Annotated in this window: 106 protein-coding genes (1 of these 106 cut by a window edge); 34 read left to right on the forward strand and 72 right to left on the reverse strand. The window is 70.1% G+C overall.

Annotation, left to right across the window (positions count from 1 at the left end; all coding sequences use genetic code 11):
* The 6 genes from dnaA (at window position 1) to JNX00_RS00030 (ending at window position 7985) form a co-directional block, all read left to right on the forward strand.
* A complete protein-coding gene (dnaA, locus tag JNX00_RS00005; RefSeq protein WP_070399695.1) occupies window positions 1-1413 on the forward strand; it encodes a chromosomal replication initiator protein DnaA in 1413 nt (470 codons plus the stop codon).
* Between the two features lie 114 nt (window positions 1414-1527).
* Window positions 1528-2634 (forward strand): DNA polymerase III subunit beta, encoded by a 1107-nt coding sequence (gene dnaN, locus JNX00_RS00010; protein ID WP_070399694.1) that lies wholly within the window; start codon window positions 1528-1530, stop codon window positions 2632-2634.
* Between the two features lie 79 nt (window positions 2635-2713).
* On the forward strand, window positions 2714-5299 hold the full coding sequence (gyrB, locus tag JNX00_RS00015; protein ID WP_070399693.1) for a DNA topoisomerase (ATP-hydrolyzing) subunit B: 2586 nt from the start codon (window positions 2714-2716) through the stop codon (window positions 5297-5299).
* Window positions 5300-5330: 31 nt separating this feature from the next.
* Window positions 5331-5918, forward strand: coding sequence for a TetR/AcrR family transcriptional regulator (locus JNX00_RS00020; RefSeq protein WP_204743730.1), 588 nt, complete (start codon window positions 5331-5333; stop codon window positions 5916-5918).
* Between the two features lie 122 nt (window positions 5919-6040).
* Window positions 6041-7360, forward strand: coding sequence for a sulfite dehydrogenase (gene soxC / locus JNX00_RS00025; RefSeq protein ID WP_239478213.1), 1320 nt, complete (start codon window positions 6041-6043; stop codon window positions 7358-7360).
* A complete protein-coding gene (locus JNX00_RS00030) occupies window positions 7347-7985 on the forward strand; it encodes a cytochrome c (protein WP_239478214.1) in 639 nt (212 codons plus the stop codon). Before soxC ends, JNX00_RS00030 begins: the two co-directional genes overlap by 14 nt.
* 13 nt (window positions 7986-7998) lie before the next feature.
* Here the strand turns inward: JNX00_RS00030 and JNX00_RS00035 are convergent, their stop codons facing one another.
* The 17 genes from JNX00_RS00035 to JNX00_RS00115 all read right to left on the reverse strand — a co-directional run bounded on the left by JNX00_RS00035 (window position 7999) and on the right by JNX00_RS00115 (window position 26016).
* Window positions 7999-8226 carry an OST-HTH/LOTUS domain-containing protein gene (locus JNX00_RS00035; RefSeq protein WP_239478215.1) on the reverse strand — a complete coding sequence of 76 codons (228 nt, stop codon included), beginning with the start codon at window positions 8224-8226 and terminating at the stop codon, window positions 7999-8001.
* Window positions 8227-8306: 80 nt separating this feature from the next.
* Window positions 8307-9890 carry a D-aminoacylase gene (locus tag JNX00_RS00040; protein ID WP_204743731.1) on the reverse strand — a complete coding sequence of 528 codons (1584 nt, stop codon included), beginning with the start codon at window positions 9888-9890 and terminating at the stop codon, window positions 8307-8309.
* 46 nt (window positions 9891-9936) lie between these two features.
* Window positions 9937-10935: a LacI family DNA-binding transcriptional regulator gene (locus JNX00_RS00045; protein WP_204743732.1), complete on the reverse strand. Its 999-nt coding sequence runs from the start codon at window positions 10933-10935 to the stop codon at window positions 9937-9939.
* A 12-nt stretch (window positions 10936-10947) separates the two neighbouring features.
* Window positions 10948-11649, reverse strand: coding sequence for an ABC transporter ATP-binding protein (locus tag JNX00_RS00050; RefSeq protein WP_204743733.1), 702 nt, complete (start codon window positions 11647-11649; stop codon window positions 10948-10950).
* Window positions 11646-12395 carry an ABC transporter ATP-binding protein gene (locus JNX00_RS00055; protein ID WP_204743734.1) on the reverse strand — a complete coding sequence of 250 codons (750 nt, stop codon included), beginning with the start codon at window positions 12393-12395 and terminating at the stop codon, window positions 11646-11648. Before JNX00_RS00055 ends, JNX00_RS00050 begins: the two co-directional genes overlap by 4 nt.
* Entirely contained in the window at window positions 12392-13357 is a 966-nt protein-coding gene (locus JNX00_RS00060) for a branched-chain amino acid ABC transporter permease (RefSeq protein WP_204743735.1), read from the reverse strand. Before JNX00_RS00060 ends, JNX00_RS00055 begins: the two co-directional genes overlap by 4 nt.
* 4 nt (window positions 13358-13361) lie before the next feature.
* Entirely contained in the window at window positions 13362-14222 is an 861-nt protein-coding gene (locus JNX00_RS00065) for a branched-chain amino acid ABC transporter permease (protein ID WP_204743736.1), read from the reverse strand.
* Window positions 14223-14248: 26 nt separating this feature from the next.
* Window positions 14249-15463, reverse strand: coding sequence for an ABC transporter substrate-binding protein (locus JNX00_RS00070; protein WP_204743737.1), 1215 nt, complete (start codon window positions 15461-15463; stop codon window positions 14249-14251).
* A gap of 22 nt (window positions 15464-15485) precedes the next feature.
* Window positions 15486-16799: an aminotransferase class III-fold pyridoxal phosphate-dependent enzyme gene (locus JNX00_RS00075; RefSeq protein WP_239478216.1), complete on the reverse strand. Its 1314-nt coding sequence runs from the start codon at window positions 16797-16799 to the stop codon at window positions 15486-15488.
* Between the two features lie 219 nt (window positions 16800-17018).
* Entirely contained in the window at window positions 17019-17957 is a 939-nt protein-coding gene (locus JNX00_RS00080; protein ID WP_239478217.1) for a DMT family transporter, read from the reverse strand.
* Window position 17958: 1 nt separating this feature from the next.
* Window positions 17959-18648 (reverse strand): EthD family reductase, encoded by a 690-nt coding sequence (locus tag JNX00_RS00085; protein WP_204743739.1) that lies wholly within the window; start codon window positions 18646-18648, stop codon window positions 17959-17961.
* A 26-nt stretch (window positions 18649-18674) separates the two neighbouring features.
* The gene (locus JNX00_RS00090; protein WP_070399689.1) at window positions 18675-19385 is read right to left on the reverse strand and encodes an ABC transporter ATP-binding protein; all 711 of its coding nucleotides are present in this window, start codon (window positions 19383-19385) and stop codon (window positions 18675-18677) included.
* 11 nt (window positions 19386-19396) lie between these two features.
* Window positions 19397-21178, reverse strand: coding sequence for a branched-chain amino acid ABC transporter ATP-binding protein/permease (locus tag JNX00_RS00095; RefSeq protein WP_204743740.1), 1782 nt, complete (start codon window positions 21176-21178; stop codon window positions 19397-19399).
* 59 nt (window positions 21179-21237) lie between these two features.
* Entirely contained in the window at window positions 21238-22161 is a 924-nt protein-coding gene (locus JNX00_RS00100; protein WP_204743741.1) for a branched-chain amino acid ABC transporter permease, read from the reverse strand.
* 55 nt (window positions 22162-22216) lie between these two features.
* Complete coding sequence (locus JNX00_RS00105) at window positions 22217-23410, reverse strand: ABC transporter substrate-binding protein (RefSeq protein WP_070399686.1); 1194 nt, start codon at window positions 23408-23410, stop codon at window positions 22217-22219.
* A gap of 56 nt (window positions 23411-23466) precedes the next feature.
* Complete coding sequence (locus JNX00_RS00110; RefSeq protein ID WP_070399685.1) at window positions 23467-24246, reverse strand: glucose 1-dehydrogenase; 780 nt, start codon at window positions 24244-24246, stop codon at window positions 23467-23469.
* A gap of 9 nt (window positions 24247-24255) precedes the next feature.
* Complete coding sequence (locus JNX00_RS00115) at window positions 24256-26016, reverse strand: FAD-dependent oxidoreductase (RefSeq protein WP_070399684.1); 1761 nt, start codon at window positions 26014-26016, stop codon at window positions 24256-24258.
* 120 nt (window positions 26017-26136) lie between these two features.
* On the opposite strand from JNX00_RS00115, the gene JNX00_RS00120 reads away from it, so the two are divergent.
* Entirely contained in the window at window positions 26137-26955 is an 819-nt protein-coding gene (locus JNX00_RS00120) for an IclR family transcriptional regulator (RefSeq protein ID WP_070399683.1), read from the forward strand.
* On the opposite strand, the gene hydA is transcribed toward JNX00_RS00120, so the two are convergent.
* The 6 genes from hydA to JNX00_RS00150 all read right to left on the reverse strand — a co-directional run bounded on the left by hydA (window position 26927) and on the right by JNX00_RS00150 (window position 33413).
* The gene (hydA, locus tag JNX00_RS00125; RefSeq protein WP_204743742.1) at window positions 26927-28375 is read right to left on the reverse strand and encodes a dihydropyrimidinase; all 1449 of its coding nucleotides are present in this window, start codon (window positions 28373-28375) and stop codon (window positions 26927-26929) included. The two genes, JNX00_RS00120 and hydA, sit on opposite strands and share 29 nt — an antisense overlap.
* Window positions 28376-28436: 61 nt before the next feature.
* Entirely contained in the window at window positions 28437-29183 is a 747-nt protein-coding gene (locus JNX00_RS00130) for an aspartate/glutamate racemase family protein (protein WP_070399681.1), read from the reverse strand.
* Window positions 29180-30580, reverse strand: coding sequence for an amidohydrolase family protein (locus JNX00_RS00135; protein ID WP_239478218.1), 1401 nt, complete (start codon window positions 30578-30580; stop codon window positions 29180-29182). The genes JNX00_RS00130 and JNX00_RS00135 overlap by 4 nt, the downstream gene beginning before the upstream one ends.
* A 9-nt stretch (window positions 30581-30589) precedes the next feature.
* Window positions 30590-31870 (reverse strand): TRAP transporter large permease, encoded by a 1281-nt coding sequence (locus tag JNX00_RS00140; protein ID WP_204743743.1) that lies wholly within the window; start codon window positions 31868-31870, stop codon window positions 30590-30592.
* Window positions 31867-32421, reverse strand: coding sequence for a TRAP transporter small permease (locus JNX00_RS00145; RefSeq protein WP_204743744.1), 555 nt, complete (start codon window positions 32419-32421; stop codon window positions 31867-31869). Before JNX00_RS00145 ends, JNX00_RS00140 begins: the two co-directional genes overlap by 4 nt.
* The gene (locus JNX00_RS00150; protein WP_204743745.1) at window positions 32418-33413 is read right to left on the reverse strand and encodes a TRAP transporter substrate-binding protein; all 996 of its coding nucleotides are present in this window, start codon (window positions 33411-33413) and stop codon (window positions 32418-32420) included. The genes JNX00_RS00145 and JNX00_RS00150 overlap by 4 nt, the downstream gene beginning before the upstream one ends.
* Before the next feature lie 218 nt (window positions 33414-33631).
* On the opposite strand from JNX00_RS00150, the gene JNX00_RS00155 reads away from it, so the two are divergent.
* Window positions 33632-34363, forward strand: a complete 732-nt coding sequence (locus JNX00_RS00155; protein WP_204743746.1) for a GntR family transcriptional regulator — start codon at window positions 33632-33634, stop codon at window positions 34361-34363.
* 20 nt (window positions 34364-34383) lie between these two features.
* On the opposite strand, the gene JNX00_RS00160 is transcribed toward JNX00_RS00155, so the two are convergent.
* The 13 genes from JNX00_RS00160 to JNX00_RS00220 all read right to left on the reverse strand — a co-directional run bounded on the left by JNX00_RS00160 (window position 34384) and on the right by JNX00_RS00220 (window position 47517).
* Complete coding sequence (locus JNX00_RS00160) at window positions 34384-36063, reverse strand: FAD-dependent oxidoreductase (protein ID WP_204743747.1); 1680 nt, start codon at window positions 36061-36063, stop codon at window positions 34384-34386.
* A complete protein-coding gene (locus JNX00_RS00165; protein WP_239478219.1) occupies window positions 36053-37492 on the reverse strand; it encodes an amidase in 1440 nt (479 codons plus the stop codon). The genes JNX00_RS00160 and JNX00_RS00165 overlap by 11 nt, the downstream gene beginning before the upstream one ends.
* 61 nt (window positions 37493-37553) lie before the next feature.
* Window positions 37554-39017: a mandelate racemase gene (locus JNX00_RS00170; RefSeq protein ID WP_204743748.1), complete on the reverse strand. Its 1464-nt coding sequence runs from the start codon at window positions 39015-39017 to the stop codon at window positions 37554-37556.
* Window positions 39018-39845, reverse strand: a complete 828-nt coding sequence (locus JNX00_RS00175) for a sugar phosphate isomerase/epimerase family protein (protein ID WP_204743749.1) — start codon at window positions 39843-39845, stop codon at window positions 39018-39020.
* 29 nt (window positions 39846-39874) lie between these two features.
* A complete protein-coding gene (locus JNX00_RS00180) occupies window positions 39875-40690 on the reverse strand; it encodes an ABC transporter ATP-binding protein (RefSeq protein ID WP_239478220.1) in 816 nt (271 codons plus the stop codon).
* 5 nt (window positions 40691-40695) lie between these two features.
* Window positions 40696-41712, reverse strand: coding sequence for an ABC transporter substrate-binding protein (locus tag JNX00_RS00185; RefSeq protein ID WP_070399672.1), 1017 nt, complete (start codon window positions 41710-41712; stop codon window positions 40696-40698).
* A 61-nt stretch (window positions 41713-41773) separates the two neighbouring features.
* The gene (locus JNX00_RS00190; protein ID WP_070399671.1) at window positions 41774-42550 is read right to left on the reverse strand and encodes an ABC transporter permease; all 777 of its coding nucleotides are present in this window, start codon (window positions 42548-42550) and stop codon (window positions 41774-41776) included.
* A gap of 23 nt (window positions 42551-42573) precedes the next feature.
* On the reverse strand, window positions 42574-43638 hold the full coding sequence (locus JNX00_RS00195; RefSeq protein WP_204743750.1) for a dihydrodipicolinate synthase family protein: 1065 nt from the start codon (window positions 43636-43638) through the stop codon (window positions 42574-42576).
* 67 nt (window positions 43639-43705) lie between these two features.
* On the reverse strand, window positions 43706-44542 hold the full coding sequence (locus JNX00_RS00200; RefSeq protein WP_204743751.1) for a GNAT family N-acetyltransferase: 837 nt from the start codon (window positions 44540-44542) through the stop codon (window positions 43706-43708).
* A complete protein-coding gene (locus JNX00_RS00205) occupies window positions 44529-45608 on the reverse strand; it encodes an NAD-dependent epimerase/dehydratase family protein (RefSeq protein ID WP_139147068.1) in 1080 nt (359 codons plus the stop codon). Before JNX00_RS00205 ends, JNX00_RS00200 begins: the two co-directional genes overlap by 14 nt.
* Before the next feature lie 129 nt (window positions 45609-45737).
* Window positions 45738-46388 carry a TetR/AcrR family transcriptional regulator gene (locus JNX00_RS00210; RefSeq protein ID WP_070399669.1) on the reverse strand — a complete coding sequence of 217 codons (651 nt, stop codon included), beginning with the start codon at window positions 46386-46388 and terminating at the stop codon, window positions 45738-45740.
* Window positions 46389-46480: 92 nt separating this feature from the next.
* Window positions 46481-46879: a DoxX family protein gene (locus JNX00_RS00215; protein ID WP_070399668.1), complete on the reverse strand. Its 399-nt coding sequence runs from the start codon at window positions 46877-46879 to the stop codon at window positions 46481-46483.
* 131 nt (window positions 46880-47010) lie between these two features.
* Window positions 47011-47517 (reverse strand): hemerythrin domain-containing protein, encoded by a 507-nt coding sequence (locus JNX00_RS00220; RefSeq protein WP_239478221.1) that lies wholly within the window; start codon window positions 47515-47517, stop codon window positions 47011-47013.
* A 139-nt stretch (window positions 47518-47656) separates the two neighbouring features.
* Between JNX00_RS00220 and JNX00_RS00225 the strand changes: the two genes are divergently transcribed.
* Complete coding sequence (locus JNX00_RS00225; RefSeq protein WP_070399852.1) at window positions 47657-48013, forward strand: hypothetical protein; 357 nt, start codon at window positions 47657-47659, stop codon at window positions 48011-48013.
* Between the two features lie 6 nt (window positions 48014-48019).
* Here JNX00_RS00225 and JNX00_RS00230 read toward each other — a convergent pair whose 3' ends face one another.
* Window positions 48020-48322 (reverse strand): DUF3892 domain-containing protein, encoded by a 303-nt coding sequence (locus JNX00_RS00230; protein WP_204743752.1) that lies wholly within the window; start codon window positions 48320-48322, stop codon window positions 48020-48022.
* Between the two features lie 113 nt (window positions 48323-48435).
* On the opposite strand from JNX00_RS00230, the gene JNX00_RS00235 reads away from it, so the two are divergent.
* From JNX00_RS00235 to JNX00_RS00255, 5 genes are read left to right on the forward strand one after another with little or no spacing between them, the layout of a single operon-like run.
* Complete coding sequence (locus tag JNX00_RS00235) at window positions 48436-49023, forward strand: restriction endonuclease subunit S (protein WP_204743753.1); 588 nt, start codon at window positions 48436-48438, stop codon at window positions 49021-49023.
* 24 nt (window positions 49024-49047) lie between these two features.
* On the forward strand, window positions 49048-50562 hold the full coding sequence (locus tag JNX00_RS00240; RefSeq protein ID WP_204743754.1) for a type I restriction-modification system subunit M: 1515 nt from the start codon (window positions 49048-49050) through the stop codon (window positions 50560-50562).
* Window positions 50555-51793, forward strand: coding sequence for a restriction endonuclease subunit S (locus JNX00_RS00245; RefSeq protein WP_204743755.1), 1239 nt, complete (start codon window positions 50555-50557; stop codon window positions 51791-51793). The genes JNX00_RS00240 and JNX00_RS00245 overlap by 8 nt, the downstream gene beginning before the upstream one ends.
* On the forward strand, window positions 51790-54912 hold the full coding sequence (locus tag JNX00_RS00250; protein ID WP_204743756.1) for an HsdR family type I site-specific deoxyribonuclease: 3123 nt from the start codon (window positions 51790-51792) through the stop codon (window positions 54910-54912). Before JNX00_RS00245 ends, JNX00_RS00250 begins: the two co-directional genes overlap by 4 nt.
* A 25-nt stretch (window positions 54913-54937) precedes the next feature.
* Window positions 54938-55441 carry an N-acetyltransferase gene (locus JNX00_RS00255; protein ID WP_204743757.1) on the forward strand — a complete coding sequence of 168 codons (504 nt, stop codon included), beginning with the start codon at window positions 54938-54940 and terminating at the stop codon, window positions 55439-55441.
* Window positions 55442-55455: 14 nt separating this feature from the next.
* Here the strand turns inward: JNX00_RS00255 and JNX00_RS00260 are convergent, their stop codons facing one another.
* The 7 genes from JNX00_RS00260 to JNX00_RS00290 form a co-directional block, all read right to left on the reverse strand.
* On the reverse strand, window positions 55456-56376 hold the full coding sequence (locus tag JNX00_RS00260; RefSeq protein ID WP_204743758.1) for a MurR/RpiR family transcriptional regulator: 921 nt from the start codon (window positions 56374-56376) through the stop codon (window positions 55456-55458).
* Window positions 56377-56399: 23 nt separating this feature from the next.
* A complete protein-coding gene (locus JNX00_RS00265; RefSeq protein ID WP_204743759.1) occupies window positions 56400-57434 on the reverse strand; it encodes a C45 family peptidase in 1035 nt (344 codons plus the stop codon).
* An 8-nt stretch (window positions 57435-57442) separates the two neighbouring features.
* Window positions 57443-58171 carry a glutamine ABC transporter ATP-binding protein GlnQ gene (glnQ, locus tag JNX00_RS00270; protein WP_204743760.1) on the reverse strand — a complete coding sequence of 243 codons (729 nt, stop codon included), beginning with the start codon at window positions 58169-58171 and terminating at the stop codon, window positions 57443-57445.
* Window positions 58168-58824 carry a glutamine ABC transporter permease GlnP gene (gene glnP, locus JNX00_RS00275; RefSeq protein ID WP_070399661.1) on the reverse strand — a complete coding sequence of 219 codons (657 nt, stop codon included), beginning with the start codon at window positions 58822-58824 and terminating at the stop codon, window positions 58168-58170. Before glnP ends, glnQ begins: the two co-directional genes overlap by 4 nt.
* Before the next feature lie 37 nt (window positions 58825-58861).
* On the reverse strand, window positions 58862-59614 hold the full coding sequence (gene glnH, locus JNX00_RS00280; protein WP_070399660.1) for a glutamine ABC transporter substrate-binding protein GlnH: 753 nt from the start codon (window positions 59612-59614) through the stop codon (window positions 58862-58864).
* 183 nt (window positions 59615-59797) lie between these two features.
* Window positions 59798-60379 (reverse strand): flavin reductase family protein, encoded by a 582-nt coding sequence (locus JNX00_RS00285; protein WP_204743761.1) that lies wholly within the window; start codon window positions 60377-60379, stop codon window positions 59798-59800.
* On the reverse strand, window positions 60376-60819 hold the full coding sequence (locus tag JNX00_RS00290; protein ID WP_070399851.1) for a VOC family protein: 444 nt from the start codon (window positions 60817-60819) through the stop codon (window positions 60376-60378). The genes JNX00_RS00285 and JNX00_RS00290 overlap by 4 nt, the downstream gene beginning before the upstream one ends.
* Before the next feature lie 133 nt (window positions 60820-60952).
* On the opposite strand from JNX00_RS00290, the gene JNX00_RS00295 reads away from it, so the two are divergent.
* Window positions 60953-61834, forward strand: coding sequence for a LysR family transcriptional regulator (locus JNX00_RS00295; protein ID WP_070399658.1), 882 nt, complete (start codon window positions 60953-60955; stop codon window positions 61832-61834).
* A gap of 45 nt (window positions 61835-61879) precedes the next feature.
* Here the strand turns inward: JNX00_RS00295 and JNX00_RS00300 are convergent, their stop codons facing one another.
* The 6 genes from JNX00_RS00300 to JNX00_RS00325 form a co-directional block, all read right to left on the reverse strand.
* The gene (locus tag JNX00_RS00300; protein ID WP_204743762.1) at window positions 61880-63574 is read right to left on the reverse strand and encodes an AMP-binding protein; all 1695 of its coding nucleotides are present in this window, start codon (window positions 63572-63574) and stop codon (window positions 61880-61882) included.
* 189 nt (window positions 63575-63763) lie between these two features.
* Window positions 63764-64375, reverse strand: coding sequence for a DNA-3-methyladenine glycosylase I (locus JNX00_RS00305; RefSeq protein WP_204743763.1), 612 nt, complete (start codon window positions 64373-64375; stop codon window positions 63764-63766).
* Window positions 64376-64384: 9 nt separating this feature from the next.
* Window positions 64385-64672 (reverse strand): hypothetical protein, encoded by a 288-nt coding sequence (locus JNX00_RS00310; RefSeq protein WP_204743764.1) that lies wholly within the window; start codon window positions 64670-64672, stop codon window positions 64385-64387.
* A 19-nt stretch (window positions 64673-64691) separates the two neighbouring features.
* On the reverse strand, window positions 64692-65285 hold the full coding sequence (locus tag JNX00_RS00315) for a TetR/AcrR family transcriptional regulator (RefSeq protein ID WP_204743765.1): 594 nt from the start codon (window positions 65283-65285) through the stop codon (window positions 64692-64694).
* Between the two features lie 96 nt (window positions 65286-65381).
* A complete protein-coding gene (locus JNX00_RS00320; RefSeq protein WP_204743766.1) occupies window positions 65382-66683 on the reverse strand; it encodes a TRAP transporter large permease in 1302 nt (433 codons plus the stop codon).
* Window positions 66684-66699: 16 nt separating this feature from the next.
* A complete protein-coding gene (locus JNX00_RS00325; protein ID WP_204743767.1) occupies window positions 66700-67236 on the reverse strand; it encodes a TRAP transporter small permease subunit in 537 nt (178 codons plus the stop codon).
* Window positions 67237-67351: 115 nt separating this feature from the next.
* Here JNX00_RS00325 and JNX00_RS00330 point away from each other — a divergent pair, with 115 nt between their 5' ends.
* Complete coding sequence (locus JNX00_RS00330; RefSeq protein ID WP_070399653.1) at window positions 67352-68305, forward strand: LysR family transcriptional regulator; 954 nt, start codon at window positions 67352-67354, stop codon at window positions 68303-68305.
* A 29-nt stretch (window positions 68306-68334) separates the two neighbouring features.
* On the opposite strand, the gene JNX00_RS00335 is transcribed toward JNX00_RS00330, so the two are convergent.
* On the reverse strand, window positions 68335-69393 hold the full coding sequence (locus JNX00_RS00335) for a TRAP transporter substrate-binding protein (RefSeq protein ID WP_204743768.1): 1059 nt from the start codon (window positions 69391-69393) through the stop codon (window positions 68335-68337).
* A gap of 50 nt (window positions 69394-69443) precedes the next feature.
* The gene (locus JNX00_RS00340; RefSeq protein WP_070399651.1) at window positions 69444-70667 is read right to left on the reverse strand and encodes an aromatic ring-hydroxylating dioxygenase subunit alpha; all 1224 of its coding nucleotides are present in this window, start codon (window positions 70665-70667) and stop codon (window positions 69444-69446) included.
* 203 nt (window positions 70668-70870) lie between these two features.
* On the opposite strand from JNX00_RS00340, the gene JNX00_RS00345 reads away from it, so the two are divergent.
* The gene (locus JNX00_RS00345) at window positions 70871-73606 is read left to right on the forward strand and encodes a cation-transporting P-type ATPase (RefSeq protein WP_275564518.1); all 2736 of its coding nucleotides are present in this window, start codon (window positions 70871-70873) and stop codon (window positions 73604-73606) included.
* Here JNX00_RS00345 and pncB read toward each other — a convergent pair.
* The 5 genes from pncB to JNX00_RS00370 form a co-directional block, all read right to left on the reverse strand.
* Complete coding sequence (gene pncB, locus JNX00_RS00350) at window positions 73581-74804, reverse strand: nicotinate phosphoribosyltransferase (RefSeq protein WP_070399649.1); 1224 nt, start codon at window positions 74802-74804, stop codon at window positions 73581-73583. The genes JNX00_RS00345 and pncB overlap by 26 nt on opposite strands.
* A 54-nt stretch (window positions 74805-74858) precedes the next feature.
* A complete protein-coding gene (locus JNX00_RS00355; protein WP_204743770.1) occupies window positions 74859-75281 on the reverse strand; it encodes a VOC family protein in 423 nt (140 codons plus the stop codon).
* Between the two features lie 61 nt (window positions 75282-75342).
* A complete protein-coding gene (locus tag JNX00_RS00360; protein WP_204743771.1) occupies window positions 75343-76320 on the reverse strand; it encodes a tripartite tricarboxylate transporter substrate binding protein in 978 nt (325 codons plus the stop codon).
* Window positions 76317-77237 (reverse strand): alpha/beta fold hydrolase, encoded by a 921-nt coding sequence (locus tag JNX00_RS00365; RefSeq protein ID WP_204743772.1) that lies wholly within the window; start codon window positions 77235-77237, stop codon window positions 76317-76319. Before JNX00_RS00365 ends, JNX00_RS00360 begins: the two co-directional genes overlap by 4 nt.
* Entirely contained in the window at window positions 77237-78079 is an 843-nt protein-coding gene (locus JNX00_RS00370) for a TauD/TfdA family dioxygenase (protein ID WP_070399645.1), read from the reverse strand. The genes JNX00_RS00365 and JNX00_RS00370 overlap by 1 nt, the downstream gene beginning before the upstream one ends.
* A 112-nt stretch (window positions 78080-78191) precedes the next feature.
* On the opposite strand from JNX00_RS00370, the gene JNX00_RS00375 reads away from it, so the two are divergent.
* Complete coding sequence (locus tag JNX00_RS00375; RefSeq protein ID WP_116959102.1) at window positions 78192-78989, forward strand: IclR family transcriptional regulator C-terminal domain-containing protein; 798 nt, start codon at window positions 78192-78194, stop codon at window positions 78987-78989.
* A gap of 53 nt (window positions 78990-79042) precedes the next feature.
* Window positions 79043-80155 (forward strand): HPP family protein, encoded by a 1113-nt coding sequence (locus tag JNX00_RS00380; RefSeq protein WP_175442859.1) that lies wholly within the window; start codon window positions 79043-79045, stop codon window positions 80153-80155.
* On the opposite strand, the gene JNX00_RS00385 is transcribed toward JNX00_RS00380, so the two are convergent.
* Window positions 80152-80901, reverse strand: coding sequence for a transporter substrate-binding domain-containing protein (locus JNX00_RS00385; protein ID WP_070399850.1), 750 nt, complete (start codon window positions 80899-80901; stop codon window positions 80152-80154). The genes JNX00_RS00380 and JNX00_RS00385 overlap by 4 nt on opposite strands.
* A gap of 5 nt (window positions 80902-80906) precedes the next feature.
* Window positions 80907-81902: a tripartite tricarboxylate transporter substrate binding protein gene (locus JNX00_RS00390; protein WP_204743773.1), complete on the reverse strand. Its 996-nt coding sequence runs from the start codon at window positions 81900-81902 to the stop codon at window positions 80907-80909.
* Between the two features lie 229 nt (window positions 81903-82131).
* On the opposite strand from JNX00_RS00390, the gene JNX00_RS00395 reads away from it, so the two are divergent.
* From JNX00_RS00395 to JNX00_RS00415, 5 genes are read left to right on the forward strand one after another with little or no spacing between them, the layout of a single operon-like run.
* Entirely contained in the window at window positions 82132-82953 is an 822-nt protein-coding gene (locus tag JNX00_RS00395; RefSeq protein WP_204743774.1) for an alpha/beta fold hydrolase, read from the forward strand.
* Window positions 82950-83819, forward strand: a complete 870-nt coding sequence (locus JNX00_RS00400; protein WP_204743775.1) for a xanthine dehydrogenase family protein subunit M — start codon at window positions 82950-82952, stop codon at window positions 83817-83819. Before JNX00_RS00395 ends, JNX00_RS00400 begins: the two co-directional genes overlap by 4 nt.
* Window positions 83816-86116, forward strand: coding sequence for a xanthine dehydrogenase family protein molybdopterin-binding subunit (locus tag JNX00_RS00405; RefSeq protein ID WP_204743776.1), 2301 nt, complete (start codon window positions 83816-83818; stop codon window positions 86114-86116). Before JNX00_RS00400 ends, JNX00_RS00405 begins: the two co-directional genes overlap by 4 nt.
* A 14-nt stretch (window positions 86117-86130) precedes the next feature.
* Window positions 86131-86625: a (2Fe-2S)-binding protein gene (locus JNX00_RS00410; RefSeq protein ID WP_070399639.1), complete on the forward strand. Its 495-nt coding sequence runs from the start codon at window positions 86131-86133 to the stop codon at window positions 86623-86625.
* 19 nt (window positions 86626-86644) lie between these two features.
* Entirely contained in the window at window positions 86645-87307 is a 663-nt protein-coding gene (locus tag JNX00_RS00415) for a carbon monoxide dehydrogenase subunit G (protein WP_070399638.1), read from the forward strand.
* 128 nt (window positions 87308-87435) lie between these two features.
* Here JNX00_RS00415 and JNX00_RS00420 read toward each other — a convergent pair whose 3' ends face one another.
* The 4 genes from JNX00_RS00420 to JNX00_RS00435 all read right to left on the reverse strand — a co-directional run bounded on the left by JNX00_RS00420 (window position 87436) and on the right by JNX00_RS00435 (window position 92263).
* The gene (locus tag JNX00_RS00420; protein ID WP_204743777.1) at window positions 87436-89049 is read right to left on the reverse strand and encodes a GMC family oxidoreductase N-terminal domain-containing protein; all 1614 of its coding nucleotides are present in this window, start codon (window positions 89047-89049) and stop codon (window positions 87436-87438) included.
* Between the two features lie 8 nt (window positions 89050-89057).
* Entirely contained in the window at window positions 89058-90557 is a 1500-nt protein-coding gene (locus tag JNX00_RS00425) for an aldehyde dehydrogenase (RefSeq protein ID WP_204743778.1), read from the reverse strand.
* 104 nt (window positions 90558-90661) lie between these two features.
* Window positions 90662-91045, reverse strand: a complete 384-nt coding sequence (locus tag JNX00_RS00430; protein WP_070399635.1) for a RidA family protein — start codon at window positions 91043-91045, stop codon at window positions 90662-90664.
* Window positions 91046-92263 carry an ABC transporter substrate-binding protein gene (locus JNX00_RS00435; RefSeq protein WP_204743779.1) on the reverse strand — a complete coding sequence of 406 codons (1218 nt, stop codon included), beginning with the start codon at window positions 92261-92263 and terminating at the stop codon, window positions 91046-91048. It lies immediately after the preceding gene.
* A gap of 229 nt (window positions 92264-92492) precedes the next feature.
* Here JNX00_RS00435 and JNX00_RS00440 point away from each other — a divergent pair, with 229 nt between their 5' ends.
* The 4 genes from JNX00_RS00440 (at window position 92493) to JNX00_RS00455 (ending at window position 97131) form a co-directional block, all read left to right on the forward strand.
* Window positions 92493-92900 carry a PaaI family thioesterase gene (locus tag JNX00_RS00440; protein ID WP_070399634.1) on the forward strand — a complete coding sequence of 136 codons (408 nt, stop codon included), beginning with the start codon at window positions 92493-92495 and terminating at the stop codon, window positions 92898-92900.
* 160 nt (window positions 92901-93060) lie between these two features.
* Window positions 93061-93993, forward strand: coding sequence for a LysR substrate-binding domain-containing protein (locus tag JNX00_RS00445; protein ID WP_070399633.1), 933 nt, complete (start codon window positions 93061-93063; stop codon window positions 93991-93993).
* A 15-nt stretch (window positions 93994-94008) separates the two neighbouring features.
* Window positions 94009-95568 (forward strand): class I adenylate-forming enzyme family protein, encoded by a 1560-nt coding sequence (locus tag JNX00_RS00450; RefSeq protein ID WP_204743780.1) that lies wholly within the window; start codon window positions 94009-94011, stop codon window positions 95566-95568.
* Between the two features lie 117 nt (window positions 95569-95685).
* Complete coding sequence (locus tag JNX00_RS00455) at window positions 95686-97131, forward strand: NAD-dependent succinate-semialdehyde dehydrogenase (protein WP_204743781.1); 1446 nt, start codon at window positions 95686-95688, stop codon at window positions 97129-97131.
* A 24-nt stretch (window positions 97132-97155) separates the two neighbouring features.
* Here JNX00_RS00455 and JNX00_RS00460 read toward each other — a convergent pair whose 3' ends face one another.
* From JNX00_RS00460 to JNX00_RS00500, 9 genes are all read right to left on the reverse strand, one after another.
* Complete coding sequence (locus JNX00_RS00460) at window positions 97156-97986, reverse strand: TOBE domain-containing protein (RefSeq protein WP_204743782.1); 831 nt, start codon at window positions 97984-97986, stop codon at window positions 97156-97158.
* A gap of 40 nt (window positions 97987-98026) precedes the next feature.
* Window positions 98027-98716 carry an ATP-binding cassette domain-containing protein gene (locus JNX00_RS00465; protein WP_239478222.1) on the reverse strand — a complete coding sequence of 230 codons (690 nt, stop codon included), beginning with the start codon at window positions 98714-98716 and terminating at the stop codon, window positions 98027-98029.
* A 10-nt stretch (window positions 98717-98726) separates the two neighbouring features.
* Entirely contained in the window at window positions 98727-99398 is a 672-nt protein-coding gene (modB, locus tag JNX00_RS00470) for a molybdate ABC transporter permease subunit (RefSeq protein ID WP_204743784.1), read from the reverse strand.
* A 21-nt stretch (window positions 99399-99419) separates the two neighbouring features.
* Complete coding sequence (modA, locus tag JNX00_RS00475; protein ID WP_070399627.1) at window positions 99420-100175, reverse strand: molybdate ABC transporter substrate-binding protein; 756 nt, start codon at window positions 100173-100175, stop codon at window positions 99420-99422.
* A 134-nt stretch (window positions 100176-100309) separates the two neighbouring features.
* Complete coding sequence (locus tag JNX00_RS00480) at window positions 100310-101128, reverse strand: alpha/beta fold hydrolase (protein ID WP_070399626.1); 819 nt, start codon at window positions 101126-101128, stop codon at window positions 100310-100312.
* Window positions 101129-101214: 86 nt separating this feature from the next.
* A complete protein-coding gene (locus tag JNX00_RS00485; protein WP_204743785.1) occupies window positions 101215-102168 on the reverse strand; it encodes a branched-chain amino acid ABC transporter permease in 954 nt (317 codons plus the stop codon).
* 1 nt (window position 102169) lies between these two features.
* Entirely contained in the window at window positions 102170-103054 is an 885-nt protein-coding gene (locus JNX00_RS00490; RefSeq protein WP_070399847.1) for a branched-chain amino acid ABC transporter permease, read from the reverse strand.
* A 5-nt stretch (window positions 103055-103059) separates the two neighbouring features.
* Window positions 103060-103779, reverse strand: coding sequence for an ABC transporter ATP-binding protein (locus tag JNX00_RS00495; protein ID WP_204743786.1), 720 nt, complete (start codon window positions 103777-103779; stop codon window positions 103060-103062).
* Window positions 103779-104549 (reverse strand): ABC transporter ATP-binding protein, encoded by a 771-nt coding sequence (locus JNX00_RS00500; RefSeq protein WP_070399623.1) that lies wholly within the window; start codon window positions 104547-104549, stop codon window positions 103779-103781. The genes JNX00_RS00495 and JNX00_RS00500 overlap by 1 nt, the downstream gene beginning before the upstream one ends.
* 255 nt (window positions 104550-104804) lie before the next feature.
* On the opposite strand from JNX00_RS00500, the gene JNX00_RS00505 reads away from it, so the two are divergent.
* From JNX00_RS00505 to JNX00_RS00530, 6 genes are all read left to right on the forward strand, one after another.
* Window positions 104805-105917, forward strand: coding sequence for an aromatic ring-hydroxylating dioxygenase subunit alpha (locus JNX00_RS00505; protein ID WP_204743787.1), 1113 nt, complete (start codon window positions 104805-104807; stop codon window positions 105915-105917).
* Window positions 105914-106921, forward strand: a complete 1008-nt coding sequence (locus JNX00_RS00510) for a PDR/VanB family oxidoreductase (RefSeq protein WP_204743788.1) — start codon at window positions 105914-105916, stop codon at window positions 106919-106921. The genes JNX00_RS00505 and JNX00_RS00510 overlap by 4 nt, the downstream gene beginning before the upstream one ends.
* Window positions 106922-107085: 164 nt before the next feature.
* Window positions 107086-109407: a hydrogen gas-evolving membrane-bound hydrogenase subunit E gene (gene mbhE / locus JNX00_RS00515; protein ID WP_204743789.1), complete on the forward strand. Its 2322-nt coding sequence runs from the start codon at window positions 107086-107088 to the stop codon at window positions 109405-109407.
* Complete coding sequence (locus JNX00_RS00520) at window positions 109404-109817, forward strand: MnhB domain-containing protein (protein WP_204743790.1); 414 nt, start codon at window positions 109404-109406, stop codon at window positions 109815-109817. The genes mbhE and JNX00_RS00520 overlap by 4 nt, the downstream gene beginning before the upstream one ends.
* A complete protein-coding gene (locus tag JNX00_RS00525) occupies window positions 109817-110212 on the forward strand; it encodes an NADH-quinone oxidoreductase subunit K (RefSeq protein ID WP_204743791.1) in 396 nt (131 codons plus the stop codon). Before JNX00_RS00520 ends, JNX00_RS00525 begins: the two co-directional genes overlap by 1 nt.
* A protein-coding gene (locus tag JNX00_RS00530; protein ID WP_204743792.1) for a proton-conducting transporter membrane subunit crosses the window boundary here: on the forward strand, window positions 110209-111463 show its 5' portion. 314 nt of this gene lie beyond the right edge of the window; only the first 1255 of its 1569 coding nucleotides appear in the window; its start codon is at window positions 110209-110211; its stop codon lies beyond the right edge, outside the window. The genes JNX00_RS00525 and JNX00_RS00530 overlap by 4 nt, the downstream gene beginning before the upstream one ends.

Here is a 111463-nt window from a genome sequence, read left to right on the forward strand (position 1 = left end):
ATGTCCGAGGGCCCCCCCCCTTCTGCCGCGCTGCGCGACGACCGTTCGCTGTGGTCGGCGTGCATCGAACGCCTGGCCCAGGAAATCCCCGAGCAGCAGTTCAACACCTGGATCCGCCCCCTGAGCGCCACCGTCGCGCCGGACGATTCCAAGGTCGTCCTGGCCGTGGGCAACCGCTTCAAGCTCGACTGGATCCGCGCCCAGTACGCCCCCCGCATCAGCGCCTTGCTGGAAAGTGTTCGAGGTGCGCCCGTCACACTTGAGTTAGCGCTCGCTCCTCGCGAAGCCCCCGCGCGGACGATGCCCGCCAACCGCCCTGTGTTCGACGCACCAGCCGATTCCGTGCTCGCCGAGATGGCCGACGTGGCCCCCCTGGAGCCCGCCAGCGCGCCCAAGACGCGGCTCAACCCCTCGCTCACCTTCGGCTCGCTGGTGGAGGGTTCGGCCAACCGCATGGCACGCGCCGCGGCCATGCACGTGGCCGGCAGCCTCGGCCAGCTGTACAACCCCCTGTTCATCTACGGCGGGGTCGGCCTGGGCAAGACCCACCTGGTGCACGCCATCGGCAATCACCTGCTGGCCGAGCGGCCCCAGGCCAAAGTTCTCTACATCCACGCCGAGCAGTTCGTCTCGGATGTGGTTAAGGCCTATCAGCGCAAGACCTTCGATGAGTTCAAGGCCCGCTACCACTCGCTGGACCTGCTGCTGATCGACGACGTGCAGTTCTTCGCCAACAAGGACCGCACCCAGGAAGAGTTCTTCAATGCCTTCGAGGCGCTGCTGGCCCGCAAGAGCCACATCGTGCTCACCAGCGACACCTACCCCAAGGGCCTGGCCGACATCACCGAGCGCCTGATCTCGCGCTTCGATTCCGGCCTGACGGTGGCCATCGAGCCGCCCGAGCTGGAAATGCGCGTGGCCATCCTGATCAACAAAGCCGCCGCCGAGGCCGCCGTGATGCCCGAGGAAGTGGCCTTCTTCGTCGCCAAGAACGTACGCTCCAACGTGCGCGAGCTCGAAGGCGCGCTGCGCAAGATCCTGGCCTATTCGCGCTTCAACCAGAAGGACATTTCCATCCAGCTGGCGCGCGACGCCCTGAAAGACCTGCTGTCCATCCAGAACCGGCAGATCAGCGTGGAAAACATCCAGAAGACGGTGGCCGACTTCTACAAGATCAAGGTCGCCGACATGTATTCCAAGAAGCGCCCGGCCAGCATTGCCCGGCCGCGCCAGATCGCCATGTTCCTGGCCAAGGAGCTCACCCAGAAGAGCCTGCCCGAGATCGGGGAACTGTTTGGCGGGCGAGACCACACCACCGTGCTGCACGCCGTGCGCAAGATCGCCGGCGAGCGCCAGCAGAACACCGAACTCAATCAGCAGCTGCATGTGCTGGAGCAGACCCTGAAAGGCTGAGCCCGCGCCAGGTGCAACCGCTGGTAAACAGCGTTCAAAAAGGGCGAGAATAGGGGGGTTTTGGCCCGCCGATCCCGCTCCGGGAGACACCTTCAAATAACGAAAGAGCCGCAGATGATCGTTTTCAAATCCTCGCAGGACAAGGTTCTGGCCGCGCTGCAGTCGGTCTCGGGCATCGTGGAGCGGCGCCACACCCTGCCCATCCTGGCCAACGTGCTGCTGCGAAAGACGGGCTCGCAGCTGCAGCTCACCACCAGCGACCTGGAAATCCAGATCCGCACCACGGCCGAGCTCGACGGCGACAGCGGCAGCTTCGCCACCACCCTGGGCGCGCGCAAGCTCATCGACATCCTGCGCACCATGCCGGGCGACCAGACCGTGAGCCTGGAGCAGACCGGCGGCAAGCTCATCCTCAAGGGCGGCAAGAGCCGCTTCACCCTGCAAAGCCTGCCGGCCGAAGACTTTCCGCTGGTGCAGGAATCGGCCAGCTTCGGCCCCGCGTTCAGCGTGCCGCAGAAGACGCTCAAGGGCCTGCTGGGCCAGGTGTCCTTTGCCATGGCGGTGCACGACATCCGCTACTACCTCAACGGCATCCTGTTCGTGGCCGAGGGCCAGCAGCTCAGCCTGGTGGCCACCGACGGCCACCGCCTGGCCTTCGCCTCCGCCACGCTGGACGTGGAAGTGCCCAAGCAGGAGGTCATCCTGCCGCGCAAGACCGTGCTGGAGCTGCAGCGCCTGCTGTCCGACAAGGACGGTGCCATCGAGATGCAGTTCGCGGCCAACCAGGCCAAGTTCAGCTTCGACGGCATGGAGTTCGTCACCAAGCTGGTCGAGGGCAAGTTCCCCGACTACAACCGCGTCATCCCCAAGAACCACAAGAACATCGTCACCCTGGGCCGCGCGCCGCTGCTGGCCAGCCTGCAGCGCACCGCCATCATGACGAGCGAGAAGTTCAAGGGCGTGCGCCTCAACGTCGAGCCCGGCACGCTGCGCGTGGCCTCGAGCAACGCCGAGCAGGAAGAGGCGGTCGACGAACTCGACATCGACTACGGTGGCGACACCATCGAGATCGGCTTCAACGTCACCTACCTGATCGACGCGCTGCAGAACATGGGCCAGGAGATGGTCCGTGTGGAGCTGGCCGACGGCAACAGCTCGGCCCTCGTCACCAACCCCGACGACAACGCCTTCAAATACGTTGTCATGCCCATGCGCATCTGAGCGCAGCGCTCCCGACCCGATATCGAGCCCGACCCGCTGAACAGCGGGTTTGGCGTTTCTAGCGATCGAGAAAGTTCCTATGTCCGACGAGTCCACGAGCCCCGAAAGCTCCAATTTCCAGCCCAAGATCGATCCGAACCAGGCCGGGGCGAGCGAGGGTTACGGCGAGGGCTCGATCCAGATCCTCGAAGGCCTGGAGGCGGTGCGCAAGCGCCCGGGCATGTACATCGGCGACACCTCCGACGGCACCGGCCTGCACCACCTGGTGTTCGAGGTGGTCGACAACTCCATCGACGAAGCGCTCGCCGGCCACTGCGACGACATCGTCGTCACCATCCACACCGACAACTCCATCAGCGTGGTCGACAACGGCCGCGGCATCCCCACCGGGGTGAAGATGGACGACAAGCACGAGCCCAAGCGCAGCGCGGCCGAGATCGCGCTGACCGAACTGCACGCCGGCGGCAAGTTCAACCAGAACAGCTACAAGGTCTCGGGCGGCCTGCACGGCGTGGGCGTGAGCTGCGTGAACGCGCTCAGCAAGTGGCTGCGCCTGACGGTGCGCCGCGAAGGCAAGGTGCACCAGCTGGAGTTCGCGCGCGGCTTCGTGCAGAACCGCATCCTGGAAGACCAGAGCGGCATCGAGATCTCGCCCATGAAGGTCACCGGCGCCACCGAGAAGCGCGGCACCGAGGTGCACTTCCTGCCCGACACCGAGATCTTCAAAGAGAACAACGACTTCCACTACGAGATCCTGAGCAAGCGCCTGCGCGAGCTCAGCTTCCTCAACAACGGCGTGCGCATCCGCCTGCACGACGAGCGCAGCGGCAAGCAGGACGACTTCTCCGGTGCGGGCGGCGTGAAGGGCTTCGTCGAGTTCATCAACAAGGGCAAGACCGTCCTGCACCCGAACATCTTCCACGCCACGGGCGACCGCCAGAGCGACCAGGGCACCAACATCGGTGTCGAGGTGGCCATGCAGTGGAACAGCGGCTACAACGAGCAGGTGCTCTGCTTCACCAACAACATCCCGCAGCGCGACGGCGGCACCCACCTGACCGGCCTGCGCGCGGCCATGACGCGCGTCATCAACAAGTACATCGAAGAAAACGAGCTGGCCAAGAAGGCCAAGGTCGAGGTCAGCGGTGACGACATGCGCGAGGGCCTGTGCTGCGTGCTCAGCGTGAAGGTGCCCGAGCCCAAGTTCAGCAGCCAGACCAAGGACAAGCTGGTCTCCAGCGAGGTGCGCGGCCCGGTGGAAGACGTGGTGGCCCGCCTGCTGACCGACTACCTGCAGGAGCGGCCGAACGACGCCAAGATCATCTGCGGCAAGATCATCGAGGCCGCGCGAGCGCGCGAAGCCGCGCGCAAGGCGCGCGAGATGACGCGCCGCAAGGGCGTGCTCGACGGCATGGGCCTGCCCGGCAAGCTCGCCGACTGCCAGGAGAAAGACCCGGCGCTGTGCGAGATCTACATCGTGGAGGGCGACTCCGCCGGCGGCTCGGCCAAGCAAGGCCGCGACCGCAAGTTCCAGGCGATCCTGCCGCTGCGCGGCAAGATCCTCAACGTGGAGAAGGCGCGCTACGAGAAGCTGCTGAGCTCCAACGAGATCCTCACGCTGATCACCGCGCTGGGCACGGGCATCGGCAAGGCCGGCAGTGCCGGCGACGGCAAGAGCGGCGCCGACGATTTTGATGTGGCCAAGCTGCGCTACCACCGCATCATCATCATGACCGACGCCGACGTCGACGGCGCCCACATCCGCACCCTGCTGCTCACCTTCTTCTACCGCCAGATGCCCGAGCTGGTGGAGCGCGGCCACATCTACATCGCGCAGCCGCCGCTGTACAAGGTAAAGAGCGGCAAGGAAGAGCTGTACCTGAAGGACGCCGCCGCGCTCGACGGCTTCCTGCTGCGCATCGCGCTGAAAGACGCCAAGGTGATGACCGGCGGCGCGTCCAACGCCACCCTCGAAGGCGCCACCCTGGAAGAGCTCGCGCGCAAGCACCAGGTGGCCGAACACGTGATCGCACGCCTGTCGGCTTTCATGGACGCCGAGGCGCTGCGCGCCGTGGCCGACGGCGTGGCCCTCGGCCTGGACGACATGGAAGCCGCGTCCGCCAGCGCGCAGGACCTGCAGACCAAGCTGCGCGAGCTCAGCACCACCGGCGTGCCCGCCACCGTGACGGCCGAGTTCGACCAGCGCACCGACAAGCCCGTGCTGCGCATCAGCCGCCGCCACCACGGCAACATCAAGAGCAGCGTCATCACGCAAGACTTCGTGCACGGCGCCGACTACGCCGCCCTGGCCGAGGCCGCCAACACCTTCCGCGGCCTGCTGGGCGACGGCGCCAAGGTCATGCGCGGCGAGGGCGACAAGCAGAAGGAAGAGCGCGTGAGCGACTTCCGCACCGCCATGCAATGGCTCATCAGCGAAGCCGAACGCACCACCGCGCGCCAGCGCTACAAGGGCCTGGGCGAGATGAACCCCGAGCAGCTCTGGGAAACCACCATGGACCCCGAAGTGCGCCGCCTGCTGCGCGTGCAGATCGACGACGCGATCGAGGCGGACCGCGTGTTCACCATGCTGATGGGCGACGAGGTGGAGCCGCGGCGCGACTTCATCGAGACCAACGCGCTGAGGGCCGGCAACATCGACGTCTGACCGGCCTTGCGATCGCCGGCACCGCCCTGCCATGGATGTGACCGACTACCCCGAGTTGCCGCAGCGGGCGCGCATCGTGAAGATCGCGGCCCAGCTGTTCGCGCAGCGCGGGTACCACGCGGTCGGCATGAGCGACATCCAGGACGCGGTGAAGCTCGGCCGCGGGGCGCTGTACCACCACATCCGCAGCAAGGAAGACCTGCTGTACGACGTCACCCGTGAGTACATCACCGAGCTGGCCGACAGCGCGCTGCGCCTCAAGGCCGAGGAAAGCGACCCGGTCGCGCGGCTGACCCGACTCGGCTCGGTCCTGGTGCACAAGGTGGCCTCGCACCAGGCCGAGCTGACGGTCTGCTTCCGGGACGTTCAGTCGCTCTCAACCGAACGCTGCAACGAGGTCATGGGCTGGCACGGCCGCTACGAACAGGTGTGGCGCGACACCATGATCGAAGGCGCGGAACAAGGCGTGTTCCGGCCCTTCGATGCCGTCGTGCTCAAGGGCGTGCTGGGCATGTACTACTACTGCTACCTCTGGATGAAGCCGCAACGGCCCGAGGGCGCACAGGCCATCGCCGAGCGCTTCAACGACCTGACGCTGCGCATGCTGCGCGCCACCTGACGCGGCGGGCCGCGGCCTGCACGGGTAAACCCCAGTGATCTTCCTTGGCGATTGCCGCGATAGTGGCTTGTACCGATCGGTCGGTTGGTAGACATCCCACAACACCCCACTGGAGACAAGCCGTGAGCAAGGAAGACCCAGGCCAGCGCTTGGTGCGGCAGGCCCAATCGGAGCTGGCGACCACGCGGTCCATCACCCACCCGCGGCAACCCGCACGGCGACAGCTGTTCGCGCAGACGGCGGCGGCCGCCGCCGGCCTGGCGGGCCTGGCCGCGGCCGGCCCGGCCCGGGCCGCGCTGCCGGTGCCGGACTCCAACCTGCGCCCGGGCACGCCGATCCCCGAGAACGAATACGGCATGCCGTCCAAGTTCGAGGCGCACGTCAAACGCCGGCGTACCGACGTGCTGGTGAACAAGCAGAACTTTTCCGACTGGAGCTTCACGCCGGTCCACCAGCAGCACGGCATCGTCACGCCCAACGGGCTGATCTACGAGCGCCACCACAACGGGGTACCGGAAATCGATCCGGAGCAGCACCGGTTCGCCATCCACGGCATGGTCCGCCAGCCGCTGGTGTTCACCATGAGCGACCTCATGCGCTACCCCTCGGTGTCGCGCTTCTACTTCATGGAATGCTCGGGCAACGGCCTGACCGACTGGCTCAAACCGGCCTCCAAGACCGTGCAGCAAACGCACGGCCTGCTCTCGTGCACGCAATGGACGGGCGTGCCGCTGTCCGTGCTGCTGGACGAGGCCGGCGTCGACCCCAAGGCCACCTGGGGCCTGGCCGAAGGCGCCGATGGCTCGGCCCACGCCCGCAGCCTGCCCATCAAAAAGCTGATGGACGACGCCCTGCTGGTGTACGCCACGGGCGGTGAAATGCTGCGCGCCGAGAACGGCTACCCGCTGCGGCTGTTCATCCCCGGCTGGGAGGGCAACGTCAGCATCAAGTGGCTGCGCCGCCTGAAGATGGGCGACAAGCCCTGGCACCTGCGCAGCGAAACCGCGCGCTACACCGACCCCATGCCCAACGGCAAATGGCGCCAGTTCAGCTTCGCCATGGAGGCCAAGTCGGTGATCACCTCGCCCTCGGGTTCGATGAAGGTGCAGCGCGGCCCGGTGGAAATCATCGGCTTCGCCTGGTCGGGCCTGGGCAAGATCCGGGCGGTGGACGTCACCGTGGACGGCGGGCGGACCTGGCGACAGGCCGAGCTGGAAGAACCGGTGCTCGACAAATGCCTGACGCGCTTTCGCCTGCGCTGGAACTGGGACGGATCGCCCGCCAAGATCGCCAGCCGCGCGGTGGATTCGACGGGCTATGTGCAACCCACCGTGGAAGACATCCAGAAGGTGCGCGCCATCACCGGCTTCGTGCAGCACCACAACGGCATCTTCCCGTGGACCATCAACACCGCCGGGGAGGTGAGCAATGCGATCGCTTAACACCCTCGTTCCCCTGGGCTGCGCCATGGCCTGCGCCTGGCTGCTGGCGGGCAGCGCGCAGGCCGCACAGCCCACACAGCCCAAGGGCCCCGGTGCACACGCCACCGCGGCGCCGACGGTCAAGGCCGCGTTCGGCCAACCCATTACCGAGGCCGAACTGGCCAGCTGGAACATCGACATCCGCACCACCGACGGCGCGGGCCTGCCGGACGGCAGCGGCACCATCGCCCAGGGACAGGCGGTGTACGACGGCAAGTGCGCGTCCTGCCACGGCGCCAAGGCCGAGGGCGGCATCATGTTCGGCACCATGGTCGGCGGCATCGGCTCCTTTACCACCGAACGCCGCCTCCTGACCCCGGGCAGCATGTACCCGTTCGCACCCGTGCTCTTCGACTACGTGCGCCGGGCCATGCCGCTCACCCAGCCGCAGTCCCTGAGCAACGACGAGGTCTACGCCGTCACCGGCTACATCCTGCACCTCAACGGCCTGCTGCCGGCCGACGCGGTGGTGAACGCCGCCACGCTCAAGGCGCTCAAGATGCCCAACCGCGACGGCTTCATCGTCGACGACCGGCCCGACACCAAGGCCGTGCGCTGCATGAAGGACTGCAAGGTTTTGAGATGAGCTATCGAGGGCCTCATCGGAGGCGCAGCTCATGGTCGCTCTCACCCTTGCGCACCTCGATCACCGAGTCCAGGGATTTCAACAATTCGGCAAAGCTCGCGAATTGATGGTCCCTGGGGTCGAATGTCGGGTCCAGGCGTTTGATCATGGGCAGCACACTGGCCTTCTTCACCCACGGCTCGCCCCTTGATTCAGCGAGCAGGTGCACGGCGCGACGCAGAAGCTCGATCGCGGGGCTCACCGTCTCTTCAGCGGCAGAGGGCGACGCCTCCTCCGGCCCCTTCGAGCATGAAGGTGCCCAGAGGCGCCAGCGCCGGGCGCTCAGCGCCGCAACACTTGCCCCGCGCGAACCGCCGTCCGCGAGCCGTCCTTCACCGCGAACTGGCCGTTGACCATCACGTGCAAGAGGCCTTGCGGGCTCTTGGCCATGTTTTGCACGGAGGACCGGTCCGAGATCCGATGGGCGTCGAACACCACCACGTCGGCGTGGTAGCCCTTCTGCAGGCTGCCACGCGCCTTCAGGCCCATGCGTTGCGCGGGCAACGAAGTGAGCCGGCGGATGCCCTCGCCCAGATCCATCATGTCGAGGTCGCGTGCGTAGTGGCCCAGGAAGCGCGCGGTCCAGCCGAAGGCCGTGGGTGCGAACTGCACGTCCTTCAGCGGCCCGCTCGTGTTCAGGGTAATGGCGTCCGAAATCACCGCGCAGCCGGGCTGCGACATCAGCAGGCGGATGTCCTGGTCCTCGGAAATGCGGCCGGCCCAGGTGCAGTCCGCCACGGCCTCACCTTCCTCCAGCAGAATGTCGAGGATGGCGTCGTGCGGATCCACGCCACGGCGGCGCCCGATCTCGGCGAAATCGAGCCCAATCAGTTCGCGGTTGCCTGCGGAGCGGGTCAGCACCAGTTCAGACCAGCGCTTCTGCGCCACCAGCTTCCATTGGGGAAAGGTGTTGTTCTTGAGGGCCGCTCGCTGATCAGGGTCGGCCAGGCGCTGCAGCATGGCGGGCACCCCACCCTCATAGGCCCATTTGGGAAGGATGGTGTAGAGGAAGGTCGGTCCCCACTCGTGCGGGATGACGTCGAAACCCACGTCCGCGCCACTCTGGCGCGTCCACTCGATCATCTCCAGCATGTGCTCGGCCGCGTGGGCCGGGGCGCCGGTCTTGGGCGCCAGGTGGGAGAGCTGCAAACGCGCCTGCGACAGCCGCGCCGTGGCCAGCGCCTCGCCAAGGCCCATCTCGTAGTTCCAGTCGCGGTTTCGGATGTGGCTGGCGTAGACGGCATCGAACTCCTTGGCCACCTTGGCCATTTCCACCAGTTCGCGCAGGTCCGAGTTGAAGCCGGGGTTGTATTCAAGTCCCGAGCTCACGCCGATGGCGCCTTCCTCAAGCGAGCGCCGCATGATGTTGCCCATGTACTGCAGCTCGTCGTCGGTGGCCCCCCTGGGCTCGTTGCCCACCACGTTCAGACGGACGGTGTTGTGCCCCACGTAGGCGCCCACGTTAAGGCCAGGGCGCTGCGCCTGCAACACGTCAAGGTACTCGCCGAAGGAAGACCAGGTGAAGGCCTGACCCGGCAGGCGCCCGATCATGAAGCGCTCCACCAGTTCACGCTTAAGGCACGGTGCGCAGGAAAAGCCGCAGTTGCCAATGATTTCCGTCGTCACGCCCTGCATCAGCAGGCTATAGCCGTCCGGGTCGGACAGCAGGGTGGCGTCGGAGTGCGTGTGGATGTCGATGAAGCCCGGTGCGACCGTGAGGCCGCTGCACTCCACGAGCTGGCTGGCGTCTTCGCCCAGCGCCCCGATCGCCTCGATGCGCCCATCGCGCACGCCGACGTCACGCACTTCGCCGTGCCCGCCGGAACCGTCGAACACGGTGCCGTTCTTGAAGATCACATCGAACATGGTCAGGTCCTCGCGGGGCGGAACGCCCCAATGGCTGCGCGCTGGCTCAAACCGAGCCGCGCATGATGAGTTGGCCCTTGAGCAATTGCGTGGAGGGCTGGGCGATCTCGCCATTGAGCAGCAGCTCGATCGCCTGTTGGATCATTCCTTCCACAGGCTGGCGGATGGTGGTGAGCTGGTAGGCCGCCTTGGCGGCGATGGGGTGGTCGTCAAAGCCCAAGACGCGCACGTCCTGTGGGATGCGCTTGCCCAGGCGAAAACGCAGCGCGTCCATGGCACCCGACGCGATTTCGTCGTCTGCGCAGAAGATGCCGTCGATCTCCGGATGCTGCGCCATGAGCTGTTGCACCGCCTCGAATCCCCACTCATAGGTGAATTCGCCCTCCAGGGTCGCCACCGGCGTTCGGTCCCACTCGTGCAGTTGCTGCACGAAGCCACGCAGCCGATCGGTGCTGGTGGACGCGTCCTGCCCACCGCCCATGAACGCGACGTGGCGGGCACCCGCCTTGAGCAGGCAGTCCGCCGCTGTGCGGCCGCCATCGGCGTTGTCGCAGGACACCGAATGCACGCCACCGGTGCGGGTGGTTCGGTTGAACAGCACCACGGGTATGCCCCGCGCAGCAAACTGCTGCGCCGCCGTTGACGACAGGGCGGCCGTGGTGATGATGGCTCCGCGCACGCGGTAGCGCAGCACGTCCGGCACCACATCGTCCACCGACTGGGGAGGCGCCGCGTTGAACAGCAGCACCTGAAGCTGCAGCGCCTGCAGCGCGTGCGTGATGCGCTCCAGCACCACCGGGTACCAGGGGTTGGTGATATTGGCCATGACGATGGCCACGATGTCGGACTGGCCGCTGCTGAGTCCCTGCGCCAGCGGATGGGGCGCGTAGCCCAGCTCGGCTACCGCCTTCTCGATGCGCTCGCGCACATCGGCCGCGACATAGCCCCGCCCCGATGTCCAGCGCGACACGGCCGCTTGCGACACCTGGGCAAGTTTGGCGACGTCTTTTTGCGTGACGGGAAGATTGGAGCGCGAGGCGGTCATGCGGGCGATTATTCAGTGAACGGCCAGGTGCTTTTCAAGCCGGGGAGGGTCCGCCAGGGCCTGCGCGCTGCTCATGGTGTCGACCGTCGCCCCGTCCTCCAGAAGCACGACGCGGTCGGCCACGTCCAGTGCCATGCGCAGATTCTGCTCGACCAGCACCACCGTGAGCCGCTCCTTCTTGAGCTTGTGCAGAATCTCCGCCACCGCGGTCACCATCACGGGCGCCAGCCCCTGGGACGGCTCGTCGAGCAGGAGCACCCGAGGCCCCATGGCCAGGCCGCGCGCCATCACCATGAGCTGCTGCTGCCCGCCCGAGAGCTCGCCCCCCCTGCGGCCACGGAACTCCTTAATGATGGGCAGCAGATCGAGGATGCGCTCCAGCGTGAAGGGCGAACCTTGCCGGTACCCGAGCAGGATGTTCTCTTCCACCGTGAGCAGGGAGAAGGCGTCGCGCGTTTCGGGCACCAGCGTGATGCCCAGGCGGGCGATCTCATGCGTTTCGCGGCCATTGATGTCCTGCCCATCAAAGCGCACAGCGCCCGAGGCCACGCGGTTGAGGGCCATGATGGAGCGCAGCGTGGTGGTCTTGCCCGCGCCGTTGCGCCCGAGCAGCGCTACGGTTTCGCCTTCTTCCACATGGAAGCTCACGCCATGCAAGGCCTGGCTCTTGCCGTAGAAGGTCTCGATGGCGTCGACGTGCAGCAGTGTCTTCATAGTCCAAAGTACGCGGCCTTGACGGCGGCGTCGTTCGCGATGTGCGAGGGGGAACCCGAGGCGATGACCCGGCCCCGGGCCATCACGGTCACGTCGTCGGAGATGTCCATCACCACGTTCATCTTGTGTTCGATCATGACGATGGTGTAGCGCGACTTGAGCGAGTTCACGACGTCCTTGACGCGCTCGCTTTCGCGCTGCGACAGGCCGGCGGTGGGCTCGTCGAGCAGCAGCACGCGGGGTTGCGTGGCCAGCGTCACCGCCAGCTCCAGCATGCGCTGATCGCCATAGGACACGTCGGCAGCCTTGCGCTCGGCAAAGCGCTCCAGGCCCAGGCTGGCCAGCAGGCGGCGGGCTTCGTCGGCGGACACGGGGTCGGCGCGCACCTCGCGCCAGACGCCGAAGCGACCCTGGCGCCGGGCGCGGTAGGCGGCCAGCAGCACGTTCTCGAAGAAGCTCAGCTCGCGTATGACGCTGGTGATCTGATAAGAACGGCCCACACCGCGGCGCGCGATCTCGTGCGGCTTGAGCGTCGTCACGGTTTCGCCCAACAGGCGGATCTCGCCGCCGTCGGGCTTGTAGTCCTTGGTGAGCAGATTGAACAACGTGGTCTTGCCCGCGCCGTTGGGCCCCAGGATGGTGTGCAGGCGCCCGGCCGTGAACCGGATCGACACCTCGTCAACCGCCGTCATACTGCCGAAGCGCTTGATGACGTTTACTGCCTCCAGTGCAATCTGCGCGCTCATGCCCGCCCACCCTTCCGTTGCGCCCACGCGGCGCGCAGCTGCTCGAACGCGCCCACCAGGCCCTTAGGCATGGTGAAGACCACCAGCACGATGAAGAGGCCGAACAGCAGGGCCCAGCGCGCCCACACCAGACTGAAGAGGCCCTGCAGCCAGACGAACACCGCCGCGCCGATCAACGGGCCGACCATGGAGGACAGGCCGCCGATCACGATCATGAACACCACGTTGCCTGACATGGCCAGGCTGATGGTGTCCACCGGAACGAAACGGTAGAGCAGTGCGTACAGCGCGCCGGCCAGGCCGGCGAAGGCGCCCGAGATGGCAAAGGCCGTGATCTGCGCCTGGTACACGGAGTAGCCAATCGAGGCGGTGCGGCGCGGGTTTTCCTTGGCCGACTCCAGCACCAGGCCAAGCGCGCTGCGCTTGACGCGGTTGAGCACGTAGAAGCTGGCGATGAACACCGCCGCGCACAGCGCGTAGAACACGTGGCGGTCGTCCAGGCTGATCGAACCCAGCCCCGGCAGGCCCAGCGGGGTGCGCGAGATGCCGCCCATGCCGTCTTCGCCACCGGTCACGCCCGACCAGGTGAGCACCACGTAGAACGCCATCTGGTTGAAGGCAAAGGTGAGCATCATGAAGTAGAAGCCCGTGCGGCGGATGACGATCGCGCCCATCAGCGCGGCCGACACCGCGCCGGCCACGGTGGCGATCACCAGCGTGGTGAGCGTGGAGGTGCCGTACTGCGCGAGGAAGTAGCCGCCCATGTAGGCGCCGATGCCGAAGAAGGTGGCGTGGCCGAACGAGTACAGCCCGGCTACACCGATGATGAGGTTGGCGGCCATGGCGAAGATGGCCATGACCACGATCTCGTTGGCGATGTTCACCGGCATGGTGAAGGGCGCGATGGCCAGGACAACCGCCAGGACCGCGGGCACACGCCAGCCTGAGTGTTTGATGTGCATGGCTTCAGCGCTCCCCGAACAGGCCTTGGGGCCGCACCAGCAGCACCAGAGTCATCACGACGTACAACAGCAGGGTGCTCATGGTGGGCGCCACCAGCGTGCTGAGGCTCTGCACGATGCCCAGCAGCAGGCCCGCCACCACCGAACCGTAGAGCGAGCCCAGGCCGCCCAGCACCAGCACCACGAAGGCGATCGACATCATGTCGTTGCCCGAACTGCTGTTGGCGCCCAGCAGCGGCAGCGCGATGCCTCCGGCCAGACCGGCCATGCCGGCGCCGAGTGCAAAGCCCAGCACCAGCAGGCCCTTGACGTTGATGCCCAGGCAACGCGCCATCTCGCTCTTCTCGATGCCGGCGCGGACCTGCGAGCCGATCCTGGTGCGCTCGATGAGAAACCACAACACGGCGATGCTGATCGCGCTGGCCACGGTCACGAACACCAGGTATCGGGGCAGCCGCATGAAGCCCAGGTCGAACGAGCCGCTCAGCGCGTCGGGCGGCGTCAGGCTGACGCCCGAGGTGCCCCAGATCACCACCAGGGTCTGCTCCAGCGCCAGCGCGACGCCGAACAGGAACAGCACCTGCAACAGGTAGTCGGCCTTGGCAAGCTTCTCCAGGCCGAAGCGTTGCAGCAGCGCGCCGATCAGCGCGGGCACGGCAAACGCGCAGGCCAGGGCCACGCCGAAGGGCAGGCCCAGGCCACTGAGCCCGAAGCAGACGTAGGCGCCTACCGCGAACAGAGCGCCGTGCGCGAAGTTCGGGACGTTGAGAAGCCCCTTGATGATGGACAGGCCGAAGGCCATCACCGCATACAGCATTCCGATCGCACAGCCATTGATGAGCTGCGCAGCCACAAGTGAACTCAAGAGGCTTCTCCTGTTACAGCCAGGGCTCAGGCCCGCTTGCAGTCGTTGAGTTCGGCCGGCTGCGGCTTGTTGCCCTCGTAGACGATCTCGGCGATGTCGTCGGGGCCTTTCATTTCGCCGGGGCCTTTGCAACGCGCGATGTAGTACGGACGCGTGGTCTGGTGCGTGCGGGCCTCGATCAGCGTGCTGCCATGCACGCTGTCGTAGCGCCAGCCTTCCATGGCCTTGGCCACCGCCGTGGGATCGACGCTGTTGGCCTTCTCCATTGCCAAGAACAGCGTGCGGAAGCCGTCGTAGCCGATGGCCATGGGATAGGTCGGCAGGCTTTTGAACTTCTGGGTAGCGCGCGCGACGAAGGCCTTGTTCACGGGGTTGTCGATGCCCGCGTGGTAGTTGAGGCCCAGCACCAGGCCGCTGCGCATGTCGGGCGTGAGCTCTTTGAGGTCGTCGATCTCGGCCGCCCAGGGCGCACCCACCACCAGGTCCTTGGCGCCGAAGCTGTGGAGCTGGCGCACGGCGGCCAGGAAGTCGGCACCAGCGGTGAGCAGCAGCACCACGTCGGGCTTGGCCGCAAAGGCCTTGTTGAAGTACTGCGTGAACTGGCGCTCGCCGGCGGGGTGCTTGTCGCCCGCGACGACCTCGAAGCCCAGGCTACCCGCCAGAGCCTGCGTGTATTTCAGCAGCGAGTGGCCAAAGGCGTAGTCGGCGGTGAGGGTGTAGACGCGCTTGGCCTTGGGGTACTGCTTGCGGATGTACTCCAGGGTGGCGCTGCAGGCGGTGTAGGGGTGCGCCGACCACTGGAAGGTGTAGTCGTTGCAGCGTGCGCCCGTGAACTCGTCGGATCCGCCGCCAGCGAATTGCACCACCTTGGAGCGCGCGGCCAGGTCGGCCTCCGCCAGGCCCACGGCGCTGGAAGCGTTGCCCAGGAAGTAGCGCACCCCCTCGTTTTCCACGAGTTCCGTGAGGCGGCGAACGCCTACGGCTGGCTTGCCTTCGTCATCACGCTGGAACAGGTTGATCTTGCGGCCCAGCACGGTGCCGCCGCGCTCCTCCACCACGAGTTGAGCGCCGCGCAGGATCGAGGGGCCCAGGGTGGCGTAGTTGCCGCTGAATTGAGAGATGACCGCAATGTTCAAGGGGCCCTGGGCGGACTGCGCCCAGGAGACGCCACCAATCATCGAACCGCCGGTGGCGGCCAAGGCTTTGAGGACGTCGCGACGGCTGAAGGGGGTGTTCGACATGGAAAGCTCCTTTGGATGGCACTCAGGTGGGGGAAAAGCGGGCGGCGAATCGGCGCAGGCCGGCGTCCAGCCGGCTCAGCAGGACGTCAGCGTCCTCGGCGCTGATGGTGAGCGGGGGACTGACGATCGCGGCGTGGTTGGCGGGGGCAATGCCGGCCGGATAGACGATCAGGCCTTCGGCTTGGCAGTCATCGGTGAACGCGGTGTTGGCGTTCATCGAGGACGCGGGCGCGCCACCGCGCACGGGGTCGAACAGGTCAAAGCCGAGCAGCAACCCGCGGCCGCGCACGTTGCCCATGAGTTGCGGATAGCGAACCTGCAACCTCAGCAGGCCCGAGCGCAGTTGCTCCGACCGGGCGGCCACGTTGTCGAGTACCGCATGCGATTGGAGGTAGCGCACCACGGCCAGGGCGGTGGCGGCGCTCAGCGGATTGCCGCTGAAGGTGTGCCCGAAAGGCGCACTGCGTGAGCCCGAGCGCATGGCCTCGACCAGGGTGTCGCGGTACAACACCGCCCCCATGGGCGTGTAACCACTGGTAAGGCCTTTGGCGACGGTGATCACGTCGGGCGTGACGTCGTCGTGGTCGCAAGCGAACCAGCGCCCCGTGCGCCCCATGCCGGTGATCACCTCGTCGGCAATCAGCAGCACGCCTTGGGCATCGCAGACCTCGCGCAGCATGCGCATGTAACCCGGCGGCGGCGTGAGCGCGCCGCCGGCCGCGCCCACGATGGGCTCGACGATCAACGCCGCCACGCGGTCCGCCCCGACGGAGCCGATGGCTTCGGTCCATTGGCGACGATGGTCTTCCACCACGGCGGCCTCCGCGCCGTCACCGGGACGGGGCAGGCTCGGGCCCAAGGCCAGAGGGTGCAGCAGGTTGGCGTAGTCGCTGCGGCGGGCCGTGTGGCCGGACATGGACAGTGCCCCCATCGTCATGCCGTGGTAGCTGATCTCGCGCCCCAGGAGCAGGGTCTTGGCCGGCTGCCCGCGCTCGCGCCAGTATTGGATGGACGAGCGAATGGCCAGCTCCGAGGCCTCGGACCCGCTGTTGACAAAGAAGGCGTGGGCGATGCCGGACGGGGCCAGTTCCACCAGGGCTTGCGCCAGTTCATTGGCCGGCTCGTTGCCGAATTGGGTGCGGTACGAAAAGCACAGGCGCTCGGCCTGCGCCTGGATCGCCCGGACGACTTCGGGCACGCCGTGGCCCAGGCTGACGGTCATTGCGCCGCCCGAGCCGTCCAGGTAGTCGCGACCGTCTGCGTCATAGATGTAGGCGCCGCGCGCGCCGACGGCGACGGGCAGCGGGATGGAGCGAAAGCTGAGAAGTGCGGTCATGGTGGGTAAAAAAAGGTGCGCCATTGTGAATGCGCATGCACATTGATGGCGCAAGGGGTTACCCTAATGAGCGATAAAGTTTGAAATATTTCGAATGCTTCGACCAAACCCAAGGTGTAGGCTGCCGCAATCATGCATTCGTATGCACATGCTGTGCCAACTCAGGCGGAATGCCTGAGATACAAAGCGTCGGCCAAGCCGACGCGGCGCCGACGTCGCTCAGCCCCGCCGCGCGAACCCCAGCCGCGACCCCAGGATCACGCTCGCCAGCCCCAGCGCGTGCCACCCCGTCAGCGCCTCGCCCATGAAGGCCACCGCGAAGGCCACGCCGAAGATCGGCACCCAGTAGAAGCCCATCGCCGTGCGCGCGATGCCCAGGCGCGCGATGGACAGGTTCCACACCAGGGCCGCCACGCCCGTGGCCAGCATGCCCGAGTACAGCACCAGCGACCAGGTCGTCAGCGAGGCCTGGGCCAGGTCCGACAGGCGCGCCTCGGGCGACAGGGCCGCGTGCAGCACCAGCAGCGTGGCGCCAATGACGTGCACCACCCAGCTGATCTGCAGCGCCGTGAAGGCCCGGGACAGGCGCTGCACCGCGATGCCGCCCGAGGCGAAGCACACCACCGAGGCGATGATGAGCGCGTCGCCCCAGGAGCCGCCGCCCAGCTGCGCGCCCGGCCGGTTCAGCACCACCAGGGCCACGCCGGCAAAGCCGATGGCCACGCCGGCCAGGCGGCGCGCGCCCAGGCGTTCGCGAAAGACCAGGGCCGCCAGCAGGGCCGACACCAGCGGCCCCAGCGACATGATCAGGGCGCCGTTGGTGGCGGTGCTGCGCGCCAGCCCGGCCGAGAACAGGATCTGGTTGCCATAGACCATGACCAGCGCGCAGCCCGTGAGCGCGAGCAAGGCGCGCGCGCTCAGCACGGGCAGGCGCTCGCGCCGCAGGAACAGCAGGGCCGTGAGCGCGAGCGCCGCGACGACCATGCGCACGGCCGCCACGGTCAGCACGTCGAGCGAGCCCGTGAGCGCCTTCACCACCGAGAGGTTGACGCCCCAGATGGCCATCGCGCCCAGCAGCAGGGCGTAGGCGCGCCGGCCTTCGCCGCCGCCGTTCAGGCCCGCGTGGGAGGACGCTCCGCTCGCCGCGCCGCCGGCCACGTCAGCCCACCACCATGTGGCGCTCGACCAGGAAGGTGGTGATCTCGGCGATGAACTCGCGCGCGTGCGACATCAGGGTCTGGCCTTTGGGCGAGGCAAAGGCCTGGTCCAGCGAATCGGTGTCGTCGAACCACAGCTCGACGATGCCGTCGATGGGCCAGGCCTCGCGCGACACCGGGTGGCCCTTGGGCGCCTCGCGGCCCACGATGAGGTTCTGCCGGTAGCCGCGCACGCCGGCCACGCGCTTCACCAGGTGGGCGTGCTCCTGCCGCCATTCGCGCTGGAATTCCTCGGCCGAGACGTCCTCGCGCCGGCGCAGCAGCGACATGCGCTTGAGCAGCGGGCGCCCCGCGTCCGGCGGTATCACCTCCATCTGGTCGATGGTGACGATGCGCAGGTCGCCGATGAAGCGCTGCTCGTCGGCGATGAGCGCCTGGCCGGCGTCGGTCCGCAGGGCCTCGCGCATGGCGGCTTCGCTGTCGAACCAGAGCATGGAAAAGCCGTCGAGCCGCTCCGGCCCGCGCGGGTAGCTGAAGCCGCGCTGCTGGCTGTCGACGACGGGGTTTTGTTCGTAGCGGCGCAGGCCGGGCAGCTGGGCCGCCAGGGCGCCGTGGTGCCCGCGCCAGTGGCTGCGGAAGTCCTCGTCGCTCCAGCCCGCCTGCTTCTGGATCAAACCCGATCGCACGATCATGGAACAGTCCTCCGGGTGGGGCGCGCTCAGTGCGCGCCGAGGTAGGCGGCTTTCACCTTGGGATCGTTCAACAGCTGCGCGCCCGAACCTTGCAGGGTGATGCGGCCGGTCTCGAGCACGTAGGCGCGGTCGGCCACGCCCAGCGCCTGCTTGGCCATCTGCTCGACCAGCAGGATGGTCAGGCCCGATTCGCGCAGCTGGCGGATGGCGTTGAAGATGTCCTTGATGATGAGCGGCGCCAGGCCCAGCGAGGGCTCGTCGAGCAGCAGCAGGCGCGGCTCGCTCATGAGCGCGCGCGAGATGGCGAGCATCTGCTGCTCGCCGCCCGAGAGCGTGCCCGCGAGCTGGTCCTGGCGTTCGCGCAGGCGCGGGAAGCGCCCGAACTCGCGCTCGATGGAGCGCATCACGCCGGCCTTGTCCTGGCGGCGCGCGTAGGCGCCGAGCATCAGGTTCTCGCGCACGGTCTGGTCGGGGAAAACGCCGCGCCCCTCGGGCGACAGGGCCACGCCCAGGCCCACGCGCCGGTGCGGCGCCAGGCGCGTGCAGTCGGTGTCGGCGATGCGGATGCTGCCGCCGGCGGCCGGCTCCAGGCCGGCGATGCAGCGCAGCAGGCTGCTCTTGCCCGCGCCGTTGGCGCCGATGATGGCGATCACTTCGCCGGCCTTCACTTCCAGGCTGACGCCTTTGACGGCCTGGATGGCGCCGTAGGCCACCTCGAGCTGATCGATCTTGAGCATGTGGTGTTCCCTCAGGCCGCCGACGGGGCGGCCTCGTCCTCGACGCCGAGGTAGGCCTCGATCACGCGCGGGTTGTTCTGGATCTCGGCCGGCTTGCCTTCGGCGATCTTGATGCCGTAGTCGAGCACGATGACGTGGTCGGAGATGGACATGACCAGGTCCATGTGGTGCTCCACCATCAGGATGGAGATGCCGCAGCGCGCGATCTTGAGCAGCAGCTGGCCCAGCTCGGCGGTCTCCTGCGGGTTGAGGCCGGCCGCGGGCTCGTCGAGCAGCAGCAGCTGCGGTTCGGTGGCCAGGGCGCGCGCCAGCTCCACGCGGCGCTGCAGGCCATAGGGCAGGCTGCCGGCGGGCGAATGGGCCAGGGGCAGCAGGTCCACCAGCGCCAGCAGCTGCAGCGCGCGCTCGGTGGTGCGCGCCTCTTCGCGCCGCGCCGATGGCAAGGCCAGCAGCGAGGCGAAGAAGCCGTTGCGCATGCGCGTGTGGTGGCCGAGCTTGACGTTGTCCAGCACCGAGAGCTCGGCGAACAGCCGCAGGTTCTGGAAGGTGCGGCCCATGCCCAGCTGGCAGATGGCGTGCGCGGGCCGGCCGCCGAGGTTCTGGCCCAGGAAGCAGATCGTGCCCGCGCTGGGGTCGAGCACACCCGTGACCATGTTGATCATGGTGGACTTGCCGGCGCCGTTGGGGCCGATCAGCGCGTGCACGTGGCCGCGCTGCAGGCGAAAGCTCACGTCCTGCGCGGGCTTGACGCCACCGAAGGACTTGGAGACGTTCTCGACCACCAGCAGGTCGCCCGTGGCGTCCTCCGAGGCCGGGCGGTAGGCGCGTGGCTGGCTGTCCAGCGGCGGCTCAGGCGTTTTGCGCCAGCGCGCGAACACGGCGTTCAACAGCCCCATCACGCCGCCCGGCATGGCGTACAGCGCGAACAGCAGCAGGAAACCGTAGAGGAAGTGCTGCGCGGCGGGCCAGCGCGCCAGGGCCGCGTCGATGGCGGTGAGGATCACCGTGCCCACCAGCGGCCCGTACTGGGAGCCCGCACCGCCGAACAGCACCAGCAGCAGGATGAAGATCGACAGGTGGAAGGTGATGAAGTCGGAGTTGATGTACTGGTTCTGCTGCGCCACCAGCGCGCCCGCGATGCCGCAGGTGACGGCGGCGACCACGAAGGCGATGACCTTGGCGCGGTAGACCCGCACGCCCACCGAGGACGAGGCGATCTCGTCGGCCTGCAGCGAGAGCAGGGCGCGGCCGAAGCGCCCGCCCACCAGGTTGCGCAGCAACAGGTGGGTGATGGCGCACAGCGCGACCGTGAGCCAGACCCACTGCTGCGTGCTCAGCGGGTTGTCGCCCCAGGTGAGCGGGCGGATGCCATAGACGCCCTGCGCGCCGCCGAACACCTCGGTCCACTCGCTCACGAGTTTTTCCACCACGATGCCGAAGGCCAGGGTCACCATCGCCAGGTAGGGGCCCTTCACGCGCAGCGAAGGCAGGGCGATGAGCACGCCGAACACGCCCGAGACCACGGCCGCCAGCGCCAGCGCGATCCAGGGGCTGATCTCGGTGCGCGTGGTCAGCAGGGCCACGGCGTAGGCGCCGGCCGCGAACAGGCCGGCCTGGCCCAGCGACTTCTGGCCGGCGTAGCCCACCAGCACGTTCATGCCGGCCGCGCACAGGTAGTACACACCCATCATGAACAGGATGCGCAGGTAGTAGTCGTTGTTCAGCGCGAAGCTGAGGCCGACCACCAGGGCCACGGCCAGCAGCACGCCGGCGATGTGCGGGACGCGGGTCATGGGACGACTCGGTGCGCTGTGCGCTGCGATGCGAGCCCCTTCGGGCGGCCGTGCGGGGCTCATACCTTCTCCACCGTGCGTGCGCCGAACAGGCCGGTCGGGCGGAAGGCCAGCACCAGGATGACGAGCGCGAAGATCGCCACCTCGCGCCACTGCGCCTGCCAGAGGTTCACCATCGACTCGATGACGCCCAGCGCAAAGCCGCCGATGACGCAGCCGCGCGGGTTGCTCAGGCCGCCGATCATGGCGCCCGAGAAGCCCTTGAGGCCCACGGTCAGGCCCATGAAGAGCGAGGCCTGGGCAATGGGCGCCAGCAGGAAGCCCGAGAGCCCCGCGAGCGCGGAGCTGACGACGAAGGCGATCACCATGATCGCCTTGGTGTTGATGCCCATGAGGCTGGCGACGGCGCCGTTGGCGGCCACCGCGCGCATGGCCTTGCCGAGCAGGGTGCGGTTCATGACGAAGTCGAAGCCGATCATCACCACCACGGCCAGGCCCAGCATGAGCAGCTCTTGCGGCCGCACGCCCACGCCCATGAAGCGGATGATGTGGTCGCCCACGGGGCTGGGCACCACCACGGGCTTGGGGCCCCAGATGGCCAGGCCGATGCTCTGCAGGATGACGCCGAAGCCCAGGGTGCTCATGACCCAGGCCATGCCGGGGCGCCCGGCGAAGGGCCGCACGCCGATGGCGTAGAGCAGCCAGCCCAGCAGGCCCATGACGCCCAGGGCGCCGAGCAGGGCCATCAGTTGCGCCGCGGCGCCGGGCTCGGCGTCGCCGAAGCTGGTGGCCGTCAGCGGTTTGCCAATGGCGAGGAACAGCACGCTCATGCCGACGAAGGCGCCGGCCGACACGAACTCACCGTGCGAGAAGTTGAGGGTCTTGGTGGTCGTGAAGGTAACGCTGAACCCCAGCGCGACCAGGGCGTAGGCACCGCCCACGCACAGCCCGCTGAGAACCGCCTGCAAGAGCGCTTCTGTCATGTCTGTCTCCGGGAGAAGGGCGATCGGACCATCGCGGGCCCGATCGCCCGGCCGCTCACTGCTTGAAGTCCGCCGCGGTCAGGGATTTCAGGATGGGGTCGCTGTAGGGCAGCAGCTTGCCGTCCTTCCAGCGGATCCAGACGAAGTCCTCGGCGGTCAGCGCTTCGCGGTCGGTCTTGCTGAAGGGCTTGTTGTAGGTCTTGAGCACGCCCTGCACCGGGGCCTTGAGGTCTTCCAGCGCGGCGCGCACGGCGGCGCCGTCGGTGCTGTTGGCCTGCTTGGCGGCGGCGGCGTAGAGCAGCACCGAGTCGTAGCCGTGCAGCGCGAAGGAGAAGGCGCTCGGGGCCTTCAGTTTCGAGCCGATGCGGTCGTACAGCTTCTGCTGCGCGGGCGTCTTCTCCTCGCTCACGGTGCGCATGAAGATGGGCTTCTCGGCCAGGGTCTTGCCGGCGGCGTCGTAGAAGGTGATGTTGTCCGCCGCCCACGAGGTCAGCGTGAGCGGGAAGTAGTTCACCTTCTCCATGCTGCGCACCAGCTGGGCGATGGGCGTGCCCTGGGCCCAGACGACCACGGTGTCCACACCGGCGGCCTTCATCTTGTTGAGCTGCGAGGTCATGTCGGTGTCGCCGACGCCGAAGTGCTCGGTGGCGACGATCTTGATGCCCTGCTTCTCGGCCAGCTCCTGCATGTCCTTCAGGCCGCCCTGGCCGTAGCCGGTGGTCTCGGCCATCAGGCCCACGCTTTTCGCGGCGCTGTTCTTCTTCACGTAGGCCATGAGCGCGGCCACCTGCTCGCGGTCGACCATGGAGACGCGGAACATGTAGTTGTCGCCCGAGCCCATGGGCGCGGTGATGGCGGTGCCCGAGCCCACGTTGCCGATCACCGGCACCTTCTTCTGGTTGGCGATGTGCTTCCAGGCCATGGCGTTGCCCGAGTTGGTGGGGCCGAACACGGCGACCACCTTCTCGTTGTCGATCAGGTCGGTCATGTTCTGGATGGACTTGGGCGGCGCCGAGGCGTCGTCGCGCACCACCAGCGCCAGCTTCTTGCCCAGCACACCGCCAGCGGCGTTGATGTCGGCGATGGCCGCCTCCATGCCGATGACGGCGGCCTGGCCGCTCTGCGCCGAGGGCGAGGCCGAGAGGTCGCCGTTGTAGCCGAGCTTGATGTCCTGGGCCTGGGCGCCGCCCGCGAAGGCCGCGAGGGCGATGGCCGACAGCGCGGCGCCCCAGTAACGCTTGATGTTCATCTTTCTTGTCTCCTGTGGTCGATTGAGGTGGCGGGAAGGGTGGCTGGGCGCGGGTGTCACACCGCGAGGAAACCGCCGTCCACCGGCAGCGTGATGCCGGTGACGTAGCGGGACATGTCGGAAGCCAGGAAGACGATCGGACCGACGAGGTCCTCCGTCTGGCCCACGCGGCCCATGGGGATGCGCGTCATGAAGCCCTGCAGGCGCGACGGGTCCTCGCGCGTGGCGGCGGTCATGGGCGTTTCGATGACGCCCGGCGCCAGCGCGTTGACGCGCACGCCGAAGGGCGCGAGCTCCTGCGCCAGCGACTGCGTCAGCAGCTTGATGGCGCCCTTGGAAGGCGCGTAGCCGAGCGAGGCGCCCTGGCCCGCGTAGGCGGCGATGGAGGCCATGTTGACGATGCAGCCGCGCGTGGCCTTGAGGGCGTCGAGAAAGGCGTGCGTGACGTTGAAGGTGCCGTGCACGTTCACGTCCAGGGTCTTTTTGAAGTTCTCGGCCGCGCGCGGGCTGGCGGTGGTCTCGCGGATGATGATGCCGGCGTTGTTCACCAGCAGGTCGACGGCGCCCACCTCGTGAGCGACCCGGGCCGCGAGCTCGCGGCAGGCCTCGGCCGAGGTCACGTCCAGCGCGAAGGACCAGGCCTCGCCGCCGGCCTCGCGCACCAGGCGCGCGGTTTCTTCCACGGCCACGGCGTTCATGTCGGTGGCGACGATGCGCGCGCCGGCCTGCGCCAGGCCCAGGCAGAAGGCCCGGCCGTTGCCCTGGCCGGCGCCGGTGACGAAGGCCAGGCGGCCCTGCAGCAGGCGCGGCGCGAGCGTGTCGGGGTAGGTGGGCATGGCGTCTCCTCAGGCGGTGGGGGCCAGCTGTTCGCGCGCGCTGGCCGCGGGCGCGGTGGCGGGCGGCGCCAGCGGCGCGGCCTTGGCCAGCTCCTGGCCCGCGATGTAGCCGAAGGTGATGGCCGGGCCCAGGGTGATGCCCGCGCCGGGGTAGTTGCCGCCCATCACGCTGGCGGCGTCGTTGCCAACCGCGTACAGGCCGGCGATGGGCTGGCCCGCCGCGTCCAGCACGCGCGTCTTCTCGTCGGTGACCAGGCCGGCGAAGGTGCCGATGTCGCCAATGACCAGCCGGATGGCGTAGTACGGGCCGTGTTCCAGCGGGGCCACGCAGGGGTTGGGCGTGACGGTGGCGTCGCCCTGGTAGCGGTTGTAGGCCTTGCTGCCCTTGCCGAAGGCCGGGTCCTCGCCCTTCGCCGCGTGGCGGTTGAACTCGGCCACGGTTTGCTCCAGCGTGGCCGGCGCGATGCCCAGCTGGGTGGCCAGCTCGGCCAGGCTGGCGCCGGACTTCAGGTAGCCGTTGCGCAGGTGGCGGCCGATGGGCAGGGGCGCGGGCGCCACGCAGCCCAGGCCGTAGCTGCGCAGGGCCTTGTGGTCGCACAGCAGCCAGGCAAAGACCTCGGGCCGGCCTTCGCAGGTCTTGACCATGGCCTGCACGAAGTCGTGGTACGAGTTGCCTTCGTTGGTGAAGCGCCGGCCCTCGGGGTTGACCGCGATCACGCCGGGCTTGGCGCGGTCGATGAAGTGCGGCATCACGCCCGCGCTGCCGTCCGGGCGGGTGGTGACGGAGGCCGGCACCCACGCGGCCGCGTGGGGAATGGTGCCGTCCACGCGCCCGCCCACGGCCTCGGCCAGGCGCAGGCCGTCGCCCGTGTTGGTGGAGGGCGAGGGCGAGAAGTGCTCGCGGCCCGTGGGCGCGTGCGGGAACAGCTGCTGGCGGCGCTCCACGTCGTAGGGGAAGCCGCCCGCGGCCAGCACCACGCCGCGGCGCGCCACCACGCGCACCGGCCGGCCCTCGCGCTCGACCAGCGCGCCGGTGACCGCGCCGCCCTCGACCAGCAGCTGTTTCACCGGCGAGGACAACCACACGGGGATGTCGCGGTCCATGGCGGCCTTGGCCAGGCGGCCCGCGAGCGCGTTGCCGTTGGTCAGCGTCATGCCGCGGCCGTGGATGAGCACGTCGAAGAAATGGCGCGTCAGCCGCTTGGTCACGTACCAGAAGGACGTGGGCGACTTGAAGACGCGCATGAAGTGGCGGATCTCGGGGCCCGAGCCCAGCATCATCCCGAACACCGTGAGCTCGGGCAGCGGCGGCGCCAGCAGCTTGATGCGCGGGCCGAGCTCGCGGCCGTCGTAGGGCCGGGTCACCATGGAGCGCCCGCCCGGCAGGCCGCCGGGGGCTTCGGCGTGGTAGTCGGGAAAGACCGGCGGCAGGTCGAAGCGCAGCGGGGTCTGGCTGGTGAAGAACTCGATGGCCTTGGGGCCGTTCTCCAGGAAAGCGTCGACGCGGCGCTCGTCGTAGTGCGTGGTGGCCTCGTGCTTCAGGTAGGCCTTGGCCGCACCGGGCGGCTCCTCGATGCCCTGCTCCTTGGCCAGGTGGGTGCCGGGGATCCACAGCCAGCCGCCCGAGCGCGCCGTGGTACCGCCGAACTGTGGCTGCTTGTCCACCACCAGCACCTGCAGCCCCTGCGCGGCGGCGGTGACGGCCGTGGCCATGCCCGATGCGCCGGTACCGATCACCAGTACGTCGACGGCTTGTGTCTCCTGTGACATGCCTTGCTCCTTGTCAGTGGGGGCGATTCTAGAAGCCCTATCTGACTATGGTCAATGCGTTTGATAATATCTTTTCGTCTGATTGGGTCGTAGCCGTTTGAAATGATCAGGGAAAACCCTATGGATACACTTGCCCGCGCCCCCACCGCCCACGTCCCCATGGAAGAAAAGAGCCGTCGAGGTATCCAGTCGATCGAGATCGGCAGCGCCCTGCTGCTGGAGCTCGCGCGCAAGGTGCGCCCGGTGGCCCTGAAGGACCTGGCCAAGGCGGCCGGCATGACGGCGGGCAAGGCTCACCCGTACATGGTCAGCTTCCTCAAGGTGGGCTTCGTGTCGCAGAACGACGCCGGGCAGTACGAGCTGGGGCCGCTGGCCCTGCAGTTGGGCCTGATCAAGCTGCAGCGCATGGACCCGGTCAAGGAGGCGTCCGCCGTGCTGGAGCAGCTCGCGCACGCCACGGGGCAGAGCGTGGCCCTGGTGGTCTGGGGCAACCTGGGGCCGACCATCGTGCGCATGGAAGAACCCATCCAGCCGCTGCACGTGAACCTGCGCACCGGCACCGTGATGTCGCTGACCAACACGGCCACCGGCCGGCTGTTCGCGGCCTACCTGCCGCCCAAGGTGGTGGAGCGGCTGCTGGCGGAGGACCTGGCGCGCTCGAACTACGGCACCGCGCCCAAGCCGGTGCACACCATCCAGGACCTGGAGCCCACGCTGGCCGAGATCCGCCAGCACGGCCTCTCGCGCACGCTCGGTCAGCCGATCCCGGGCATCGACGCGCTGTGCGCGCCGGTGTTCGACGCCGAGGGCCACATCGTGCTCGGCGTGCTGGTGATGGGCCCGTCGGCCACCTTCGACACCGCGTGGAACGGGCGCATCGCCAAGCCCTTGCTGGCCTGCGCCGCCGAGATCACGCGGCGTGTGGGGGGAGCGAAGTAGGCCGGGCCGGCAACAGGCTCGGCCGGCCGCGCCGCAGGTAGCGGCCCTGGCCCCGGCGCGGGTGGAAGGCCTGCCCGTCCCACACCACCTCGCCGCTGGCGATGGTCACGCCCGGCCAGGCGCGCAGGGCCATGCCTTCGTAGGGCGTGTAGTCCACGTCGTGGTGCAGGGCGGCGTTGCGCACCGTGCGCTCGCCCTCGTCCCAGATCACCAGGTCGGCGTCGCTGCCGATGGCGATGGTGCCCTTGCGCGGGTGCAGGCCGTAGGCCTTGGCCGGGTTGGTGGACGTGAGCTCGACGAAGCGCTGCAGCGTGATGCGCCCGCCCAGCACGCCTTCCGAGTACAGCAGCGGCAGGCGCGTCTCGATGCCGGGGATGCCGTTGGGGATGTGCTGGAAGGCCACCTCTTCGCCGTTCGGCTTCTTGCCCTCGGTGCCGTCGTAGCGGAACGGCGCGTGGTCGGACGAGAACACGGTGAACAGGCCGTCGCTCAGGCCGTCCCAGATCACCTGCTGGTTCTGTTTGTCGCGCGGCGGTGGGCTGCAAACGCAGCGCGCGCCCTTGTAGCTGTCGTCGATGCCGAGGTCCTCGGCGGTGAGGAAGAGGTACTGCGGGCAGGTCTCGGCGAACACCTTGAGCCCCTGCGCGCGCGCCCAGCGGATCTGCTCCACCGCCTCGCGGCCCGAGACGTGCACGATGAGGATGGGCACGTCGATCAGCTCGGCCAGCGAGATCGCGCGGTGCGTGGCCTCGCGCTCCACCAGCATGGGCCGCGCGTGCGCATGAAAGCGCGGCGCGGTGCGGCCCGCCGCCTCCAGCCGGCGCGTGAGCCAGGCGATGCAGTCGGCGTTTTCGGCGTGGATCATGGCCATGGCGTCGTGGCGCCGCGCGACCTCGAGCACGTCCAGGATCTGGCCGTCGTCGAGCTTGAGGTCGTCGTAGGTCATGTAGATCTTGAACGAGGTGTAGCCCTCGCGGATCAGCTCGGGCAGCTCGCGGCCCAGCACCTCGGGCGTGGGGTCGCTCACGATCAGGTGGAAGGCGTGGTCGATGTGCGCGCGGCCCTCGGCGCGCGCGTGGTAGTCGTCCACCGCGGCGCGCAGCGACTGGCCCTTGACCTGCGCCGCGAAGGGAATGACGGTGGTGGTGCCGCCACAGGCCGCGGCGCGCGTGCCGCTGTCGAAGTCGTCGGCCATGCGCACCGGCGGCGCCATGGGCTGGTCGAGGTGGCAGTGCGCGTCCACGCCGCCCGGCGTGACCACGCGGCCCGCCGCGTCGATCTCGCGCGCGCCGGCGGCGAGCCCGTGGCCCAGTTGCTGAATCACGCCATCGCGTATGCCGATGTCGCTGACGAAGCTGTCCGAGGCCGTCGCCACGCGGGCGTTGCGGACCACGAGGTCGAAACTCGGGCGATCGCTCATGGCAGGGTCCTCCGTGCTGCGCGCTGCGGGGCTGAGCGCCTGGGGAACGGTCCGGCGGCGCTCATGGCTGGCGCCCGATCAGACTGGCCAGGCCGTCCTTCAGGCCCTGGTGGGCCTTGGCCGGCGGCGGCGACATCGCGCCGCTGCGCCGCGGCGTGTAGCCGGCGCGGCCCAGGGCCTCGGCCATGCGGATGGCGCTGCCCACGCCATCGATCAGGGGCACGGGCACGTCGGCGGCGATCTCGCGCGCCAGACCGGCCAGCGGCGCGCCGGCCAGGATGATGCTGTCGGCGCCGTCCTGCTCCACGCAGCTCAGGCACATCTCGCGCAGCACGTCGCGCGCTTCCTGCTGCACCGTGCCCACGCTGGCAAAGCCCTGCTTGAGCCCGCGGTAGCCGGTCATGCGCGAGGACAGGCCCAGCTGCTCCACGGTCTGCACGTACCAGGCGCCGATGCGCTGCGAGATGCCCACGATGGCGAAGCGCCCGCCGAGCAGGAAGGCCGCCGCCACCGCCGATTCGGTGAGCCCGACCACGGGAATGTCCAGCAGCTCCTTGGCCGCCGCCACGCCGGGGTCGCCGAAGGCGGCGATGACGGCCACGTCGTGATCCGCCTGCTGCTGCGCCAGCAGCTGCAGCGTGGCGTAGGCGCCCACGGCGGCCTCGCCCGGCGTTTCGATGTAGGCCACGCCGAAGGGCGCGGTGGCCATGGTGATGCGCGTGTCGGGCAGGGCCGCGCGGCGCGCCTCGTTGTGGATCAGCTCGGTGACGCTGAGGGAAATGTTGGGGTTGATGACGAGGATGTTCAAGCGTTTCTCCGGGGCTCGACTTGCGCGCGGGCCCGCTCCCACAAGGCGGCCGCCGCCTGTTGGGCGTCGGCCAGGATGCTGTCTTGGTCGACGCGCAGGGCGCGACCGCCTTCCACCACGATCTCGCCGTGCACCAGCACCATGGCCACGTCGCGGCCCTGGCCGGTGTGCACGAGGTTGCCCAGCGGGTTGATGTTGGGCACCAGGTGCGGGCGGCGCATGTCCACGCAGACCATGTCGGCCAGCTTGCCGGCCTCCAGGCTGCCCAGGTGCTCGCCCAGGCCCATGGCGTGCGCGCCGTTGTAGGTGGCCATGCGCAGCATGTCCGCCGGCTGCCAGCCGTCGTCGATGCCGCCGGTCTGTATGCGCCCGAGGTTGAGCGCCCAGCGCATGACCTCGATCATGTCGGCGTGCATGTTGTCGGTGGCCAGCGCCAGGCGGATGCCGGCGTCCTGCATGGCCCGCGTGGGCGCGATGCGCCCGCCGGTGGCGTTGCCCTTGGGCACGTGCGCGAGGTTCATGCGCGCCGCGCCGGCGCGGCGCATGTCCGACTCGCTCATGTACATGCCGTGCGCGGCGATCAGCGAGGGGCCGAGCAGGCCGGTGCGCTCCAGCAGCTCGCAGGGCGTGCAGCCATCGCGCTCCTGCACGCGCTGGTTCTCCATGCGGCTTTGCGACAGGTGCGTGGTGACCACGCCGCCGTGGCGCTCGCGGTGGTCGGCGACCCGCCGCAGCAGGCCCTGCGAGCAAGTGTCCGGCGCGTGCGGCGTGAGGTGCACGCCGGTGCGGCCCTCGGTCCCGCCGTGCCAGCGCGCGTGCAGGGCCAGGGCCTCGCCCAGGGTGCGCTCGCCGATGGCCTCGTCGTGCCGCCACTCGCCCAGGTGCACGCGGGAGAAGTCCACGTCGTGGATGCGCCCGCAGGCGTAGGCGCGCAGGCCCACGTCGGCCATCGCGGGCAGGGTCAGGTCGGCGTGCACGTAGCTGTCGTTGATGACGGTGGAGCCGAACATCAGGGCCTCCAGCGCGCCCAGGCGCGCCAGGGCCACGGCCTCGTCCGGCGTGACCTCATGGCCATGCGGCACCCCGGGCGTGTAGGCCGGCGCGAAGCCCATGTCCTCGGCCACGCCCCGCACCATGGTGAGGATGGTGTGGGTGTGCACGTTGACGAAGCCCGGCAGCACCAGGTGCCCGCGCAGGTCGATGGTCCGGCGCGCGTCCACGCGCGGCGCGTCGCCGGCCCGGGCCACGAAGGCGATGCGCGGGCCGGCGATGCCGATGACCGCGTTCTCGATGACCTCCAGCTGCGGGCGCGTGTGCACCACCGTGGCGCCGGTGATCAGCAGGTCCAGCCGGTCCATTGGGCCCGGCGCCGCCGGGCTGGATGCGTCCAGTGACATGGCCACCCCTTAGAAGCCCAGCGCGCGCGGCAGCGCCGTGACGATGGACGGAAAGGCCACGCACAGCAGCAGCATGCCGAACTGGAAGATCACGAAGGGCATGGACTCGCGGATGATCGCGCCCATGGGCACGCGGGTGATGCCGCTCATGACGAAGAACAGCACGCCCACCGGCGGCGTCATCATCCCGATCACCAGGTTGAACATGAACAGGAAGCCGAACCACAGCGGGTCCAGGCCGAAGGCGTCGGCGATCGGCACGAACAGCGGCACCAGCATGATGTAGGCCGCGTTCGACTCCATGAACATGCCCACCACCACCAGCAGCAGCATGGTCAGCAGCACGAACACCATGGGATCGGCGGTCATGCTTTTCACCCAGTCCGCCAACTGCTGCGGCACCATGTCCACGGTGAGCAGGAAGGTCACGGTGGCGGCGAGCGCGATCAGCGCGCCCACCATCGAGGCCGTGACGGCCGCACGGAACAGGCAACCCGGCAGGTCCGACAGTCTCAGCTTGCGCGTGACCAGCAGGCCCACCACGCCCGAGTAGATCACCGCGATGGCGGCGCCCTCGGTGGCCGTGAACACGCCGCCGATGATGCCGCCCACCACGATGATGGGCATGAACAGGATGATGTGCGCCTTGCGGAACTGCACCCAGGCGTTGCGCGCGTTGAAGGCCTCGCCCGTGGGCGGGTACTTGCGCCGCCAGGAGATGAAGCTGGCGATGCCGATGAAGCCCAGCGCCAGCAGCACGCCCGGCACGATGCCGGCCATGAACAGCCCGCCCACCGACACCGAGGAGCCGGCCATCAGGGCGTAGACGATCATGGCGTTGGACGGCGGAATCACCGGCCCGAGGTTGGCCGCCGAGGCGATCACCGCGCAGTTGAAGCTGTCCGGGTAGTGCTTGCGCAGCGCGGGCACCAGGGCGCTGCCCAAGGCGCTGGCCGAGGCCACGGCCGCGCCGCTGACCGAGGCGAGGATGGTGCCGGCGATGATGGTCACGTGGGCCAGGCCCCCGTGCACGCGCCCGACCAGGCTGTTGGCGAAGGCCACCAGCCGCTCCATCATGCCGGCCTTGACCATCAGCTCGCCGGCCAGCATGAACAGCGGGATGGCCATCAGCGGAAAGTTGTCCACCGCGTGCAGCATGCGCTGCGCCAGCATCACCAGCTCGAAGTCGGCGGCGTACAGGGCGGCCAGGGACGCGAAGCCCAGCGCGAACGCCAGGGGCATGCCCGCGAAAGCGAGCACGCAGAAGACGATGATCACGAGCCAGGTCATGACAACCTTCCTTCCCAGATGCGCGAACCCAGCCAGGCGTGCAGCACGAGGTGGATGAACGAATGGGCCGCGCAGATCAGCACGGCGACGTAGTAGATGCCGGCGGTGATGGGCAGGGTCGGCATGAGCTCCTGCCACTTGTCCAGCGTGGCCACCCAGGCGGCCCAGAAGATCGCCGCCATCAGCACCGCGCTGGCCACGCACACCACGCGGAACAGCCGTTCCTTGTTGCGCGGCGACAGGGCCATGAGCAGCAGGTCGATGCCGACGTGCACCGCGTACTTGATGCCGTGCGGGATCGCCAGAAAGATGACCCAGACGAAGAACAGGCGCGAGACCTCGTCGGCCGAGTCGATGGACGAGCTCAGCACGTAGCGCCAGAACACCTGCAGGGACACCATCAGCGTCATGGCGGCCATGGCCAGCACGATCGCCACCATGGACACGCGGTCGAGGGCCTCGACCCAGCGCCGGATGGCGGGCCAGATCGGGGGCAGTCCGTTGTCGCCGGGCGGCGGGGCCGCCTCGGCGGCGCTCGCGCCCTGCGTCACTTGTTCGCCTCGGTGACGACGGCTTCGATCAGCTTGGGATCGATGCGCTTCTTGAGCGACTCCACCACGCCTGCGGTGCTGCGGCGGAAGTCGGCGCGGCCCTGCGGGGTGATCGGCGTGAAGGTCATGCCGGCCTTCACCAGCTGCTGGCGCCAGCGCTCATCCTCGCGGGCGGCTTCCGCGCGCTGCCAGGTCATGGCCTCTTTCATGGAGGCCATGACCGCCTCCTGCTGCGGCTTGCTCAGGCGCTCGAACAGGCGCTTGTTGGCGGCCGCGTTGATGAAGTCGTAGAAGTGGCCGGTGTCGGACAGGTGCTTCTGCACCTCGTTGAAGCGGCGGCTGGCGATGATGTTGTAGGGGTTCTCGTGGCCGTCGAGCACGCCCTGCTGCATGGCCGAGTAGACCTCCTTCACGTCCATGGCGACCGGGTTGGCGCCCAGCGCGCGGAAGGTGTCCAGGTGCACTTCGTTGGGCTGCAGGCGGATCTTCAGGCCTTTGAAGTCGGCCGAGGAGGTGATGGGTCGCACGTTGTTCGTCACGTGGCGAAAGCCCAGCTCGCCATAGCCCAGGCTGATGAAGCCCTTCTGCGCCATGCGCTCGTCGAACAGCTTGCCGACCGGGCCGTCCATGACGCGGAAGGCGGCCTCGCGCGAGCTGAACAGGAAGGGCAGGCTGACGGCCTCGTACTCCGGCACGATGCGGGTGAAGTAGGCGATGGAGGTGACGATGGCGAACACCGTGCCGGAGCGCACCTGGTCGACGTTCTCGGCCGCGCCGCCGAGCTGCATGTTGGGGAACAGGTCGACCTGGAGCTCGCCCTTGGTGCGCGCCTCCACCTCCTTCTTGAAGATCTCCATCACCTTGGTGGCCGTGTGGTCCGCGGGGAAGTTGCCCGCCACGCGCAGCCGCTGCTGGGCCATGGAGGGGGCGTGAAGGCCCACGAGGGTCAGGGCGGCGACGGCCGAGAGAACAAGGGATCGGCGAAACTTCATGGCAATTCCTTCGCTGGGGTCAGCGGATGGGTTACAGGGGATGACGACCTGGAAAATGCAAGAACCGTGCAAGTGCATTATCTTTTCGACTATTCCCCTGTCAACAGGGTATTTACGCACTCAATTGGTGCTCATACGACTGAATTTGCCTTAACCTCGCACCAAGATAATTCACTTTTGGCCGATTCGGCCAGGTTTGCATTCAAATGGGGAAGGCCTTGGACAAGCCGCTGACTGGGTCCCTGCAAGACACCGCCCCCGCGCCGGGCGCGGAAGAGCCGCCCGGCGCGGAGGAACGGCGCCGGCGTGGCGTGCACGCCGACGTCTGCGGGCACATCCGCAACCTGATCGTGCACGGCGAGCTCGCCTCGGGCGAGCGCATCAACGAGGTGGGGCTCAGCGAGGCCCTGGGCGTGTCGCGCACGCCCATCCGAGAGGCCTTGAAGGTGCTGGCGGCCGAGGGCCTGGTCGAGTTGCTGCCCAACCGGGGCTCGCGCGTGACCACGCCCTCGACGGACGAGATCGTCAACCTGTTCGCGGTGATCGCGGCCCTGGAGCGCCTGGCGGTGGAGACGGTGACGCTGCAGGCCTCGGCGCCGGCCCTGGCCCGGCTGCGCGCGCTGCACGACGAGATGCTGCGGCACCACGCCGAGGGCGACCGCGACCGCTACTTCGAGCTCAACCACCGCATCCATGAAACCATCATCGAGATGGCGGACAACCCGCAGCTCAGCCGCACGCACGCCGACCTGATGACACGCGCCCGGCGCCCGCGCTTCATCGCCATCACCACCGACGGGCGCTGGGACGAGTCGGTGAAGGAGCACGAGCTGGTGATGTCGGCCATGGAGCTGCGCGACGCGCGCTTCGCTGGCGAGATCCTGTTCCGCCACGTGCTCAAGACGGGCACCGCCTACACCCAGTCGCTGGCCGCCGCGCGCGCGGCCTGAGCCCGCGGCGGCGCACCCGTTCAGGCCGGCGCCGCCGCCGCGTGCCTCACCGCGCGCCAGGCGAACACCAGCGCCGGCCCCAGGGTGACGCCCGGCCCGGGGTAGCGCCCGCGCATGATGGACCCCATGTCGGCGCCGCAGGCGTACAGGCCATCGATCGCCTGGCCATCGGGCCGCAGCACCCGGGCGTCGGCGTCGGTGCTCAGGCCCACGCTCATGCCGGCGTCGCCCGGCCACACGCTCACCGCGTAGAACGGCGCGGTGGCGATCGGGCCCAGGCAGGGGTTGGGGCCGTGGTCCGGGTCGCCGTTGAAGCGGTTGAGCCCGCTCGTGCCCTTGCCGAACTCCTCGTCGACTCCCGTGGCCGCGAAGCGGTTGTGGCGCGCCACCGTGGCCTGCAGACCCTCGGCGTCCACGCCGAGCTGCGCCGCCAGCGCGGCCAGGGTCGGCGCGCGGCGCAGGTAGCCGTCGCGCACGAATGGGCCCAGCCGCCAGGCACCGGGGCGCACCAGGCCCAGGCCGTAGCGGCGCAGAAAGCGGGCGTCGCAGATCAGGTGCGCGGGCACGGCCGACGCGTCCTGCATGGCCAGCACGAAGTCGTGGTACGAGTCGCCCTCGTTGACGAAGCGCCGGCCGCGCGCGTCGACGGCGATCAGGCCCGGCTTGGCGCGGTCCAGCGCGAAGTGCGGGAAGCGCTGCGGCGCGCCGTCCGCGCCCTGCCGCACCGACACCGGCGCCCAGAAGGCCGGCGCGCGGTGCCCGGTCTCATCGACCGCGGCGCCCACGGCCTGTGCCAGCCGCAGGCCGTCGCCGGTGTTGCCCTCGGCCATCAGCGAATGCGTGTGCGCGGGCTGGGGCAGGAGGCGCTGGCGCCAGTCGGGCGCGTGCCCGAAGCCGCCGCAGGCCAGCACCACGCCGCGGCGCGCGCGCACGCGGCGCTCGCGGCCGCCGTGCGTCAGCGTGGCGCCGGTCACGGCGCCGCCTTCCTGGTGCAGCGCGCGCACGTCCACGCCGGTGAGCGGGTCCACGCCGCGCTGGCGCAGGCTGTGCAGCAGGCGCGCGATGAGCGCATTGCCCATCACCAGCCGCGTGCCGCGCGGGTGGCTCAGGCGGTCGCGCGCGTGCCGGGCCAGCAGGGCCAGCACATGGCGCAGCGCGCGCCAGGAGGCGAACGGGCGCAGCAGCGGCGCGACGTCGTCCTTGCTGACCGACAGGCCCCCCAGCACCATCATGTGGCGCAGGGGCGGGCGCAGCCGCGCGAAGTCGGCGCCCAGCAGGCGCCCGTCGAAGGGGCGCGCCACCAGGGCCCGCCCGCCGATGGCCGCGCCGGCATGCCGGTCGTGGTAGTCGGGGTGGCGCGCGGCGGGCGCGAACACCACGTCGGAATGCCGCTCCAGGTAGTCCAGCACGCGCGGGCCGGTGGCGAGGAAGGCCTCGCGCAGGTCGGCCCCGCTGTCGGTGTCGATCTCGGCCGCCAGGTAGCGGCGCGCGCCCTCCAGCGGGTCGGCCAGGCCGGCGCGCTGGCTCTGGCTGCTGCCCGGCACCCACACCGTGCCGGCCGAACTGGCCGCCGTGCCACCCAGCTGACCGGTCTTCTCGCACACCAGCACGCTCAGGCCTTCGATGGCCGCCACCAGCGCGGCCGTCAGCCCCGCCACGCCGCCGCCGATGACCAGCAGGTCGACCTCGTCAGTGTCCATGCGCCAGCCCGCTCACCGGCGGGCGCCGGTGGAACCAGGGGCGGGCCGCTTCGAGCTGCGCGCACAGGCGCAGCAGCAGGCCCTCTTCGCCGTAGCGCGCCGCGAACTGGCAGCCGATCGGCAGCCCCTGCGGCGTCCAGTGCAGCGGCACCGAGGCGGCCGGCTGGCCGGTGACGTTGAAGGGGTAGGTGAAGGGCAGGTAGGCGGCCAGCCGGTCCATCCAGGCGCGCACGTCGCTGGAGCGGATGTCGAACCAGCCCAGCGGGCGCGGCGTCTGCGCCAGCGTGGGTGTGAGCCAGATGTCGTGGCGCTCGAAGAAACCGGCGATGCGCCGCGCCTGGCGGTGCAGCGCGTGCAGGTTGAGGATGTAGTCGCTCGCGCTCACGCCGCGCCCGGCCTCGGCCAGCGCGTAGGTCAGCGGCTCCACCAGCTCGCGGTCGGGCAATGCGCCGCCGGTGGCGCGCGCGATGTTGGCCATGGTGTTGGTGGCGAACACCATTTCGAAGCCGCGCTCCAGCGCGGGGGCGTCGAAGTCGGGCGAGGCCTCTTCCACGTGGTGGCCCAGCTGCTCGCACAGGCGCGCGGCGTCTTCCACCGCCGCCACGCAGGCCGGGTCCACGGGCACGCCGGTGGGCGCGGTCCGGGCGAAGGCGATGCGCAGGCGCCCGGGCGCGCGGCCCACTTCGTCGAGGTAGGGCCGCTCGGGCGGCGGCGCCTGGTAGGGGTCGCCCGGCATCGGCCCGGCCAGGGCGTCGAGCAGGGCCGCGCTGTCGCGCACGCTGCGGCTCACCACGTGCTGGTGGGCCAGGCCGCTCAGGCCCTCGCCGCCTTCGGGCCCGGCGCTGATGCGCGCGCGCGTGGGCTTGAGGCCGAACAGACCGCAGCACGAGGCCGGGATGCGGATGGAGCCGCCGCCGTCGGTGGCGTGGGCCGCCGGCACCATGCCCGAGGCCACGGCCGCCGCCGCGCCGCCGCTGGAGCCGCCGGGCGTGAGCGCGGTGTCCCAGGGGTTGCGGGTGACGCCGTAGAGCAGCGACTCGGTGGCCGGCGACAGGCCGAACTCCGGCGAGTTGGTCTTGCCCACGATCACCAGCCCCGCGCGGCGCATGCGGGCCACGATCTCGCTGTCGGCCGCCGGCATCTGGCGCGCGAACAGGCGCGAGGACGCGGTGGTGGCGGCCCCGGCCACCGAGGCCACCAGCTCCTTCACCAGGAAGGGCACGCCCTGGAAGGGACCGGGCGGCAGGCCGCGCGCGACCTCGGCGCGCGCCGCGTCGTGCAGCGGCGTGACCACGGCGTTGAGCCGCGGGTTGTGGCGCTGAATGCGCGCGAGCGCGGCGTCCAGCAGTTCCTGCGGCGCCACCTCGCCCCGGCGCACCAGCGCGGCCAGGCCCAGGCCGTCGTGTTCTTCGTAGCGGTCGATGCTCACGGGGCACACCTCCATGCGGCGCAGGGCGGGGCCGAGCCCCGGGGGAACGGTGCGGCGGGGCTCATGCGTGCTCCGGCGCGGCGGGGGGCCAGTCGGCGCGCGCCATGGGCGCGGTGCCGTCCAGCACGGGGTCCACGGCGGAGCCGAAGCCCGCGGCCGCCAGCGAGCCCAGGGCCAGTTGCCCGCGCCGAATGCGCAGGCGCACGTGGCCGTTCTGCTCGTGGTACAGGTCCGGGTGCGCGGCGCCATAGGCCTGGGCCTCGGCCGGCGGGCGGCCGTTGAAGCCGTCGATGAAGTGGTGCGCGTTGCGCTCCACGTGCGCGATGCCCAGCAGGCTGACCAGCGCCAGGTCCTGCTGCACGGAGATGCCGGGCTGCGTGGTCAGGTCCTCGGCCGACATGAAGTACACCGGCCGGCCCTCGGCCCGGTTCCACACCTGGCAGCGCGCCAGGTTCAGCACCGACTTGTAGAAGCCCTTGCAGGCCTTGGACGAGACGCCGGTGTAGCCCAGGGCGCGCGCGCGTGCAAAGGCGTCGAGGTCGCCGTCGGACTCGTCGATGATGACCGGCTTGTGGCGCGCCAGCGCCGCCACCGGCTGGGCCAGCGCCACCTGGCGCCGGATGGGCTGCTCGATCAGCAGCGTGGCCTCGCACAGGCGGCGCAGCGCGGGATCGGCCGCCATGCGCCGCCACAGATCGGCGATGGCCTCGGCGTCGCCGTACTGCTCGTTGCCGTCCAGGGTCGCGAAATAGGGTTCATCCAGGCGATCGAGCACCGAGGCGACGCGGCGCAGGCGCTCCAGGTCGGCCTCGGCCTGGCCCGAAACCTTGAGCTTGAAGTAGCGGTTGCCGTAGGTGGCCACCACCTCTTCCAGGGTTTCGGGCAGGCCGTCGTTGACGCGCGCGCCGCTCGCCTGGTCGGCCGCCACGATGGGGTCGAGCAGGCCGACGGTGTGCCGCACCGCCAGCGTGTGCAGCGGTTCCAGGCCGCGCAGGAAGGTCGCGAACTCGAAGCCCTTGAGGTCGGGCGCGATGGCGTGCGCGCGCAGGCCGGGCCGGTTGTGCCGCATGGCCTGCCAGAAGCTCAGGCCCTCGATGCGGCAGAGCGCGTCGAGCACGGCGCGGTCCAGCAGGGCCGGGCCGTAGCTGGTAACCAACGGGTTCAGGCCGATGGCGGCGCCGGCGTCCAGCAGCGGGCGGTAGTGCTCGGCGTACAGGTCGAAGGCGCTGAGCGCGGGCGCCGCGAGGTAGGCGTCTTCGCACAGCTCCAAGGCCTTGCGCAGCTGGTCGAGGTTCTGCGCGTCGCTCAGCGCGGGGTTCTTGTCGAACCACTTGGCGCCCAGGGCCTCGGCGGCGTAGCCCGTGCCCTCGCGCCCGTCCTCGTGGCGCACGCGCACGCGCACGATGGCCTGGCGGCCCTCGGTCACGGTGATGACGCCGAAGCGAAACGGCAGGCGCAGCCGGTAGGGCGACTCGAAGCGCTCGACGGACAGCACGTTCAGGCGGGGGGCGGGCGTGTCGTTCATTCAGTCCAGGGCCTCCAGCAGGCCGCGCAGGTAGCCGATGGCGCGCGCGGCGGCGGCCGGGCCATCGGGGTGGTGGTCGAAGGGCTCCACGGCCAGCCAGCCGGCGTAGCCGTGCCGGCGCAGTGCGCGAAGGATGTCGGCGAAGCCCAGCGCGCCCTGGCCGGGGCCGCGCCCGTTCGGGTCGTTCACCTGCACGTGGGCCAGCAGGCCGCTGGGCAGCCAGCGCGCCAGCAGCCCGTGCACCGGCTCGGCCTCGGCGCGCGCGGCGGCGCAGCAGTCGAGCATGGTGCGCAGCGCGGGCCGGTCGATGGCGCGCACGAGGGTGGCGGCTTCGGCCAGGGTGTGGATGAAGTCGGCCTCCGGCGGCGCCAGGGGCTCGATGCAGTAGGTGACGCCCGCCGCCTGCGCGTGCTCCGCCACCGCGGCGAAGACCTCGGCGGCGCGCTCGCGCGCGCCGGCTGCGTCGCCCGGCGTCAGGCGCCGCTGCGCGGGCGAGCCGTGCACCAGCACCTCGCCGCCGAGTTCGGCGCAGAGATCGACCAGGCCGCGCAGCACCTGCAGCGTGCGCGCGCGCACGGCGGCGTCGGGCGAGGTGATGGACAGGCCCTCGGGCTGGCGCAGCAGCCAGTGCAGGCCCGAGACCCGGATGCCCGCGTCGCTGGCGGCGCGGCGCAGGGCGGTGCGTTCGCTGGCCGGCAGGCGCCACGCGGCCTCGCCCAGCGTGAACGGCGCCAGCTCCAGCCCCTGGTAACCCACGGCCGCGGCCCACTCGCACTGGCGCGCGAAGGGCCAGGGCGCGAGGACCTCGTTGCACAGGGCAAGGCGCACGGGGCCGGTCCTTCAGCGCCGCGCGCGGCTCACCACTGCGGGCCGGCCCGGGTCTCGCGCCGGCCGGTGGCGCCCGAGAGTTCGGTGTAGAGCTCGAAGGACAGGCGGCCGAGCGCCGGGTCGGCCCGCGTCTCGGCGGTGCGCGGGCGCGCAATGTCCACCGCGCGGATGTTGGCCACGCGGCCGGGGCGCGGCGACATGACGACCACGCGGTCGGCGAGGAACACCGCCTCGGGGATGGAGTGGGTGACGAAGACGATGGTCTTGCGCGCGCCGCCGCCGGCGCTTTCGCCCCAGATGCGCAGCAGCTCGATGTTCATCTCGTCGCGCGTCATGGCGTCCAGGGCGCCGAAGGGCTCGTCCATCAGCAGGATGGGCGGGTCCATGATGAGGGCGCGGCACAGCGAGGCGCGCTGCTGCATGCCGCCGGAGAGCTCGCCCGGGCGCTTGTCGGCGAAGTCGCCCAGGCCAACCATCTTGAGCAGCGCGTGGGCGCGCTCGCGGTACTGCGCGGGGTTGCCGCCGGACAGCTCCACCGGCAGCAGCACGTTGTCCAGCACCGTGCGCCACTTGAGCAGCAGCGCGGCCTGGAACACCATGCCCACCTGCGGGATGGGCTTGTCCACCGGCACGCCGTCCACCACGATGCGCCCGCTGGTCACCGGGCGCAGGCCGGCGATGGCGCGCATCAGCGTGGACTTGCCGCAGCCGCTGGGGCCCACGAGGGCGACGAACTCGCCCTCGTGGATGCGCAGGGAGATGTCGCGCAGGGCTTCCACCGGGCCGCTGTCGGCCTGGTAGACCATGCCCGCCTGGTCGACTTCGATGAGGACCCGTGCGTTCACTGCGCTCACTTGACCGCCAGCGGCATCGCCACCTTGGTGAAGAAGGCGGGGTTGAACACGTCCTTGCAGTCCACCTTCTTCGGCAGGCCCATGTAGGTGTTCACGATGTCGGTGGACGCGCACATCTTCTTCTCGTCGATCCAGCCGATGCCGTTGTCGGCGTAGTTCTTGGTGCGCATCAGGTCGAAGCCCATCTGCATGTTGGCCTCGATGATGGCCACGTCGATCTCGGGCACGCGCTTCTTGAAGATGGCCAGGGCCTCCTTGGGGTTGGCCATCACGTCGCGCCAGCCCATGTAGGAGGCCTCGAGGAAGGCCTTGAGCTGCTGCGGCTTCTCGGCCATGGTCTTCTCGCCCGCGATGATGGACATGGCGTAGAGGTCGAAGCCGTAGTCGGCCCATTGCAGGCGCACGGCCTTGCCCGGGCCCATGGCCTTGTCGTAGAAGGGCTGGCCGGTGGTGTAGTCGGCCACGCCGTCCACCCGCTTCTCGGCGATGGAAGCCACCTTGGCGGTGGGCTCGATGTTGACCCAGGTCACCTTGGCCGGGTCGATCTGGTTCAGGCGCGCGAAGGCGGGAAAGGCCAGGCGCTGGCTGTCGCCGGCGGGCGCGGCCACGGTCTTGCCTTCCAGGTCCTTGGGCTTGAGCAGCGGCTTGTCGGCGTGGCTAAAGAAGGTCATGGGCGTCTTGTCGAACACCATGCCGACCATCTTCACGCGCGCGCCGCGCGAGTTGGCCGAGATCACCGGCACCGCGTCGGCCAGGCCGGCGTCGGCGCGGCCGGTGTCGACCTTGGCGATGGAGTCGCCCGAGCCCTTGGAGTTTTCCAGCGTCACGTCCAGGCCGCGCTGGGCGTAGTAGCCCTTGTCGAGCGCCACCCAGTAGGCGGCGTGGTCGCCCACGGCGAACCAGTTGAGGGCGAAGGTGAACTTTTCCTTCGCCTGCGCGCTGGCCGCGGTGGGCAGCAGCGCGAGCAGCGCCGCGCAGACGGCGGCGAGGGGGGCGGCGATCCGGGTGGTCATGGTGTGTTCCTTTCGGAGGACGGGGTGGGGGGCGGACGGGGATCTGAACAGTGGGATGCGCTCAGCGCGGCGCCTCTTCGGCCCAGGGCGCGAGCAGGCGCGACAGCAGGGCCACCAGGCCATACAGCAGCAGGCCCAGCACGGAGATCCACACCAGCGCGGCGAAGGCGGCCGGCGTGTTCATGCTGCTTTGCGTGGTGATGATCACGTAGCCCAGGCCCTTCTGCGAGGCCACGAACTCGCCCACCACGGCGCCCACCACCGCCGAGGTGGCGGTGACCTTGAGCGCGCTCAGGATGTAGGGGTAGGCGTTGGGGATGCGGATCTTCAGGAACACCTTCCACTTGGGCGCGCTGAACACGCGGCCCAGGTCCACCAGGTCCTGGTCGATCTGGGTCAGGCCCACGGCGGTGTTGATGACCACCGGGAAGAAGCCGATGAGCGCGCCGATCAGCATGTTGGGCAGGATGCCGTAGCCCAGCCACATGAGGAACAGCGGCGCGATCGCCACCTTGGGCAGGGTGTTCACGAACACCAGGAAAGGCGTGAGCGCGCGCGAGATGCCCTGCGACCACGCGATGGCCATGCCCAGCGCCACGCCGGCCACGCCGGCCAGCAGGAAGGCGCCGAGGATCTCCACGCCCGTGATCCAGGCGTGGCTGAGCCAGGGGATCTCGTCGCTGAGCATGGACTGCCACACGGCGTACGGACCGGGCAGCAGGTACTCGCGGATGCCGAACACCGACACCGCCAGTTGCCACAGCAGGATGAAGCCCGCGAACAGGCCGATGGCGGGCAGGTAGTGAAGGGTCCAGCGCAGGGCCTTGTTCTGGTTCATGGGTGCTCCTGTGGGCGCGGCCGTCACGCGAGCCAGCGGCTCAGCCCCTGGGCCACGAAGGCGTCGTCGGCCAGGTCGGCGTGCTGGGCGCAGACGCGGTCGATGGCTTCCTTCTGCCCGGGGCTTAGGCCTTCGTTGGGGTCCAGGCACCAGATGCCTTCGAGCAGGCCCTGGCGGCGCAGCACCTCGTGGCAGCCGGCGATGCAGCCGTGGAAGTTGTTGGCAACGTCGAAGAAAGCGCTGTTGCAGTCGGTGACGCGGCTGTCCAGTGCCAGCATCTCGGCCGAGACCGCCGGCTCGCGCGCCGCCGCCTGGCATTGCTCGAGCAAACGCACCGCGCCCGAGGTCCAGACCGACCAGTGGCCGAGCAGGCCGCCGCGAAAGCGCACGGTCACCGGCTGACCGTCGCGCATGACGGTGAAGGGCGTGAGCAGGTCCAGCACGATGTGGTCGTCGTTGCCGGTGTAGAGCGTCACGCGGTCTTCGGCGCGCGCCTCGACCAGGCCACGCACCACGTCGAGCGTGCGGTAGCGGTGGAAGGGCGCGACCTTGATCGCCACCACGTTGGGGATGGCGGCGAAGCGCGCCCAGAAGGCGGCGCTCAGGTCCATGCCGCCCACGGCGGGCTGGAGGTAGAAGCCCACCAGCGGGATCTCCTGCGCCACGGCCTCGCAGTGGGCGATCAGGGCGTCCTCGCTCTGGCCCTTCATGGCGGCCAGGCTCAGCAGGCCGGCGTTGTAGCCCAGGCCCAGGGCCAGGCGGGCTTCGGCCACGGCCTGTTCGGTGCGGCCGCAGACGCCGGCCACCATGGCCAGCGGGCGGCTGGCCGGCACCCAGGCGCGCGCGGTGTCTATCGCCAGGCGCAGCACCTCCTCGAACAGGCCGACCTCGCGGATCGCGAACTGCGTGGTGTGCACGCCCACGGCCAGGCCGCCCGCGCCGGCGTCGAGGTAGTAGCGGCTGAGCGCGCGCTGGCGGCGCACGTCGAGCTGGCGTTGCGCGTTCAGCGCCAGCGGGTGGGCCGGGATGGCCAGGCCGCGCTGCAGCAGCGCCCGGGTGTGTTGGACTTGGGTGGCGCTCAGGCTCACTGGGTAACCTCCGTGCGGTGCACTGCGGGGCGAGCCCCTTCGGGCGGTCGGGTGGGGCTCATGGGACTCAACCAAATTCGGGGCCGGCGACGACGAACAGCCGCGGGTGGACGGCGGCGATGGGGGCGGCGCCGAGCGCCATGCGCGCGAAGCCGCGCTGGCGGACGAAGCCGTTGTGCTGCAGCCAGGCCGTCAGCGCGATCCAGCGCTCGGGCACGTCGAGGAACACGGGGCCGCGCAGATCGGCCAGCGCGCGCCGCAGCAGCGACAGGGCCAAGGCCTCGTCGGGCGCCACCAGCGGCCCCAGCTGCGTGGCGCGCAGGCCCTGACGGGCCAGCACGAAGCCATGGCCGTCCGGCTCGACCCAGGCGCGCGTACCGGGGCGGCGCAGAAAGTCGATCAGCAGCGCGCCGCGGTCGCAGCCATTGGCCAGCGCATCGAGCCGCGCGATGGTGATCGCGTCGGCCAGGCCGGTGCCGGGCGCCGGCGGCGCGGCCGCCAGCACGCCTTCCCAGCGCGCCAGCGCGAAGCCGGCCTCGAAGCCCAGGCGCGCGTAGGCCGGTTGACCGGCCGGCGTGGCGTCCAGCACCGGCGTCGCGTCCAGCGCGCGCAGGTGGGCGATGCCGTGCTGCACGAGCTGGGTGGCCAGGCCCTGGTGGCGCCACTCGGGCGCGACCAGCACCATGGAGATCCAGCCCAGGCCGCCGGCGTAGGGCAGCGCGGCCGCGGTGGCGACCAGGCGGTTCGCCTCGTTCTCGCGCAGGCCAAAAACCCGGCCCTGGCGCACGAACAGGCGCCAGTCCTCGGCGGTCTGGTTCCAGCCCGCCGCCTCCGACAAGGCCAGGCCATCCGGCGCGTCGGCCGGGCCCAGCACGACCAGGGTCAGGGCCTCAGAAGGCGCCATCCCTGACCTCGAACTTGGTCGGCTTGTTGAAGGCGGGCTGTTCGCGCTTCACCCAGTCGGCCACCCAGTCGAGCATGGCGCCCAGCGGCACCAGCGGGTAGCCGAACAGGCGGCAGGCCAGCGTGGTGTCCGACAGCAGGGCGGTGCTCGCCTCCTGGCCGACCACGCGGGCCGGCACGCCCAGGCGCGCCGCGAACTCGTCCACCAGCCAGCGCACCGACAAGGTCTCGGGCCCGGTGCAGTTGATCGGCGTGGCCGGCACCGTGCAGTGGCGCAGGGACCGCAGCACCTGCGCGTTGGCGTCGCCCTGCCAGATCACGTTCACGTGGCCCATGGTCACGTCCACGGCCTCGCCGCGGTGGACCTTGGAGGCGATGTCGTACAGCACGCCGTAGCGCATGTCGATGGCGTAGTTCAGGCGGAACAGGCGCCCGGGCGAGCCGTGCTGGGCCGAGAAGTACTCGAACATGCGCTCGCGCCCGATGCAGGACTGCGCGTACTCGCCCAGGGGCGCGGGCGGCGTCTTCTCGCTGGCGCCCTGGCGCCCCACGGTGGTGAGCGGGTAGATGTTGCCGGTGGAAAACCCCACGATGCGCGCGCCGCGGAAGGTGTCGGCCACCAGGGCCGGCACGTGCGTGTTCATGGCCCAGGTCAGGGCCTGGTTGTCCTTGGCCCCGAACTTGTGGCCGGCCGCGAAGACGATGTTGGGCACGCGCGGCAGGGCCTCGATGGCGGCGCGGTCCAGCAGGTTGGCGGTGATGGTCTCGATGCCCCAGGCCTCCAGGCGCTGGCGCACCTCGGGGTCGCTGAAGCGCGCCACGCCGATCACGCGCTTGTGCGGCGCGGCGTTCTTGGCCAGGCGCGCGAGCGTGGGGCCCATCTTGCCGGCCACGCCCAGGATCATGAGGTCGCCGTCCACCTGCGCGAGGTCGTCGATCAGGGCCTGGCTGGGCCGCGACAGGAACTCCTCCAACGCCTCGACCGACTCGAAGCGCTCGGGCAGCTGCGCCGGGTCCAGCAGCGCGACACGGTGCTGGGGCGTTCCCCCGGATGGCTGGCTGTGCATGGAATCGCCCTTTCTCAAACTCGATGGAATGAGCATATGGGCGCGTTCCGGCGGCGTCAACCGTTTGGTTGAAATCGGGGATTGGGGTATGCGAGCATGGACGCCCGCCCCCGGCGGTGGCCTGACGGATCAGACGCGCAGGCCGGCCATGGCGAAGGCCACGACGTGCGCGCGGTAGGCGCTGACCGCGGCCGCCGACTGCAGCTCGCGATCGAAGATCGAGGCCAGGGTGAGGCGGTTGGAGAAGAAGAAGTACGACATGCCCGCGACCGAGATGTACAGCTCCACCGGATCGATGCCGCGGCGAAACACCTTGGCCCGGATGCCGCGCGCCAGGGTCTTGGCGATCAGCTCGATCAGCGGCGAGTTGGTGTCGCGGATGGCGCTGGAGTCGCGCACGTGCGGCGCGCCCTGCGCGTTCTCGTGGTTGAGCAGGCCGATGAAGTCGGGGTGCTGCGCGAGGTAGTCGAAGGAGAAGCCGATGAGCGCGGCCATGGCCTCCTCGGGCTTCATGTCGCCCAGGTTCAGGCTGCGCTCCTGCGTCCGGATCTCGGTGTAGACCACCTCCAGCGCCGTGCGGTACAGGTCTTCCTTGCTGCCGAAGTAGTAGTAGATGAGCTGCTTGTTGACGCCGGCGCGCGCCGCGATCTCGTTGACGCGCGCGCCCGTCAGGCCCTTGGCGGAAAACTCCGCGCGGGCCGCCGCGAGGATGGCCGCGCGGGCCGCGCTGCTGTCGGCGTCGGGGTGGCTGGGGGCGGCGGCGCGGCGTGGGGCGGGCATCGTGGTCGGCGGCGGTGCGGGTGCGGTGCGCCGGATTATCGGCCGGGCCTTTTGCGCAGCGGGCGCGGCGTGTGCGGGCCCGCCGCGCCCGCTCAGCGCTGCGGGCCGAGCCGGTGCGTGAACGCCACCACCAGCGCGCTCACCAGGAAGAAGGCCTGCAGCTCCAGGCGCCAGCCGCCGCTGCTGGCCAGGCCCAGGAAGTGGCCCGAATGCACCAGCACCAGCGCCACCACCATGTTGATGGCCACCACCAGCGCGGCCGGCACCACCCAGAAACCCACCAGCAGCATCAGCGGCGCCACCACCTCGCCCAGGTACACCGCGTAGCCCAGGAAGCCCGGCAGCCCATGCGCGCTGACCATGCCCACGATGCCCGAGACACCGCCCGTGATCTTGGCCCAGCCATGGAACAGCATGAGGATGGCCAGGGTCCAGCGCAGCAGCAGCACACCGAAGCGCGGTTGATCGAAGAGGGCGTTGAGAGCGTTCATGAAACCTGAGAGCGGAAAAGGGAGAGACCGTCGGAAGTGACGAGGGGGCAGAGCATGCCACGGCCGAACGGTTCCCCGACCGCCGCGCTCGGCGACACCACCCTTTGCGTGACAGGCCCGCCGGCGCCGCCTCAGCTGGCGGCTGGCACCACCGCGCCCTGGCGGTCCACGGCCAGGCTCTTGTAGGCCTGCGCGTAGTGCTGGCGCATGTGCACCAGGTCCTTGAGGTAGCTGCGGCCCAGGGTCAGCTTGTCCGCCTCGCTGATGAGCTTGCCCGCGAGCTGGAAGAACTTGCGCTCCTCCTCGCGCAGGTGGTGGTGCACCTTGTCGCTCAGCCGCTTGGCCGTCGCCAGCCAGGCCGCGGTGCCTTTGTCGGGCACGCTCAGGTCCTCGCACAGCTCTTCGATGGTGTGGTGCTCGGCCAGGGCGTGGCGCGAGGCGCTGAGGCCGGGGTTGGTCATCAGCATCGGCACGTACAGGAAACGTTCCTCGGCCGCGGCGTGGGCCTCCAGCTCGACCTTCAATGTGAGGAAGACCGTGTCGCGGTCCTGGGGTTTGATGCGCACGAGCCGGCGGCACAGGCGGCGCTGCAGGTCGTGGCTCTGGCGCAGGGCGTCGAAGAGGGTCATGGAGGCCATGGAGCGGTGTTTGTGACAAAAGGGTTCCGTGTGACTTGATCGTCTCCACGCGACAGTCGCCCGTGCGTCGGACAGGTCCGACCCCGCCGTCGGCCCGCGCGCCGTGACGGCGTGCGCCGATTCCGACATCATTCGCGCCATGGACGACGCTTCCCAGATTCACATACCCGAGAGCTTCATTCGCCTGCAGACGCGCCCGGGCCAGCGGCCCGCCCCGCTGGCCCAGCACATCGCCCGCCGCTTCGAGGTCTGCGACGACATGGCCAACGCCCTCGTCACGCGCGCCCAGGAGGTTCAGTTCAAGCTCGGCATCACCGAGCCCGACGTGATCGACAAGGTGCTGGAGGGCCTGCTCGAACTGGCGGGCGAAGAGCCCGACAGCGTGCTTTCGCCCCCCGAAGCCCGCTGGGTGGTGTGCCACATGGCCGAGCAGCTGGGCTGGACTGAGCACCTGAGCCCCGAACTGCGGGCCATGGCCGGCGGGCTGCTGCAGTAAGCCGCCTCAGCCGATCAGCGCACAGCTTCGTCCGCATTCCGGCAGCGTGAGCAGGTGGTCGGTCCAGCCGTCCGCCCGCCGCGTGCGCAGGTAGGGCGTGTGCCCCGGCTCGCGCACCACCGCGAGGCGCAGGCGCTCGCCCGTCTTTCGGTCGAGCAGGTAGTACCCCTCGGTCCCCGACTCGATGCGCCGGACCATGGATTCGAGCGACAGCCGCCAGTGGTTGGCGATGTGGCCCAGGTGGGTGATGTGTTCGTGCCCGCCCTGGCGGTTGAGCCGGCTGGCGCAGTTGATTTCGAATTCGCGCATGTGGTCCTTCCCCTTATTCATGCATCATGTGTTTTGATGCATGAACACATTTAGCTTACTTGTGCCGGCCGAACGGGGCAAGCAAAATTTCGCATCACAGCGATTGATGCATCATGATTTCGTCATTGAAGGCGCTGGCCGAGGTGCGGGCGGGCCACCCATTCCGAGGCAGCGTGCCGGTGGCGGCGCACGGCAAGGCCCGGGTCATCCAGATGCGCGACATCTCGCCCGACGGCGAAGTGGCCTGGGCCAACCTCTCGCGCGCGGACCTGGGCCGCGGCAAGCCGCCGGATTGGCTGCGCGACGGCGACATCCTGTTTGCCGCGCGCGGCACGCGCAACTACGCCGTGTGCCTGAGCCAGACACCGCCCGCCACGGTGTGCGCGCAGTACTTCTTCGTGCTGCGCTGCAAAGCCGAGGGCCTGCTGCCCGAGTACCTGGCCTGGCACATCAACCGCCCCCCCAGCCAGCGCTACCTGCGCAACAACGCCGAGGGCACGGACCAGCTCAGCATCCGCCGTCCGGTGCTGGAAGACATGCCCATCGCGGTGCCCGAGCTGGCGCGCCAGCGCCTGCTGGTCGATCTGGCCGAAGCCGCCCGACAGGAGCGCCAGCGTTTGGAAGCCCTGATCCGCAACCGTGAGCTACAAATCGACGCCCTCGCGCAGGGCCTGCTGGCCCCGCCCGCGCGCCAGGCCTGATCCCGCCGAACCTTCAAGAACGACATGAACGACGACACCGTCATCAGCCAGGACGCCATCAACACCGCGGTCTGGAACGCCTGCGACACCTTCCGCGGCACCGTGGACCCGAGCATCTACAAGGACTACATCCTGACGATGCTCTTCCTCAAGTACATCTCCGACATCTGGCAGGACCACTACGAGCGCTACCAGGCCGCGCATGGCGCCCACCCCGAGCTCATCGAGGAGCTGCTGAAGAACGAACGTTTCGTGCTGCCGCGCAGCGCGAACTTCCGGGCCTTGCACGAGGCCCGCCACCAGCCGGGCAATGGCGAGCGCATCGACCGCGCCCTGCACGCCATCGAGGAAGCCAACCTGGGCAAGCTGCGCGACGTCTTCCAGGACATCAGCTTCAACTCCACCAAGCTCGGCGACGAGGCACAGAAGAACGACATCCTGCGCCACCTGCTGGAAGACTTCGCCCGGCCCGAGCTGAACCTGCGCGAAAGCCGCGTCGGCCAGCTCGACGTGATCGGCAACGCCTACGAGTTCCTGATCAAGAACTTCGCCACCACGGCCGGCAAGAAAGCGGGCGAGTTCTACACCCCGCCCGAGGTCTCGCAGCTCATGGCACGCCTGATGGATCCCCAGGAAGGCGAGGAGATCTGCGACCCCACCTGCGGCTCGGGCTCGCTGTTGATGAAGTGCGCGCAGCTGATCCGCTCGCGCACGGGCCGCCGCCACTATGCCTTGTACGGGCAGGAAGCCATCGGCAGCACCTGGGCGCTGGCCAAGATGAACATGTTCCTGCACGCCGAGGACAACCACCGCGTCGAATGGGGCGACACCCTGCGCAACCCCAAGCTGCTCGATGCCGATGGCCGCCTGCGCCGCTTCGACGTCGTCGTCGCCAATCCGCCGTTTTCGCTGGAGAAATGGGGCCACGAACACGCCGCGAAGGACCCACACCAGCGCTTTCGCCGCGGCGTTCCGCCGCGCACCAAGGGCGACTACGCCTTCATCCTGCACATGGTGGAGACCATGAGGCCTGGCACCGGCCGCATGGCCGTGGTGGTGCCACACGGCGTGCTGTTCCGCGGCGCGAGCGAGGGCCGCATCCGCCAGGTGCTGATCGAGGAAAACCTGTTGGACGTGGTCATCGGCCTGCCGGAGAAACTGTTCTATGGCACCGGCATTCCGGCGGCCATCCTGGTGCTGCGCCAGAACAAGGTCGATGACAAGGTTCTGTTCATCGACGCCAGCCGCGCCTACCAGGACGGCAAGAACCAGAACCTGCTGCGCGCGCAGGACGTGCAGGCCATCATCGATGCCGTGCAGGCGCGCCAGCCCATCGACAAGTACGCCCACCTCGCCACGCGCGAGGAAATCGCCGGCCACGGCTTCAACCTCAACATCCCGCGCTACGTCAACACCTTCGAAGACACGGCCACCGCCGACCTGCCGGCGGTTCGGGCCGAGCGCTTGAAGCTCAAGGAAGAACTCGCCGAACTGGAGTTGAAGATGGCGGGGTATCTGAAGGAGCTGGGGTATGAGTGAGCTGCCCACGGGTTGGACTCGCGCCACCCTGGGTGACATCGCCCGCATCGGCTCCGGCGGCACACCGGACCGCTCTCGGCCAGGCTACTGGGGTGGCGACATCCCCTGGGTCACGACGGGCGAAATCCAGTTCAACACCATCACCGCCACGGCCGAGAAGATCACGCCGCAGGGCATGCGCCACTCCTCGGCCAAGCTGTTTCCAGCGGGCACCTTGCTCATGGCCATGTACGGCCAGGGCCGCACGCGCGGGCAAGTGGCACGCCTGGGCCTGGCCGCCACCACCAACCAGGCCTGCGCCGCCATCCAGGTGCACGCCGAGCACGACCCCGACTACGTCTACCAGTTTCTCGCCGCGCACTACGGCGAAATCCGCGAACTGGGCAACGCCGGCGCCCAGCAGAACCTCAACGCCGGGCTGATCCGCTCCATTCCGCTGCCCCTGCCGCCCCGGCGCGAACAGACGCGCATCGCGCGGATGGCGGGCGACTGGGATCGCGCCATCGCCACCACCGAACGCCTGCTCGACAACAGCCGTCGCCAGAAGCGCGACCTCATGCACGTGCTGCTGTCCAACCGCCGCTCGGTGGTGAACGCGCGGGCGCACTGGGCGCAGGTGGACTTCGACGCCGTCTTCGAGCGCATCACGCGCAAGAACACGGACGGCGACAGCAATGTGCTCACGATCTCGGCCCAGCACGGCCTGGTGAGCCAGCGCGAGTTCTTCAACAAGAACGTCGCCAGCGACGACCTCAGCCGCTATACCCAACTGGCCCCCGGCGACTTCGCCTACAACCGCAGCGCCTCCTCCGGCTACCCGGTCGGTGCCATCAAGCCGCTGGTGGCCTACGACTCGGGGGTCGTCTCCGGCCTGTACATCTGCTTCCGGCGGCGCCCTGGCGCGGAGGTGGACAACGATTTCTATCGCCTCTACTTCGAGGCCGGCATGCTCAATGAGGCGATCACCGGCATCGCGCAGGAAGGCGCTCGCAACCACGGCCTGCTCAATGTGAGCCTGAAGGACTTCTTCAAGCTGCCGCTGCACCTGCCGCCACTGGATGTGCAGCGCCGCATCGCGGCCATCCTGCGCGGGGCCGAAGCCGAGGAGTACAGCATCGCCGCCCAGATCGAGGCGCTGCGCCTGGAGAAGCGCGCGCTGCTGGGCGAGCTGTTCAGCGGTCGCCGGCGCGTGCGATTGCCCCCGGCCCAGACCGTCGCGCCACCGGCATGAACGCCGCGCTGCGCTGGCTGGCGAGCCTGGGCTGGCGCCACCGGCCCGCTGCCGAGGCGGCGCGCTGGCGCGGCGGTCCGAACGACGTCCTTCTGCGGCCTCGCCTGATCCAGGCCCTGCAGGCGCACCGCTTCGACTACCGGGGCGAGCGCTACCCGCTCTCGCCCGGTGGCATCGACCAGGTGGTGCGCGAGGTGGAGGGGCTGTCCCTGGCCGATGGCCTGCTCGCCGCCAACGAACGGTTCTACCGCCTGCTCACGCTCGGCGTCACCGTCACCGAGTTCATGCCCGATGGCAAGAAGCACCAGCCCACGGTGCCGCTGGTCGACTGGCAGACCCTCGACACCAACCAATGGGACGCGGTCGAATCGCCTGAACTGCACACCACCATCGGCGCGCACCCGCGCCGACCCGGCGTCCTGGGCTACGTGAACGGACTGCCGCTGGTGGTCATCGAGGGCCCGGCGTCAGGCGGCCACCCCCACACGGCCTCGGTGCACGAGGCCATCCAGCGCCAGCTGCACCACCAGCGGCCCGACGAGACACCGGGGCTCTTCGTCTACGCCCAGCTGCTGCTGGCCCTGGGCGCAGACGAGGCGCGCTACGCCACCACCGGCACGCCCCCACGCGCCTGGGCGCGCTGGCGCGAGGAGCCCGCCGACGGCCCCGGGCTCAGCGAGCCCGAGCGGACCGTGCGCGCCCTGTTGCGGCCCGAGCGGCTGCTCGAACTGCTGCGCCACTTCGTCCTGTTCGACCGCCGCCTGGGCAAGGTGATCGCGCGGCCGCACCAATACTTCGGCGTGCGGGCTATGCTCCAGCGCATCCAGCAGCGCCGCGCCGACGGCGCCCGCCAGGGCGGCGTGCTCTGGCACACCACGGGCTCGGGCAAGAGCCTGACCATGGTCTTCCTGGCCAGGGCCCTGGTGTTCCACCCCAACACGCAGGCCTGCCGCGTCCTCGTCGTCACCGACCGCCTCGACCTCGAAGACCAGCTCGCGCGCAACTTCACGAACGGCGGCGCCTTCGGCTCGGCTGCGGCCGCGAAGAAGGACGGCGAGAAGGCCCGCGTGGGCAGCGGGCGCGAGCTGGCGCGCCGCATCGGCCGGGGAAGCGAGCGCATCGTGTTCACGCTGGTCCACAAGTTCGCCACCGCCGCGCAGCAGCCCGAGTGCTACAACCCCTCGGCCGACATCGTGGTGCTGGTCGACGAGGGCCATCGCAGCCATGGTGGGCAGCTGCATGAACGCCTGCGCCGGGTGCTGCCGCGCGCGGCCTGCCTGGCCTTCACGGGCACCCCCCTGCTCAAGGAGGAAAAGACCTCGCAACGCTTCGGGCCCATCGTGCACGCCTACACCTTGCGGCGCGCGGTGGACGACGGCACCGTGGTTCCCCTGCTGTACGAAGAGCGCGTGCCCGAGATGGGCGTCGACGACGACGCCGCCAACCACTGGTTCGACCGGGTCAGCGCCGGCCTCACGCCTGAACAGACCGCGGAACTCATGGGCCGCTACACGAGCCGGCGCGCGGTGTACGGCGCCCCCCAGCGCATCGAGCTCATCGCCTGGGACATCGCCCAGCACTTCGAGCGGCACGTCAAGCGCCTGGGCCTCAAAGGCCAGGTGGCCACGGCGAGCAAGCTCGACGCGATCCGCTACCACCGCTGCCTGGAGGCCACGGGCCTGGTGAGCAGCGCCGTGATCATGTCGCCGCCCGACAACGGCGAAGGCCACGAGGCCATCGACGACCAGGGCCGGCTCGAGGTGCAGCGCTGGTGGGACGCCCACGTGGGCCGCGACGCACAGGCTCACGAGAACCGCGTGCTGCGCGATTTCAGTGGCGACGGCGGGCCTGACCTGCTGATCGTTGTCGACCGGCTGCTCACCGGCTTCGACGAACCACGCAATGCCGTTCTGTACATCGACAAGCCACTGAAGGCGCACAACCTGATCCAGGCCGTGGCGCGCGTCAACCGCCTGCACGAGGCCAAGCGCCACGGCCTGCTGGTGGACTACCGCGGCATCCTGCGCGAGCTGGACAGCGCCTTGCGCGACTACCAAAACCTGGAAGCGCGCACCCAGGGTGGCTACGAACTCGACGACGTCGAGGGCCTCTACCGACCGGTGAGCGCCGAGTACCGCCAGCTGCCGACCCTGCACGCGGCCCTGCGCGCCCTGTTCGGCGAGGTGCGGGACCCGTCCGACCTGGAGCAGTACCGGCAGGCCCTGATGCCCCGCTTCGTGGACAGCGGCAGCGGGCAAGGCATCGACGCCCAACAACAGCGCCGCGAAGCCTTCTACGCCGCCCTGCGGCGCTTCACGCAGTGCCTGCAGACGGCCGAGGCCTCGCGCAGTTTCTTCGACGATCCGCAGGTGTCCGAACAGGCCATCGCCACCTACCGCGCCGAACGGCGTTTCTTCAATGGCCTGCGCCGCATCGCGCAAGGCGATGCCCAGGAACCCGAGGACCGCAGCGACAGCGGGCCCGAACACCGGCGCCACGCCGAGGGTCCGTGCTGGCAGCGGCTGGCGGTGCGGGAACCGCAAGGTGCGTACCTATTGAACCCGCCGGCACGGACCGACGCGCCCGAGCGCTGGAGCGTGGAGAAGGCCCGCAACGAAGCCGACCTGGTCCGCACGCGCCTGCGAAAGACCATCCAGGTGGAGCTGGCCGACGACCCCTACGCGCAAACGGTGTTCGCCGACCAGCTGAAACAGGCCGTCGCCCAGGCGCAGGCCTTGTTCGACCAGCCGCTCAAGCAGTACATGCTGCTGGTGCGTCTGGAAGACCGGGTCGCGACCCGAACGGTGGACGGCCTGCCCAGCGCCTTGGCGGACCATCCGCAGGCGCGGGCCTATTGCGGCATCTGCCGGCTGGTGCTGGGCGAAGAGGCGTTCGCACGCACGCCACCCGACGCCTGGGCGAGGCAAGCCCTGTCCATCGACGCGGTGGTGGGCCGGGCCATGGTCGAGCACTCGCTCAACCCGCACAACATCGGTTTCGTCATTCGTCAGGCCTTGCTGCCCGAGCTGTTCGCGCTCATGGGACTGGAGCAGGCCCGGGCGGTGATTGAACGGGTGGTGGAGGTGGCGCGGGTGAGGATGGAGCGGGCCTCCCGATGAACGCCCCGCCCCGACAATCCCCTCCATGCAGCTGCGCCCCGAACACCCCACCGACGCCCCCGCCATCGCCTCGCTGCTCGCCCAGGCCTTCGCCAACCACCCCCACAGCGCCGGCACCGAACCGGCCATCGTGCGCGAGCTGCGCGCGGCCGGCGCGCTCACGCTCTCGCTGGTGGCCGTGGACGGGGCCGATGGCCTCGTCGGTCACGTCGCCTTCTCGCCGGTCACCATCGCCGGCCGCGCCGGGCGCTGGTACGGCCTGGGGCCGATCTCGGTGCGGCCGTCGCGGCAGCGCTCGGGCATCGGCGCCCGCCTGATGGACGAAGGGCTGGCGCGCCTGCGGGCCCTGGGCGCCGAGGGCTGCGTGGTGCTGGGCGAACCGGCCTACTACGGCCGCTGGGGTTTCGTGGTGCACGAGGGCCTGGTCTGTCCCGGCGTGCCGCCCGAGTACTTCATGGCCCAGGCCTTCGGCGGCGCCGCGCCGCGCGGCGAGGTGGCGTACCACGCGGCGTTCTCGGCCACCGCCTGATCGGTCGGCGGCGCTCAGCCGGTCTCGATCCCCAGGCCCTCGATGAAGCCCTCGCGGCGCGCCAGCGCCTGCAGGGCCTTGTCGCCCAGCTCGCGCGCCACCAGGTTGATCAGGCCTTCGCAGAACACCACGTAGGCGCCCATGCTGTTGCTGATGAAGCTGCTCTCGTGCGGGATGAAGAAGGCGTGGCGCGCGGGCGGCGCCAGCGGCGAGGCGCGCGTGTCGGTGATGGCGATGACGTGCACGCCGGCGGCGGCGGCGGCGCGCGCCACGTCGGCCACCATGCGGGTGTAGGGCGCCACGCTGCAGACGATGAGGGCGTCGCCCGGCGACATCTGGGCCAGACTTTCGGCCACGCCCAGGCCCGGGCCGTCGGCCAGCGCGACCTCGGCGCGCAGCATGCCCAGGCCGTAGGTGAGGAAGCTGGCGATGGAGTGGATCTGCCGCAGGCCCAGGATGCGCACGTGCGGCGCGCGCGCCAGCAGGCGCGCGGCCTTGCCGAGTTCGGCCTCGTCGAGCTGGCCCAGGAAGGCGTCGACATTGCGGATGGATTCCTGCGCCAGCTTGGCCACCACGCCGCGCGCGGTGCGCGGGCTGTCGGCCGAGGCGTCTTCCAGCAGGCGGTGCGCCTGCTGCGTGTAGAAGTGGGGCCCGCCCTGCAAGGCGTGCTCGCGGAACACGGCCTGGAAGTCGGTGAAGCCGGCGAAGCCCAGGCGGGTGGCCAGGCGCGTGAGGGTGGAGGGGTTCACGCCCATGCGCTCGCCCAGCTCGGTGATGGTGCTGAGCGCCACGTCCTTGGGCTGCTCGACCAGCCGCGCCAGCACCGCGAGCGCCTTGCCGCCGAGCGAGACGCTGGCGTCGCCGCGGCCGATGGCGACGACGAGCGCGCGCAGCCCGTCCACGGTGTTCGCCACGGGCGGAGCGGGTTTCGGCATGGGTGGGGGCGGCGCGGTGAGGGCTACAAGCGAAGGGCGTCGCGCATCCTAAACGAGGTTTCGCGGCGGCCGCCCGTGCGCACCACCCAGTCCACCTGCGTGGGCCCGAGCGTGAAGCTCGCGGTGGCCAGGGTGTTCTCGTGGTCGCTGTCGTCGGCCCGGTCGCGGTAGATCGGGTAGCGCGGGTCCTCGGCGTCGAACAGGATGTCGAGCGGGTCGACGGGCCCGGCCCCGCGCTGGCGCAGCAGCTCGTCGCCGCGCAACTGGCGGTGGCCGGACGAGCCGGTGACGATCTGCGGGCGGTGCGCCATGGCCGCATGCACCATGTGGTTGGCGTGCACCGCCGGCCGCTCCACGGCCTGCACCGAGACCAGGGCGTCGTTGAATTCCACGCTGACGATGCCGGGCCGCCCGGCCTGCGCCAGCGTGAGGTGGAAGCCGCCCGCGCGCGGCGCGGCGCGCAGGCCCTCCAGCGCCGCGTCCACGCCGGGCGCGTCCAGCAGCGCGCGGGTCAGCACCATGCGCGGCAGGCCCGTGCCCGCTTCCAGCGCGCGCAGGTTGTTCACCGTCACCACCAGGCCGCCGGCCGTGGCCGCGAAGGTGTGGCCCGGCAGCGAGCCGGGGTAGACGAACGAGGCGAAGCGCGCGCCACCGCGGACCACGACCTGCGCGATGGCGCAGTGGCCCTGGAAGGCCGGGTCGCCGTCTTCGTTGTGGGCCACCACGGGCGCGGCGCCGGGCGCGGCGGGGGGCAGCTGCACCGTGGTGCAGCCGTCGGGCGCCATGGCCCAGAGGTCGCCGCGGCAGTTCCACAGGAACACCTCGTCGGCGGGCAGGCCCAGGCCATCGGCCAGGCCCTGCAGCTCCTGCCAGATGGCGGGGTGGTGGGCGCGCACCAGCGCGGCCATGGCGGCCACGCGCGGGTGGCCGCGCCAGCGCATGACCGTGGCCCAGGCGGGCGAGGCCTGCGCGTAGCGTTGCAGGGCGGCCGCGCCGAAGCGGCCCAGGGCCTGGCCCACCTCGAACGGGGAGCCTTCGAGTTGCAGATGAGCGAGCATGCGGTCCGCTATTCGACGTGCTGCAGGAATTCGCGCAGCCGGGGGTTGCTGGGTTGGTCGAGCAGTTCGGCCGGCGGGCCGTCGACGGCGATGTGGCCGTGCTCCATGAAGATGAGGCGCGTGCCGACCTTGCGCGCGAAGGCGATCTCGTGCGTGACCACGATCATGGTCATGCCCTCTTCGGCCAGGGACTGCATCACGCGCAGCACCTCCTGGCGCAGCTCGGGGTCGAGCGCGGAGGTGGGTTCGTCGAACAGCATGAGCTTGGGCTTGACCGCGAGCGCGCGCGCGATGGCCACGCGCTGCTGCTGGCCGCCCGAGAGTTCGCTCGGGTAGTGGTGCTGGCGCTCGGCCAGGCCCACCTTCTTCAGCAGGGCCTGGGCCTCCTGCTCGGCCTGCGCGCGCGGCGTGCCGCGCACCTGGCGCGGGCCGAAGGCCACGTTCTGCAGCGCGGTCATCTGCGGGAACAGGTTGAACTGCTGGAACACCATGCCGGCTTCCTGGCGGATCTCGCGCACCGTGGACGGGCCGCCGCGCACGCTGCGGCCGTCGACGATCAGGTCGCCGCCGTCGATGGTCTCCAGCGCGTTGATGCAGCGCAGCAGCGTGGACTTGCCCGAACCCGAGGGGCCGATGAGCACCACCACCTCGCCCTGGCCGATGCTGAGGTCGACGCCGTCGAGCACCACGGTGGCGCCGAAGCGCTTGCTGACCTTCTGGAACTCGACCATCTTCATAGGATGCGCATCCGTTTCTCGACCGTGCGCAGCGCGAAGGTGAGCGCGCCGATCAGGCACAGGTAGATGAGGGCCACGGCGCTCCAGATCTCCACCGCGCGGAAGTTGGCGGCCATGATCTCCTGGCCCTGGCGCGTGAGCTCGCCCACGCCGATGACGATGAACAGCGAGGTGTCCTTCAGGCTGACGATGAACTGGTTGCCCAGCGGCGGCGTCATGCGGCGAAAGGCCACCGGGCCGATGACGAAGGCCAGCACGCGCCACGAGGGCAGGCCCAGCGCCAGCCCGGCCTCGCGCAGGCCCTTGGGCACCGACAGGAAGGCGCCGCGCACGATCTCGGCGATGTACGCGCCCGAGTTGACGACGATGGAGGTGACCGCCGCCGTCATCGGGTCGACGCGGATGTCGGCCAACACCGGCAGCGCGAAGTAGATGAACATGACCTGCACCACGATGGGCGTGCCGCGGACCAGTTCGATGTAGAGGAAGCCCAGGGTGTTGAGCAGGCGGTTGCCGTAGGCCCGCATGAGGCCGAAGACCAGCCCCACCACCGTGCCGCCCAGCAGGCCCGCCACGGTGATGAGCACCGTGAGCTTGGCGCCCTGCAGCAGCGCCGGCAGGGCGTTGACGATCACCGAGACGTCGAAATCCATGGTGAAGCTCTGGCGTGAGGTGCGCGCGCTCAGGCGGTCAGGGCTTGGGCGGCTCGGTGCCGAACCACTTCTTGTAGATGGCGGTGTAGCGGCCATCGGCCTTGATCTTGGCCAGCGCGCCGTTCACCTTGGGCACCAGCGGGCTGCCCTTGGGGAAGCCGATGCCGTACTGGTGGGCCATCATCTGCGTGCCCACCACCTTGACCTTGCCCTTGCCCGCCGTGTTGGCGAAGTACAGGACGTTGGGCGTGTCGTGCATGGCGGCGTCCACGCGGCCGGTCATGAGCTCGAGGTAGGCGTTGTCGATGTTGGGAAACTGGCGCAGCTCGGTGCCCTGGAAGTTGGCCTTGGCGTAGTCGGCGGCCGAGGTGCCGGTCTTGATGGCCAGGCTCTTGCCCTTGAGGTCCTGCGCGCCGTTCACCTGGCTGTTGGCCGGCACCAGGATCATGAAGCCGCTGTCGTAGTAGCCGTCGGAGAAGTCGATGACCTTCTTGCGCTCGTCCTTGATGGTGATGCCGGCGAGCGCCACGTCCACGTTCTTGGTCTGCAGCGCGGGCAGGATGCCGTTGAAGTCCATGGGCTGCAGGCGGTAGCTCAGGCCCAGCTCTTTGGCCACGGCGTCCCACAGGTCGATGTCGAAGCCCACGTACTTGTCGCCCTGCTTGAACTCGAAGGGCACGAAGGCGGTGTCGGTGGCGACCACGAGGGTCTGGGCCTGGGCGAGGGCGGTGGTGCCGCCCAGGGCGGCACACAGGGCGGCCGCGAGCAGAACTCGGCGATGGGTCTTCATGCGGGAATCCTCGGGAAGGGTGGAACGCGCATCAAAACGGGGAGTTCTTGATGCACCAAGACGATGCACTTGAAATTTGCAAGCACATCGACTGCGCAAATTTACTTGCATTGCCAGCCGAATGCAAGCGCCGCGTGCAGGACACGCGGCGCCCGAGGCGAGCAGGGGGTTTCGGCGCGGGGCTTACAGCGCCCGGGCTTGCACCGTGCCCCCCGAGCGCGCGAACAGGCCCGCGCCCAGGTGGTGGATGGTCTGCAGTTCGGCGTTGCGCTCGTCGAACCGCCAGCGCCCCTCGGCGAAGATGCGCGGGTCGGCCGCGGCGGCCACCACCTCGGCGAAGCAGGTGTCGTAGGCGTCCTCGGTGTGCCGCTCGGGGATCAGGCGGCATTCGAGCCAGGCCGCGCAGCCCTGCTCGATGAGGGGCAGGCCGAGCACCGGGCCGGTGACGGTGCCGATGCCGTAGCGCGCGAACTTGTCGCCTTCGCGCCCGCTGTGCTGGCCGACGCTGTAGGTGAGGTCCGCGAGCGCGAGGCCCGGCAGGCACAGGCCGAAGCCGCCGCTGGCCTGCGCGAGTTCGCGCGTGAAGGTGCTTTTGTCGATCACCACCGCGATGCGCGGCGGTGTGAATTCCACGGGCATCGACCAGGCCGCCGCCATCACATTGCGCCGCCCGCCGTGCGCGCTGGTCACCAGTACGGTGGGACCGTGGTTGATGAGGCGGCTGGCGTGCTCGGGCCGCACAGGCTCGAAGCGGCTGGCGTTCACTTGGCGAACAGCTTGTTGATGTCGCCGAAGGCCTTCACCTCGATGGCGTTGCCCGAGGGGTCGAGGAAGAACATGGTGGCCTGCTCACCGGGCTGGCCCTTGAAGCGGATGTAGGGCTCGATCACGAAGGTCGTGCCCAGGCTCTTGAGGCGCTCGGCCATGGCCTCCCAGTCGGCCAGGGGCAGCACGATACCGAAGTGGCGCACCGGCACGCCGTGGCCGTCGACCGCGTTCACCGCCGCGCCGCCGCAGGCCTCGGGTGCGAGGTGGGCCACGATCTGGTGGCCGTAGAAGTTGAAGTCGATCCACTCGGGCGAGCTGCGGCCCTCGGGGCAGCCCAGCATGTCGCCGTAGAAGCGGCGCGCGGCGGCCAGGTCGTGCACCGGGAAGGCGAGGTGGAAGGGCGACATCGGCGCGGGGTTGGTGCTGGGCGCGCGCATGGTGGGGGCGGGGGCGGCGGTGGCGGTGTTCATCGGCGGTCTCGTGGGTGGGATGGAAAGCCGCGATGCTAGGCCCTGCCGAGCCAAAAGAAAATCAATCGTTTTTTGAACCGAGCACAAGTATTCTTTGTGCATGATCCGCGAACTCAAGACCTTCGTTGCCGTGGCCCGCGAGGGCACCTTCGCCGCCGCTGGCCAGCAGATCGGCCTGACGCAGGCGGCCGTGAGCGCGCAGATGAAGCGACTGGAAGACGAACTGGGCTTCACCCTGTTCGACCGCACCGGCCGCGCGGCGCGGCTGAACCGGCGCGGGCGGCAGACGCTGGCGCAGGCGCAGGCCCTGATCCAGCTCTACGGCCAGCTCGGCTCGCGCCAGCGCACCCAGGCGCCGGCGGTGTTCGTGGCGCTGGGCGCCATCGCCTCGGTGCAGCAGGCCGTGCTGCCGCAGGCCCTGGTGAAGTTCCACCGCCAGCTGCCGGGCAGCCGCACGCGCGTGGTGCCCGGCGTGTCGACCACGCTGCTCAACGCGGTGGACGCCGGCGATCTCGACGCGGCGCTCATCATCCGCCCGCCCTTCGCGCTGCACAGCGACCTGCGCTGGACGCCGCTGGCGCGCGAGCCCTTTCGCCTGCTGGTGCCACGCGCCGCGCCGCCGGGCGACTGGCGCGCGCTGATCGCGGGCCTGCCCTTCATCCGCTACGACCGCAGCTCCTTCGGCGGCCGGCAGGTGGACCGTTTCCTGCGCGCCCAGGGCCTGGCGGTGCGGGAGGTGTGCGAACTCGACGAACAGGAGGCCATCGTGCGGCTGGTGGCGGCGGGCCTGGGCGCGACCCTGGTGCCGCAGACCACCGACCGGCGCCGCTGGCCCGCCGGCGTGCGCGCGCTGGACCTGGGCGCGCACACCTTCCACCGCGACATCGGCATCGTGCACCGCGCGGACCTGCCCGAGGCCACGCGCCTGCTGGCGGACCTGATCGCCGAGGCCTACCGGGAGCCGCCGGGCCGCGCGGGCTGAGACCACGCCACCGGGCCACGCCGCGGCGCCGCGTGTGGGGTTCGCTCAGGCCGTGGCCGCCGCCGTCAACCCCAGCTTCTTGGCCATCTGCTCGCGCAGCACGAACTTCTGGATCTTGCCGGTGATGGTCATGGGCAGGGCGTCGACGAACTCGACGTACGCCGGCACCTTGTAGTGCGCGATCTGCCCCTGCGCGAACGCGCGCAGCTCGTCGGCGCTGGCCTGCTGGCCGGGCTTGAGCACGATGCAGGCGCACAGCACCTCGCCGTACCTGGGGTCGGGCACGCCGACCACCTGCACGTCCTGCACCTTGGGGTGGCGGTAGTAGAACTCTTCCACCTCGCGCGGGTACACGTTCTCGCCGCCACGGATCACCATGTCCTTGAGGCGACCCACGATGTTGACGAAGCCCGCCTCGTCCATGGTGGCCAGGTCGCCGGTGTGCATCCAGCCCTCGCTGTCGATGGCCTCGGCGGTCTTCTCCGCGTCGCCCCAGTAGCCCTGCATCACCGAGTAGCCGCGCGTACAGAACTCGCCCACGGCCCCGCGCGGCACGGTGCGGCCCTCGGTGTCGACGATCTTGATCTCCAGGTGCGGCTGCACGCGGCCCACGGTGGACACGCGCCGCTCCAGCGGGTCGTCCACCGCGCTTTGCGTGGACACCGGCGAGGTCTCGGTCATGCCGTAGGCGATGGTCACCTCGCCCATGTGCATCTGGCTCTGCACGCGCTTCATCACCTCGATGGGGCAGGGCGAGCCGGCCATGATGCCGGTGCGCAGCGTGCCCAGGCCGGTGCCGGCGAAGTCCGGGTGCTCGAGCACGGCGATGAACATGGTGGGCACGCCATAGAGCACGGTGCAGCGCTCGGCCTGCACGGTGCGCAGCACGGCCTGCGGGTCGAAGGACTCGCTCGGGTAGACCATGGTGCTGCCGTGTGTGACACAAGCCAGGTTGCCCATGACCATGCCGAAGCAGTGGTACAGCGGCACGGGAATGCACAGCCGGTCGGCCGCCTGCAGGCGGATGGCCTCGCCCACGAAGTAGCCGTTGTTGAGGATGTTGCGGTGCGTGAGCGTGGCGCCCTTGGGGTGGCCCGTGGTGCCGGAGGTGAACTGGATGTTGATCGGGTCGCGCGCCTTCAGGCGCGGGCCGATGGCGGCCAGGCGCTCGCGCAGCGCGGGCGTGGCGCGCGCGCCCACGTCGGCGAAGTTGAGCATGCCGGGCGTGCGCTCCTCGCCCAGGCGGATCACCCAGCGCAGCTCGGGCAGCGCGGCGGCCTGCAGCTGCCCGGGCGCGCAGCGGTCGAGTTCGGGCGCGACGCCGCGCAGGATGGCCAGGCAGTCGCTGCTCTTGATCGCGGGCGCCAGCACCAGGGCGCGGCAGCCCACCTTGTGCAGCGCGTAGGCGAGTTCGCTGGCGCGGTAGGCGGGGTTGATGTTGACCAGGATGAGCCCGGCGCGCGCGGTGGCGAACTGCGTGAGCGCCCAGGCGCTGCAGTTGGGCGCCCAGATGCCCACGCGGTCGCCCGGCTGCAGGCCCAGGGACAGCAGGCCGGCGGCCCATTCGTCGGCGCGCTCGCGCAGTTCGGCCCAGGTCCAGCGCACGTCTTCCTGGGGAATCACCAGCGCCTCGCGGTTCGCGTGCTCGCGCGCGGTGGCGTCCAGCGCGGCGCCAATGGTGTCTTCGCGCAGCGGCGGCTGGCTGGCGCCGCGGGCAAGGGATTCGGTCTCGGTGCTCATGGTATTCACCTCCGTTCGGTGCAGGGCGGGGCTGGCCGCCTGGAGAGCAGTCTGGCGGCGCCCATGGGCTTCTCTGGGGCGAATGGGCATGTTCGCGCCGGCGCCGCGCGGGCGCACCCTCGGGCAATCCCCAGGCCTGGGTGTTCCGTGCTGGAACACCCCGTGGCGTCCCGTGTCGCGAGGTGGAACTCAGCGGCCGGGGCGACGGAAGGCGCGGCGCGCCCGGTCCACCGGGGCCCGCACCACGCAGCCTTCGGCGTGGTCGTTGATCAGGCCCATGGCCTGCAGGAAGGCGTAGACGGTGGTCGGGCCGACGAACTTCCATCCGCGCTTCTTCAGGTCCTTGGACAGCGCGATGGACGTGGCCGAGGTGGAGGCCGTCTGAGGCAGCGCCAGTTCGCCGGGCCCGGGTTCGTGGCGCCAGAAATAGGCGGCGAGCGAGCCCTCGGCCTTCACCATCTCCTGCGCGCAGCGCGCGTTGTGGATCACGGCCTCGATCTTGCCCCGGTGCCGCACGATGCCCTGGTCGGCCAGCAGGCGTTCGACGTCGCGCTCGCCGAAGCGCGCCACGCGGTGGAAGTCGAAGCCCTCGAAAGCGGCGCGGAAGTTCTCGCGCTTGGCGAGGATGGTTCGCCAGCTCAGGCCCGACTGGAACGCCTCCAGGCTGAGCTTCTCGAACAGGCGCTGGTCGTCGCCGACCGGAAAGCCCCATTCGGTGTCGTGGTAGGGCAGGAACTCGGGCGTGGTGGCGCACCAGCGGCAGCGGGGTTGCCCGTCGGGGCCGTCGAGGGTCTGGCTCATGTTCGGGAATCAGTGCTGGAGAAAGGACAGGCGTTCGTCGACACGCGATGGCTCGATCACGAGGATCTCGGCCTGCACCACAGCCTCCGCCACGAAGGGGTCCAGGGCAATCCTCTCGCGCAGTGCGTCAATCGGCTCGCGGTGCGCCAGAACCGCCCCTCCTTGCGCGCCGCCCAGACTGCCCGCGAAGACAAACACGCCATCGTCGAAGCCGCGTTGCAGCCAGGCCTTGTGACCGGCCATGTGCTGGGGCGCGCGATCGCGATGGGTGCCGAAGCGCAAAAGGACGAGATGCATGTGGGGCCTCCAAAAGGATTCAGGCGTTCGCGCGGCGTCGTGCGCGGCTGGGAAAGGTGGGCGCGCACGAGCGCACCCACTCGCTCATGAGCTCGACCTCCTGTCGGACGTAGGCCGGGTCGCCAAAGGCGTTGGCCAAGGCAGCCACCCCTTGGGTGCGGCCCAGCAGGTGCAAGGCGAAACGGGCCGAGTGATCGCCACAGCCCAGGCGCTCGAACTGCTCGCGCAGCCATTCGGCGAACAGCGCCATGACGCCGCCGGCGCGGCCCTGGGCCGCGTGGTCCAGCTTGGAGAGTTCCTGGCAGAGGCTGCCGACCGGGCAGCCATGGCGCATGATCTTGTCCTGGTTGCGCAGCAGGATCTCGACAAACAGCCGGATGCGCTCGGCCGGGTCGTCGACCTGGGCGCCCCAGTCGTCCAGCATCTGCCGCGTGCGAACCAGGCGCAGGTCGATCACCGCGTCAAGAATCTCATCCTTGGTCTTGAAGTGGTAGTAGAAGTTGCCGCGGGAGATGCCCACGGCATCCGCGATGTGACTGAAGGACGTGGGCGCGTAACCGTGCTCGTAGAACAGCCGGTCGGCGGTGTCGATGATCTGGTCGCGGATGGTCACTGACGCCTTGCATGGTTCCTAGGACATTTGTCCCAGACAATGCCACGCAGCATAGGACGCTTGTCCTACTGCGTCAAGCCATCGCTTTCATGGCAATCAACGCAGGGCCGTGGGCAGCCAGGTCGCGATCAACGGGAAGGCCACCAGCAGGCCCAGGCGCAGGAAGTCGGCCAGCAGGAATGGCAGCACGCCCACGTACATGCGGCGCAGGGGCACGTTGCGCACCAGGCCGTGCATCACCATCACGTTCAGGCCAATGGGTGGGCAGAACAGGCCGATCATGATGACGGTGACGTTGACGATGCCCCACCACAGCGGGTCGTAGCCCCAGGACACAATCAGCGGCAGCACGAAGGGCAGCGTGATCAGCATGGTGGCCACCTCGTCGAAGAAGGCGCCGAGAACGATGTAGACCACGAGGATCATGGCGATCACGCCCCAGGGTGGCAGGCTGGTGGCATTGACCGCCGCCATGAACAGATCGGCCACGCCGCTGACGGTGACGAAGTAGTTGAACGCCGAGGCGCCGATCACCATCACGTAGATCATGCCGGTGACGCTGGCCGTCTCGCCGATGAGCTTGAACACCTCGGCGCGCTGCCAGCCGCGACGCAACAGGTAGGCGGAGAAAGACAGCACCGCGCCCACCGAGGCCGCCTCCAGCGCGGTGAAGACGCCGGCATAGATGCCGCCGATGACCAGGCCGGCGAGCGCGATGACAAAGAGCGACTGGCGCACGGCGACCAGGCGCTCGGCCCAGCTCAGGCGCGGGCCGGCGGGCATGGCGTCGCGGCGGAGCAGGCCGTAGAGGATCACCGCCACACCGTAGAACACCACGGCCATGAGCGCGGGCAACAGGGCGGCGATGTAGAGGTCGATGACGAAGGTCTCGGCCAGCACCGAGTACACCACCAGGATGATGGAGGGCGGCACCAGGATGCCCAGCGTGCCGCCCACCGCGATGGTGCCGGCCGCGAAGTGCGGCGGGTAGCCGCGCGCCAGCATTTCGGGATAGGCCACGCGGTGCATGGTGCCGACGGTGGCCAGCGACGAGCCGCACAGCGCGCCGAAGCCCGCGCAGCCACCCAGGGTGGCCAGGGCCAGGCCGCCGCGCCGGTGGCCCACGAAGGCGTCGGCCAGGCGGTAGAGGTCGGTGGACAGGCCGGCCGCGCTGGCGAAGTTGCCCATCAGCAGGAAGATGGGGATCAGCGCGAGATCGGCGCTGGCAAAGGACGACGCGACTTCGCCGCCGAACATCGAGAGCGCGGGCTGCACGCCCACGATCGCGGCGAAGCCCGCGGCGCCCGAGACCATCATGGCCACGCCGATGGGCACCTGCAGGAGGATGAGCGCGAACAGGCCGACAAAGCCGAACAGGATGATGGTGGTGGAGGACATGGTGTGCGGCCTGGGCTCAGAGCATGTTGGCGGATTCGGCGGGCGCGGCGGTCTCGGGTGGCACCGCACCGAGCGCGACCCTGGCGAAGCGCAGCAGGTTGAGCGCTTCGAGCAGGGCGTTGAAGCTCATGGCCAGCGCCACGAAGGTCCAGAACGGCGCGACCCGCACGCCGCGCAGTTGCGACAGGGTCTGGTGCGTGGCGTCCATCTCGGCCGCGTGGGCCCAGAGCTGCCAGGCCAGCACGCACCACACCGCCAGCTTGAGCAGTGCGGCCAGGCCCTCCAGCGCGGCGTAGGGGCGGGGCGCGAGCCGCTCCTCGAACGGTTTGATCGTGATGTGCCGCATCTGCGCGGTGGCCGCGGGCACGCAGCAGGCGGCGGCCAGGATGTAGATCAGGCCGGAGACGTCGCTGAGCCGGTCGATTGGCGTGGCGAACAGGGTGCGGCCCAGCACGTCGAGCACGGTGGCGATGGCGTTGAGGAAGAGCAGGCACAGGCCGGCGGCCGCCAGCCAGTAGGCGAAGCGGCGCAGCGCGGCGTCGATGGCGTTCATGGGGTGTCTCCTGTTCTGTGGTTGGGCGATGGCAGGGTCATGCCCTATGCCCTTCGATGGGGGTCCCGGTCCAGAATCGCCGCTCCCTCACGACGGTCCACACGACAGCGCCCGCATGAGCAAGCCCCCCCGCATCGACCTGCGCGCCCTCGACATCGGCATGCTGCGCACCTTCGACGCGCTGATGCGCGAGCGCAGCGTGTCGCGCGCGGCGGCGCGCCTGTTCCTGAGCCAGCCGGCGGTGAGCGGCTCGCTGGCCAAGCTGCGCCGCACCTTTGGCGACCCGCTGTTCAAGCGCACGCCCCACGGCGTGTCGCCCACGCCGCTGGCGCTGTCCATGGCCGACGCGGTGGCCGACCTGCTGCTGCGCATGGGCCGCCTGCTGGAGAACGGCCACAGTTTCGACCCGACGGGTTCCGACCGCATCTTCCGCATCGCCGGCAGCGACTACAGCAGCCGCCTGATCCTGGCGCCGCTGATGGCGCGGCTGCACGCCACGAACGCGAGCGTGCGCATCGCCTGGGAGCCGCCGCAGTTCCACACGCTGTTCGAGCGCATCCGCCGCGGCGACGTGGACCTGGGTTGCGCGCCCGAGCCGAGCATGCGCTCGGGCCTGAACTCGGCCGTGCTGTTCGAGGAGCATTTCGTGCTCGTCACGCGCAAGGGGCACCCCGGGTTCACGGGCAGCGAAGACCCGCTGGAAGCGTTCTGCCAATGGCCACATGTGTTCTTCGGCTTCCGTTACCCCAACATCGAGAGCGTGCTCGAGGACAGCGTGGCGCGGCATGGGCGCCACTGCCTGGTGCGCCTGTCCATGCCCAGCTTCGATCAGGCGGCGGACGTGATCTCGCGCAGCGACATGATTTCGGTGTTCCCCGCGCGGCTGGCCCGCCTGTTCGGCGATCGGCTGCAGACCCTGCCGCTGCCGGTGCACCTGGAGGGTTACCGCTCCTGCCTGTACTGGGACCGGGGCACCGAGGAGGACCCGGGCCTGCGCTGGCTGCGCGAGGAGATCCGGCAGGTGGCGCACGCCGCCGCCGCCGAAGCCGCCGCCCCCATGGCGGCCTGAGCCGGCGCCGGGCGCGCGCCCGGCGGCCATCACTTCATGCCCAGTTCGCCGCGCACCTGCGCGCGGGTCTTGGTGAAGGCCTGCCAGAGGCGCTCGTTGGTGGCGTCGCGCTGGCGCCAGTCCTGCACCACGGTGCCCATGGCCTGGTCCCAGCGCGCGCGCTCCTCGGGCGGCAGGGTGATCACCTGGCGCTTCTTGTCGTCCACCGTCTCCTTGTGCTTGGCGTCGGTGTACTCGTCGAACAGCTTGCCGGCCATGCGCACGAAGGGCTCGCCGCTGAAGCGGTCGATGGCGGCGCGGGCCTTGGGCGAGAGGCTGTCGTACTTGGCGCGGTTGAGCGCGAACATGATGGTGGACGCGCCCATGGGGATGTTCACGTGGTGCGCGGTGGCGTCGGCGATGCGGAAGGAGTGCAGGGCCAGCCAGTCCTTGGGCGTGCCGTCGACCACGCCGCGGCTGATGGCCTCGGCCGCCTCGCGCACGGACACCGTGCCCACCGGCGTCGCACCCAGGGCGCGGATCAGCTCCTGCTGCTCGGCGCCACTGGCCTGCAGGCGCAGGCCGCGCAGGTCCTCCACCTTCTTCACCGGGCCTTTGGTGTGCAGCACGTTGGGCGGGTTCACCAGCAGGCCGATGATGTAGAAGGACTTGTCGTCGTAGCCGCGCATCAGGCCCTGCTCGTGCAGTTTCCAGAAGGTGAGCGAGCCCTCGGCCGCGCTCTCGCTCACGGGCAGGCCAAAGAGGTTGTCGTCGGGAAAACGCCCCGGCGTGGTGGACGGAATGACGAAGGCGATGTCGGCGATGCCGTCGGTGACGAGCTTGAGCTGCGCGCCGGGGTTGCGGCCCGCCGCACCCAGGGTGCCGCCCGGCAGGATCTGGATCTTCACCTCGCCGCCCGAGGCCTCCTCGACCGACTTGGCCCAGCGGCCCATGACGCCATCGTCCTTGGTGAACAGGCCGCCTGGGGGCAGGAAGGTGGCGTAGCGCAAGGTGACCGCCCCCTGCGCGTGGGCGGCGCTCGCGCCGATGAGGCCGGCGCAGGCGGTGGCCGCCGCGAGCACGGCCCCCATGAGTTGGCGTCGTTGCATGGCTTGTCTCCTGTCGTGTCGTGTCTTGTGGTGGGGCGGGAACGCGGGGATCACCTGGCCGGCTCGGTCGGTTCGGCGGGTTCGACATACTGGCCCGCTTCGAGCCGGACGTAGGCCGAGGCCTCGTCGAAGTGCACGCCGACGGGGTCGTCGCCGCGCTCGACCGCTTCGACCTGGCGCGCGAGCAACCGGCGCAGCATGACGATGCCGCGGTCGGTGGTGGCCAGGTGCTCCTCGCCGTGCAGCGTGATGGGGCCCTGGCCGACCTGGGCCTCCCAGTCGTTGGGAAAGTCGCGGCGCTGCTCGGGCGTCATCTGGTCCCAGCGCGGGCGGGTCGCGGCGTCGGGCGCGCGCGGCAGGATCTCGCCCTTCTTCGTCACGCGCGCGGCGGTGTAGATGCGGTAGTGCGTGTCGTCGATGGGCACGGTCCAGCCGATGGACTCGACCTTGCCGTATTTGCCCACGTAAGGGTTGGGCACCACGCGCAGCGTGGGCAGCACCACCTCGGTGGTGCGCTTCATCACCTGGCCGCCGTCGAGCTGGCGCGTGCTGAACACCTTGACGCCGCGCTCGGTGAGGTCGAACTTCACCTGCGGCATGAGGTTCATGGTGGGCGTGAACTGCGTGCCGCTGAAGTTGCCGTGCAGGATGGGCACATGGAACGGATCGATCACGTTCTCGTAGTGCTGCAACCAGTTGCAGGGCGCGATCGCGCCACCGCCGCTACCGATGCTGGTGTCGTCCACGTCGATGAACTCTCCGGGGTCGAGCTCCTCCAGCGCGTCGTAGCGCGGCAGCACGGGCTTGCGCTCGGGCGGCCCCATGTAGGCAAAGATGAGGCCGTAGCGCTCCTGCACGGGGTACCAGGGCTGGCGCACCTTGCCGCGGTGTGCGGCGCCGCCCTCGGGTTCGCAGGGCTGCTCCAGGCAGCGGCCCTCGGCGTCGAACAGCCAGCCGTGGTAGCAGCAGCGGATGCCTTCTTCCTCCACGCGGCCGTAGTAGAGCGTGGTGCCCCGGTGGCAGCAGCGGTTGTGCAGCAGGCCGGGGCGGCCTTTCTTGTCGCGGTAGAGCACCAGGTCCTCGCCGAGGATGCGCACCTCGCGCGGCGTGTCGGTGGCGTGCGAGGACAGCCCCACGGGGTGCCAGTAGCGGCGCAGCAGCTCGCCCATCGGCGTGCCGCGGCCCACCTCGGTGAGCCGGCCATCGTGCGACACGCGCTTGCGCTGGTAGCCGGTGCCCTCGTCCAGCGGCACGGCCCGGATGGGGATGCTCATGTCTTGTCTCCGCCTTGTGTATCGGTTGGCGACGGAGACTAGAAGCCCCCCCGGCCGGGGACAAGTCGGAAATTCGGATACGTGATATGGCCGCGACCAATAACGCAATGGCGGCGCGGCGGCGCAAAGACTGTGCGCGGCGCTCGCCTTTGGGGATGCGGCGGCGCGCTCGCCGCGCGAACATGCCGGCAGGAGGACCTGCGGTGGCAAAGAAGGATTGGCGAGATGGAACGGCCCCGGCGGACGCGGCGCCCGCCTGGCACGCCAGCACGCCCGAGGCGGCGCTGGCGCGGCTGTCGGCCCGGCGCGAGGGCCTGTCCGCGCGCGAGGCGGCCGAACGCCTGGCGCGCCACGGCTCCAACCGGCTGGAGGGCGCGCGCCGGCGCGGCCCCTGGGCACGCCTGCTGGCGCAGTTCCACAACGTGCTGCTGTACGTCATGCTGGGCGCGGCCGCGATCACCGCCTTCCTGGGCCATTGGGTGGACACGGGCGTGCTGCTGGCCGCCGTGCTGATCAACGCCTTCATCGGCTTTGTCCAGGAAGGCAAGGCCGAGACTGCCCTGGAGGCGATACGCGCCATGCTCTCGCCGCGGGCGGTGGTGCTGCGCGACGGCCTGCGGCAAGAGATCGACGCGGCCGAGCTGGTGCCCGGCGACGTGGTGCTCCTGGCCTCGGGCGACCGCGTGCCGGCCGACCTGCGCTTGATCCAGGTCAAGGGACTGCGTTGCGACGAATCCACGCTCACGGGCGAATCGCTGCCGGCGGCGAAGGACACCGGCGCCGTGGCGGCCGACGCGGCGCTGGGCGACCGCCGGGGCATGGCCTATGCCGGCACCCTGGTGGGCTACGGCCAGGCCAGCGGCCTGGTGGTGGCCACCGGCCGCGACACCGAGATCGGCCGCATCGACCAGCTGCTCGCCGGCGTGGCCACGGGCGCCACGCCGCTGCTGCGCCAGATCGACCGCTTCGGGCGCGCGCTCGCCCTGGCCATCCTGGCGCTGGCGCTGCTCACCTTCGCCGTCGGCGTGTGGCTGCGCGGCCACCCGGCGGCCGACATGTTCATGATGATCGTGGCCCTGGTGGCCTCGGCGATCCCGGAAGGCCTGCCCGCCATCATGACCATCACGCTCGCGCTCGGCGTGCAGCGCATGGCGCGGCGCCAGGCCATCGTGCGCCACCTGCCGGCGGTGGAGGCGCTGGGCTCGGTCACCGTCATCTGCTCGGACAAGACCGGCACCCTCACGCGCAACGAAATGACGGTGCAGCGCATGGTGTGCGCGGGACTGGACGTGCGCGTGAGCGGCGCCGGCTACGCGCCCGAGGGCGAGTTCCGCGTGGGCGAACGCACGATCGACGCCGATCACCACCCCGCGCTGGCGCTGGCGCTGCGCGCGGGCGTGCTGTGCAACGACGCGCGCATGGCCGGCGAGGCCGGGCACTGGACGGTGGTGGGCGATCCCACCGAAGGCGCCCTGCTGGTGCTGGGCCACAAGGCGGGCCTGCTGCACGGGCACACCCAGGCCGCCTGGCCGCGCGCCGACGCCATTCCCTTCGAGTCGCAGCACCGCTTCATGGCCACCGCACACCACGACGACGAAGGCCAGCCGTGGATCTTCGTGAAGGGCGCGCCCGAGAAGATGCTCGAGATCAGCGCGCGCGAGTGGGGCCCCGAGGGCGAACGGGCGATCGACGTCGACACCTGGCGGCGCATGGCCACCGACATGGCCGCGCGCGGCCTGCGCCTGCTCGGGCTGGCCTGCAAGCGCGCGGCCCCGGCGGGCGCGGGCCTGGCCTTCGAGGACGTGGCCGCGGGCTACACCCTGCTCGCGCTGGTGGGCATCGCCGACCCGCCGCGCGAGGAGGCGGTGCGCGCCGTGGCCGACTGCCACGCGGCGGGCATCCGCGTGAAGATGATCACCGGCGACCACGGCGAGACCGCGCGCGCGATCGGCGCACAGCTCGCCATCGGCACGGGCAAGCCGGCCATCACGGGCGCGGAGATCGAGCTGATGGACGACGAGGCCCTGCAGCGCGTGGCGCTGGACGTGGACGTGTTCGCGCGCGCCAGCCCCGAGCACAAGCTGCGGCTGGTGAACGCCTTGCAGCGCCACGGCCAGGTGGTGGCCATGACCGGCGACGGCGTGAACGACGCGCCCGCGCTCAAGCGCGCCGACGTCGGCGTGGCCATGGGCCGCAAGGGAACGGAAGCCGCCAAGGAAGCCGCCGACGTGGTGCTGGCCGACGACAACTTCGCCACCATCGCCGCCGCGGTGCGCGAGGGCCGCGCGGTGTACGACAACATCCGCAAGTTCATCCTGTTCATGCTGCCCACCAACGGCGGCGAGGCGCTGGTGGTGATCGCCGCCATCCTGTTCGGCCTCACGCTGCCCATGACGCCCGCGCAGGTGCTGTGGATCAACATGGTCACGTCCAGCACGCTCGGTCTGGCCCTGGCCTTCGAGCCGGGCGAGGGCGACCTCATGCGCCGCCCGCCGCGCGCGCCGGGCGAGCCGCTGCTCTCGCGCTTCTTCGCCTGGCGCGTGCTCATGGTGTCCGTGCTCATGATGGCGGCGGCGCTCGGCCTGTTCCTGTGGGAGCTGGAGCGCGGCACGGCGCTGGAGACCGCGCGCACGATGGCGGTCAGCACCATCGTGGTGGCCGAGATGTTCTACCTGCTCAACAGCCGCTTCGTGCTGGCGCCCGCGCTGGGCCGCGCCGGCCTGGGGGGCAACCCCGCGGTGGCCTGGGCGCTGGGCGCCTGCCTGCTGCTGCAGCTGGCCTTCGTCTACCTGCCGCCGCTGCAGGCGGTGTTCGGCACCACGGCCCTGGGCGCGCGCGAGTGGGTCGCGGTGGGCTCGGCCGGGCTGGGGGTGTTCGTCGTCGCCGAACTGGAGAAGGCGGCGGCGCGCGCCCTTATTCGCCAGGGTGCGCCGGGCTGAGGGCCGGCGCACCGGCCGGCACCTGGAACACCTGGCGCAGGTAGGCCAGAAAGGTGGCGTCGTCGCACAGGGCCTTGCCCGGCGTGTCCGAGATCTTGGCCACCGGCTGGCCATTGGCCGAGCGCAGCTTCATCACGATGCTCAGCGGCTCCAGGCCCATGTCGTTGGTGAGGTGGGTGCCGATGCCGAAGCCCATCTGCGTGCGGTCGGCGAAGTGGCGGTAGATGGCCAGCGCGCGCCGCAGGTCCAGGCCGTCGGAGAACACCAGGCGCTTGGTGGCCGGGTCGACGCGCAGGCGCGCGTAGTGCGCCAGGGCCTTCTCGCCCCATTCGATGGGGTCGCCCGAGTCGTGGCGCAGGCCGTCGAAGAGCTTGGCGAAGTAGAGGTCGAAGTCGGCCAGAAAGGCGTCCATGGTGATGACGTCGGTGAGCGCGATGCCGAGGTCGCCGCGGAACTCCTGCACCCAGTCCTCCAGCGCGGCCTTCTGGAAGTCGCGCAGGCGCACGCCCAGGGTCTGGTAGGTCTGCAGGTACTCGTGCGCCATGGTGCCGATGGGCGCCAGGCCCAGCTCCTTGGCGAGCAGCACGTTGGAGGTGCCCTTGAAGAAGCGCGGCGCCCCGTCGCGCAGCGTGCTCACCACCTCGCGCTGCCAGGCGCCGCTGTAGCGGCGGCGCACGCCGAAGTCGGAGAGCTCGAAGGGGTGGCGGCGCTCGGGCTCGCGCCCGAAATCGCGCAACAGATCGAGCTTGCCGGCCAGGCGGCGGCGCCCTTCGGCCAGCGCGGCCGTGGCGTCGAAGCGGCGGAAGTACAGCTCGTTGACGATGGCCAGCACGAAGATCTCGAAGGCCATGACGTGCACCTGCGGGCCACGGGCCACGATGTCCAGCGAATCGCCCTGGGCGCGCACCTCGATGAACTCGCGCTGGAAACGGAAGATGCGCAGGAAGTCGACGAAGTCGGAGGTGAGGTAGCGCAGGCCCTTGAGGTAGGCGAGCTCGTCGGGCCGAAAGCTCAGCGAGCACAGGTGGTCCAGCTCGCGGTTCACCTCGGGCACCAGTTCGGCGAGCGGGTAGGCGCTGGTGTTGCGGCAGACGAAGCTGTAGCGGGCCTGGGTGGTGGGGTGGCGGTGCAGCAGGGCCTGCCACATCGAGAACTTGTAGAGGTCGGTGTCGAGCAGGCTGTGGATGATGGGGGTCATGGAGGGGTGCCCTCGGGCGGGGGAAACCCCGCGATCATGGACCAGCGGCGCCGCTCACGTCGGCAAGGGCCAGGCCGGGTTCCAGGCCACTTCCCACAGGTGGCCATCCGGGTCCATGAAGTAGCCCGCGTGGCCGCCCCAGACGGTGTCCTGGGCGGGCTTGACGATGCGCGCGCCGGCGGCCTCGGCCTCGCGCATCACGGCGCCCACCGCCTCGCGCGAGCCCACGTTGTGGGCCAGGCTCAGGCTCGAGGGGCTGGGCGGCCCGGGCGGGAGGCCGGCGTCGTGGCACAGGCTCTCGCGTGGGAACAGCGCAAGCTTGAGGCCGGGCTGCAGGTCGAAGAACGCGACGGCGCCGTGCGCGATGTCCTGGCCGACGATGCCCTCGGTGGGCAGGCCCAGGCCGTCGCGGTAGAAGCGCAGCGCACGCTCGAGGTCGGCGACGGCCAGGGTGATGAGGGAGAGGTAGGGTTTCATGGCGGGCTCCTGCGGGGGCGATGATCGGCCATCACCCCCGAGCCGCCAAGGCCCCGAAGGCTCACTCGATGCGGATGCCGCGCTTCTTGATGAGCGCGCCCCAGCGCTCGGTCTCGCGGGCCAGGTAGCGTCGGAACTCCTCGGGCGTGCCGCCGCCCGCGCTGGCGCCGATGGCTTCCAGCTTGGGCGTCACGTCGGGCGAACGCACGGCCCAGGTCACGTCGCTCGCGATCTGCTGAACCACGGCGCCGGGCGTGCCGCCGGTGGTGAAGATGCCGTACCAGGCCTCCGTCTCGTAGCCCGCCAGGCCTTGCTCGGCCACGGTCGGCACCTCGGGCAGCCAGGGCAGGCGCTTGGCCGAGGTGACGCCCAGGGGCACCACCTTGCCCGACTTGATGTGCTGCAGCACGCCGTTGTCGAACATGATGGGCACGCGCCCGCCCAGCAGGTCCTGGTGCGCGGGCGCGCTGCCTTTGTAGGGCACGTGGGTGATGGCCACGTCGGCCATGCTGGCGAAGAGCTCGCCCGAGAGGTGGGTGGAGGTGGCCGTGCCGGTGGAGGCGAAGCTGATCGAGCCCGGCGCCGACTTGGCCTTCTGGATCAGCTCCGGCACGTTCTTCACGCCCAGCGAGGGGTGCGCCACCAGCACGTTGGTGATGGTCGCCAGCACCGTGACGGGCGCGAGGTCCTTGGCCGAGTCGTAGGGCAGCTTGTCGAGCAGGAAGGGGTTGAGCGCGAAGGGCATCGCGGTCAGCAGCAGGGTGTGGCCGTCGGGCGTGGCCTTGGCGACAAGATCGGTGGCGATGACCGTGTTGCCACCGGGCCGGTTCTCGACGATGACGGGCTGGCCCCAGCGCTCCGAGAGCTTCTGGCCGACCAGGCGCGCCTGCGTGTCGGTGGCGCCGCCGGGCGGGTAGGCCACGATCAGGCGCACCGGTTTGTTGGGCCATTTCGCGGCCTGCGCGAACGCCGGGGCGGCCAGGTGGCTGGCCAGCAGCAGGCCGGCGGCCAGCGAGGCGAGGAAGGTCTTGCGTTTCATGGGGTGTCTCCTGTGTGTGTGGGATGAGAGAGGTCGCGGCCGTCGATCCAGGCGGCGATCGGCCCGACCCAGGGGCCGGGGTCGAGCAGCAGGGCCTGGTGGCCGTAGGGGGTGGACACGGTGCCCGCCTGCGCGGGGCGGTCGGCCGTCGGGGGAAACAGCGCGTCTGACGCGGCCCGCAGCAGCGCGGTGTCGCTGGGCCAGGCCGGCAGCGAGAACGTGGCGGCCGCGGCGCGCAGCCGCCAGAGCGCGGCGGGCGTGAATTCCTGCGCCCATTGCCGAACCCGGCCGAGTTCCCGCGCCAGCGCCTGCGGACCCTGGTCGTGCGCCCATGGCGTCAGGCCGTTTCGCATCAGCGTGTCGACGCGAAAGGCATAGCGCTTGTCCGGGTCGTCCAGGCGGCGCAAGGCGTCGAGCCCGTCCAGCGAGCCCCGGCCCTGGCGCGCGCTGCACAAGGCCAGCGCGCGCCGCACGCGCGAGGGCCGCGCGGCGCGCAGCTGCAGGGCGACGTAGCCGCCGAAGGAATAGCCGATCGCGCCGTCGAGGCGCGCGATGCCCAGCGCGTCGAGCAGGCCACAGGCCGCGTCGGCCATGGCCGCCACGCTGGCGTGGGCGCTGTCGGCGCCGTCCCAGCCGGAGCCATAGGCCGAGCCGGGCAGGTTCATGGTGAGCACCCGGTGGCGCCGCGTGTCCAGTGCCTTGCCGGGACCGGCCCAGGCCGCGGCCCAGCCAGCGTCGGCGGCAGGGCCGTTCGGATCGAGCGCGAAGTGGCTGCCGGTGTAGCCGTGCAGCAGCAGGTAGGCCGGCGCATCCTCTGGTCCCTGGCTCGTGTAGGCCAGGCGGGCACGCACCACGTGGCCGTCGGCGAGCCGCAGGTCGAGTTCGCGGGTACCAGCGTCGCTGGGCGCGTCCACCATCAGACCGGCCTTTCGCCCCGCACGGTGGTCCGGTACAGCGTGCGGTACTGGCCGGCGGGCAGGTCCCGCGTCGTGGCGCTGTGCATGGTGGAGCGGTTGTCCCACATGACCACGTCGCCGGGGCTCCAGCGGAAGTCGTAGCGGAACTGGGGCTGCACCGTGTGGGCGAACAGGAACTCCAGGATCTCGCGGCTTTCTTGCGGCGTCTTGCCGATCACCTCGGCCGTCATGCCCGGGTGGGCGAAGATGGCCTTGCGGCCCGAGTCGGGGTTGGTGCGGACCAGGGGATGGTCCACGTCGGGCGTCTGCTGCTTCTGCGCCTCGGTCATCTCGACCCGCGTCGATTGCGCCGCGTCCGCCTTGCGGCGGTAGCGGTGCACCGCGCGCAGGCCCTCCAGCCGCGCCTTCCATTCATCGGACAAGGCCTCATAGGCGGCCTCCATGTCGGCGAACAGGGTGTCGCCGCCCTCCGGCGGGATCTCCAGCGCGTTCAGGATGGTCGCCTTCGCGGGGCGCTCCTGGAAGGCGAGATCGGAATGCCAGTACGAGCCACCGTCGGCGATGCCCATGGGTTGGCCGTCCACCACCCGGTTGGACAGCCGGAAGATCTCCGGATGCTCGGGGTGGTTGTACTGGGACAGGACGTGCACTTCCAAGGGGCCGAAGCGCTGGCTGAACGCCAGCTGCGCCGCGGCGGACAGGTTCTGGTTCTTGAAGCAGAGCAGTTTGCTCTCCACGAACAGGCGGTGGATGGCGCCGAACGCCTCGTCGTCGAAATCGCGCGACAGGTCGAGATCGCGCACTTCGGCGCCGAAGCGCGCGGACAGCGGCTGGACTTGCATAGGACTGAACCCCTCAATTATCGAACAAATGTTCGCCATTTAATCTACCGGACCGGCCGCGGCCTGTCAACGCGCTACATTCGGCGCGCCGGATTCATTGCGTGGAGCGCAGATGCGAGACAAAGAGGTGCAGGACGACAACAGCGAGGGCAAGCGGGAGTTTCTCGATGCCCTGGCCAACGGGCTTCGCCTGTTGAACGCGTACGACGAGAACACGCGCGCCTTCAGCATCCAGTCGGCGGCGGAACTGCTGGGGGTGACGCGGGCCGCCTCGCGGCGCATCCTGCTGACGCTCAGCGAGCTGGGTTACCTGCGCCAGGACAAGCGCGACTTCGAGCTATCGCCCAAGGCCATCGAACTGGGCTACCGCTATTTCCGTTCGCTGGGCCTGTCGGCGGCGGTGCGGCCGCAGCTGCTGGAGCTGTCGCGCCAGTTGAACGTGGGGGCGGCGATCGGCGTGCTGGCGGGCACCGACGTGCTGTTCGTCGAGCGCGTGGAGGCCGACCGGCCGATCAAGCTCGACCTGCGGGCCGGCGACCGCCTGCCGGCCTACGCCCACTCGCTGGGCCGCGCGCTGCTGGCCCAACTGCCGCCCCAGCGGCTGGCCGAGCACCTGCCCGCGGGCACCATGGCCCGCCATTCCCAGCACACGGTCACCGAGCGCAAGGCGCTGAACGCCGAGCTCGCGCTGGCGCGCCAGCGGGGCTGGAGCTTCGCCAACAGCGAACTGGTGGCGGGCCTGTTCGGCGTCGCCATCGAGATCCCCTCGTGCACGGGCGAGGCCCGGTTCGGCCTGAACGTCAGCTCGATCGGGCAGCCCTGGAGCGTCTCGCACATCGAGCGCCACATCGTCCCGGCGCTGCGCGCCTGCGCCCAGCGCCTGCAGATGCTGACGGACACGCTGGGTTGAACGCGCTGGTGCGACAGGGCCGGCAGGCGCTGCAGCGCCTGCTGCCCGAACTCCTGCTCTCGCTGCGCGCGCTCTGGCCCGCCGCGCCTGGCATCGACGCGCGCGAGAAATGGCGCGCCTGCATCGGCGCCGCGCTGGGCATCCTCGTCGCCGGCCTGGGCGCCACCTGGCTGGCGCCCGGCAACGGCCACCCCGCGCTGGCCACCGCGCTGGTGGCGCCGCTGGGCGCCAGCGCGGTGCTGGTCTTCGTGGTGCCGTCGAGCCAGCTGGCCCAGCCCTGGTCGGTGATCGGGGGCAACACCTTGTCGGCCCTGGTGGGCGTGGCCTGCGCCCTCTGGGTGCCGCACCCGGCCGTGGGCGCGGCGCTGGCGGTGGGCCTGTCCATCGCGCTCATGCTGGCGCTGCGCTGCCTGCACCCGCCGGGCGGCGCCTCGGCCCTGCTGATGGTGCTGATGGGCAGCCACGACTTCGGCGTCGCGCTGCAGCCCGTGCTGTTGGACTCGGCGTTGATGGTGGCGGCCGGCCTGCTCTACAACAACCTCACGCGGCGGCGCTGGCCGCACGTGCACCACCCGGTGCCCACCGAGCCCGGCGGCGCGCGCCTGACCAGCCGCGACCTCGACGCCGCGCTGGCCCACTACAACCAAGTGCTCGACATCAGCCGCGAAGACCTGCAGGACCTGATGCAGTACGCCGAGGCCGCGGCCTATCAGCGCACCATGGGCGAGCTGCGCTGCACCGACGTGATGACGCCCGACCCCGTGACCGCGCGCCCCGAGATGCCGCTGCGCCAGGCCTGGGCGCTGATCCGCCAACACCGCGTGAAGGCGCTGCCCGTGGTGGACCGGCAGCACCACCTGGTGGGCATCGTCACGGTGTCCGATTTCATGCGCCAGGTGGACATGGACGTGCACGAGGGCGTGAACTTCCGCCTGCGCGCCCTGCTGCGCCAGATGCACCGGCCGGCGCCCCGGCACACGGTGGGCGAGATCATGACGCGCCAGGTGCGCGTGGCCAGCAGCGACCGACCGCTCACCGAGCTGGTGCCGGTGTTCTCCGACGGTGGGCACCGCCACCTGCCCATCATCGACGCCGAGCGCCGGCTGGTGGGCATCGTCACGCAGTCGGACCTGATCCGTGCGATGGACGCGGCGGTGCGGGGCTAGGAATTGAGTGGTGGCGCCACCCGGGCACCCGTGATGCCGTGGCGCTCCAACGCTTGCGCCACGAAGCCGCTGGCCTTCATGTCCTCGACAAAATCCCGCACCACCGCCAGCGCCCCATCGCTGCGGTCCACCGGCACCGCCATCGCCTGCTGGATCACCATGAAGTTGCCCGGCAACAGGCGCAGGCGCGCCGTCGACAGGCGCTGCTGGTCCGCCAGCAGCTGCTGGCGCACGCCCGCCGCCACCTCCGCGCCCTGGCGCAGGAATTCGTCCACCACCGTGGGCGACGTGGCGGCGCGCACGAGGCTGGCGTGTTGGAGCTCGCGCGTAAGGAAGAGATCGTAGGCGCTGCCCTGGCCCACCACCACGCGGATGCCTTCGCGGTCCACCTCATCCCGGTGGGTGAGGGGCGAATCCTCCAGCACCAGGTAGGCGCCTTCAATCAGCACATAAGGCGCGGCGAAGCGCAGTTGCGCGGCGCGCTGCGGGTCCAGCGCGAAGAAGCCAATGTCGGCCTGCGCGCGCGCGATGGCGGCCACGGACTCGCCCGCGCTCTCGAACAGCACGGTCTGCAGCGCCAGGCCCAGCCGCTGCGCGAGCGACTGCGCCAGATCCAGCGAGACGCCGCGCGCCTGGCCGCTGTCCGGGTCGCGCGACGCCAGCACGGGATTGCCGAAGTTGATGGCGGCGCGCAACGCGCCGGTGGGGGCGATCTGGCGGACGAGCGAGGCGTCGATGGTGGGCATGGGCGTCATTCCGGCCGGATGTTGGCCTTCTGCACGATGTCCTTGAAGCGCGTGGCGTCGCTGCGGATGCGCTGAGCGAAGTCGGCGGAGGACATGCCCCCCAGTTCGGCGCCCGCGTCGGCAAAGCGCTTCTTCACGTCGGGCTGCTCCAAGGTCTTCACCACCTCGGCGTGCAGACGGGCCACGGTGTCGGCCGGCACCCCTTTGGGTGCGAACAGGCCCACCCAGTTGGACGCATCCACGTTCTTCACGCCCGCCTCGTTGGCGGTGACCCAGTCCTTGTTGAAGCTGGAACGGCGCGCGGTCGTCAGGCCCAACACCTTCACGCGGCCCGACTGCATGTGCGGGATGACGGCCGGAATGGCCACCACGCCCAGCGCCACCTCGCCCGAGGCCACGGCCGCCGCGGCGGGCGCGCCGCCGCGGTAGGGCACATGCAGCAACCTGGCCCCCGCCTCCATGGCGAACCATTCGCCCGCCAGGTGGTTGATGCTGCCGTTGCCCGGCGACGAGAAGGTGATGCTGCCGGGCGCCTTCTTCGCGGCGGCCACCAACTCCTGCACGGTGTTGAAGGGCTGCTGCGCGTTGGCCACCAGCAGCATGGGGGTGTCGCTGATCATGGTGATGGGCGCGAAGTCGCGGTCAAGCTCGTAGGGAACCTGGGGGAACAGCGCGGGGTTCACCGCGAATTCGCCGGTGTGGGCCGCCAGCAGGGTGTACCCGTCGGCCGGGGCCTTGGCGGCGGCGGTGACGGCGATGAAGCCGTTGCCGCCCGGCTTGTTCTCCACCACGAAGTTCCAGCCCAGGCGCTCGCTCAGTTTCTGCGTGAGCAGGCGCGCAGTGGTGTCGACCACGCCGCCGGGAGCGAAGGGCACGATGACGCGGATGGGGCGGGTGGGGTAGTCCTGCGCGAACGCGGACGCGGGCAGCAGGGCGGGCGCGGCCATCAGCGCGGCACAAGCCAGCAGTGCTGAGCGGCGGCTCTGGGTCGAACGGGTCATGCGATGTCTCCTCTGTGGGTGTGTGGGTGAATCCGGGCCGCGATGCTTTTGGAGACGGCGCGAGCGCGCAAACGATTTCCATTGCTTGCCGCCATGAAGCGTTTTCATGGCGTGTGGCCAGCCCCGGCACCCACCAGGGCGCCGATGGTGAGGCATGAAAGACTTTCATTCGCTCCACCGAAATTTCTCGTTTGAAAGGGCGCGGGGCGACGGCCAGAATCCGCGCCCTATGACGAACGAAGGACCCGGCGCGACCCACCGCGCCAGCGATGGCCCGACCATCGCTTACAGCGCTCACCTGGTGGCGAAGGACCGGCCGGTGATGGCCCTTGTGCACTCGCTGGGCATGGACCACAGCTTCTGGCAGGCGGTCAGTGACGGGGTGGGTGAGCGGGCTTCGGTGGTGGCCATCGACGCGCGCGGCCATGGCCGTTCGGACGTGGGCACGCCGCCTCTCACGGCCGGGCGCATGGCGCTGGACCTGCGCGAGGTGCTGGACCACCTGGGCATCGAGCGCGTAGTGGTGGGCGGCGCGTCCATGGGTGGCTGCGTGGCCTTGCAGTTCGCGCTCGACCACCCCGAGCGCAGCGCGGCGCTTGCGCTGATCGACACCACGGCCTGGTACGGCCCCACGGCGCCGGCCGACTGGGAGGGGCGCGCCCAGAAAGCCATGGCCCATGGCCTGGCCTCGCTGACCGACTTCCAGGTGACGCGCTGGTTCAGCGACGCTTACCGCGAGCGCGAACCCGAGGCCGTGAAGCATTGGGTGAATGTGTTCCTGCGCAACGACATGCAAGGCTATGTGGAAGCTTGCCGCATGCTGGGTTCTTTCGACGCGCGCGCGCGCCTGGGCACGCTGCGCTTGCCCACGCTGGTGCAGGTCGGCGAAGAAGACTTCGCCGCGCCGGTGGCGATGTCGCAAGCCTTGCACGAGGCCATCGCTGGCTCGACGCTGGACGTGATTCCCGGCGCGCGCCACCTCACCCCGCTGGAGGTGCCCCAGCGGGTCGCCGACGGCCTTCTGGAACTTTGCGCACAGGTGCGGTCATGACACCGTTTGAATTCCTGCTCCCGTACTCGCTGGACGAGGCCTTGTCGCTGCTCGACCCCGAAGACCCGAACGTGCGCCCCGTGGGCGGCGGCACCGCGGTGATGCTGATGATGAAGGCCGGCGTGCTGCGGCCCACGCGCCTGGTGAGCCTGCAGCGCATCGGCGAGCGGCACTCGCGCGTCGAGCGGCGCGCCGATGGTTCGCTGCTGATCGGCGGCTTGGCTCGATTGGCCGACATCGAAGCGAATGCCACGGTGCGCGAGGGCTGGCCCCTGCTGGTGCAGGCGCTGCGCGGTGTGGCCAATCCGCGCGTGCGCGCGGTGGCCACCCTCGGCGGCAACCTGAGCCACGCCGACCCGCACATGGACATGCCACCCGTGATGGCGGCGCTGGGCGCGACGGTGGTGATCACCGGCCCGAGCGGCTCGCGCGAAGTACCCGCCGACGCACTGTGCACCGGGTACTACGAGACCGTGGTCAGGCGCGACGAGCTCATCACCGAACTGCGCGTGCCGCCGCAGGCCGGACCGGGCGCGTACCTCAAGCTCACCACGCGGGCCGCGCACGACTGGCCCGCGCTGGGCCTGGCCGTGGTGCTGGGCCTGCAGGGTGCGCGCGTCACCAGCGCGAGCATCCTCACCGGTGCCGCCACCGACAGCCCGACCCGGTTGCGCAACGCGCAGTCCATCCTGGTGCAGCGCGGCCTGAGCGCGCCGGTGCTGCGCGAAGCGGCCGAGGCCGCCGTGGCCGAGGCGCCGCTGGTGGCCGATGCGCATGGCAGCGCCGCCTACAAGCGCCAGCTGCTGCGCGTGGCCTTGCCGCGCGCCGTGCAGGCCGCCCTGAACCGCACGCGGAGCCACGCATGACCGCCAACCCCAACGCCACCCTGTCACCCGAGCCGCAAATCGGCCGGCGCCTGGACCGCCTCGAGTCGGTGGCCAAGGTCACCGGCGCCGCCGACTACACGCACAACCTGGAGTTGCCGCGCATGCTGCACGCCAAGGTCGTGCGCAGCCCGCACGCGCACGCGCGCATCCTGGGCATCGATGCGCGCGAGGCCGCGGCCATGCCGGGCGTGGTGCACGTGGTGACGGCGCGCGAGGTGATGCGGCTCATTCCCGACCCGCACTACGGCCCGGCCTTTCACGACCAGCCCATCCTCGCCATCGAGAAGGTGCGCCATGTGGGCGAGCCGGTGGCCGTGGTGCTGGCCAATGACCCGCACGCCGCGGAGGCCGCAGCCGGCCTGGTGATCGTGGACTACGAGGTGCTGCCCGCCGTGTTCGACGAGGTCGAGGCCGCGGCATCGAAGATCCTGGTGCACGACGCGCTCAAGCCCGCCGGCACTTTCCCCGACCTGAAGCACCTGGCGGGCCGCAAGGGCACCAACGTGGCCCTGGACTACCACCTGCGCCACGGCGACGCGGACAAGGCCTTCGCCGAGGCCGCGCACGTGTTCGACCACACCTTCAAGACCCAGCAGGTGATGCACGTGCCCATGGAACCCATGGTGACCGTGGCCGAGCCGCAGGACGGCGGCCTGCTGATCCACACCGCCTCGCAGAGCCCCTCGTTCGTGCGCATCGAGATCGCGCGCCTGCTGGGCTGGCCCGAGAACCGCGTGCAGGTGAAGACACGGCTGCTGGGCGGCGGGTTCGGCGCCAAGCTCTACATCAAGCTCGAGGCCCTGGCCGTGGCGCTGGCCCTCATCGCGCGCCGCCCGGTGCGCGTGGCGCTGACGATGGAAGAGCAGTTCTACACCATCACCAAACACGCCACCACCTTCCGCATCCGCAGCGCGGTCAATGCCGAAGGCCGCATCACCGGCCGCCGCTGCGAGGTGTGGTGGAACGGCGGCGCATACGCCGACATCGGCCCGCGCGTGACGCAGAAATCCGGCTTCACGGCCGGCGGCCCTTACGACATCGCCAACCTCGACATCGATTCGTACCAGGTCTACACGCACCTGCCGCCGGCCGGCGCGTTCCGCGGCTTCGGCATCACGCAGGTGGTGTGGGGCTACGAATGCCAGGCGGACCTGATCGCGCGCGAACTGGGCATGGACCCGCTGGACTTTCGCCGCCTGAACCTGCTGGAGAACGGTCGCCCGCACGCGACCGGCACGGTGATGAAGGACGCCGCGCTGCGCCTGGTGCTGGACACCGTGGCCAAGCGCATGCAATGGGACCGCCCGATCGAACGCGGCACCGGCACCCTGCGACGCGGGCGCGGCATCGGCCTGGGGTTCAAGGCCCTGGTGGCACCCACAACGTCGGTGGCCACCATCAACCTGGGCGGCGATGGCAGTTGTGTGCTGCTCATCAGCACGGTGGACATGGGCCAGGCCTCGGACACGGCGATGGCCATGGTCGCGGCCGACGCGCTGGGCCTCAAGGCCGAGCAGATCCGCGTGGTGCACCCCGACACCGACGTGACGCCCTACGACATGGCCACGCTGGGCTCGCGCTCCACCTTCCACATGGGCAACGCGGTCAAGCTCGCCGCGCAAGACCTTCTGGCCCAGCTCGCGGCCCTGGCCGACGAACTGGGCCAGCCATTCAACGGCATCGCCGACGCCGGCGCGCTGCTGCGCAAGAAGTACGGCATGCCCGCGGGCACGCTCGTCGGCACAGGCACCTTCATGCCACCGTACCAGTCACCCGACGCGGATGGCCGCTCGCCCGACATCACGCCCAACTGGATGATTGGCGGCACCGGCGTGGAGGTGGAGGTGGACACCGAGACCGGTCACTTCCGCCTGCTGCGCATCGAGAACGTGGTGGACTGCGGCACGCCCCTCAACCCCAAGGTGGTCGAGACCCAGATCTCGGGCGCGGCCATCATGCAGCTGGGCATGGTGCACCTGGAGAAGATGGCGTTCGACGCCGAGGGCCGGCTGCGCAACGCGTCCTTCTCCGAATACAAGATCCCGGGCATCCACGACATCCCCGAACACTTCGGCTGCGAGGCCGTGGACGCGCAACAGGGCACCGGCCCCTACGGCGCCAAGGGCCTGGGCGAAAGCGGCTGCTTCGGCGTGGCATCGGCCGTGGCCGATGCCATCCACGACGCCGTGGGCGTGCGCCTGTTCTCGCTGCCCATCACGCCCGAGGCGGTGATGCGCGCACTGCTCGCGCAGCGCGGCGAATCGCTCGGCGACTGACCTTCCCCAACACCATGAGCACCACCAGCACCCTCATCCAGTTCCGGCTGAACGGCGAGCCCATGGCCCGCCAGGTCGAGTCCTTCCACACACTGGTCGAAGTCGTGCGCGGCTGCGGCCTGCACGGCGCGCGCGAAAGTTGCGGCCAGGGCCTGTGCGGCTGCTGCACCGTCGTGGTCGATGGCCAGGCCGTCACGGGCTGCATCTACCCGGCGCTGCACGCCGACGGCGCCGACATCGCCACCATCGAAGGCGTGGCAAAAGACGGCCGACTCGACCCGGTGCAACAAGCCTTCATCGACGCCGGCGCCTTCCAGTGCGGTTTCTGCACGCCGGGCTTCATCCTGATGGCTCGCCAGCTGCTGGCAAACAACCCCGACCCAAGCGAACACGAGATCCGCCACTACCTGGCGGGCAATCTGTGCCGCTGCGGCGCGTACCCCGAAATCGTGAAGGCCGTGCGACTGGCCGCCGAGCGCCTGCGCGCGCCGGCCGCCGCGGGCCAGTGACCCACTCGAACAGAACACCATGGACATCCAAGGCGAAAAAATTCTCCAGGCCGATCGCGCGAGCGTCTGGCGCGCGCTCAACGACCCCCAGGTGCTGCAGCGGTGCCTGGCCGGCTGCGACACCTTCGAGCCCGATGGCGAGAACCGCTACCGCGTGGCGATGGCCGCCACTGTGGGCCCGGTGCGCGCGCGCTTCGCGGGCAAGCTGGCGCTGCGCGACGTGAACCCACCGACGTCCTACGCGCTGAGCTTCGAGGGCTCGGGCGGCGTGGCCGGCTTCGGCAAGGGCGAGGCATCGGTGGTGCTGGACGACATGGCCGAGGGCACGCGGCTGCGCTACACGGCGCAGGCCCAGGTGGGCGGGCGCCTGGCACAGGTGGGCGCGCGGCTCATCGATGGCGTGACCCGGCGCATGGCGGACGACTTCTTCACGCGCTTCGTGCGGGAGCTGGGGCGGGGTGACGAGGCCCCGGTGGCCGACACGGGTGCTGCGGTCGCCGCCACCAGTCCGACGGCTGGGGCAATGGCTTCGACGCCCCGCGCCGCGCCGGCGGCGGGCGTCGAGGCGCCAGCGGCTACGCGGACCCCAGCCACGGCGATCGCCGTCGTCGCGGCCGCGGTGTCGGCCACAGCGGCTTCGGTGGCGGTGCTGGCGGCGGTGTTGGCGATGCGGGCGGGCTGACGCCCTCCCGGCGTTTGTCATCCAAGCCCCGGTAGGCGTGAGCCACCGGGGCTTGTCGCATGGGCCATTTCCCATGCGCCGGTTCGACGGGATCTCAAGGCCCAGCCGCTCCTGGGCCTGGACTTGCGTCAGCTTCGCGCGTCCGCCTTGATCATGTCCGCGGCCTTCTCCCCGATCATGATGGCCGTGGCATTGGTGTTGCCCGAGATGATCTTCGGCATGATGGACGCGTCCACTACGCGCAAGCCCTGGAGACCGTGCACGCGCAGGCGCGCGTCGACCACGGCGCGCTCGCCGGTGCCCATGGCGCAGGTGCCCACGGGGTGGAAGATGGTGCCGGCCATCTTGCGGATGCCGTCGAGCAGCTCGGCCTCGTCCTGGATCTCTCGGCCCGGCAGAAACTCCTCGGGCGCATAGCGCTGCATGGCGGGCGCGTTGCACACCTCGCGCAACATGCGCAGGCCCTTCACCACGGTGCGGCAATCGGCCTCGGTGTCGAGGAAGTTCAGGTGGATCGCCGGCGCGGCCAGCGGGTCGGGGCTCTTGAGCGTGACGCTGCCCCGGCTTTCGGGGTGCAGCATGCACACGCCCGCCGTGAAACCCGGGAAGGCGTGTGGCGGATCGCCGAGCTTGTCGTAGGTGATGGGGTAGCAGACGAACTGCAGGTCCGGCGTGGGCTGCGAGGGATCGCTGCGCACGAAGGCGTTCACCAACGCGGGCGGAATGGTCAGGGGGCCGCGGCGGCGCAGCGCGTAGTCGATGCCCATCCACATCTTTCCCCACAGGCTGTTGGCCTGCTGGTTGAGCGTGACGGTGTCCTTCACGCGCAGCATGGTGCGCGCGGCGATGTGGTCCTGCAGGTTGGCGCCCACGCCGGGCAGGTGGCGCACGCTGGCAATGCCCAGGCGCTGCAAAGCGGCGCCGTCGCCCACGCCCGAGAGCTGCAGCACCTGGGCCGAGCCGATGGTGCCGCCCGACAGGATCACCTCACGCGCCGCCTCGATGCGCCACTCGCGGCCGCCGCGCCGCACCACCAGGCCGCTGGCGCGTGTGCCGTCGAAGCTCACGCGGGTCACCTGCGTTTTCGTCAAGACCTCGAGGTTGGGACGGCTTCGCGCCGGCTTGAGGAAAGCGCGCGCGGTGCTCATGCGCACCCCGTTCTTCTGCGTGACCTCGAAGTAGCCCACGCCTTCGTTGTCGCCCGAGTTGAAGTCCTCGCTGCGCGGAATGCCGCACTGCACGGCCGCGTCGCAAAACGCGTCGAGAACGTCCCAGTGGGCGCGCAGGCCCTCGACACGCAACTCGCCACCCGCGCCGTGCGTGTCGCTTGACCCGCGGTGGTAGTCCTCGGACTTCTTGAAGTACGGCAGCACCTCGGCCCAGGACCATCCCTGGTTGCCCATGGCGGACCAGCCGTCGAAATCCGCGGCCTGGCCCCGGATGTAGACCATGGCGTTGATGGACGAAGAGCCGCCGAGCACGCGGCCGCGCGGGTACTTGATGCCACGGCCGCCCAGATTCGCGTCGGGCTCGGCCACGTAACACCAGTCGGTGCGCGGGTTGTTGATGGTGTAGAAGTAGCCGATCGGCACGTGAATCCACGGGTACCAGTCGGTCTCGCCGGCTTCCACCAGGCACACGCGCACCGAAGGGTCGGCGCTCAGGCGGTTGGCCAACACGCAGCCGGCCGAGCCGGCCCCGACGATCACGTAGTCGAAACGGCCAAGAGATTCCTGCGTCATCGTGCGCTTCAGCCCAGCTTGAACGGGTCGCGCAGCGCGCCGCTGAGCTCCACCCACACGGTCTTGGTCTCGAGGAATTCGTTCATGCCTTCGTGGCCGTTCTCGCGGCCGACGCCGCTGTGCTTGAAGCCGCCGAAGGGCGCGAAAGGCGCGGTGACGCGGTAGGCGTTGATCCACACGCTGCCCGCGCGCAGTTGTCCCGCCACACGGTGCGCGCGCTGAACGTTCTGCGTCCAGATGCCAGCGGCCAGGCCGTAGCGGGTGTCGTTGGCGATCTTCACGGCCTCTTCCTCGGTGTCGAAGGGAATGACCGCGAGCACGGGGCCGAACACCTCTTCGCGCGCGATGTCCATCCGGTTGTGCACCTGGGTGAGCACGGTGGGCTGCACGAAGAAGCCGCCCTGCGGCGCCTGTCGGCCACCATAGGCCAGCGTGGCGCCTTCGGCCTCGGCCGACCTCACCATCGACAGGATCTTCTGGAATTGCTGGCCGGTGGCGGCCGGGCCCATTTCGCTGGCCATGTCCAGCGGGTCGCCGAGCTTGATGGCGCTCACGCGCGCCACCAGGCGCTTGACCACTTCGTCGTGGATGGCGCGGTGCACGATGAGGCGCGAGCCGGCCATGCAGGTCTGGCCGGTGGCCGCGTACACGCCCGAGATCACGCCGTTGACGGCCGCCTCGATGTCGCAGTCGTCGAACACCACCTGCGGCGACTTGCCCCCGAGCTCGAGCGAGACGCGCGTGAAGTTCTCGGCGCCCGCGCGTGCGATGGCCTTGCCCACGCCGTCGGAGCCGGTGAAGCTGATCTTGTCGATGTCGGGGCTGGAGACCAGCCAGCGGCCCGCGTCGGCCCCGCCGGTGACGACGTTGAACACGCCGGGCGGAAAGCCCGCCTCTTCCACCAGCTCGGCGAAGCGCAAGGTGGACACCGGCGTGTGCTCGGACGGCTTGACGACGAAGGTGCACCCCGCCGCCAGCCCGGGCGCGAGCTTGAACATCAGCAGCAGGCAGGGCGAGTTCCAGGGCGTGATGGCCGCGACCACGCCGATGGGCTCCTTGCGCGTGAAAGCGATGAAATTGGGGCGGTCGCTGGGCAGCACCTCGCCCTGGCTCTGCGTGGCCTGGCCGGCAAAGTAGTACATCCACTCGGGCAGGTACTTCCACTGACCCAGCATTTCGCGCAGCAGCTTGCCGTTGTCCATGGACTCGATGCGCGCCATGCGCTCGGCGTCGCGCGCGATCAGGTCACCCAGTTTGCGCATCAGCGCGGCGCGCTGCTGCGGCGTGGTCTGACGCCAGGGGCCGTTGTCGAAGGCCTCGCGCGCGGCAGCGACGGCCGCCTTCACGTCGGCCTCGCTGGCGTCGGGTACCGTGGCCCAGACTTTCTGCGTGTAGGGATTGAGGCTGTCCAGCGTCTGGCCGCTGGTGCCAGCGACCCACTGGCCGCCGATGTACATCTGCAGGCGTTCGGTGGCGTCGGCGGCGGGGCTGTTGGTTCGGGTGTCCATTGGTGTTCGAGGAAGTGGCTACGGAGAGAAGAGACCGACCCGCAGTCTAGGAGGCGCGGCGCCTGGGTGCGAGCGATGCTTTTTCATCGCCGCATGAGGGACTCTCATTGCGCGGGCGCGGGCGCGCCGTCGCGCGCGACGGCGATGAGCTGGATCTCCACCAGGCAACCGTGGTGCAGCTCGGGCACCGGCACCACGGCACGCGCGGGGCGGTGATCGCCCAGCACCCTGGCGTACACGGCATTGAACGCGGGCCAGTGCGCCACCCCCACCACATAGGCGGTGCACTGGACCACGTCGGTCCAGCCACAACCGGCGGCGCGCAGCACCCGCGCGCAACGGTCCAGCGCGTCGAGCGCCTGGGCCTCGAAACCTTCGGTGTCGGGCGAGGGCAGCACGCCCGAGACGAAGACGAAGCCATTGGCCACCACGGCCTGGGCGTAGTGGCCCGCGGGCGCAGGCAGATCAGGCGCCTGGAGGAAGCGCATTCACTTCCAGAGCGCGCACTTGGACTCGGCCTTGGTGTTGAAGGCGTCCTCGCCTTTCACCGTGGCCACCAGGTTGTAGTAATCCCATGGGTACTTGGACTCGGACGGCTTCTTCACCTGCATCAGGTAGTAGTCGTGCACCATGCGGCCATCGGGGCGGATGTAGCCGTCCTTGGCGAAGAAGTCGTTGATCTTCGCGCTCTTGAGCTGCGCCATCACCTTGTCGGCGTTGTCCGTGCCCACGGCCTTCACGGCGTTCAGGTAGGTCATGGTGGCCGAGTAGGCCCCGGCCTGCAGCACGGTGGGCATGCGCTTGGTCTTCTCGAAGTAGCGGCGCGACCACTTGCGGGAATCTTCGTTGAGGTCCCAGTACCAGGCCTCGGACAGGTACATGCCCTGCGTGGCTTGCAGGCCCATGGTGTGGGTGTCGGAGAGAAACTGCATCATGGCCGTCATGCGCATCTTGCGGTTGACGCCGAATTCGGCGGCGGCTTTCACCGAGTTGTGCAGATCGCTGCCGGCATTGGCCAGCCCCAGCACCTGCGACTGGGACGCCTGGGCCTGCATGAGGAACGACGAGAAGTCCGACGCCGACACCGGGTGGCGCACCGAACCCTTGACCTGACCGCCAGCGGCCTTGATGACCTCGGTGGTGTCCTTCTCCAGCGAATGGCCGAAGGCGTAGTCGGCCACCAGGAAGTACCACGACTTGCCGCCCGCCTCGGTCACGGCCCGTCCGGCCACCCGGGCCTGGGCGATGGTGTCCAGCGCGTAGTTGATGGTGTAGGGCGTGCACTCCTCGTTGGTCAGGCGCGCGGTGCCGGCGCCCACCGAGATGTAGACCGTCTTCTTCTCGGCCGAGACCTTGGACATGGCCAGGCCCACGGCGGAGTTCACGCCGCCCAGCAGCAGGTCGACCTGGTTCACGTCGATCCACTCGCGCGCCTTGGTGGAGGCGATGTCGGGCTTGTTCTGGTGGTCCACGAACATCAGCTCGATCTTCTTGCCGCCGACCTGGCCACCGAAGTCTGCGATGGCCATGCGCACGGCCTCGACGCCGCCCGCGCCGTCGATGTCGGAGAAGAGGCCGGACATGTCGGTGGCGAAGCCGATCTTGACGGTGTCCTGGGTGTACTGGGCCTGGGCGGGCGCGGCGGCGGCCAGGCACAGGGCCGCGCCGAGGGACAAGGCGGACTTGGCGCCGGGAAAGGTTTGCATGGTCATCTCCTGCTGCTCGTTCGTGAATGGGTCCCGTGTCCGCCCCTGCGGGTGGGGGTGCTGCATCGGGTGCGGCGCAGAGTAGCGTCGGGGTATGGGCGGCGCGAGCGATAGTTTTTCATCCGGCCATGAGGGGCCCTCATTCGCGCCGCCGTCACCCGGTTTCCTCTCATGGCCCCATGAATGGCTTTCAGTGGTGGCCATCGGCGGCCTTGCCTAAGCTCCCCCCATGCGCACGCCCAGCCCGATCACGCTCGACAACCCTTTCCTCGAGCACATCGGCGTGCGCCTGGCCGAATGGCACGAGGGCTACAGCGAGTTCCACCTGCCCGTGCGGGCTGAACTGCTCAACCGCCAGGGCGTTCTGCAGGGCGGCGTACTGTCCACGCTGCTGGACGTGGCCTGCGGCTACGCGGGCCTGTACAGCCCGCCCATGCACGAGCCCACGCACGGCCACACGGTCTCGCTCACGGTCAACTTCATCAACAAGGCGTCGAGCGGCCTGGTGGTCACCAAGGGCTTCCTGGTGCAGCGCACGCGCACGCTGTTCTTCGCGCGCGCCGAGGCCTGGCACGAAGGCACGCTGCTGCTGGCCAGCGCGCAGGGCAGCTTCAAGCTCACGGGCCGCTCGCGATGAACCCCCGCCGTCTCCCCGCCGCGCACGCGGCGCAGCCGGTAACATCGCGTCGCTGGCTTATTCAGGAATGCAGGGGTTGGACGAAAGCGCCGCTGAACGGCGCGCCGCAGAGTTCCCATACGGCGCACGACGCCGGGGCGCAGCAGCCGAGAACCCACGCATGAGACCCTTTATCCCTTCGCTGCAAAGCCTGCTGGCCTTCGAATCGGCCGCGCGCCACCTGAGCTTCACGCGCGCTGCGCAGGAGCTATCGGTCACCCAGACCGCCATCAGCCACCAGATCAAGGCCCTGGAAGAGCGCCTGGAGATCAAGCTGTTCACGCGCAAGCGCAACACGCTGGCGCTCACGCCCGCCGCCTCCGAGTACCTGCGCTCGGTGAGCGAGGCGATCAGCATGCTGGCCATCGCCAGCGACAACACGCGCAAGAAGGTCGTCAACACGGTGCTGGTGATCGCCTGTCTGCCGGCCTATGCGGTGCACTGCCTGATTCCGCGCCTGCCGGACTTCCAGCGCCAGCACCCGGACATCACGGTGCACCTGTCCACCAGCGCCAACTTCGACGAGTTCGACAACAACACGCACGACGTGGCCATCCGCTATGGCTCGGGCCGCTGGAGCGGCATGCGCACCGACCTGCTGCACGGCGAGGAGTTCTTCCCGGTGTGCTCGCCCCGGTTGCTGGACACGATCGGCACCGAGGGCAGCGAGGCCGAGCGTCTGGCGCGCTTCGTGCGCATCCGCACCTACTTCTATTCGCTCTACCAGGACGACTGGCCAGCCTGGCTGGACGCGGCCGGCCACAGCCACGTGCGCTTCGCGGGCGAGTCGGTGTTCCAGCTGCAGTTCACTTCGCAGGCGGCCGCCGTGGAAGGCATGGGCCTGGCCATCGGCCGCACGCCGCTGATCGACCGCGAACTCGCGCGCGGCACGCTGGTGGCGCCCTTCGGCACGCGCGTGGCCTCCAGCTCCAGCTACTTCCTCACCTCGACAACGGCCAAGGCCAAGCTGCGCCGCGTGGAACTCTTCCGTGAATGGGCCCTGGCCAACCTGAGCCTGCCGCCACCGCCGCCCGCGCAGGCCACGGCCGGCTGAGCCCGGCGCCCGCGCATGGAGCCACGCCACGCAGCGTCCGACTGGCTGTCGCCCGCGCAATGGCTCGAGCGCCACGCGGCGCGCGACCCGCTGCGCGCCGCGGTGGTCGACGTCGATCGCGACCAGCGCATCCGCTACGGTGAACTGGCGGCCGTGGTGGACAGCGTGGCCCTGCAACTGCGCGAACGCGGTGTAGGCCACGGCAGCCGGGTGGTGCTGATCATCGACGGCGGCATCGAAACCGTGGTGATGTGGCTCGCCCTGTGGCGCCTGGCCGCCGTGGTGTGCCCCTTCGACATTTCCCAGATCGGCGCCACCGCGACACAAGTCGCCTTCAACACCCTGAAGCCGGCGCTGCTGCTGCACGGCCAGCGCCTGGGCGAGGCCGACATCCCCGCCGGCATGGGCCCGCACCTGCGCTTCGGCCAATGGCCACCGGCGCCCGGCGAACTGGCGGCGATCCGCCTGGAAGCCGCGGCGCACGCACCGCATCAGCGGGCCGCGCTGCACCGGGCCGGGCCGCGCGCGCAGGATCTGGCCGCGGCCTGCTGCACCTCGGGCAGCACCGGGCGCATGAAGATCGTGTTGCACGACCACGCCTCGTACGCGCTCAACGGCCTGGCCAGCACCCACCTTCTCGATCTGCGCCAGAGCGACCACTTGCTCGACTACCGCTCCTTCAGCTGGTATTCGCCGCAGATCCTGAGCCTCATGCCCTTCCTGCAACTGGGGTTCACCTTGCACCTCGCGCGCCAGTTCTCGGCCTCGCGCTTTCCCGAGTGGATCGCCCGCCACGGCATCACCGTGGCGGCGGGCGTGCCCACGGTGCTCAACATCCTGCTGGGCCACCCGCTGGAGCGCCTGCGCGCCAGCTCGGCCAGCCTGCGCGTGATGTCTTCGAGCTCGGCGCCGCTGGCCGCGAGTACCTGGGCGCGCTTCGAACGCGAGACGGGCATTTCCATCATCAACCTCTATGGCTCGTCCGAAGGCGGCTGGATCTGCGGCAACCGGCTGGTGGACCGGCGCATCGGTTCGGTGGGCCGGCCGGTGCCGGGCATGGACGTGCACATCCTGGACACACAAGGCGCGCCCTGCGCGGATGGCGAGCCCGGCGAGGTGGTGATCGAGGGCGCCAAGCTCGCGCTGGGCACCTTGCAGCCCGATGGCACGCTGCGTCCCATCCGCGGCCAGGCGTTCCGCACACGCGACCTCGCGGTGCGCGAGGCCGACGGCGTGGTGCGCCTGCTGGGCCGCATGGACGACCTGGTGATTCGCGGCGGCGTGAAGGTGTCACCCGGCGAGATCGAGGATGCGCTGCTGGCCCACCCCGGCGTGGCCGAGGCCGCCGCCGTGGGCGTGCCCGATGCGATCTACGGCCAGGAGGTGGTGGCCTTCGTGGTGGCGCGCGAGGACGCGGTGCTGGATTCGCCGGCCCTGCAGGCCCATGCGGCGGAACAGCTGCCGCGCGCGAAGCGGCCCCTGGCGGTGTGCATCATCGACGCGCTGCCGCGCAACGCGCGCGGCAAACTGCGGCCCGACGCGCTCCAGGCGCTCTGGCGGGAGATGGTGGGCTAGCCGGGGCGGCGGGCGCGGGCGCGCCCGCCGCCCACCGCGCCCGGTTATGCCGTTTGCGATAGGGTACGGGGCCCGGCCGACGCCGGCCGGCCCCCGTCGACGTACACCACCGCTGCCATGACCACCACCGCCTACCCCAGCACCCAACTCCTCATCGCCAACCAGTGGGTCGACGCCGCCAGCGGCAAGACCATCGACGTACGCAACCCGGCCACGGGCCAGATCATCGGCACGGTGGCGCACGCCGGCATCGAGGACCTGGAGCGCGCGCTGGCGGCCGCGCAGAAGGGCTTCGAGACCTGGCGCGACACGTCGGTCTACGAACGCGCGGCCCTGATGCGCCGCGCCACCGCGCTGCTGCGCGAACGCGCCAGCGACATCGCGCGCGCGCTCACGCAGGAGCAGGGCAAGCCGCTGGCCGAGGCCCGGGGCGAGGTCCTCGCCGGCGCGGACATCCTCGACTGGTTCGCCGACGAGGGCCGCCGCGTCTACGGGCGCCTGGTGCCGGGCCGCAACACGGCCGCGCAGCAGATGGTCATCAAGGAGCCCGTGGGCCCGGTGGCGGCCTTCACGCCCTGGAACTTCCCGGTCAACCAGATCGTGCGCAAGATGGGCGCGGCCCTGGCCACGGGCTGCTCCTTCCTGTGCAAGGCGCCCGAGGAAACCCCCGCGTCGCCAGCCGCGCTGCTGCGCTGTTTCGTCGACGCCGGCCTGCCGCCTGGGGTGGTGGGTCTGGTGTTCGGCGACCCGGCCGAGATCTCCGGTCACCTGATCCCGCACCCCGTGATCCGCAAGGTCACCTTCACCGGCTCCACCGCGGTGGGCAAGCAGCTCGCGGCCCTGGCCGGGCGGCACATGAAGCGCGTGACCATGGAACTGGGCGGCCACGCGCCGGTGATCGTGGCCGAGGACGCCGACGTGGCGCTGGCCGTAAAGGCCGCGGGCGCGGCCAAGTTCCGCAATGCGGGCCAGGTCTGCATCTCGCCCACGCGCTTCCTGGTGCACAGCAGCCTGGTGGAGGACTTCTCGCGCGCGCTCACGCAGCACGCGCAGGGCCTCAAGCTGGGCGATGGCCTGGCCGAGGGCACCACGCTGGGGCCGCTGGCCAATGCGCGCCGCGTGACGGCCATGGCCCAGGTGGTGAAGGACGCGGCCGAGCATGGCGCCGAGGTCCTCACGGGCGGCGAGCGCGTGGGCGAGGCCGGCAACTTCTTCGCGCCCACCATCATCCGCTCGGTGCCGCTGAAGGCCGACCTCTTCAACAACGAACCCTTCGGCCCGATCGCGGGCATCCGCGCCTTCGACCGGCTGGAGGAGGCGATCGCCGAAGCCAACCGCCTGCCGTATGGACTGGCGGCCTACGCCTTCACGCGCTCTTACAAGAACGTGCAGCTGCTGGCCAACCGAGTGGAAGCGGGCATGGTGTGGATCAACCAGCCGGCCACGCCCTCGGCCGAGCTGCCCTTCGGCGGCATCAAGGACTCGGGCTACGGCACCGAGGGCGGTCCCGAGGCGATGGAGGCCTACCTCAACACCAAGGCGGTGTCGGTGGTGGGGATCTGAACGGCGTCTGGCGGGGGCGGGCCTTCAGCTCACCACCGCCAGGATCACGTCCGAGGCCTTGATCAGCGCCGTGGCCTCGGCGCCCGGCGCCAGGCCCAACTCGGCCACGGCGGCCTGCGGCACCACGGCCACCACCTCCAGGCCGCCGTCGCAGCGCAGCAGCACCTCGGCGTTCACCGCCCCGGGCGTCACCGACTGCACGCGGCCGGGGAAGCGGTTGCGCGCCGACACGCGCGCGCCGGCCAGGTCCACCGCCAGCAGCACGGCCGAGGACTTCACCAGGGCGATCACCGCCATCTGCGGGCGCAGCGCCAGCGATTCGGTGCTGCCGCGCGTGACGATGGCCGACAGGCGCAGGCCGCCGGGCAGGCTCAGTTCGATGTCGTCGTTCACCGCGCCGGCCCGCACGGCCGCGACGGTGCCCAACCACTGGTTGCGCGCGCTGGTCTTCATATTCAGTACCTTCAGCAGCGAGAACTCCTGGTCCAGGTCCATGGCGTCCTGTTCGATCAGGCGCAGGAAGCGCTGGTGCACCGCGTGCACCAGCTCGTAGCGGTCGATGAGGCGCTGGCCGAAGTCGGTGAGCCGCGTGGCGCCGCCGCCCTTGCCGCCGATCACGCGCTCCACCACCGGCGCGCTGGCGCGCTGGTTCATGGTGTCGATGGCGTCCCAGGCGGCCTTGTAGCTCATGCCGAAGGCCTTGGCGGCGCGAGTGATGGAGCCGTGCTCGGCCACGGCGCGCAGCAGTTCGACGCGGCCATGGCCGGCCAGGCTGGCGCCACCGGACGACAACCAGAGCGCGCCGTGCACCTCCAGCGGGTTTTTGCTTCTGCGCTTGATTTTCGTCGTCGCCATCGGGGCCGCTCCTGCTGCCATCTCGCTGGCGGCGAGGATATCAGCCGCCCTTCAGGGCGTCGGCACACGCCACCACGCGACCGGCGTCCAGGCAGACCACGTCTTCGGCGAGGTGGCGCACGTCCTGCTCGTCGTGGGTGATCAGCAGCAGCGGCAGCTTCAATTCCGTCTGCAGGTCCTTGAGCTCGTCGCGCAGGCGCTGCCGCAGGGCCTTGTCCAGGGCGGCGAAGGGCTCGTCCAGCAGCAGCGCCGCGGGCCGCGACACCAAGGCGCGCGCCAGTGCCGTGCGCTGGCGCTGGCCGCCCGAGATCTGGTGCGGGTGGTGGCCAGCGACGGCGTTCAGGCCGAAGCTGGCGAGCCAGCGGTCAACGTCGGCGTTCGCTTCGTCCTTGGCCGGGTTGCGCAGGCCCCGCCGCGCCGCGAAGGCCACGTTCTGCCGCACCGTGAGGTGCGGGAACAGGGCGTAGTCCTGGAACATGTAGGCCAGGCGGCGCTGCTGCGCGCTGCTGCGCACGCCGCGCTCGCTGTCGAACAGCACGCGGCCGGCAACGGCGATGCGGCCCGCCTCGGGCGCCAGGATGCCCGCGACCATCTTGAGCGTCAGCGTCTTGCCCGCGCCCGAGGGGCCAAACAGCACCACGCGCGGCGCGGGCGAGCGGAACGCCAGGTCCAGCTCGAAGCGCGCGTGGCCTTGCCGCAGGGTCTTGCGCAGGGTGATGTCCCAGGTCAAGGCCAGCCCCTCATCGCGACGCCACGCGGCCCGGCACCAGCCGGCCGGCGAGCAGCAGCACCGCCACGCACACGGCCGAGGCGACGAGCACCAGGACATTGGCCGTGCCGTCCTGCCCCGCCTGCACCGCCTCGTAGACGGCGATGGAGAGCGTCTGCGTCTTGCCAACGATGCTGCCCGCCACCATGAGCGTGGCGCCGAACTCGCCCAGCGCGCGCGCAAAGGCCAGCAGCAGGCCGGCGAGGATGCCGCGCCAGGCCAGCGGCAGCGTCACGCGAAAGAAGATCGGCCATTCGCCGAGGCCCAGGGTGCGCGCGGCGTCTTCGAGTTGCGGGTCCACCGTTTCGAAGGCGGCGCGCGCGGCCTTGAACACCAGCGGGAAGGCCACGATGGTGGCGGCGATGATGGCCGCCTCCACCGTGAAGATGAGCCGGATGCCGAAGTGCTGCAGCAGCCAGGCGCCGATCACGCCCTGGCTGCCGATGACCACCAGCAGGTAGTAGCCCAGCACGGTGGGCGGCATCACCAGGGGCAGGGTGAGCGCGGCGTCCAGCACGTCGCGGCCGGGGAAACGAAGGCGCGCCAGCGCGTAGCCCACCGCCGTGCCCAGGAACAGGTTGAGCGCGGTGGCCCAACCCGCCACCTTCAAGGTGAGCAGCAGGGGGGTCCAGGCCTCGGCCACGGCAGGTACCGACGCGCGGGTTCAGGGTCTGCCGAAGCCGTACCTGGACAGCACCGCCTGGGCCGGCGGCGTGAACAGGAAGTCGACGAACTTCTCGCCCATGGCGGCGTTCGGCCCCGCGGGCAACGGGGCCACGGGGTAGAGGATGGCCTTGGGCGTGGGCACGGTCAGCGCCACCTTGACCTTGTCGGCCATCAGCGCGGCGTCGGTGGCGTACACAAAGCCCGCGTCGACCTCGCCGCGCTGCACGTAGTCCAGCGCCTGGCGCACGTTGGTGGCGCCCACCATCTTGGACTCGATGGCGCCCCACAGGCCGGCCCCTTCGAGCACGTCCCTGGTGTAGCGGCCCACGGGCACGCTGGCGGGCAGGCCGATGGCGATGCGGGCGTATTCCGGCCGAGTGAGATCGGCCACCGACCGGGGCCGCAGGGCGCTGGCCTGGGGCACGATGACCACCAGGCTGTTGGAGACGAAGTCGCGGCGCTGCGTGGGCTTGATGAGGTTCTGGGCCTGCGCCCGGTCCATGGTTTCCTGGTCGGCGCTGGCGAACACGTCGACCGGCGCGCCTTTGGCGATCTGCTGCAGCAGCACGCCGGAGGCCGCGAAGTTCAGTTGCACCTTGGTGCCGGCGTGGGCGGCCTCGAACAGCGGCGCGATGTCCTTGAAGGCGTTCGTCAGGCTGGCGGCGGCCGAGACGGTGAGGTCGGCGGCTTGCGCGGCGAGGGACAGGCCGGCGGTGAGGACGACGGCCAGGGTGTGGGTCAGGCGGTGGTGCATGCGGGAGCCTCGGTCACGATCGCTATATATGACTGAATATAGCGTATCGCCAGGCATGGCCACCGGCCCTCCGCTGAGGTTTCTGAAGCCGCGGGGAATCCGGCGCTTGCCTGGCGCTGTCGCGCAGCCCGCGCTCAGGCGCTCGCCGTCACCCGCTCCAGCAGGCGCATGACCATCGCGGCCACCGCGTCGGGCCGCTCGATCTGCACCAGATGCCGCGCAGCGGGGATCACCGTCAGGCGCGCCTCCCGGATGCCGCGCTGCAGCGCCTGCGACATGGCCACCGGCGTGGCGAAGTCCTCTTCGCCCACGATGATGGACGTGGGCACCCGGATGCGCGGCAACAGGTGGCGACCGTCGAAGCGTCCCAGCATTTCCGACAGCGCGGCGAACGCGGTCACGTCGTTGCCCAGGAAGGTGCGCACGCAGCGCTCGACCACGTCGGGCCGGCTGACCCGAAATGCGTCGCTGAACCAGCGGGTTTCCTGGAAGGGGATCATGGCCGCCAGGCCTTCCTCGCGGGCGCGGCGCGCGCGGGCGTTCCAGTTCAGGCCCGCGTCGGGGCCGTACCAGGCGGTGCTGTCCACCAGGCCCAAGGCTTGCACGCGCTCGGCGTGGTGGGCCACGAAGTCCAGCGACACGCAGCCGCCGAGCGAGGCGCCGACGAGCACGGTGCGCGCCCAGCCCACGTGGTCGAGCACGTCGCGCAAGTCGCGCGCCAGGCGCTCGGTGCCGTAAGGCGGCGGGGGTTTGTCGGAGCGGCCGTGGCCGCGCATGTCCAGGCAGAGCAGGCTGGCCAGACCGGCCAGGCGCTCGCTCACCGGGCCCCACAGCGCGTGGTCCATGCCCAGGGAATGCAGGAAGGCGATGCGCGGCAGGCCGGGGGCGGCCTCGCGCAGGCTGAAGGCGATGCGCGTGCCGTCGTCGGCGCGGGCGTGCTGCAGCGCCGGCATCCGCACGCGTTCCGGCGCCGAGCCGGCCCTGGCCGGGTGGGCCCCCTCGGGAGGCAGTGGGCCGCGGGGCAGTGGCGCCTGGGCGCTCATGACTTCCAGCCCATGATGCCCTTTCGGAACAACAGCACCGAGAAGATGAACAGCACGCCCATGGCGGTGGTGACCGACTCGCCCAGCGCGGTAAAGCCGCTCCAGCCGCTCAGGTGGGTGAGCGCCTGGCCCAGCTGACCGAGCTTGCCCTCGAGCAGCAGGATGGCGCTGGCGCCCACGAGCGGGCCGGTGAGCGTGCCCACCCCACCGATCATCGTCATGAGGATGACCTGGCCCGAGGCCAGCCAGTGCACGTCGGTCAGCGACGCGAAGCCGAGCACCAGGGTCTTGAGCGAACCGGCCAGGCCCGCGAGCGCCGCCGACAGCACGAAGGCCATGAGCTTCACGCGGTCGGCGTCGTAGCCCAGCGACGTGGCGCGCGGCTCGTTCTCGCGCACGCCCTTGAGCACCTGGCCGAAAGGCGAGGCGATGGCGCGCGCGATGAGCAGGAAGGCGCCGGTCGCGATGGCCACCGTCAGGTAGTACATGTTCAGATCGTCTCGCAAGTCGATGAAGCCGAACAGCACGCCGCGCGGCACGCCCTGCAGGCCGTCCTCGCCGCCCGTGGCCGGGATCTGCACCGCCACGAAGTACACCAGCTGCGCGAGCGCGAGCGTGATCATCGAGAAGTAGATGCCCTGGCGGCGGATGGCCAGCACGCCGAACACCCAGCCCAGCAGCGCGCCGGCCGCGGTGCCCGCGAGCAGACCCAGCTCGGGCGGCAGGCCCCAGGCCTTCATGGCGAGGCCAGCCACGTAGGCCGAGCCGCCGAAGAACGCTGCGTGGCCGAAGGACAGCAGGCCCGCGTAGCCCAGCAGCAGGTTAAAGGCCGAGGCGAACAGCGCGAAGCACAGCAGCTTCATGAGGAAGATGGGATACGCCCCGAGGAATGGGGCCGCCAACAGGCCCGCGAGCAGCAGGCCATAGCCGATGGTGGGCAGGCGCTTCATGTCAACGCTCCTTTCCGAACAGGCCGGCGGGACGCAGCAACAGCACGATCGCCATCACCACGAAGACCACGGTGGCCGATGCCTCGGGGTACACGACCTTGGTGAGGCCCTCGAGCACGCCCAGGCCGAGCCCGGTGAGGATGGCACCCATGATCGACCCCATGCCGCCGATCACCACCACCGCGAAAACCACGATGATCAGGTTCTGCCCCATGAGAGGCGAGACCTGCATCACTGGCGCCGCGAGCACGCCCGCGAAGGCCGCCAGGCCCACGCCGAACGCGTAGGTGAGCATCACCATCAGGGGCACGTTGATGCCGAAGGCCTCGACGAGCTTGGGGTTCTCGGTGCCGGCGCGCAGGTAGGCGCCCAGGCGCGTGCGCTCGATGAGGTACCAGGTGGCGAAGCACACCGTGAGCGAAGCCACCACCACCCAGATGCGGTAGTTGGGCAAAAACATGAAACCCAGCTGCGTGGCGCCTTGCAGGGCTTCGGGCGCGTTGTAGGGCAGGCCCGAGGCACCGAAGATGGCACGCAGCACGCCCTCCAGTACCAGGGTGATGCCCAGCGTGAGCAACATGCCGTACAGGTGGTCGAGCCGGTAGATCCAGCGCAGCAAGGTGCGCTCGATGGCGATGCCGAAGGCCCCCACCAGCAGCGGCGCCAGCAGCAGCATGGCCCAGTAGTTGATGCCGAAGTGGTTGAGGCCGATCCAGGTGAGCACCGCGCCCAGCATGAACAGCGCGCCGTGCGCGAAGTTGATGACGTGCAGCAGACCGAAGATGACCGCCAGGCCCAGGCTGAGGATGGCGTAGAAGGAGCCGTTGACCAGGCCCAGCAGCAACTGGCTGAGCAGGACGGGCAGGGGGATGTCGAGTAGTGGCATGGGGTTCACACGCCGAGCAGCTCGTTGAGCAGCGGCATCTTGGCCTGGAGGTCGGTGGCGCTGAAGGCCTCCACCACGCGGCCGTGCTCCATCACGTAGAAGCGGTCGGCCAGGGGCGCGGCGAACCGAAAGTTCTGCTCCACCATGAGCACGGTGTATCCCTTGGCCCTCAGGGTGCGGATCATCTGGGCGAGCGCCTGCACGATCACCGGCGCCAGGCCTTCCGATATCTCGTCGAGCAGCAGCAGCCGCGCGCCCGTGCGCAGGATGCGGCCCACGGCCAGCATCTGCTGCTCGCCGCCGGACAGGCGCGTGCCCGGGCTCTGGCGGCGCTCCGCGAGGTTGGGGAACATGGCGTAGATCTCGTCCTCGCTCATGGCGGCCCCCGCACCGATCCGCCCCCCTTTGAGCCGGGGCGGCAGCAGCAGGTTTTCCTCCACCGACAGGCTGGCAAAGATGCCGCGCTCCTCGGGGCAGTAGCCGATGCCCAGCGGCGCGATGCGGAAAGTGGGCAGGGCGATGGTTTCCTGGCCGAAAACCTGGATGCTGCCCTGGCGCGCACCCGTCAAGCCCATGATGGCGCGCAGCGTCGAGGTGCGGCCCGCGCCATTGCGCCCCAACAGCGTGACGACCTCGCCCTCGCGGACTTCCATCTCCACACCGTGCAGCACGTGCGATTCGCCGTACCAGGCGTGCAGGTCCCGGATGCGCAGCGCGGCAGCCATCAGTGCGCTCCCTCGAGCGCCGTCGCCTCGGCGCCCATGTAGGCCTCCAGCACGCGCGGGTCGGTGGATACCTCGGCGTAGCGGCCCTCGGCCAGCACGGCGCCGCGCTGAAGCACGGTGATGGTGTCGGCGATGGTGGAGACCACGGCCATGTTGTGCTCCACCATGAGCACGGTGCGCCCCACCGCCACGCGGCGGATGAGTTCGGTGACGCGGTGCACGTCTTCGTGGCCCATGCCCTGCGTGGGCTCGTCCAGGAGCATGAGCTTGGGGTCCATGGCCAGTGTGGTGGCGATCTCCAGCGCCCGCTTGCGGCCGTAGGACAGGTTCACGCAGGTCTCGTGCGCGAAGGATTCGAGGCCCACCTCGGCGAGCAGCTCCATGGCGCGGCCGTGCAGGTGGTGCAGCGAGCGCTCGGGCTTCCAGAAGTGGTAGGTGCTGCCCAGCGCGCGCTGCAGGCCCAGGCGCACGTTCTCCAGCACCGTGAGGTGGGGGAACACGGCGGAGATCTGGAACGAGCGGATGACGCCACGGCGAGCGATGTCGGCGGGCTTCTCGCGGGTGATGTCACGGCCCTGGAAAAAGATGCTGCCGCTGCTGGGCTCCAGGAACTTGGTGAGCAGGTTGAAGCAGGTCGTCTTGCCCGCGCCATTGGGGCCGATGAGCGCGTGGATGCTGCCCTCGCGCACGCTGAGGTTCACGTCGCTCACGGCGGCGAAGCCCTTGAACGCTTTGGTGAGGTGGTGGGTTTGCAGAATGATCGGGGGCATCGGCGCTGGCGGCGTGGGGACGGCGTCTCGTTCTCGAATGGGCGCGGATGCTAGCCATGGGGGCGATGGGGCGCCAACGAGAGTTTTTCATGCGGGCATGAGCCCCGCACGGCCGCCCGAACTCCGACTCATGGCCCCATGAAGAACTCTCGTTTGCGGCACCTTCGTCGCTCGGCTAGCCTTTCGCAGCCCCGGAATTCCCTTCAGGGAACCACCGACCGCACCGCTGACGAGAAGAGACAAGGACACCACGCCATGACCCAAGCCGCCCCCACCCTCACCGAGAAGCCGCTGGTTCGCGCCGCCGCGGCACCTGCCACCAGCCGCTTCATCCGCAACACCTGGTACGTGGCCATGTGGTCCGCCGATCTGGAGCCGGGAAAGCTGGTCTCGCGCACCCTCCTCAACGAGCCCATCGTGTTCTTTCGCAAGGAGGACGGCGGCATCGCCGCCATGACCGATCGTTGCTCGCACCGCTTCGCGCCGCTGTCCATGGGCAAGCTCATGTCCGGCGACCGCGTGCAGTGCATCTACCACGGCCTGGAGTTCGGCGCCGACGGCCAATGCGTGAAGAACCCGCACGGCAACTGCACCATCCCGGCCGCGGCCCACCTGAAGTCCTACACCGTGATCGAGCGCCACACCCTGCTGTGGATCTGGATGGGCGACAAGGCGCCCGATCCGGCGAAGATCCCCGACTACAGCTGTCTGGACGACCGGCCCGCGATGCACATCACCAAGCCGGGCTACCTGACGGTGGACGCCGGCTACGAACTGGTGGTGGACAACCTGCTGGACCTGAGCCACACCTCCTACGTGCACGCGGGCATCCTGGGCAACGCCGACACGGTGGAGGCCGACATCAAGGTGGAACAGAAGGGCGACGTGGTGGCCGTGAGCCGGCCCTCCAAGAACGCCGACACCCCGGGCATCCTGAAGATGATGAGCCCGCCCGGCTTCGAGCGCGGCGACCAGTGGAGCACCATCAGCTGGTACGCGCCCTGCTACATGATCCTGGAGTTCGGCGTGAGCAAGCCGGGCGAGCCCAAGGAAAAGGGCACGGGCTACTTCGCGCTGCACCTGCTCACGCCCGAGACCGAGCGCACCACGCACTACCACTACTCGGCCGCGCGCTGGAACGTGCTGACCGAAGGCGACGAGAAGAACAGCGCCATCCGCGACAAAATCTTCGAGATGCGCACCTTCGCCTTTGCCGAGCAGGACGTGCCCGTGATCGAGGCGCAGCAGCGGCTGATGGACCAGTCGCGCGAGCCCTTGTCGCCGGTGCTGCTGGCGATCGACGCCGGCCCGACGCGCTACCGCCGCGTGCTGGAGCGCCTGCTGAGCGAAGACGCCAAGCCGGAATGAGCTCGCCGGTGAATGCCCCGGTGAGCGACGCCGCCATCGACGCCGACGCGCGCCCCGGCGCCCCCCTGGACGTTCGCATTGCGCGCCGCGAAGACACCGCCACCGACACCGTGGCGCTGGAGCTGGTGGCGCTCGACGGCGGCGAGCTGCCGCCCTTCGAGGCCGGTGCGCACGTGGACGTGGTGGTGGCGCCTGGCCTGATGCGCCAGTACTCGCTGTGCAACGACCCGCGCGAGCGCCACCGCTACCGCCTGGGCGTGCTGCGGGACCCGGCTTCGCGGGGAGGCTCCGAGAGCGTGCACCGGCACTTCGCCGAAGGGCAGGTCATCCGCATTGGCCGCCCCCGTTGCAACTTTCCCCTGGCCGCGGACGACCGCCCCGCCGTGCTGGTGGCCGGCGGCATCGGCATCACGCCGCTGCTGTCCATGGCGCACGCGCTGCACGCGCGCGGCACACCCTTCGTGCTGCACCACTGCGCGCGCAGCGCGGACCGCGCCGCCTTCGCGCACGAACTCGCGGCCAGCGCCTTCGCGCCGTCGGTGCGATCGCACCACGACGATGGCCCGCCCGCGCAGCGCTTCGCGCTCGACGAGGCCCTGGCCGACACCCGCGGGCATCTGTATGTATGCGGCCCCGAGGGCTTCATCGAATTCGTCACCCAGGGCGCGGCCGCGCGCGGCTGGCCCGCGGAGCGGGTGCACGTGGAGCACTTCAAGGCCGGGGTCTCGCAGACCGGCACCGCTTTCACCGTGGTGGCGGCGCGCAGCGGCGTGTCGGTGCAGGTGCCCGAAGGCAGGAGCGTGGCGCAGGCGCTGATCGAGGCGGGCGTGGACATTCCGCTGTCCTGCGAGCAGGGCATTTGCGGCACCTGCCTGGTGCCGGTGCTGGAGGGCACGCCCGAGCACCGCGACGAGTACCAGACCGACGAGGAAAAAGCCGCCAACACGCACATGACGCCGTGCTGCTCGCGGGCGCGCTCGGCGCGGCTGGTGCTGGACGTCTGACGGCGTTCATTTCGCGCGACGCGGCGCGGCGCCGACGTTCACTCGGCTGAACACGCGCGGGCGGCCCACCCACGCAAGTGCTTGATTCACAAGGCCCGCGCGGCGCGCGATGAGGCGGCACGGCGCTTGCGCCAGTGCAGGCAGGGACTTCACCCCGCCTGCCCATGCCGCTCACCCTGCTCGTCCTCACCGCCCTGTTGTCCGCGCCCCTGCTGTGGGCGCTGCTGCGCTGGCGCGCGCCCCTGGCCGCGCTGGCCTGGCTGCTGCCGGCCGCGCTGTGCGCCGGCTTCGCCGGCCTGCTGCCCGAGGTGCTGGCCAACGGCGCGCACGTAGAGGTCACGCCGTGGATCCCCAGCCTGGGCGTCGCCCTGGCGCTGCGGGCCGACGGCCTGTCGCTGCTGTTCGCGCTGCTGATCACGGGCATCGGCAGCTTCATCTTCCTGTACGCCGCCCGCTACCTCGCGGGGCACGCGGACATCGCGCGCTTCTTCGCGCGGCTCACGCTGTTCATGGGCGCGATGCTGGGCGCGGTGCTGGCCGACGACCTGATCGCGCTGCTGGTGTTCTGGGAGCTCACCAGCCTGGCGTCCTTCCTGCTGATCGGCTTCACGCCCGAGCAGGTGGCCTCGCGGCGCGCGGCCCAGCAGGGCCTGCTCATCACCGTGAGCGGCGGACTGGCGCTGCTGGCCGGCGCCCTCCTGCTGGGGCAGGCCGCGGGCACGTTCCGGATCTCGGAGATCCTGGCCATGGACGGGCTCGCTTCGCACGCGAACACGGCCTGGGTGATCGCGCTGGTGGCGCTGGGCGCCTTCGCCAAGTCGGCCCAGGTGCCGCTGCACGCCTGGCTGCCCAACGCCATGGTGGCGCCCACGCCGGTGTCGGCCTTCCTGCACTCGGCCACCATGGTCAAGCTGGGGGTGTACCTGCTGGCGCGCCTGAACCCCGTGTATGGCGAGCATCCGCTGTGGACCGGCCTGCTGCTCACGGCCGGCCTGGCCACCATGCTCACCGGCGCGCTGCTGTCGCTGCGCGAGACCGACCTCAAGCGCGTGCTGGCGTATTCGACGGTGGTGTCGCTGGGCACCCTGGTCACGCTGATCGCGCTGCCGCACCCGCTGGCGGCCACGGCCATGGTGGCCTTCCTCATCGTGCACGCGCTCTACAAGGCCTGCCTATTCATGGTGGCGGGCATCGTGGACCACGAGGCCGGCACGCGCGACAGCACGCGCCTGGGCGGCCTGGCGCGGCGCATGCCGCTGACGGCGGCCACCGCGCTGCTGGCCGGCCTGTCCATGGCCGGGCTGCCGCCCTTCGTGGGCTTCGTGGCCAAGGAGCTGGTGTACGAGGCCCAGCTCAGCGGCAGCGCGTCCTGGCTGCCGGTGGCGGTGGCCATCGTGGCCAACGCGGTGATGGTGGCGGTGGCCGGCGTGGTCACGGTGCGCGCTTTCTGGGGACCGCTGCGTCCCACGCCCCACACGCCGCACGACCCGCCGCTGGCCATGTGGATCGGCCCCGCGCTGCTGGCCGCGCTGGGCCTGCTGCTGGGCCTGGCGCCCGGGCTGGCCGGCGATCTGGTGCAGGCCGCCGCGAGCGCCGTGGCCGGCCGCGCCACCGCGGCCACGCTGTCGCTGTGGCACGGCCTCACGCCCATGCTGGCGCTGAGCGCCTTCACCCTGGCCTTGGGCCTGGCGATCTACCGCGGCTGGAACCGCCTGCACCGCACCCTGGCGGCGCGCGAGGCCATCGCCACCCACGGCCCCGACGCGGCCTACGACCGCGCCATGGCCGCGCTGCCGCGCCTGGCCCTGTGGCAGACGCAAGCCATCCAGTCGGGCAGCCTGCGCCGCTACCTGGGCGCCACGCTGGCGGTGGTGGGCGGGGCGGTGGGCCTGACGGCGTTCGCGCGCGGCGCGCTGGCCTGGCCCGGCCTGGACGGCGCGGCGTCGCTGTACGCGCTGCTGCCGGCGCTGCTGCTGCTGGCGGCCTGGGCCGTGGTGCGCGCGCGCGGCTTCCTGCGCGGCATGGTGGCGGCGGGCATGGTGGGCTTCGGCCTGGCGCTGGTGTTCCTGTTCCATGGCGCGCCGGACCTGGCGTTCACCCAGTTCTCGGTGGAGGCCGTGGCCATCGTGGTGCTGCTGGCCATCGTGGGGCGTTTGCCCTTCGCGCGCGAGGACGCGCGCACCGCGCCGCAGCGCCGGGTGGACGCGGTCATCGCCATCGGCTTCGGCGCGGTGGCCTCGCTGCTGCTGCTGTCGGTGCTGGCCACGCCCTTCGATGAGCGCCTGTCCGACTTCTTCCGCGCCGCGAGCGTGCCCGAGGCCCACGGCCGCAACCTGGTGAACGTGATCATCGTGGACTTCCGCGCCCTGGACACGCTGGGCGAGATCACGGTGCTGGCGCTGGCCGCGCTGGCGGCGGCCGCGGTGCTGGCGGGCACGCGGCGCTCGCGCGGCGCCGCCGATGAGCCAGAGGAGGGCGCGGCATGAACTCCCCCATCCTGAACGTGGCCGGGCGCATGCTCTTGCCCCTGGCCCTGCTGTTCTCGCTGTACCTCCTCTGGCGCGGCCACAACGCGCCCGGCGGCGGCTTCGTCGGTGGCCTGGTGGCGGCGGCCGGCTTCACGGTGCACGCGCTGCCGCGCGGGCGCGCGGCCCTGCTGAAGGCCCTGCGCTGGCCACCGGCCTCGATCGCGGGCACCGGCCTGTTGCTGGCCCTGGCCTCGGGCCTGCCCGCGCTGTTTTTGCAGACGCCCTTCCTCACGCACCAGTGGCAGTTCTGGGACAAGGGCTTCGCGCTGAGCACGGCGCTGGTGTTCGACATCGGCGTGTACCTCGCGGTGCTGGGCGCGGTGTGCGCGTTTGTGGGTTACTACCTCGGCGAGGAGGCCGATCACTGATGGAAACCCTCTACGCCCTGAGCTTCGGCGCCTTGCTCGCCGCCGCGCTGTACCTGCTCATGTCGCGCCAGCTGCTGCGCATGGTGTTGGGCCTGCTGCTGCTCGGCAACGCGGTGAACCTGGCCATCTTCGTCGCTGGCCGGCTGTCGTCCAACACGCCGCCGCTCGTGCCCGAGGGCGCCCTGGGCATGGCCACCAGCGCCAACCCGCTGCCGCAGGCGCTGATCCTCACCGCCATCGTCATCTCCTTCTCGCTCGTCGCCTTCACCGTGGTGCTGTTCGAGCGCGCCCACCGCGCCCTCGGCACCCTGGACCCCGACGCCATGCGCGAGGCCGAGCCGCGCGCCGAGGACACGCCCGCGCGCGCCGCCGCACCACAGGGGCTCGTCCAGTGACGCCGCACCTGCTGCTCACCCTGCCCGTGGCCGTGCCCCTGGCCACGCTGGCCCTGTGCGCCCTGCTGCAGTCCAGGCCCGCGTTGCAACGCGCCATCAGCCTGCTGGGCAGCGCCGGCCTGCTGATCGCCAGCGGACTGCTGCTGCGCGCCGTGCTCGACGGCACCGTGCTCGCCACCCAGTTCGGCAGCTGGGCCGCGCCCTTCGGCATCAGCTTCGTGGCCGACCGCTTCGCCGCCGCCATGGTGGTCATCACCGGCCTCATGGCCGTGGCGGTGTCGGTCTACGCGCTGGCCAGCGGCGCCAGGGAACGCGAAAGGGCCTGGTTCCACCCGCTGTACCACGGCCTGCTGCTGGGCGTCACCGGCGCCTTCCTCACGGGCGACATCTTCAACCTCTACGTGTGGTTCGAGATCATGCTGATCGCGTCCTTCGGGCTGCTGGTGCAGGGCGGCACGCGCGCGCAGCTCGACGCGGGCGTGAAGTACGTGGTGCTCAACCTGCTGGTCACCACGCTGTTCCTGCTGGGCGTGGGCCTGCTCTATGGCCTCACCGGCACGCTCAACATGGCGGACCTGTCGCTGGCCCTGCCCGAGGTGCCGAACCAGGGCCTGGTGGCCACGCTGGCGCTGCTGTTCCTGCTGGCCTTCGGCGCCAAGGCGGCGGTGTTCCCGCTGTTCTTCTGGCTGCCGGCCGCGTACCACACGGCCAGCGCGCCGGTGGTGGCGATCTTCGCGGCCCTGCTCACCAAGGTGGGCGTGTACGCCATCCTGCGCTGCTTCACGCTGGTGTTCGGCGGCACGCTGGACTTCATCGGTCCCATCGTGGGCGCGCTGGCCGCGCTGACCATGGTCACGGGCGTGCTGGGCGCGGCGGCGCACTACGACGTGCGGCGCATCCTGTCCTTCCACATCATCAGCCAGATCGGCTACATGCTGGTGGGCCTGGCCGTGGCCACGCCGCTGGCGATCGCGGGCGCGGTGCTCTATGTGCTGCACCACATCGTGGTGAAGGCCAACCTGTTCCTGATCGCGGGCGCGATCCGCCTGGCCGGCGGCTCGTACGAACTCAAGCGCATCGGCGGCCTGCACCGCAGCGCGCCGCTGCTGGCCCTGCTGTTCGTGGTGCCCGCGCTGTCGCTCGCGGGGCTGCCGCCGCTGTCCGGCTTCTGGGCCAAGTTCCTGGTCATCCGCGCCAGCCTGGAAGCCGGCCACGTGGCGCTGGCCGTGGTGGCGCTGGTGGTGGGCGCGC

It is taken from the genome of Hydrogenophaga sp. YM1 (genome assembly GCF_016903055.1).
Taxonomy (GTDB): domain Bacteria; phylum Pseudomonadota; class Gammaproteobacteria; order Burkholderiales; family Burkholderiaceae_C; genus Hydrogenophaga; species Hydrogenophaga borbori.

Excerpts from the sequence above, each read along its gene's own strand:
- JNX00_RS00505 (WP_204743787.1), top strand. The coding sequence starts at position 104,805 with ATGACCCAAGCCGCCCCCACCCTCACCGAGAAGCCGCTGGTTCGCGCC.
- JNX00_RS00055 (WP_204743734.1), bottom strand. The coding sequence starts at position 12,395 with ATGAGCGCGCAGATTGCACTGGAGGCAGTAAACGTCATCAAGCGCTTC.
- JNX00_RS00520 (WP_204743790.1), top strand. The coding sequence starts at position 109,404 with ATGAACTCCCCCATCCTGAACGTGGCCGGGCGCATGCTCTTGCCCCTG.
- JNX00_RS00265 (WP_204743759.1), bottom strand. The coding sequence starts at position 57,434 with ATGCTCGCTCATCTGCAACTCGAAGGCTCCCCGTTCGAGGTGGGCCAG.
- JNX00_RS00095 (WP_204743740.1), bottom strand. The coding sequence starts at position 21,178 with ATGACCCGCGTCCCGCACATCGCCGGCGTGCTGCTGGCCGTGGCCCTG.
- hydA (WP_204743742.1), bottom strand. The coding sequence starts at position 28,375 with ATGAGCGATCGCCCGAGTTTCGACCTCGTGGTCCGCAACGCCCGCGTG.
- glnP (WP_070399661.1), bottom strand. The coding sequence starts at position 58,824 with ATGGATTTCGACGTCTCGGTGATCGTCAACGCCCTGCCGGCGCTGCTG.
- JNX00_RS00045 (WP_204743732.1), bottom strand. The coding sequence starts at position 10,935 with ATGACCGCCTCGCGCTCCAATCTTCCCGTCACGCAAAAAGACGTCGCC.
- JNX00_RS00135 (WP_239478218.1), bottom strand. The coding sequence starts at position 30,580 with ATGTCACTGGACGCATCCAGCCCGGCGGCGCCGGGCCCAATGGACCGG.
- JNX00_RS00485 (WP_204743785.1), bottom strand. The coding sequence starts at position 102,168 with ATGAAGCGCCTGCCCACCATCGGCTATGGCCTGCTGCTCGCGGGCCTG.
- JNX00_RS00490 (WP_070399847.1), bottom strand. The coding sequence starts at position 103,054 with ATGCCACTACTCGACATCCCCCTGCCCGTCCTGCTCAGCCAGTTGCTG.
- gyrB (WP_070399693.1), top strand. The coding sequence starts at position 2,714 with ATGTCCGACGAGTCCACGAGCCCCGAAAGCTCCAATTTCCAGCCCAAG.
- JNX00_RS00405 (WP_204743776.1), top strand. The coding sequence starts at position 83,816 with ATGACCGCCAACCCCAACGCCACCCTGTCACCCGAGCCGCAAATCGGC.
- JNX00_RS00185 (WP_070399672.1), bottom strand. The coding sequence starts at position 41,712 with ATGACCACCCGGATCGCCGCCCCCCTCGCCGCCGTCTGCGCGGCGCTG.
- JNX00_RS00050 (WP_204743733.1), bottom strand. The coding sequence starts at position 11,649 with ATGAAGACACTGCTGCACGTCGACGCCATCGAGACCTTCTACGGCAAG.
- dnaN (WP_070399694.1), top strand. The coding sequence starts at position 1,528 with ATGATCGTTTTCAAATCCTCGCAGGACAAGGTTCTGGCCGCGCTGCAG.
- JNX00_RS00445 (WP_070399633.1), top strand. The coding sequence starts at position 93,061 with ATGAGACCCTTTATCCCTTCGCTGCAAAGCCTGCTGGCCTTCGAATCG.
- JNX00_RS00290 (WP_070399851.1), bottom strand. The coding sequence starts at position 60,819 with ATGCGCGCGCCCAGCACCAACCCCGCGCCGATGTCGCCCTTCCACCTC.
- JNX00_RS00420 (WP_204743777.1), bottom strand. The coding sequence starts at position 89,049 with ATGACGCAGGAATCTCTTGGCCGTTTCGACTACGTGATCGTCGGGGCC.
- JNX00_RS00230 (WP_204743752.1), bottom strand. The coding sequence starts at position 48,322 with ATGCGCGAATTCGAAATCAACTGCGCCAGCCGGCTCAACCGCCAGGGC.
- JNX00_RS00480 (WP_070399626.1), bottom strand. The coding sequence starts at position 101,128 with ATGCCGGCGCTGCAGCACGCCCGCGCCGACGACGGCACGCGCATCGCC.
- JNX00_RS00040 (WP_204743731.1), bottom strand. The coding sequence starts at position 9,890 with ATGTTCGATGTGATCTTCAAGAACGGCACCGTGTTCGACGGTTCCGGC.
- JNX00_RS00115 (WP_070399684.1), bottom strand. The coding sequence starts at position 26,016 with ATGTCACAGGAGACACAAGCCGTCGACGTACTGGTGATCGGTACCGGC.
- JNX00_RS00150 (WP_204743745.1), bottom strand. The coding sequence starts at position 33,413 with ATGAAGTTTCGCCGATCCCTTGTTCTCTCGGCCGTCGCCGCCCTGACC.
- JNX00_RS00170 (WP_204743748.1), bottom strand. The coding sequence starts at position 39,017 with ATGAACGACACGCCCGCCCCCCGCCTGAACGTGCTGTCCGTCGAGCGC.
- JNX00_RS00450 (WP_204743780.1), top strand. The coding sequence starts at position 94,009 with ATGGAGCCACGCCACGCAGCGTCCGACTGGCTGTCGCCCGCGCAATGG.
- dnaA (WP_070399695.1), top strand. The coding sequence starts at position 1 with ATGTCCGAGGGCCCCCCCCCTTCTGCCGCGCTGCGCGACGACCGTTCG.
- JNX00_RS00295 (WP_070399658.1), top strand. The coding sequence starts at position 60,953 with ATGATCCGCGAACTCAAGACCTTCGTTGCCGTGGCCCGCGAGGGCACC.
- JNX00_RS00365 (WP_204743772.1), bottom strand. The coding sequence starts at position 77,237 with ATGGTGGACGCGCCCAGCGACGCTGGTACCCGCGAACTCGACCTGCGG.
- JNX00_RS00335 (WP_204743768.1), bottom strand. The coding sequence starts at position 69,393 with ATGCAACGACGCCAACTCATGGGGGCCGTGCTCGCGGCGGCCACCGCC.
- JNX00_RS00510 (WP_204743788.1), top strand. The coding sequence starts at position 105,914 with ATGAGCTCGCCGGTGAATGCCCCGGTGAGCGACGCCGCCATCGACGCC.
- JNX00_RS00460 (WP_204743782.1), bottom strand. The coding sequence starts at position 97,986 with ATGGCGACGACGAAAATCAAGCGCAGAAGCAAAAACCCGCTGGAGGTG.
- JNX00_RS00340 (WP_070399651.1), bottom strand. The coding sequence starts at position 70,667 with ATGAGCATCCCCATCCGGGCCGTGCCGCTGGACGAGGGCACCGGCTAC.
- JNX00_RS00325 (WP_204743767.1), bottom strand. The coding sequence starts at position 67,236 with ATGAACGCCATCGACGCCGCGCTGCGCCGCTTCGCCTACTGGCTGGCG.
- JNX00_RS00305 (WP_204743763.1), bottom strand. The coding sequence starts at position 64,375 with ATGAGCCAGACCCTCGACGGCCCCGACGGGCAACCCCGCTGCCGCTGG.
- JNX00_RS00220 (WP_239478221.1), bottom strand. The coding sequence starts at position 47,517 with ATGGCCTCCATGACCCTCTTCGACGCCCTGCGCCAGAGCCACGACCTG.
- JNX00_RS00225 (WP_070399852.1), top strand. The coding sequence starts at position 47,657 with ATGGACGACGCTTCCCAGATTCACATACCCGAGAGCTTCATTCGCCTG.
- JNX00_RS00370 (WP_070399645.1), bottom strand. The coding sequence starts at position 78,079 with ATGCAAGTCCAGCCGCTGTCCGCGCGCTTCGGCGCCGAAGTGCGCGAT.
- JNX00_RS00060 (WP_204743735.1), bottom strand. The coding sequence starts at position 13,357 with ATGCACATCAAACACTCAGGCTGGCGTGTGCCCGCGGTCCTGGCGGTT.
- JNX00_RS00215 (WP_070399668.1), bottom strand. The coding sequence starts at position 46,879 with ATGAACGCTCTCAACGCCCTCTTCGATCAACCGCGCTTCGGTGTGCTG.
- JNX00_RS00105 (WP_070399686.1), bottom strand. The coding sequence starts at position 23,410 with ATGAACATCAAGCGTTACTGGGGCGCCGCGCTGTCGGCCATCGCCCTC.
- JNX00_RS00495 (WP_204743786.1), bottom strand. The coding sequence starts at position 103,779 with ATGGCTGCCGCGCTGCGCATCCGGGACCTGCACGCCTGGTACGGCGAA.
- JNX00_RS00120 (WP_070399683.1), top strand. The coding sequence starts at position 26,137 with ATGGATACACTTGCCCGCGCCCCCACCGCCCACGTCCCCATGGAAGAA.
- JNX00_RS00240 (WP_204743754.1), top strand. The coding sequence starts at position 49,048 with ATGAACGACGACACCGTCATCAGCCAGGACGCCATCAACACCGCGGTC.
- JNX00_RS00425 (WP_204743778.1), bottom strand. The coding sequence starts at position 90,557 with ATGGACACCCGAACCAACAGCCCCGCCGCCGACGCCACCGAACGCCTG.
- JNX00_RS00070 (WP_204743737.1), bottom strand. The coding sequence starts at position 15,463 with ATGTCGAACACCCCCTTCAGCCGTCGCGACGTCCTCAAAGCCTTGGCC.
- JNX00_RS00260 (WP_204743758.1), bottom strand. The coding sequence starts at position 56,376 with ATGCCGAAACCCGCTCCGCCCGTGGCGAACACCGTGGACGGGCTGCGC.
- JNX00_RS00355 (WP_204743770.1), bottom strand. The coding sequence starts at position 75,281 with ATGAAACCCTACCTCTCCCTCATCACCCTGGCCGTCGCCGACCTCGAG.
- JNX00_RS00100 (WP_204743741.1), bottom strand. The coding sequence starts at position 22,161 with ATGACAGAAGCGCTCTTGCAGGCGGTTCTCAGCGGGCTGTGCGTGGGC.
- JNX00_RS00525 (WP_204743791.1), top strand. The coding sequence starts at position 109,817 with ATGGAAACCCTCTACGCCCTGAGCTTCGGCGCCTTGCTCGCCGCCGCG.
- JNX00_RS00090 (WP_070399689.1), bottom strand. The coding sequence starts at position 19,385 with ATGCTCAAGATCGATCAGCTCGAGGTGGCCTACGGCGCCATCCAGGCC.
- JNX00_RS00140 (WP_204743743.1), bottom strand. The coding sequence starts at position 31,870 with ATGACCTGGCTCGTGATCATCGTCTTCTGCGTGCTCGCTTTCGCGGGC.
- JNX00_RS00075 (WP_239478216.1), bottom strand. The coding sequence starts at position 16,799 with ATGACCGCACTTCTCAGCTTTCGCTCCATCCCGCTGCCCGTCGCCGTC.
- mbhE (WP_204743789.1), top strand. The coding sequence starts at position 107,086 with ATGCCGCTCACCCTGCTCGTCCTCACCGCCCTGTTGTCCGCGCCCCTG.
- JNX00_RS00250 (WP_204743756.1), top strand. The coding sequence starts at position 51,790 with ATGAACGCCGCGCTGCGCTGGCTGGCGAGCCTGGGCTGGCGCCACCGG.
- JNX00_RS00330 (WP_070399653.1), top strand. The coding sequence starts at position 67,352 with ATGAGCAAGCCCCCCCGCATCGACCTGCGCGCCCTCGACATCGGCATG.
- JNX00_RS00395 (WP_204743774.1), top strand. The coding sequence starts at position 82,132 with ATGACGAACGAAGGACCCGGCGCGACCCACCGCGCCAGCGATGGCCCG.
- JNX00_RS00375 (WP_116959102.1), top strand. The coding sequence starts at position 78,192 with ATGCGAGACAAAGAGGTGCAGGACGACAACAGCGAGGGCAAGCGGGAG.
- JNX00_RS00410 (WP_070399639.1), top strand. The coding sequence starts at position 86,131 with ATGAGCACCACCAGCACCCTCATCCAGTTCCGGCTGAACGGCGAGCCC.
- glnH (WP_070399660.1), bottom strand. The coding sequence starts at position 59,614 with ATGAAGACCCATCGCCGAGTTCTGCTCGCGGCCGCCCTGTGTGCCGCC.
- JNX00_RS00440 (WP_070399634.1), top strand. The coding sequence starts at position 92,493 with ATGCGCACGCCCAGCCCGATCACGCTCGACAACCCTTTCCTCGAGCAC.
- JNX00_RS00455 (WP_204743781.1), top strand. The coding sequence starts at position 95,686 with ATGACCACCACCGCCTACCCCAGCACCCAACTCCTCATCGCCAACCAG.
- JNX00_RS00385 (WP_070399850.1), bottom strand. The coding sequence starts at position 80,901 with ATGCCCACCATCGACGCCTCGCTCGTCCGCCAGATCGCCCCCACCGGC.
- JNX00_RS00210 (WP_070399669.1), bottom strand. The coding sequence starts at position 46,388 with ATGCCCGCCCCACGCCGCGCCGCCGCCCCCAGCCACCCCGACGCCGAC.
- JNX00_RS00020 (WP_204743730.1), top strand. The coding sequence starts at position 5,331 with ATGGATGTGACCGACTACCCCGAGTTGCCGCAGCGGGCGCGCATCGTG.
- JNX00_RS00085 (WP_204743739.1), bottom strand. The coding sequence starts at position 18,648 with ATGATCGTGCGATCGGGTTTGATCCAGAAGCAGGCGGGCTGGAGCGAC.
- JNX00_RS00415 (WP_070399638.1), top strand. The coding sequence starts at position 86,645 with ATGGACATCCAAGGCGAAAAAATTCTCCAGGCCGATCGCGCGAGCGTC.
- JNX00_RS00435 (WP_204743779.1), bottom strand. The coding sequence starts at position 92,263 with ATGCAAACCTTTCCCGGCGCCAAGTCCGCCTTGTCCCTCGGCGCGGCC.
- JNX00_RS00255 (WP_204743757.1), top strand. The coding sequence starts at position 54,938 with ATGCAGCTGCGCCCCGAACACCCCACCGACGCCCCCGCCATCGCCTCG.
- JNX00_RS00310 (WP_204743764.1), bottom strand. The coding sequence starts at position 64,672 with ATGCATCTCGTCCTTTTGCGCTTCGGCACCCATCGCGATCGCGCGCCC.
- JNX00_RS00430 (WP_070399635.1), bottom strand. The coding sequence starts at position 91,045 with ATGCGCTTCCTCCAGGCGCCTGATCTGCCTGCGCCCGCGGGCCACTAC.
- JNX00_RS00390 (WP_204743773.1), bottom strand. The coding sequence starts at position 81,902 with ATGACCCGTTCGACCCAGAGCCGCCGCTCAGCACTGCTGGCTTGTGCC.
- JNX00_RS00320 (WP_204743766.1), bottom strand. The coding sequence starts at position 66,683 with ATGTCCTCCACCACCATCATCCTGTTCGGCTTTGTCGGCCTGTTCGCG.
- JNX00_RS00160 (WP_204743747.1), bottom strand. The coding sequence starts at position 36,063 with ATGGACACTGACGAGGTCGACCTGCTGGTCATCGGCGGCGGCGTGGCG.
- JNX00_RS00110 (WP_070399685.1), bottom strand. The coding sequence starts at position 24,246 with ATGCCCACCTACCCCGACACGCTCGCGCCGCGCCTGCTGCAGGGCCGC.
- JNX00_RS00300 (WP_204743762.1), bottom strand. The coding sequence starts at position 63,574 with ATGAGCACCGAGACCGAATCCCTTGCCCGCGGCGCCAGCCAGCCGCCG.
- JNX00_RS00030 (WP_239478214.1), top strand. The coding sequence starts at position 7,347 with ATGCGATCGCTTAACACCCTCGTTCCCCTGGGCTGCGCCATGGCCTGC.
- JNX00_RS00245 (WP_204743755.1), top strand. The coding sequence starts at position 50,555 with ATGAGTGAGCTGCCCACGGGTTGGACTCGCGCCACCCTGGGTGACATC.
- JNX00_RS00360 (WP_204743771.1), bottom strand. The coding sequence starts at position 76,320 with ATGAAACGCAAGACCTTCCTCGCCTCGCTGGCCGCCGGCCTGCTGCTG.
- JNX00_RS00235 (WP_204743753.1), top strand. The coding sequence starts at position 48,436 with ATGATTTCGTCATTGAAGGCGCTGGCCGAGGTGCGGGCGGGCCACCCA.
- glnQ (WP_204743760.1), bottom strand. The coding sequence starts at position 58,171 with ATGAAGATGGTCGAGTTCCAGAAGGTCAGCAAGCGCTTCGGCGCCACC.
- JNX00_RS00500 (WP_070399623.1), bottom strand. The coding sequence starts at position 104,549 with ATGCCCCCGATCATTCTGCAAACCCACCACCTCACCAAAGCGTTCAAG.
- JNX00_RS00190 (WP_070399671.1), bottom strand. The coding sequence starts at position 42,550 with ATGAACCAGAACAAGGCCCTGCGCTGGACCCTTCACTACCTGCCCGCC.
- JNX00_RS00200 (WP_204743751.1), bottom strand. The coding sequence starts at position 44,542 with ATGGCGCCTTCTGAGGCCCTGACCCTGGTCGTGCTGGGCCCGGCCGAC.
- JNX00_RS00205 (WP_139147068.1), bottom strand. The coding sequence starts at position 45,608 with ATGCACAGCCAGCCATCCGGGGGAACGCCCCAGCACCGTGTCGCGCTG.
- modA (WP_070399627.1), bottom strand. The coding sequence starts at position 100,175 with ATGCACCACCGCCTGACCCACACCCTGGCCGTCGTCCTCACCGCCGGC.
- pncB (WP_070399649.1), bottom strand. The coding sequence starts at position 74,804 with ATGACCCCCATCATCCACAGCCTGCTCGACACCGACCTCTACAAGTTC.
- JNX00_RS00400 (WP_204743775.1), top strand. The coding sequence starts at position 82,950 with ATGACACCGTTTGAATTCCTGCTCCCGTACTCGCTGGACGAGGCCTTG.